The sequence below is a fragment of the Arthrobacter sp. GQ119 genome (assembly GCF_059759125.1).
On sequence record NZ_JCAXEA010000011.1, the window covers coordinates 1 to 115,343 of the forward strand.

The window sequence follows — 115,343 nt, forward strand, 5'->3', positions numbered from 1 at the left end:
CTTCAGTATGATTTCGGCGAAGGACCGGTCATTGACGGGGCCCGAACGGTGCTGTTCGTGGCCTGGCTGGCCTGGTCCAGGTTCCGCATCGTGATCCCGCTGCGTGACCGGACGGCGCCGAGCGTGTTCTCCGCCCTGGACCGGTCATTCCGGCTGCTCGGCGGCGCGCCGACGTATTTGCTGACCGATAACGAGAAGACTGTCACCACCATGCATGTGGCCGGGGTGCCGGTGAGGAACCAGCAGACGCTGGCGTTCGCCAAGCACTACTCCATCGAGGTGCTCACGTGCCAGCCGGCGGATCCGGCGTCCAAGGGCGGGGTCGAATCGTCCGTGAAGATTGCCAAGGCAGACCTCGTGCCCAAGGACATTAACCTGAGAAACGCATACGCCTCGTTCGCCGAGCTTGAGGCGGCCTGCACCGCGTTCATGGACCAAGTCAACATGCGCGAGCACCGGACCACCCGCCGCCGCCCGATCGACATGCTCGCTGAGGAGGTTCCGTCCCTGCACCGCGTCCCGGACACTGCCCATACCCTCGCCTACGGGGTTGGGCGCCGGGTGCCGGAAAACACTCCGATGGTCTCGTTCGAAAACGCCCAATACTCCGTGCCTGCCCACCTGCTCGGGGCTGAGGTGTTCGTCCGCCTCCACGGGACCGGCCCGGACGCGCAGGTCGTAATCGTGCATGTCGGCCGGGGCGGGCCGGTCGAAGTCGCCCGCCACGCACTTGCCCGACCAGGGTCCCCGGCGATCCTGGACGCACATTTCCCGGACCACCAACAGAAGGTCCCTGGCGACTACACGCCCGTGCCTCGGTCCAAGGCGGAAGCCGAATTCCTGGGTATCGGCGCCGGAGCGAAAACCTGGCTGCTTGAGGCCGCCGCGGCCGGCGCGCAACGGATCAACGTGAAGATGGCTGAGGCCGTCGCGCTGGCGAAGATCGCCGGGGCCGACGAGGTCGACAAGGCCCTCGGCGTTGCCGCGATCCATCACCGCTTCGCGCACGGCGACCTCGCGTCGCTGCTGAACGCCGGCGGAAACCGCACCGGGCTGCGCAACGCCGCGGAGGATAAGTCCTTGACCCAGGGCACCGCCGGCTGGGCCGGGCTCGGCATGACCGGCGCTGCGGAGGAAGCACGTTGAGCATCACGACCGCGAACACAACCGCCCCGGCACTGCCCGCGGATCTCGAGGCGCTGATGCGTCAGCTGAAGATGCCCCACGCCCGTGCCATCGCCCCGGACGTCCTGGCCACCGCCCGCGCTCAGCGCTGGGAACCGGCCGAGGTCATCAAGGCCCTGCTCGCGGAGGAAACCAAGGGCCGGGCCCGGTCGATGCTTGCCACCCGCCGCAAAGCCGCAGGGTTTCCCACCGGCAAGACGTTCGCCCTCTGGGACGAAGCCGCGTCCTCGATCCCGGCACCGACCCAGCAGGCCCTGCGCACCCTGGAATGGATCCACCGGAAGGAAAACCTCGTCGTCTGCGGCCCCTCCGGGACCGGGAAGACATTCTTCCTCGAAGCCCTCGGCCAGCAGGCCGTAGAAGAAGGAATGCGGGTCGCGTGGTTCACCCTCGAGGACCTCGGCGCCCTCATCCGCTCGCACCGGGCTGACGATACCGTCACCCGCGCCGTGGCCAGGATCCTGCGCGCAGATCTCGTGGTCGTGGATGACATCGGCCTCCTGGCCGTGGCCACCGATGCCGCCGAAGGCCTCTACCGGGTCGTCGACGCGGCGTATGAAAAACGGGCCGTCGCGGTCTCTTCGAACCTTCACCCCGCCGGCTTCGACGAGCTCATGCCCAAAACCCTGGCCACCGCGACTGTGGACCGGCTCCTGCACCACGCTCACGTCTGCCAAACAACCGGCGATTCCATCCGCCTAACCCAGGCCCTTGCCGGAAAGGGCGTCATGCCACTGAACTAAACCCCGAACCGGTGGCCAGCACAACCCACTCCCAAGCGGGCAAACCAGCTGGCCACCACTGGGCAGTTTTTCTGGCCATCAGCGGGCAGAAATACCGGCCGTATATGGGCAATTCTCAATGGCCGTTGACAGTGAGGCCGTTCCTCGAACCAATCGAGATGGCATACGTCCTCGGACACGACGACCCCACCAGCGATCGGTCGTCGTACATGAGGGCACCCGCCGTTGAATTTGGAGTCGGCCTGCGGCACGCGGCCAGCATTGAATACGGGGAGCGTGATCTCGTCCCCGACTCTGCCAAGCCTCTGGGGAACAGGTCGATGTCGACTCTCATGCGCTGCCCGCCTGGGGACGAGAGCTGACACCTTGTTGCTTGATCGGTCCCGCAGTCGTCGGGAGCACCTCGTGGGTCCATCGCTGGGGGGAGTACAACTACCCGCTGACCTGCTGGCGTCCCGCCGGGCGGAGTATGTAGGGAGAACCGTGAGCGGAGCACGTTGACTGCCTATGCCTCGCAAAGGGGACCTCATGCAATAGCGGTAGACATTCACGACCCTTATGATCACAGCACTCAGGAAACTTGGGCATTGTGTCGTCCTAACGCGAACATCTCTACTCAAATTGCCCATGTTTTTAGAATCCGCCAAAACTACCGCGTAGTGGGGGCATGTCACAGTACGTGCTGCGCCAGATCTCCGCCAACTAGCGGAACCTGCCTTAGGGCAATCAGTCGGGAAGGCCCCGGCCGGTCACTGACCGGCCGGGCCTTTGGCATTCCTCTTCACGAGGCATGCTGCCCCTGCCGGCGCTGGCGCGGAGTCCTGCCGGGCGCCGGCGCCCGTCCGGAGGCGTTAGAGTTAAAAGGCATGTCTACCACCCGAAGGAGGGGCCGTTGGGACTCTTGGAGACCATCCGGAATCCGCAGGACCTGAGCAAGTTGTCTGCGGCGCAGCTGGATCAGCTGGCCGCCGAGGTCAGGGAATTCCTGATCGGCAACGTCTCCCAGACGGGCGGGCACCTTGGCCCCAACCTCGGCGTTGTCGAGCTGACCATGGCGGTGCACCGGATCTTCGACTCGCCCCGCGACAGTATCGTCTTTGACACCGGCCACCAGTCGTACGTGCACAAACTCCTCACCGGACGCCAGGATTTCAGCACCCTTCGCCAGCAGGACGGGCTGTCCGGATATCCTGACCGGGCCGAATCCGAGCACGACATCGTCGAAAGCTCACACGCCTCGTCCTCGCTGTCCTGGGCCGACGGGATTTCCCGTGCCCGGCAGCTGACCGGCGACGGCGACCGGTACGTTATCGCCGTCGTCGGGGACGGTGCCCTCACCGGCGGCATGGCATGGGAAGCCATCAACAACATCGCCGCCGACAAGAAGCGCCGCGTCGTCATCGTCGTCAATGACAACGGCCGGTCCTATGCCCCCACCGTTGGCGGATTTGCCGACTATCTTGCGTCCCTTCGCCCCACCATCGACTCGCTCCGGGCCGCACCGGCCTATGAAGGCGCTCTGGACTGGTGGAAGAAGAAGCTCCAGAGCGGCGGCCCGGTGGGCCAGTTCACCTACAAGAGCCTCCATGCGATGAAAAAGGGCATCAAGGACTGGTGGGCTCCCCAAGGCATGTTCGAAGACCTCGGCATGAAGTACATCGGCCCGGTGGACGGCCACAACCTCCAGGCCTTGGAGCATGCCCTCTCCACCGCCAAGAACTATGCCGGCCCGGTGATTGTGCACGCCATGACGGAGAAGGGCCACGGCTACGCGCCCGCACGCGCGCACGAAGCCGACCAGTTCCACGCAGTCGGGATCATCGACCCCGAGACCGGCGAACCCGCCGATGCCGGGGGTGCGAAGTCCTGGACCTCCGTCTTTGCGGATGAAATCGCCGACATCGCCGACGAGCGCAAGGACATCGTGGGGATCACCGGCGCGATGCTCATCCCCGTGGGCCTGCACAAGTTTGCCGCCCGCCACCCGGAGCGGGTGTTCGACGTCGGCATCGCCGAACAGCACGCCCTCACCTCCGCCGCCGGCATGGCCTTCGGCGGACTGCACCCTGTCGTGGCCGTTTACGCGACCTTCCTCAACCGGGCCTTCGACCAGCTGCTCATGGACGTTGCCTTGCACAAGGCGGGCGTGACCATCGTGCTGGACCGCGCCGGTGTCACGGGTCCCGACGGCGCGAGCCACCACGGCATGTGGGACATGGCGATGGTCCAGATCGTGCCCGGGCTGCACTTGGCGGCTCCGCGCGACGCCACAAGGCTCCGTGAAGAACTGCGCGAGGCCGTGGCCATCAAGGATGCCCCCACAGTGGTCCGCTACTCAAAGGGCACAGTCGGGGCAGAGATCGAAGCCATCGAGCGGCTGCGTGACGGCGTGGACGTCCTTGCCCGGCGTCCCTCCGGTTCCACCGAAAACGACGTCCTCATCGTCAGCGTGGGCGCCATGTCCGAACTCGCCCTCAACGTCTCAAACCGGCTCGGCGCGCAGGGCATCAGCTCCACCGTCGTCGATCCGCGATGGGTGCTTCCGGTCCGGGAATCGATCATCGCCCTGGCCGCCCGGCACCGCCTGGTGATCTGCATCGAGGACGGGGTCCGTGCCGGAGGTGTGGGGTCCAGGATCCGCCAGGAGATGCGTGCGGCCGGCGTGGATACGGCCCTGAATGAAGTGGGCCTGCCGGTGGAGTTCCTGGATCACGGCTCCCGCAGCCAGGTTCTGGAACGGGTCGGCCTCACCGCGCAGCAGATCACCCACGACGTTGTCGCACAGGTCCTGGGCACCAAGGTGCCCTTCGCCCGGCCCCTGCCGGGGCAGGAGCACCCCACCACGGGAAGCCTGCCCAAGCTGTAGGGATGGGTTCAGCGCCGGCTGGCGTCCCATGAGAATTACCAGGCCGTAGAGGCACAACTCCCACCGTTCGGCGGCACAGGCCGCGGGCGATCCAAAGGACGGGCATGAGCGGAATCATCCGGGTTTACAAGCGTGACGAAGAAGGGGTCCTCCAGTTCAGGGAGGCCTGGTTCGACGAGGACTACAGCCAGTTCGTGACGAACCACGGGACTGTAGGGCACCAGAGCAAGACCGACGAAACGGACGTCGCTGACAGCGAGGCGGCCGAGCGGCTGATGGATGCCTTCGCCGCGCAGTGCGCCGAAGACGGCTATGCCGAGATTCCCGAGGAAGAGCAGTACTGGGTGGTGGCGCAGTACGCCCTGAAGACGCGGGAAGGTACCAGCCGGGACCGGTATCTTGAGGAGAAAGCCAAGGATGCCCTGACCAGCCACCTTGCCTGGCGCGGGCTGGGAACGGTTGAGCGCTCGGAGTTCAGCGACTCCAAGCTCAACATTTTCTGCCTGTGTCCGGATGTGAACAAGGCCGTGAACGCCATCAAGGTCTGCATCCGCGGCGAGGACCTGGACTTCACCAAGCTCAGCATCGGTGCCGCCCCGTTCAGTGATCCAACTGCCCTGAAACTCAAGCACTCACCGAAGCAGGCCGTCGGGTTCGCGTTGTAGCGGCCGTTATAGGGTGTTTTCATGACTGAATATCGCCGTCTGGGAAAATCCGGACTGACTGTCTCTGTTGTGGGACTCGGCTGCAACAACCTGGGCCGGGCAAATACGGTGACGGAGTCACAGGAGGGGACTGACGCCGTCGTCCATGCCGCCCTTGACGCGGGGGTGACGTTGTTCGACGTCGCGGATTCCTACGGCCGGGAACCCGGCCTGAGTGAGACCATGCTCGGCAAGGCGCTTGGCAGCAGGCGCGACGAAGCTGTGGTGGCGACGAAATTCGGCCTGGATATGCGCGGGACCAACGGCAAGGATTACGGTGCCCGCGGTTCGCGGAGCTACATCATCCGCGCCGCCGAGGCTTCCCTCCGGCGGCTGGGCACGGACTGGATCGACCTGTACCAGTTTCACACCCCGGATCCGCTGACGCCGATCGAAGAGACGCTGGATGCCCTGAACGAGCTGGTGGCCAGCGGCAAGGTCCGGTACATCGGCCATTCCAACCGGGCAGGCTGGCAGATCGCCGAGGCCGACTTCGTGGCCCGGGCCCGGGGCGGGGCCCGTTTCATTTCGGCGCAGAACCACTACAACCTGCTGGACCGCCGCGCCGAGCTGGAGGTCATCCCGGCCGCTGAAGCCTATGGCATCGGTGTGCTGCCCTACTTCCCGCTGGCGAACGGACTGCTGACAGGAAAATACGCACCGCACCAGGCACCCGAAGGCTCGCGCCTGAGCCACACGCGCACGCACCTGGTGGACGACGCCGACTGGCAGCAGTTGAAACAGTTCAGCGCCTTTGCCGCGGACCGCGGCCTCACCGAAGTGCAGGTGGCGTTCTCCTGGCTGGCGGCGCAACCCGCCGTCAGCAGCGTCATCGCCGGAGCCACACGGCCCGAACAGGTCCGGCAGAACGCGGAAGCAGTGGCCTGGGTCCCGGACAAGGCGGAACTGGAAGAGCTGGACGCCATTTTCCCGCGGACCCCCAAGGTGGCCCTGTTCTGATGGACCGGTTCTGATGGATCCCGTTCACCCGGGCGCTGCCCCGATGGACGCTGCCTTGATGGATCCTGCTCCGGTGCGCTCCCTCCTGATGGACGTGGACACCGGGATCGACGACGCCCTGGCGCTGGTTTACCTGCTGTCCCGCCCGGAGGTCCGGATCGAGGCCATCACCTGCACGGCGGGCAACGTGGGCGCCCGGCAAGTGGCCCTGAACAACCTGGCACTGCTGCAGCTTTGCGGCCAATCCGGTGTGGAAGTGGCCATTGGTGCCGAAGTGCCGCTGGAGATTCCGCTGGTCACCACCGAGGAAACCCACGGCCCGCAGGGCATCGGCTATGCGGAGCTGCCGTTTCCGGCGCAGCAGATTTCCCCGCGCCATGCGGTGGACGTATGGGTGGACACCGTCCGGGCCAACCCGGGGGAGATCACGGGCCTCATCACCGGACCGCTGACCAACTTCGCACTGGCCCTGCGCCGCGAACCTGCTCTGCCTAAGCTGCTGAAGGGCCTCGTGATCATGGGCGGGTGCTTCAACTACCAGGGGAACACCACGCCCACGGCGGAATGGAACGTCTCCGTGGATCCCCACGCCGCGCAGGAGGTCTTTGCCGCCTACAGCGGCCTTCCCGCGGACAGCCTGCCCGTGGTGTGCGCGCTCGAGACCACCGAACGGATCGAGCTGCGGCCCGAGCACCTGCAAAGGCTGGCGGAGGCCTCCGGCGCGCAGGAACCGGAGCTCGTGCTTCCGGAACAGCCGGAAGGCCAGCGCAGCGCCTCGGACAATCCGCTCGTGGCCTGCATCTCTGACGCCGTCCGCTTTTACCTGGAATTCCACCGGCTGTACGGCCAAGGCTATGTCGCCCACATGCACGACGCCTTTGCAGCCGCGGCCGCCATAGGCCGCACGCCCATCCAGACGCGGCCGGCCACCGTGCATGTGGAAACCGAATCGTCCCGGCTTATTGGCACCACGGTGGCTGACTTCCGCGGCATCTGGAACGAACCGCCCAACGCCCGCATCGTGACGACGAACGACCCCCGGCAGTGCTTCGACGAGCTCATTTCCTCGGTGGCGGCACTGGCCCGCACCCTTCGGCCATAAGCCCCTGCGCTTCGGCCATAAGCGCGGAGTGGCGGCAGTGAATCCGTAGCACCGCGCCACCACGGATCGGTAGGATGGTAGCCGCGTCGAGGTGACATAGGCGCCACATTTCGCGTACGCGGAGGATCACGCCACGGGGCGGGGCCTGCCGTCATCAGCCTAAGGATCCACAATGTCACAGCCTTCCCTCACTCTCCCCAGCCCCGGCCAGCAGGCGGGACGAACCCGCCGACTGCTCGAACTGCTCGGCGCTGCCGCGATCGCGGGCACTTTCATCTACCTCGTCCTCACCCAGCCTGCCGACATCGCCAACGGACTTGGAAGCGTCTCCGCGCTGGTTGCCTTGGGCGGGTTCCTGCTCGGTGCGGCTCTGCTGATCGTGGGCGTGCTGCCCACGCTTCCCACCTCGACGGTAGTTCTCATCCCCGTGGCGCTGGTCCTGAACATCGTTCTCGGCCAGCTCATGGGGACCAGCGGACTGCCCTTCTACTTCGACGCCATCGGCACCGTGCTGATCGCCGTCCTGGCAGGCCCCGCCGCCGGTGCTGCGACCGGCGCCCTGAGCAGCATCGTCTGGTCCTTCATCAACCCCACTGTCCTGCCCTTCGCCGCCGGCGCCGCGCTCATCGGATTCCTCGCAGGTACTGCTGCACGCTACGGGCTCTTCCGCCGCTTTTACCTCGCCCCGGTGGCCGGTTTCCTCACCGGAATCCTGGCCGGTGTGGTGTCGGCCCCCGTTGCTGCCTTTGTTTTCGGTGGAACCTCCGGGGCCGGAACCGGCGCGATTGTCAGCGCCTTCCGCGCCATGGGCGACACCCTGCTTGCCGCCATCACCAAGCAGGCGCTGATCTCGGACCCCATGGACAAGGCCATCGTGTTCGCCATTGCGGCCATGCTCGTGTACGCCCTTCCCCGCCGCACCACCTTCCAGTTCCCGTTCGTGCGCCGCTTCAACGTCCTGGCCGGCAAGGAACCGGTCCAGAAGGACGGCTGAACGGTGGCGCCGCGGCTCAACCCCCTGACCCTGCTGGCCGCGGCCGCAGCAGTACTGGTGATGACGACGGCGGCCGCCAACTGGGCCGTGTCCCTCACCGTCGCCGCCGGCGCCGTGGCGCTGGCGGCGGCCTTCGGCCGCGCCCGCCGCGTCCTGCTCGCCGGTGGCGCCATCCTGGCGCCGTTCTGGCTTTCCTTGCTGGTGATGCATGGCCTTTTCTACCCTGAGGGCCGCACAGTGCTGGCGGGATGGGGACCGGCCAGAGTCACAGCCGAGGGCCTCGGCTTTGCCGTTGACATGGGGCTGCGCACATCAGCGTTCGTCTTCGTACTGATGCTGTTCTCCTTCAGTATCAGGGTGCCAGACCTGGTGGCCTCGCTGGTCGCCCTCCGCCTGCCGCCGCAGTTCGGCTACGTCCTGGCCTCGACTCTGATGCTGGCTCCCATCATCTCCGCCCGCCTTCAGAAGGTGCAACAGGCCCAGGAGTCGCGCGGACTGGTAGTGGAGCAGGGGCCCGTGAGCCGCCTGAAGGCAGTGCGGCTGCAGATGGTGCCGCTGGTGCTGGGCCTGGTCCACGACGCCGGAATCCGCGCCCAGGCGCTTGACGCCAGGGGCTTCCGGCGGGCTGGCCCGAGGACCAGTTACCGGGAAGTTCACGATTCAACAGCCCAGCGTGTTTTCCGGCTGGCTGTCCTCCTGCTCGCCGGGGCTGCGGTTGCCCTGCGGATCGTGGCTTCCACCAACGGCGGAGGCCTTGCATGAGCGGGCGGGATGTTGGCGCATGAGCGGGCAGGATGTTGGCGGTCGGGAGGCCGCCGGGTGGCAGAACATCCCCCCGACGACGCTGTGTGCGGCCATCGATGCGTTCACGTTCCATGGCGATACCGGGCCCGCGCTGCAGGCGGTTGAGGTTGAGGCTGCCCCGGGATCGCTGACGGCAGTGCTTGGGGGTTCCGGGAGCGGGAAGTCCACCCTGGGACGGTTGCTCGCCGCCTGGCTGGCAGGAGGACGCGACGGCGTGCTCAGGGGGTCGCTGCAGCTGGTGGCAGGAGAGGGCCAGGAGGGCGGGCGCCGCCTGGTGTTTTCCGGGTCGGATGAAGACCCTCGGATCGACTCTGCGGCCTGGGCTGACCATGTGGGCTACGTGCCGCAGGATGCTGCCGCCATGCTCTCAGGCGTCCGCGGCACTGTGGAGGAGGAGCTGGCCTTCGGGCTGGAGAACCGCGGGACGGCGCGGTCCGAGATGACCGCGACCGTGGCTGAAACGGCCCGGCGCACTGGCCTCACCGCGCTCCTGGAACGTGACCCCGCAACCCTTTCCGGGGGAGAGCTGCGGCGCCTTGCCATAGGCTGCGCCATCATCGGCGATCCGGGCGTCCTGATTCTGGATGAACCACTGTCATCCCTCGATTCCGCCGGAGAGCTGACCGTGATGGCGCTCGTCAAGGACCTGAGGGCCCGCGGAGCGGCCGTGGTGGTCCTCACCCAGCACGCCGGCGCGCTGACGCGGCAGGCCGAGCACTGGCTGGTCCTGGAAGACGGAGCAGCCAAGGCGGCCGGGCCCCCGGACCGGTTGCTGGCCGGCGGCTCGCTGGCCAGTTCAGGTGTTGTTGTCAGCGAGCCGCGGGCGCTGACCGCGGCCGGGGACAGCCCTCGGCCAGTCCCGGCCGCCGCGCCCTCTGCTGCGTACACGCCAGTACCGGCCATGGAGTTGCCGCCTGCCCCGGACGTGGCACCTTCGCTGGAACTGGAAGGCCTGTCCTTCGGGTTCGGTGCCAAGGACTCCAGCTCCCCGCTCCTGCTGGAGAACATCAACCTGGACGTGCGGCCCGGGGAGATAGTGGCGGTGACAGGTCCGAACGGCGCCGGCAAATCGACACTGCTGCGGCTGTTCAACGGGCTGCTGCGGCCGCTGCGTGGCGACATCCGCGTCGCCGGCAAGGCGATCGCGGGTGTTCCCACCGGCATCGTCGCCGACCGGCTCGGCCTGCTGTTTCAGCATCCCCACGACCAGTTGTTCGAACGGACTGCAGAGCGCGAGGTGCTGTTCGGACTGGAGCGGCTCTTCGGGCAGGAGGCACCGGCGAAGGCCGCTGCAGCGCTGGAGGCCGTGGGTCTCGGCGGGTCAGGCGCAGTCCATCCGCACGAACTTTCCGGCTCGGCTCAGCGGCTGCTGGCGCTGGCCACGGTTCTGGCCCGGGAGCCGGCGGTACTTGCGCTGGACGAACCCACGGTCGCCCTTGATGCCCATGGCCTGGATCGGCTGACCGCCGCCATTACAGCGGCGGCCGGCCGTGGCGCCGCCGTCGTGATGGTCACGCATGACCTGCCGTTTGCGCGTGCGCATGCTCACCGGACGCTGGCGCTTCAGGGCGGAGCCCTGGTGGGCCGCTAGGAAATTCTGGGAGGAGCCGTGGTTTTGCGCACCACCAAATGCGGCGTCCTCACCACGTGGGCGGGTTCCTGCGACCGTTCGATCCGGTCCACAGCCTGCTGGACAGCTGTTGCTGCGAGCAGCGGCGCGTCCTGGCTGACCGAGGACAGCTGCATGTAGCTGAGCCGGGCAAACTGGCTGTCGTCGTATCCAAGCACGGAGACATCGTCAGGCACTTTCAGCCCGTCGGCACGCAAGCCTTCGATCAGGCCGAGGGCAGTCCTGTCGTTAAAGGCGACGACGCCTGACGGGAGGTCGGCCCCCAGGGACCGGAAGGCCGTCAGGCCGTCTTCTTCGGTGGGTCCGCCGGGGATTATCCTCGCCTCCAGGCCGTGCCGCTCCATTTCAGTTCGGAAGGCCGCGCGGCGCTGGTCGGCGGAAACGGCTGTGCCGCCGTCGACATGCACGATGTTCCGGTGACCGAGGCCGGCGAGGTGCTCAACGGCCATGCGGATGCCGGCCTGGTCGTCGCTGCTGACCGCGTCCACCAGGCTGCCCACGTCGTCCCGGAGGAGGCTAACGACGGGCACCTGGCCGGCAAACCGCTCAAGCTCCTGGCTGCCCAGTGTCGGAGAAATCATGATGAGTGCCTCGGAACCAACATCGAGCAGGGATTCGATGGCCCGGGTCTCGGGGCGGCCGTGGGCAACCGCGCTCAATGCGATTTCGTAGCCATGCGCCGCCGCCTCTGCATAGGCAGCATCCACTATTTCCGCGTGAAAGGGCTGGGCGCTGAAGAAACTCAGGCCCAGGAGCCTGGTGCGGCTGCTGCGCAGCAGGCGGGCCCGGCTGTCGGGCCGGTAGCCGAGTTCCCGTGCTGCCTCAAGCACCTTTTGCCGGGTGGATTCCGCTGCGCCGGGCGCTCCGCGCATGACGATGGAAACCAGCGCCCGCGAGACGCCGGCCGCTGCGGCCACGTCCATCAGCGTTGGGCGTCGTTGCTGTTCCGTCATGTTCCTCCTCTGTCCGGATCATTCTATAGAACGATCTAGACAGGACGGGCATGGGGTGCAATATTGGTCTACTAGAACGATCTAAATGCCTATCCCACTATCGACTAGAAATCCCGGGAGTATCCATGAGCTATCTACAGCATCCGGTCAACGCCGACCGGCCCGCCCGCATCGCCCTGATCGGTGCCGGCTGGATTGGAAGTTTCCACGCTGAATCTGTTGCCCGCCGCATCTCCGGCGCCCGACTCGAAGCCATCGCGGATCCGTCGCTGCCCGCTGTGGAAGCCCTTGCCGGGAGGCTGGGAGTTGCCAAAATCAGCGCTGATCCTGCCGATGTGTTCAATGATCCGGACGTGGATGCCGTGCTGATTGCGGCTCCGGCCCGGTTCCACTCGGCTCTGATCGCGGCGGCAGCCCGTGCCGGGAAGGACGTGTTCTGCGAAAAGCCCGGCGGGCGCACGGTCGAGGAACTGGACGGTGCGATGGCGGCAGCGGACGCCGCCGGAATCATGGTTCAGTTCGGCTTCAACCGGCGCTACGCAACGGATTTTGCCGCGGCACGGAAGCTCATTGACGACGGCGCAGTGGGAACCCCCCAGCTCCTCCGGTCGCTGACGCGCGATCCGGGTACAGAGGCCGGCATCGCCAACCCGGAGCGCATCCCGCCGGGAACGATCTTCCTGGAGACTCTGATCCATGACTTCGACACGCTGAACTGGCTGAACCCCGGCGCCGTTCCCGTCCAGGTGCACGCTGTGGCGGACGCCCTGGTGGCTCCCGAGGCCAAAGACGGAGGGCTGCTGGATACAGCGGTGGTGACAGTGACCTACAGCAACGGGGCAATAGCGGTGGCGGAAGCGAACTTCAACGCGCTCTACGGCTATGACGTCCGCGGTGAGGTGTTCGGCTCGGCCGGCATGGTGACTGCGGGCGGACCGCAAGCCTCCAGTGCAACAAGCTATACCGCGGCCGGCATCGGCTCTGCGACGGTGCGTCTGAATGTGGACCTCTTTCATGATGCCTACACGTTGGAGGTGGCCGACTTTGCCGAAGCGGTGAAAGCCCGCCGCGACGGCCTCCAGGCCTCAGCGAAACCAGGCCCGGGCTGGGCAGACGCGCGTAACGCCCTCGCGGTGGCACTGGCGGCGTCACGGTCGGCCGACACCGGACTGCCTGTCGAGGTCTCGTCGGTTGCAGAGCTGCGGCCAGCCGGGCAGCAACTGCACACGGTGGTGGATGCCGTATGAGCTTCCGGCTGGCCGTCTGCGCCGAGATGCTCTACGGCGGACTTCCCTTGGCCGAACGGGTTCAGCGGATCCATGGGCAGGGCTTTGAGGTGGAGCTCTGGGATACCCGCGCCAGGGATATCACTGCACTTGCCGCGACTGTGGCCGCTTCTCCTCAATGAGCGGCTACTTCGGAGGCAGCCTCATCGATCCCGACAGCGCCCATGAGGTGCTGGCCTCCGCCGAGAAGCTCATTCCGACTGCTTTGGAACTCGGCGTCGAGCGAATGGTGGTTCACCCGGCTGAGCTCGGCGAGGGTGGCCACGCGGTCAGGCCAGTCCACCGTGCGACGGGCCAGATGTGGCTGACCGGACTGCGCACTCTGGAACGCCTGGGCAGCTTGGGCGAGAAGCACGGCGTGACGTTTGTGCTGGAGAACCTGAACACCATCGTGGACCACCCAGGCATCCCGCTGGCGCGCGCAAAGGACACCCTGGCGCTCGTCACGGCGGCTCACCACCCCAACGTGAAGATGATGCTTGACCTCTACCACGCTCAGATCGGAGAGGGGAACCTCATCGAACTGGTGCGGGAAGCCCTGCCCTGGATCGGAGAGATCCAGGTCGCTGACGTACCCGGCCGCTTCGAACCCGGTACAGGCGAGATCAACTACCGTGCCGTCGCCTCGGCGCTGGCGGATGCCGGGTACTCCGGCGTCGTTGGGCTGGAGGCCGGTGCATCCGGCGGTCAAGGCGTGGAAGCGGGGGACACCGCCCTCGCCGCGTTCAGGGCAGCTTTCGACGTCTGAGCCGTGGCGCCGGCTGCCTCCGGGCTTACGGCCGGGAGGCAACACCCGCGGGAAGGAACCGCCTGCCGTTGACGCGCTCTGATGCGCCCACCCGGTCCAGGTAGGGGGTGATGCCGCCCAGGAACATGGGCCAGCCGGCGCCAAGGATCATGCAGAGGTCGATGTCCTCCGGACCAGCCACGACGCCTTCGTCGAGCATCAGCCCGATTTCCTCTGCCAGGGCATCCTGCGTCCGGCGCAGGACTTCCTCACCGGTCGAGGGGGACGTGCCGAACGACAGCAGTGCCATGGTGCTCTGCGGTATCTCCTGGCCACCGTCGGCCGCCGGTACCCACAGCGACTTGACCCCGTTATCGATCAGCTTCTGGAGGTTCTGGGATACCTTGAAGCGGCCTCCAAATGCGGCGTGGAGTGACTCCTGGACGTGCTGTGCCACGGGAAGCCCCACCATCGCGCCCAGCGTGAACGGCGTCATGGGCAGGCCCATCGGGCGCAGGGCGTTGTCCGCGACCTCCGCCGGGGTGCCTTCATCGAAGGCGGCGGTGACTTCGCCCATAAGCCGCAGCAGGATGCGGTTGACCACGAAGGCCGGGGCGTCCTTGACCAGGACGGCGGTTTTCTTCAGTCCTTTGGCCAGTTCAAAAGCGGTGGCCAGCACGGCGTCGTCGGTCTTGGGGGCGCGGACGACTTCCAGCAGCGGCATGACGGCCACCGGGTTGAAGAAGTGGAATCCCACCAGGCGCTCAGGATTCTTCAGATCCGCAGACATGGCTGTCACGGACAACGACGACGTGTTGGTGGCGAGGATGCAGTCTGGGGAGACCACGGCCTCCAGCTCCGCGAACACCTGCTTCTTGACGTTCAGTTCCTCGAACACGGCCTCGATGACAAAGTCGGCATCCGCAAACAGCTCCTTCGAGACGGACCCCGTGACAAGCGCCTTGATCCGGTTTGCCGCGTCCGGGCTGATCCGCTTCTTGCCGAGCAGCTTGTCGGCCTCGGCGTGGACGTAGCCCACCCCCTTGTCCACGCGGGCCTGGTCGATGTCGGTCATGACGACAGGAACCTTGAGCTGGCGGGCGAACAGGAGGGCCAGCTGGCTGGCCATCAGTCCCGCGCCGACGACGCCGACCTTCGTCACGGGGCGGGCGAGGCTCCGGTCGGGTGCGCCGGCAGGGCGCTTGGAGCGTTTCTGCACGAGGTCCAGGAAAGCATAGACCGTTGAGCGGAACTCGTCGGTCTGCATGAGCCCTGCCAGGGTTTCACACTCCATGGCCGCCGATTCCGCCTGTGAGATGGTCCGGTTGGCTTCCATGATGTCCAGGACCTTGGCCGGCGCGGGCGAGGCGTTCGACGTCTTGCTCTCCACGAAGGCGCGTCCGGCGCCCACGGCACCCGCCCAGCGGGCGGCCACCCCGGGGTCGGAGGGGTCGACGGCGTTCGGCCGTTCCGGGGCAACCTCACCCGAGATGACTTTCGCGGCCCATGCGAGGGACTGTTCCACGAAGTCGGCAGGTTCGAACATGGCATCGGCGATGCCCAGCTTGTAAGCCTCAGGCCCGGACAGCGTGCGGTTGTTGCTGAGCGGGTTCTCGATCATGACCTTGACTGCGTTTTCAGGGCCGATCAGCCTGGGCAGCACGTAGACTCCGCCCCAGCCGGGGACGAGTCCGATGAAAGCCTCAGGAAGGGCCAGGGCGCCGGCGCCGGATGACACCGTGCGGTAGGTGGACTGCAGGGCGATTTCCAGCCCGCCGCCGAGGGCCACACCGTTGATGAAGGCGAAGCTGGGAACGCCGAGGTTTGCGAGGGTGGCGTAGACCTCGTGCCCCAGCTGGGCCATCCACAGGCCGTGCTCGCGGCTGTTGAGTGACTTCACGGCAGAGAGATCAGCGCCGGCCACGAGGAAGTGGGGCTTGCCCGTCACTCCAACGCCTACGATCTCCCCTCTTGCTGCGCGGTCCCGCAGTCCTTCAAGCACCGTACCGAGCTCAACGAGCGTGTTGGGGCCCAGTGTGGTCGGCTTGGTATGGTCCAGGCTGTTGTCCAGGGTGATGAGCGCGAACGTGCCCCCGCCGGATCCGGCAGGCGCGGCAGGCAATTCGATGTCCCGGACGTAGGAGTGCGTAACGGTCTCGTCGGGGAAGAGGTCGGCAAGCTTGCTGAATTCTGCGGCGCTCATGCTGTGGCTCCTGCTGTTTCGATGTCGGTACCGCTGTAATCGGCGTGGTGAGGGTTTTCCCAGATGACGGTCGCCCCCATGCCGAGGCCGACGCACATGGCCGTGACTCCGTAGCGGACGGAGGGATCTTCCTCGAACTGCCGGGCCAGCTGGTTCATGAGCCGGATGCCCGAGGACGCGAGGGGGTGGCCCACCGCAATGGCGCCGCCGTAGCGGTTGACACGGGGGTCGTCGTCGGCGATCCCAAAGTGCTCGAGGAAGCTCAGGACCTGGACAGCAAACGCTTCGTTGATTTCGAACAGGCCAATGTCCCCGATTTCCAGGCCGGCTTTGGCAAGTGCCTTTTCGGTGGAGGGGACAGGTCCGATGCCCATGAATTCCGGCTCAACACCCGCGTAGGCATAACTGACCAGCCGCATCTTGACGCCCAGCCCCAGTTCTGCCGCGGCATCGGAGGATGCCAGCAGCGCCGCCGTGGCGCCGTCGTTCAGTCCGGCGGCGTTGCCTGCCGTGACGCGGCCATGCGGACGGAACGGCGTCCGAAGGGCGGCAAGGTCTTCCAGCGTTGTCCCCGGGCGTGGCGGCTCGTCCACGGTGTTGACGGTCCAGCCCTCTCCGGGCTTCATGGTTGCCACGGGGACAAGGTCCGGCTGGATCAGTCCCGTGCCGTAGGCTGCCTGCAGCTTGTCCTGGGACGAGACTGCGTACGCGTCGGTGCGGTCCTTGGTGATGGCGGGAAAGCGGTCGTGCAGGTTTTCGGCGGTGTTGCCCATGTTGAGGGCGGCCGGGTCCACGAGCCGCTCGGACATGAAGCGCGGATTGGGGTCGGCGCCGTCACCCATCGGGTGGTTGCCCATGTGTTCCACGCCGCCGGCGATCACGACGTCGTAGGCGCCGAAGGCGATGCCGCCGGCGGTTGTGGTGACCGCCGTCATGGCTCCAGCGCACATGCGGTCGACGGCAAAGCCGGGAACCGTTCGGGGGAGTCCTGCCAGGAGGGCGGCAGTCCGCCCGATGGTGAGGCCCTGGTCGCCTGTCTGTGTGGTTGCCGCCACGGCCACCTCGTCGATGCGCTCGGCGGGCAGCCCTGGGTTGCGGCGCATCAGTTCGCGGATGCATTTAACCACCAGGTCGTCTGCCCGCGTGCCGGCGTAAATGCCTTTGTCTCCGGCCCGGCCGAACGGTGTGCGCACGCCGTCCACGAAGACGACGTCGCGGACAGCTCGATGGTTTCCGCTGCTTCGGTGTTGGCTCACGTGCTGCTCCTCATTGAGACGGGGGTGCCGGATCCTGACCGGGTGCCCGAGGGATCCGGGCGTCACCGAGCCCAATGTTACTTGTCAGTAACTTAGCGTGCAAGGAGCGGAATGCTAGGCGCCTTGGTCCCTGGCTTCCTTCGGCGGCAGAGGCTGTGGATTGAGGAACGCCTCCGTGATCAGAGGTGCCACGATCCCGATCTGCCACGGCCTGGCTCCCAGTCCCCGCAGTTCTTCGGCCACGGACGCTTCGCTGATCTCGGCCGGGGGGCGCCAGGCGATCCGACGCAGGTAGTCGGGCGTCAGCAGGTTCTCCAGCGGAAGATGCAGTTCGTCGGCCTTCTTCTGCAGAAGCGGCCGTGCGGTGGAGAGCCGTTCCGCGGCGGCTGGGTCGCGGTCTGCCCAGACCCGCGGCGGCGGCGGGGCGTTGGTGGGAAGGTGCAGGGGCGGAAGGTCTTCGAGGGCCCTGGCCGTGGCGATGCAGCGAAGCCAGCGCGGGGCCTCGCGCTGCGCTGCCCGGCCATGGAAGCCCTTGGTGCCCAGCAGTTGCGGCACAGTTGCCGGCATGGCTTTGGCGGCAGCCACAAGGGACGAATCGGGAATCAGCCGGCCCGGCGCCACATCCCGCTTCTGTGCCAGGGCGTCGCGTTCAAGCCACATCTCGCGGACTGCGGCGAGCTGGCGGCGGTCCCGGACCTGATGCAGACCGGATGTTTTGCGCCAGGGATCGATCCTTGGCGGTGCCAGTCCGGCTGCGAGGATCGCAGCGAATTCCTGCTCGGCGAACTCAAGTTTGCCGTCCGCTTCGAGCAGCTCAATGAGTTCCTCGCGGAGCTCGGTCAGGACTTCGACGTCGAGTGCAGCGTAGCGGAGCCAGGGTTCCGGCAGGGGGCGGGTGGACCAGTCGGCCGCCGAATGTTCCTTGGCCAGGCCGAAGCCCAGCAGCTGTTCGATGACTGCGGCAAGTCCCACGCGCGGCAGCCCGGCGAGCCGGGCGGCGAGCTCGGTGTCGAACAGCTTGTCCGGCCACATGCCGAGCTCGGAAAGGCAGGGGAGGTCCTGGCTGGCCGCGTGCAGGATCCATTCGACGCCATGCAGCGCATCGTTGATGATGCTCAGATTGTCAAAGGGTTCGGGATCGATGAGCCAGGTACCCGACCCCTCGCGGCGGATCTGGACCAGGAATGCCCGCTGGCCGTACCGGAAGCCCGAGGCCCGTTCGGCATCTACGCCGGCGGGTCCGGTTCCGGCGGCTATTGCTGCCGCACAGCGTTCCAGTCCTGACTGCGTCTCAATGACCAGCGGAACGCCGTCGCGGGGTGAATCGAGATCGATGACAACGGGGACGCGGCTGTCAAAGCCCTCGACGGAGATATGGGGGGTGGTTTCAGCAGCCGGAGCGCCAGCTGTGGTGTTTTCCAAATTTTCAGGGGTCATGATGGCCCCTAGTTTACCGGCAGCGCGCTGCCGGGCGGAGTCCCTGCCGCCGGAGGGCACTAGTTCCGGCGCCTGCGGGGGAGCGCAGACACGCCGTCGGGGAGCGGCGGCAGGCCCGCGAAGGTGCACACCATATCGGACCAGGCCTCCAGGTGGGCCTGGACGTCGGCACCCGCCGGGGTCCAGGAGGCGCGGAGTTCGATGTCTATCGATCCCGGCCTGTCGGCCAATGTGCCGAAGCTTTCCGAAAGGACGCGCGTGGCGGTTCCGCCGGCTGCCCTGTACGCCGCCTGGTGTGTCTCGAGGGCTTCCACGAGCCAGGTCCACGCAACGGAACCGAGCATTTCGTCGTTGCCCATCTCCGGCTCAAGCTGGGCCCGGATATAGGTCACGATGCGGAATTCTCCGTCCCAGACCGCGGAGCCGTCAGGGTCGTGCAGCAGGATGAACCGCCCGGTGGCGAGTTCATCGTCGTCGGGGTCGTTGCCGCCGGCCGAGCGGGCAAGAGCGACGGCGGCCGGGCCGTGTTCCGCAGCGGATTGACTGCCGCGGCTGTGGGCGCCGATGACCTCGGCGCCGAGCGCAACGGCGAACGGCGCCAGCCGCGACGGCGCCGGGATCTCGTTCAGATGCAGCTCACTGCGGCATCGTGCTTTCCGGAGGGTCCCCAAGGCGTACAGAAATTCCGCGGGAACCTGGGCAAGTGCGTTCACAATCGCAGGGTATGCAATGGAGCCAGCGAAGGTCGGCAGGCTCGCCGCCGACCAGGGCAATCTGGCCGGTTCAATCCACAGCAGGGCATTCCGGGCCTCCTAATCAGCGGCCTGCGCCGCCCCGCCGGAGCCGGAGTCGGCGGCTTTCCGGTGCTGTGCCAGTTCGATCCGGATGGCCTCGACGAAGGCGTCCACGTCTTCCTCGCTGGTGTCGAAGGAGCACATCCAGCGGACCTCGCCCAGGGCTTCGTTCCAGTCGTAGAAGCGGAAGGATTTCCGCAGCTTGTCCGCCACTCCTTGGGGCAGGATGGCGAAGACGCCGTTCGATTCGGTTTTCTGCGTGGGTTCCACACCGTCAATGGTCTCCACAGCCTTGCGCAGCCGGGCCGCCATGGCGTTCGCGTGGGAGGCCGACCGCAGCCACAGATCACCCTCCAGCAGCGCGATGAACTGGGCGGACATGAAGCGCATCTTGGAGGCCAGTTGCATGTTCATCTTCCGCAGGAAGAGCAGGCCGTGGGCGGCTTCCGGTTTGAGGGCCACCACCAGCTCGCCGAACAGGAGGCCGTTCTTGGTGCCGCCGAACGACAGGATGTCCACTCCTGCATCGCGGGTGAAAGTCCGCAGGGGAACGCCAAGGTGCGCGGCGGCATTGGCCAGCCGGGCCCCGTCCATGTGCAGCTTCATGCCTTTGGCATGGACGTGCCGGGCGATCGCGCGCACCTCGTCCGGGGTGTAGCATGTGCCCAGTTCCGTGGTCTGGGTAATGGAGACGGCAAGCGGCTGGGCGCGGTGCTCGTCACCCCAGCCCCACGCCTCGCGGTCGATGAGCTCAGGGGTCAGTTTGCCGTCCGGCGTATGTACCTGCAGCAGCTTGATGCCGCCGATCCGCTCCGGCGCGCCGTTCTCGTCCATGTTGATGTGGGCTGTTGACGCGCAGATGACGGCGCCCCAGCGGGGAAGCAGGGACTGCAGCGACAGCACGTTGGCGCCGGTGCCGTTGAAGACGGGAAAGCATTCGATGCCTTCTCCGAAGTGCTGCTCCATGAGGTCCTGCAGCCGGGCGGTGTAGTCGTCCTCGCCATAGGACACCTGGTGTCCTTCATTGGCGGCCGCCAGGGCGGCCAGCACCTCGGGGTGGACCCCGGAGTAGTTGTCCGAGGCGAAGCCCCGGATTGACGCGTCGTGCAGCCGGGCCATGGTGCTGTTGTCAGCCGTTTCAACTGTGGTTGTCATCGCTTTGGTCACGCTTTCAGTCTAGGGAGTTGCCGCCGGGCCTGCCCGCGGTCACGGGGTCAGCAGGATCCGCTGCCCGTTCAGTTCGGCGGCCGGCTTTCCGAACAGCCCGACGACGGCCGCAGCCAGGTCTTCGACGTCCGTAAAGCCGGGAAACCTGCGTTCGGGGTGGCGGCTGCGCATGGCGGGGTCCACCAGCGCCTTCAGCACCAGGACGACGGCGGCGCTGTGCAGTTCTGGGCCGTCCTGCAGTTCAGGGGCGCTCGGCAGTCCAGGAGAGCTCTGCGATTCAGGTGAGCTCTGCCCCGCTGTTCCCTTTAGCTGGTCCCGCTGGAACCCGTCCGCCACGGCCATGGTCCAGGCCTCGGCGGCCGCCTTGGCTGCCACGTAGCTGGCGACCGCCGCGGAAGGTGCGGTGACCGCCGTCGACGACACCATGGCGAACCGGCCGGTGTCGGATGCCACGAGGTCGCCGTAGAACACCCTGGTGACATTCCGGAGGGTCGTCAGGGAACTGGTTTCCAGGAAGTCCCAGTCTTCGTCGCTTTGGTCGGCAATGCCCCGGGCGCCCCGCCAGCCGCCCACGAGGTGGATAACGCCGTCGATCCTGCCCGCCCTGCTTGTGAGCTCCTCGTGGAGTTCCCGGACGGAGGGCAGGACCGCGAGATCGCAGGTGAGCGGAGTGACTCCGCTGCCGGCCGCTTCCGCCGCGGCCGCGATCCTTGTGCTGTCAGACCCCACCGTGTAAACGGTGATGCCGGCCTGGGCCAGGGCGCGCGCCACGGCGATGCCCGATGGCCCGCTGCCGCCTGCAACCAGGACTGTGGGGGTACGGTCCGTCATCAGGCCGTCATCGCTTCCGCGGTGGGGCCGGGGTTGGCCGGATCCTGTGCCCCGGTGATGCCTGCCGTCGACTCGATCACAGGACGCATCTTCTTCTCCAATGCTTCGTAGAACATGGACAGCGGGAATTCGTCGTCCAGCACCTGGTCGGTGAGTCCGCGCGGCGGTCCGTCGAGCGGGAGGGCGCCGGGACCCTTGGCCCATACCGAGGCCGGGTTCGGCGTGAGCGTTCCCGCGACGAGCTCGTAGGCGGCCAGCCAGTGCGCCGTCTTCGGCCGGTCGATCGAACGCCAGTACAGCTCTTCGATGCGGGCGCCGAGTTCAATGACCGCTCCGGCAACGTTGTCCCAGTCGAAGCTGAGCCGGCTGTCGGTCCAGTGCAGCACACGGTGCTGGTGCAGCCAGGCGAAGAGCAGCTGGCCGCCCAGGCCGTCGTAGTTGCGGATCCGGCTGCCTGTGATGGCGAACCGGAAGATCCGGTCGAAAATGACGGCGTACTGGACGAGTTTTGCATGCCGGCGGGCCTCCGGATCGGACGCTTCGTCCTTTTCGATCCTCACGGATTCGCGGAAGGCCGTCAGGTCGCAGCGCAGTTCCTCCAGTGAGTACAGGAAGTACGGCATGCGCTGTTTGATCATGAAGGGATCAAAGGGCAGGTCGCCGCGCATGTGGGTCCGGTCGTGGATCAGGTCCCACATCACGAAGGTCTCCTCCGTGAGCTCCTGGTCCTCGAGGAGAGCGGCGGCCCCGGCAGGCAGTTCGAGGGACGTGATCTCAGCCGCAGCCCCGAGGACCCGGCGGAAGCGGGCGGCCTCGCGGTCGGCGAAGATGGCGCCCCAGGTGAACCGGGGTGTCTCACGGACGGCCACGGTCTCCGGAAACAGCACAGCGGAGTTTGTGTCATAGCCGGGTGTGAAATCAATGAAGCGGATGGGGACAAACAGCTTGTTGGAGTAGTCGCCTGCTTCGAGCCCGGCGATGAATTCGGGCCACACCACATCGATCAGTACGGCTTCAACCAGCCGGCTCGTGCTGCCGTTCTGCGTGTACATGGGAAAGACCACGAGGTGCTGGAGTCCGTTTTCGCGGTGCGCCTGGGGCTGGAAAGCCAGCAGCGAGTCCAGGAAATCCGGGACTCCGAACCCCGCCTCCATCCACCGCATGAAGTCGGCGCAAACGAGTTCGAGGTAGCGGGCGTCGTGCGGGAAGGACGGTGCGAGGGCTTCCACGGCCTCGATGATGGCAAAGACATGGCGACCCGCAGCAGCATGATGCGCATTTTCCGGTACGGAACCGTCCTGGGTCTGAAGGCCGCGCAGTGCCGTGGCGGCGGTCTTGAGACGCTGCCATTCGGGGTGGTCCGCGGAGATCCTGGCGGGGGCGGTGGTAACGGTGATGGTCATGTTCGGCGTCGCCTTCCTGGTTGCCTGAGCTTCTATGCCGAGCGTAACAAGCAGCCAGATCTGCTAATCCATTTTAAGCCTTAGCATAAGAAACTGTGGGGCTCGGAGGCCACTTTGGGCAGGCCAGGAGCAGCGGCAAACAGCCTCAGGAACCGCCCGGGCCGCTATCTGCGCTCTCCACCGGGACAAGCCTCAGGGAAACCGAATTGATGCAGTACCGCTGGTCCGTGGGCGTCTCGTAGCCCTCACCCTCAAAGACGTGCCCCAAATGGGAATCGCAGGCCGAGCACCGCACCTCGACGCGGTCCATGCCGAGGGTGCGGTCGTGGATGTAGCGGACTCTGCCTTCGGCCAAGGGAGCCCAGAAGGACGGCCAGCCGCAGTGCGAATCGAACTTCTCCTTGCTCGTGAAAAGCTCGGTACCGCAGGCCCTGCACTGGTAGACGCCTGCGGTATGGGTGTCCCAGTACTCACCGGTGTAAGGCCGTTCGGTGCCCGCCTGGCGGAGCACATGGTATTCCTCAGGCGTCAGTTCCCGGCGCCACTCGTCTTCGCTCCGGACGACCGGGGCGCCCACCGTGTTCTCAGCTTTTTCTGGAGTGCTCATAGCCAAATCAACGCTCAGGAGTCCCCGATAAATCCCGAGCCTGCATACAGGTGCAGCACGGGAAGGCCCAGGCGGTCCTGCGCCTTGTTTGCCCAGTCAGTGTGAAAGGTGTCAGCCACGGCGTGTGGTCGGGTGACGACGACAGCCTGGACGGCGCCGAGCTCCTTCACCTTGGCCACGAGGCCGTTGACGGCCTCGCCGTCCACCACCTCGCCCGACACTCCGCCGCCGATGCCCTCGAGCGCGTCCACCGAGACGGACAGGGTCTCGGCCGCCGCAGCCCGTTGTTTCTCCGGGTCCGGTGCGTGCGAGGTCAGCTCGCGGAAGGCCTTGGCGATGTCCAGCATCGAGAGGTTCTCGAGGAAGTCCACGATCAGATGCCGCTCCGTGTTGGCGGGGACCAGCACGACCAGGGGCATGTCACCTCCGTTCACGAGGCGTTCGATGTTGCGGCGGTCGTCCGCACCCAGCGGCTCTTCTGTGAGAATGACGATTGGATCGCTCATGCCATCAGCCTAGCCCGGCGGCACCGCGCCCGCATGCTTTTGTGGCCGGATGTGCCTTGGACGCCGACTCCGGCAAGAATGGTGCAATGGACTCCTCCTTCCGGCCCGGCACAGAGCTGCTGCGCCACCTGGTTCCCGGTGCCCGTGAGCACCAGGCTCCGCACCTCTTGAAAAGCACACACCTCCTGAACAGCACGGATCGCCTGAGCAGCACTGATCTCTCGAAGGCCACAGGCCAGCAGGACACCCCCATGAGCCTCCGCGCCAAGTGGACCCTCGGCGGAATTATCGCGGGCAGCGCCGCAGCAGCCCTCCTGGGCGCCGGCTCATCGGCTCTCGCCCTGTACTTTGCCCGCCGCGTGCTCACCCCCGCCCGGTCTCGGGTGGCCGACCAGGAAGTGCTGGCAGTGATCAGGGAAGGGAGGGGGCTGCAGGTCATCCTTGCGGCGACGCCCGAGACGATCCAGGACGGCGTTTACAGCCTCTTTTTCGACGGCGGCAACGGCCACGCCCGCATCGGCAGGATCCTGTCCTATTCGCCGTCTGAACGCACTGTCCTGCGCGAGGTGGAGGCCGTGTACCAGGGAAATCTGGAAACCGCCCGCCGGGGCTGGTGGGGAGGCGCCGCTTATCCGAATCCCTTCGCCGTCGGGCTTGCCTCGCAGGAGGTGGCTGTTGAGGTTGAGGGCGGTACGGCCCCTGCCTGGCTGATCCCCGCTGAGCCGGACGCCGAAGTCTGGGCCATCATGGTCCATGGCCGCGGTGCGACCCGCCAGGAAAGCCTGCGGGCGGCCAGGGCTGCTCACGAGCTGGGACTGCCCGGCCTTCTCATTTCCTACCGCAACGACGGGCTCGCGCCCTCTGCGCCCGATGGCAGGTATGGCCTGGGATCCACAGAGTGGCGCGACGTCGACGCCGCGATCGAGTTCGCGCTGGCCCGCGGCGCCAAGGAGGTCGTGCTCTTCGGCTGGTCCATGGGCGGCGCCATCTGCCTGCAGACCGCGGACCTTTCGAAGCACCGGAACGTCATCCGCGCCATGGTTCTGGACGCGCCCGTCATCGACTGGGTCAACGTGCTGGCGCACCATGCTGAACTCAACAGGATTCCGTCCGCCGTCGGCCGTTACGGCCAGCTGATGATGGGCCACCGCCTCGGGCGCCGCCTCACGGGCCTGGCAGCCCCTGTTGACCTGAAATCCATGGACTGGGTGGCCAGGGCCGTGGAACTCCGGACCCCAACGCTTATCGTCCACAGCGTTGACGACGAATACGTCCCCTACGGGCCGTCCGCCCTCCTCGCAGAGAAGAATCCGGAAATGGTCACCTTCGAGGCGTTCGAGAAGGCGCGGCACGCCAAGGAATGGAACGCCGATCCTGCGAGGTGGGAGAGCCTGGTCAAGGCGTGGCTGCAGCAGCAGCTGGCGCCCCGGCTCAATCCCGGACAAACCTCCGGTCCGGGCCCGGACCCGGACCCGGACCAGGAAGCGGAAGCGGAAGCGGAAAATCGCCTGCGCGATTAGCCCGGACTGTCGCCAGTCCTGGGGGAGCCTGTGCCGATGGGAGCCGTGACGGCTTTGGTCAGGCGCACCAGGTCCCGGGGATCGAGCTCGATGTCGAGTCCCCGCCGGCCGCCGGAGACGAGGATAGTGGACAGCGCCAGGGCGCTGTCGTCGAGCACCATGGGGGAGGGCTGCCGCTGGCCCAGCGGAGAGATCCCGCCCAGGACGTACCCCGTCCGCCGTTCGGCGGCCCCCGGATCGGCCATCGCTGCCTTCTTGCTTCCTAAGGCGGCGGCCAGGGCCTTGAGGTCCAGGCTTCCGCTCACGGGTACGACGCCGGCCGCGAGCCTGCCGTCCACCTCCACCATGAGCGTCTTGAAGACCCTTGCCGGATCCATCCCCAGAACTTCGGCGGCTTCCAGCCCGTAGCTGGCAGCTGCTGGGTCGTGGCTGTAGGGATGCAGGGTAAAGGGAACGCCTGCCGCAGCCAGGACGGCTGTGGCAGGCGTTGCCTGTGACGTGTTCTTTCGCGCCATGTGATCCTGGATCCGAATCCGTGGATGTGGAGCGGCTAGCTTTGCAGCCGGGCGGAGGCGGCAACCTTGCGCTTGATACGCCCCAGCATGGCTGTCATTCCGCGCATCCGCAGCGGCGTGATGGCCCGGGTCAGGCCAAGCAGCTCGGGCATGTCGTCGGGCACGGCAAGGATTTCTTCTGCCGTGAGTCCATCCAGGCCCTCATGGAGCACGCCCGCGAACCCACGCGTTGTGGGGGCTTCGGGAGGAGCCTTGAAGAACAGCCGGAAGGCGGAGGGCCCGCCGTCGTTCTTTTCGGTCTCAATGGTGAGGAACAGCGGTGACTGGCACTCGACCACCTGCTCCAGAAGCTCGGGGTGGTCCTGGAGCCGCTCCGGCAGTTCGGGCAGGCCGCGGGAGAACTCCAGCAGCAGCTGGAGCCGCTCCGGCTCGCTCAGTGCCTGGAAGTCATCGACAATTTCCGCCAGTGCGGTGGGCAGTGCATAAGTACTCATCACTTCAAGCTTACGCAGTTTGCCCCCGCACGGCCCGTTTCTTACGCTGTTTGCGTGACGCCGAGGGGAAGGGAGCCGCGCTCGGCACCCTTGACGATCGGCACACGGACGGCGTTGCCCCATTCCGTCCAGGATCCGTCGTAGTTCCGCACGGACTCAAAGCCGAGAAGGTACTTGAGCGCAAACCACGTGTGGCTGGAGCGCTCACCGATGCGGCAGTAGGCCACGACGTCATCGCCCTCGGACAGGCCTGCTTCGCCCAGGTAGAGCGCCTCGAGTTCCGGCCGGCTGCGGTACGTGCCGTCTTCGGCCGCCGCTCGCGCCCACGGAATCGATGCTGCTGTGGGGATGTGTCCGCCGCGGAGTGCGCCTTCCTCCGGGTAGGCGGGCATGTGGGTGCGCTGTCCCGTGTATTCCTCGGGGGAGCGGACGTCGATGAGCGGCTTGCCGAGGTGGGCAAGGACGTCCTCCTTGAAGGCGCGGATCGGCGCGTCGTTGCGTTCGACGACGGGGTAGTCACCGACGGCCGGCGACGGCACGTCCGTGGTGAGCTCGCGGCCTTCCGCGATCCACTTGTCGCGCCCGCCGTCGAGCAGGCGGACGTCCTCGTGGCCGAAGAGGGTGAAGACCCAGAGCGCGTAGGCGGCCCACCAGTTCGACTTGTCGCCGTAAATCACGACGGTGCTGTCGCGTGAGATGCCCTTCGCGGCGGCCAGCGCGGCAAAGGCCTTGCCGTCCACGTAGTCCCGGGCAACTTCATCATTCAGGTCCGTGTGCCAGTCGACCTTGACCGCGCCGGGGATGTGCCCGGTCTCGTACAGCAACACATCTTCGTCGGACTCGACGACTACGAGCTTGCCGTCTCGGAGGGCACCGCCTTCAATGGCTGCGGCGAGCCACTCCGTGGAAACCAGCCGCTCGGGGTGGGCGTAGGCGGCGAACTTGTCATTCTGCTCAACTGGGTAGGACATGCGTATGGCCTTTCACTGAAACGGTCACGTCAGACCGACGGGGAAACCGGCCGGTCACTGCTTTCAACACTAGTCACGGGCCGTGCTGAAAGCTCCCCTGCGTTAACAGGACGAAATGTGCGCTTAGTCACGTGCGGCGGCAGGGGTTGTCCGGGGCTCATGGGGGCGGTACCAATGCCGGTATCCTTTCTGGGGATAAGTCACCAGCAGAACGGACCACCTTGGTACAGATCGAAAAGCTTGCCACCCGGACGCCGGCAGTCTCGGTGGATGAACTCCTCAAGGGTTTCTACCCGTCGCCCAGGTTCGGGCAGGTGTCGTTCTCGAGCTACCGGCCCGATCCTGCCCAGCCCAGCCAGGCGGCGGCAGTACGCGCACTTGAATCGTTCGCGGGCGGCGTGGGGTCCGGCGACGGGGCGGGACTTTTCAAGAGGCTCTTCGCCAAGAAGGATGTATCCAGGGCCGGCATCTACCTCGACGGCGGATTCGGCGTCGGCAAGACCCACCTGCTGGCATCCCTGTGGCACGCTTCCCCCGGGCCGAAGGCGTTCGGCACGTTTGTGGAATACACCAATCTCGTGGGCGCCCTGTCCTTCCGGAAAACGGTTGAGGCGCTGAGCTCCTACAAACTGGTGTGTATCGATGAGTTCGAGCTGGACGATCCGGGAGACACCGTGCTCATGTCACGGCTCATGCGCGAACTCGCGGACGCCGGCGTGAAGCTGGCCGCCACGTCCAATACCCTGCCCGGGTCCTTGGGCGACGGCCGGTTCGCCGCCGTCGACTTCCAGCGGGAGATCCAGGTCCTGGCCGACCAGTTCGACGTGATCAGGATCGACGGAGAGGATTTCCGCCACCGTGGCCTGCCCGCAGCGCCTTCTCCGTTGCGGAACAGCGAGCTCCACGCCCACATGAAGGCCGAGTTCGACGGCCAGACGGTGGCCGAGGACGACTTCAAGTCACTCATCGCGCATTTGGCCGGTGTCCACCCGAGCCGCTACCGGAAGCTCATCGACGGCGTGGACGGCGTTGTCTGGCGGGATGTGGAAACCATCACCGAACAGGCCGTTGCGCTGCGGTTCGTGGTTCTGGCCGACCGGCTGTACGACAAGGATGTTCCGATCCTGGCCAGCGGGGTTCCGTTCGACAAGCTGTTCACCGAGGAAATGATGACCGGCGGCTACATGAAGAAGTACTTCCGGGCGGTCTCCCGACTCACCGCGCTGGCCCGCGAAGGCCAGAACCACGAACCGGCTCTCTAGGCCTTAAACGCAGTAGGGCGCGTTAGACGCAGGGCTTTAAACGCCAAGGGCACCGGTGCCGCCTCTCGGCAGGACCGGTGCCCTGGTTGACGTGTCGGGGCAAATGCCCGGGCAAATCCTTTGTTACGGAGCCTTGTCGACCGGCGGCACGGCGGGGCGTGCCTGGGTCTCATTCGGCTTTCCGTCTGCATTGTCAACGAAGTTGGAAGCGCCATTCTGGACTTTATCTACGTGGCCGGCATACTTGCCGCCCGTCTTCGAGTCGACGAAGTCGCCGCCTTTTTGGATGCCGTCCTTGATGGCCTGCTCGTTGCCGCGGATCAGACCCTGAGCCTTGCCCTTTAGATCGTCAATTAATCCCACGAGCACCTCCCTTCAATCGCGGAGCCAGTTCGCTCCTCCGCAGTCGATCCTAGCCCTCGGGAGGACATATGCCAAGGTCCAGTTGACAACTTCTGTCACACGGTGTGAAGACATGAAAAAAGCAGCTCCTGGGGGAGCTGCTTTGTGGTGGGCGATACTGGGATCGAACCAGTGACCTCTTCCGTGTCAGGGAAGCGCGCTACCGCTGCGCCAATCGCCCGGAACCGGATAACCGGCTAATCCTGGGTTCGAATCCGTAAGGATGTAAGAGAGCGGACGACGAGATTCGAACTCGCGACATCCACCTTGGCAAGGTGGTGCTCTACCAGCTGAGCTACGTCCGCACATGAAGCACGATCCGGAAAGTCCGGACGTTCAACAACAAGCAAGTTTCCTTGCTCTGGTGGGCGATACTGGGATCGAACCAGTGACCTCTTCCGTGTCAGGGAAGCGCGCTACCGCTGCGCCAATCGCCCATTGCATCCGGCAGCACCGGAAACCATGGTTTTCACCGAGGTGGGTACGGGATTCGAACCCGTGTATACGGCTTTGCAGGCCGCTGCCTCGCCTCTCGGCCAACCCACCGTGTAAGCATAGATTCCTGGGAATCCAGCCGTGACAGTGTCCTGCGAGCGGACGACGAGATTCGAACTCGCGACATCCACCTTGGCAAGGTGGTGCTCTACCAGCTGAGCTACGTCCGCATTTTGGAGCGGTGATTCCTTGCCGTGAGCGGCATTTCCTCGCGTTCCAACGAGTAAAAACTCTATAGGAGGTTCAGGGAATCTCCAAATCGTCCTCCACTGCGGCTTCGTCAACCGGTCTACTTCCTTGAATTCTAGGGAAATTTTTGAATTACAGGGGTGTAGTTCACGGTGTTCATGCGCCGGGGCCTGCTGCCGGACTGCCTGCCAGGTCACTGCCTCTTGGCTCCCTCGTCCGTGGGTAATCGCCGGCTCTTCCCGGCGGGTGCCGTCCGATTTCCGTAAACGCCACATCGTCCGCTAGCATTCAAATGCATCGGGGCGATTGGCGCAGTGGTAGCGCGCTTCGTTCACACCGAAGAGGTCACTGGTTCGAACCCAGTATCGCCCACCGATGGAAGGTCCGTTCCGCACAGGGAAACCTGCGTGGGGCGGACTTTTCTGTTTCCGGACCTTACTGTCAGCCCCCTGTGAAAGAGTCTTGCCATGACTGATCCACTCCTCGCCCACGCCACGGAATATGGCCGGATGTACGCGCGCTCCACCACGGAGGCGTTCTCAGTTCCTTCCATCACCACGGTGATCGGTCAGCAGCCGCACGGCCTGGACGGCTGGTTTGGGTACATGGGGGCGAGCAGCCTGGCGAAGGATCCTTCGCTGCCGGAGATCCTTGGAAGTCCGGCCAAGGTCCGGCAGGCCGTGAACCGGGCGGCCAAGGCGGCGGAGGCTTACCGCGACGAGGCTGCCCAGCGCGGCGACCGCGTCCACAACTACTGCGAACAGGTCGCCCTGCGGGCCTTGGGCCGTCCGCATCAGATGCCGGAAGCCCGGGAGGCCCTGGCCTCCAACGGCGAGGAGGCCTTCGCGGCCCGCTTCGACGAGTGGTGGCAGCTGTTCCGCGTGGAGCCCGTGGCTCCGGAGATCACAGTATGGAACAAGACCGTTGGATATGCCGGAACCCTGGACCTCGTGGCCAAAATCAACGGGCGGACCTGCCTCATTGACTACAAGACCAAGGGGACTACCCGGGACGGCCAGGTTAAGCCGCTGGATGACAAGGTGGTCATGCAGCTCGTTGCCGGAATGAAGGCGGAGGAGAGTCTTGTGGACGCCGTGGCGGGGGAGTGGGAACCGTGGCGGCATGGCGACTCTCCGGTGCTGCTGGCGGTCGCCATCGGCGAAACCGAGGTTCGTCCGGTGCGGGCGAACCCCGAGGTGCTGCGGCATCACTGGTGGAAGTTCTGCGCGCTGCGCCGCGTCTGGGAAATGTCCGCGGACACCCTTAGCGCCGGGCCCGCCCTGCTCCCGGTGGCGCCGCCGGTGTTTGTCTGAGCGGAACTTCACCGGCTGCAGGAGGCGGACCAGCGCCGGGGCGGCCCCGGCAGGGCGGCAGCAACTAAACTGGTCTGGATCCGTTACCGTTCACCGTGAGGAAATGACTGCAGATGGCAATACTGAATATCCGTATCATCGGCGATCCCGTGCTGCGCACGGTTGCTGAGCCTGTCACGGAATTCGGGCCGGAGCTGGCCAGGCTCGTTGCCGACATGACCGAAACCATGGAGGACGTGGACGGCGCCGGCCTCGCCGCGCCGCAGATCGGCGTCAGCCTCCGGGTGTTTACCTACCGGATTGGCGGCGTCGAAGGCCACGTCATCAACCCCGTGCTGGAGAACAGTGAGGATGTTCAGCCCGACGAAGTGGAAGGCTGCCTGTCCATTCCAGGCCTCGGCTTCCCCGTCCGGCGCTTTCGGACCACCCGTGTAACCGGCGTCGACATCAACGGAAACCCCGTCTCGCTCGAGGGGGAGGGGATGCTGGCCCGCTGCTTCCAGCACGAGACCGACCACCTTGACGGCATTCTCTTCACCGACAGGCTCGAAGGAGAGGACCGCAAGGCTGCGCTGCGCTCCATTCGCAACGCGAACTATGACGCCATTACTGAGCGGACGACGGCGAAGCGTGCCAAGACTGTCGGCTCCAGTTTCGGGGGCGGCAGTTTCGGGACCGGAACATCCGGTGCAGGCAGCTTCGGCGCCGCCGAATGAGGGTCCTCTTCGCTGGAACACCGGCCGTAGCCGTGCCGTCGCTGGATGCACTGGTCGATGCCGGATTCGACGTCGTCGCAGTGCTGACCCGGCCGGACGCGCCGATCGGCCGGAAACGCGTGCTCACGCCGTCGCCCGTTGCCGCCCGCGCGGCGGAGTTGGGCATCGACGTCATCCACGCTGCCCGCGTGGACGCCGACGTCACAGCCAGAATTGCGGCATTCCGTCCTGACGTCGCGGCCATCGTCGCCTACGGCGGCCTGGTGCCGCGCGCGGCCCTGGATATCCCGCAACACGGCTGGATCAACCTCCATTTCTCGCTTCTGCCAGCCTGGCGCGGCGCTGCACCCGTGCAGCGCTCCGTCATTGCCGGTGACGACATCACCGGCGCCGTGACCTTCCAGCTTGAGGAGGGGCTCGACACTGGTCCCGTCATTGGAACACTCACCGAACCGGTCCGGCCCGATGACACCTCCGGAACGCTGCTGGACCGGCTGTCCCACAGCGGAGCCGTGCTGCTCGCCCAGACCCTGTCCGCCGTCGGCTCCGGCGCTGCGTCACCGCAGCCGCAGCAGGGCGAGGTGTCGCTGGCGCCGAAGCTGACCATCGAGGACGGCCGGATCAACTGGTCGGAACCGGCCCTTGCCATCGGCCGGCGGGCGCGGGGGGTCACTCCGGAACCGGGAGCGTGGACCACCCTCGACGGCCAGCGGCTGAAGCTCGAGCCCGTGGTGCCGCGGCCCGAGGGTCCTGCGCTGGCACCTGGAGCAGTGGCGCTCGACGGCAAAAACGTGCTGGTGGGAACCGGATCGCACCCCGTGCAGCTGACCCGTGTCCAGCCTGCGGGAAAGAAAATGATGTCTGCGGCCGACTGGGCCCGCGGACAGGCCTCCCTTGAAAGCGTGGTGTTCGAATGAGCGAGTCCGGTACAAGCGGCAGCGGCCGTGGGAAAGGCCCTCAAAGCGCCGGACAGGGCGGCCAGCGCGGGATCCAGCGTGGCAGGGACGGCAGCCGCCGGAACGCCCAGGGCAGGGAGCGCAACCGCGGCCCGCAGCGCAATTACACCGAAAACGCACCCTCCCAGCGCACCCGGCGCGCCGACCCCGCCAGGCTTGTCGCATTCGAAGTGCTGCGCGCCGTCGCGTCCGAGGACGCCTACGCCAACCTGGTCCTGCCGGCGCGGATCCGGCACCACGGGCTGGACAAGCGCGACGCCGGGTTCGCCACGGAATTGAGCTACGGCGCACTGCGCGGCCAGGGGACGTACGACGCCGTCCTGGCCCGCTGCGTGGACCGGCCGCTGGACCAGCTCGACCCCGCCGTCCTCGACGCCCTGCGCATTGGTGCGCACCAGCTGCTCGCCATGCGCGTTCCCGCCCATGCGGCGCTGGACCAGACGGTGGGACTGGCACGCGCCGTGATCGGGGCCGGGCCGTCCACGCTCATCAACGCCGTGCTGCGCAAGGTCGCCGCCCACACACTCGAGGATTGGCTGGACCTGCTGGTCATCAACGAGACGGACGCCGTCAAAGTGGCGGCTGTACGTTACGCCCATCCCGAGTGGATTGTGCGTGCGTTCAGGCAGTCGCTGGTGGCGCACGGCAGGCCGGTCACCGAAATCGACGATCTCCTCGAGGCGGACAACGCAGCCCCGGTGGTCAACCTGGTGGCGCTGCCCGGGCTCGGCAGCCTGGACGAGGCCCTCGAGAACGGCGCGGCGGCCGGTGAACTCGTCGAAGGTTCCGCGCTGTCCAGCGGCGGTGATCTCGGACGGCTCTCCTCGGTCCGGGAGGGAACCACGCGCGTCCAGGATGTCGGTTCGCAACTCGTGGCCCGCGCCCTCGCCGCCGTCGACCTTGGGAATACGGGCAGCAAGGATAGCGGCGCCGCCGCGGAGTCAGGTGAATCCTGGCTTGACCTGTGTGCCGGGCCAGGCGGCAAGGCTGCACTCCTCGGCGCACTTGCCCACCAGCGTGGAGCCACGCTTTTAGCCAACGAGCCCGCACCCCACCGCGCCAAACTTGTCCGGCAGGCCCTGGGCGCCGTTCCCAGGGAGGCGTGGCACGTGCGCACGGGGGATGGCAGGGAGGTCGGCGAGGAGCAGGCGGAACGCTTTGACCGCGTGCTTGTTGACGTCCCCTGTACGGGACTCGGCGCCTTGCGCCGCCGGCCCGAGTCCCGCTGGCGCCGCACGCCGAAAGACCTGACCGACCTCGGTCCGCTGCAGCGGGACCTGCTCAAGTCTGCTCTGGACGCGGTGAAGCCCGGCGGCGTCGTCGCGTACGTGACCTGTTCGCCGCACCCCGCGGAGACCACCGCCGTGGTCAGTGACGCGCTGCGCAAGCGTGACGACCTCGAGCTCTTGGATGCGGGCAGCGCCCTGGATGCGGTCAGCCTGACCGGGCAGCTGAACGCCGGCCACGAACAGACGGCCCAGCTGTGGCCACATATCCACCGCACCGACGCCATGTTCCTGGCCCTGATCCGCAAAAAGCGCTGATCTGCAAGAAACCCTGATTCACTCAGAGCGTTAAATCCCTCTCCGCGAAAGGACCCGCATGCCCCAGTGCTGCATCAACCCGAGCATCCTCTCCGCAGATTTCGTGAATCTCGAAGCCGAGCTGCAGCGCATCAGCAACGCCGATTCGGTGCACGTGGACGTGATGGACAACCATTTCGTTCCGAACCTGACCATCGGACTGCCGGTGGTGCAGCGGATCCAGGCCGTGAGCCCGGTTCCGCTGGATGCCCACCTGATGATCTCCGACGCCGACCGGTGGGCTCCGGACTACGCAGACGCCGGCATCGCCTCGGTGACGTTCCACGCGGAGGCGTCCATAGCGCCGGTGAAACTGGCCCGTGAGCTCCGGGCCCGCGGATCGAAGGCCGGCATGGCGCTGCGGCCCGCAACAGCCGTGGAACCGTACCTGGACATGCTTCCTGAGCTGGACATGCTGCTGATCATGACCGTGGAACCCGGATTCGGCGGACAGTCCTTCCTGGACCTTACGCTCCCGAAGATCCGGCGCGCCCGTGCCGCGATCGACGGATCCGGCGTCGGGGTGGCGCTCCAAGTGGATGGCGGCATCACAGAGGAGACGATCCTGCGCGCGGCGGAGGCCGGAGCCAACGTGTTTGTCGCGGGCTCGGCCGTCTATGGCGCTGCCGATCCGGCCGATGCCATCGACCGGCTGCGCAAGGCCGGCTCGCTGTAACCGCAAGCTCCCGCGATGGCGTTCCGTGACGGTCCATGGCAGGGAATACCCGGAGCATGCTCTGGGTTGTGTCAGAATAGCAACACACAATACGTGCTCCGGGGTCGGTGTAAGTCCGAACCGGCGGTGACAGTCCGCGACCCGCGAGCCGGTGTTCTCCCAGGAGGACCCGGCGGACGGTTGAACCGGTGAAATTCCGGTACCGACAGTTAAAGTCTGGATGAGAGAAGCACGTACGGCTGTATCTGTGGCGCCTGCCGGCGTCGCAGCATTGCACTGTCGTATACCCCCGGAGCCTTAGCGGTTCTAGAGGGAAGGAACGACACATACGCATGGACGCCCGTACCGTGTGGCCGGATCCGGCGGTAGCCACGTGACCATCCAGCCGATCCACGCCTTCAGTGCCTCCGAAACCCACGCAATGGACGCTGCCTTGGAAGCCGCCCTGCAGGGACCGCGAGGCGCCAATCCCCTGGTGGGTGCCGTCGTCGTCGGCCCCGACGGCCGTCAGTTGGCGACCGGCCACCACCGCGGCGCCGGAACGGCGCACGCCGAAGCCGATGCCATAGCGGCCGCCGTCGCCGCCGGGGTGGACCTCAATGGCGCCACAATGGTGGTCACGCTGGAACCCTGCAACCACGTGGGACGCACCGGGCCCTGCGCGCAGGCGATCATCGACGCCGGAATAGCGAACGTGGTGTATGCCGTTGACGACCCCCACGATCCCGCGGCCGGCGGGGCAGCAACCCTCCGCGCCGCAGGGGTCAGTGTCCGCAGCGGACTGGCAGCCGAGCGCGCCCTGGAACTCAACCGCCGCTGGTTCGAGGCTGTCGGGGACAAGCGCCCGTTCGTGACGCTGCACATCGCCCAGACGCTGGACAGCCGCATCGCCGCAGAAGACGGCACGAGCCAGTGGATTTCCTGCCCGGAATCGCTGGCGGACAACCACGCCATCCGGCGCCGGATCGACGCCATCCTCGTCGGCACGCAGACAGTTTTGGTGGACAACCCGCGTCTCACAGCAAGGGACGCGCATGGTGAAGCCTTCGGCGAGCAGCCGCTCCGGGCGGTCATGGGTCTTCGTGAAATCCCGGAAGACGCCGCCGTGCGCGGGGACGACGGCAAGGTTCTCCACCTTCCCACCCGTGACCCGCGTGAAGCACTGGACCTGCTGTTCTCGGCAGGGGCACGGCACGTCATGGTGGAGGGCGGCTCCAGGATCCTGAGTGCCTTCCTGTCAGAAGGCCTCGTGGACGAACTCGTCGTCTACCTGGCGCCCACGCTGCTCGGATCCGGAACCCCGGCCCTCAACGGCCTGGGCATCGCCACCCTTGCCGATGCCCAGCGGTGGGAGTGGGATGCGGCCTCCGGCGGTGCCGTCCAGACGCTGGGCAGGGATCTGCGGCTGCACCTCCTGCCGGAACGGCCGTCCGGGCCCCGCGCAAATGAAGACCCCGTGTCCGCAGCGGCACATTCAGCAACGTCAATTGATTCACAACCAGCCCGCACAGCAGCGGGCGCAGCCATGGGAGGCTACTGATGTTCACCGGAATTATCGCCGAGCAAGGGAAGGTCCTCTCCGTGGACCGGAACGGGGACACAAGCGCAACGTTGCGCCTGCACGCCCCCGGCACGGCCGACGGCCTGCCCTTGGGCGGCTCGATCGCCGTCAACGGCGTATGCCTCACGGCGACCGCGATTGACGGGAAGGACTTCAGCGTCGACGTCATGGGCGAAACCCTCATGCGCAGCACCATCGGCGACCTCGCCGCCGGCGACGCCGTCAATCTTGAACGCTGCGTTCCGGCGGGCGGCCGGCTGGACGGCCATGTTGTCCAAGGCCACGTGGACGGCGTCGGCGAGCTGCTGGAACGCGAGGCCCAGGGCAACTGGGAACGGCTCCGTTTCGGAGTGCCGCAGCGGCTGGCACGCTACATCGCCGAAAAGGGATCCATCGCCATCGACGGCGTCTCCCTCACTGTCACGGCCGTCAGCCCCGCGCCGGAAGCGTCGCCCTGGTTTGAAGTGGGGTTGATCCCGACCACCCTGGCTGACACCGGACTTGGTGCTAAGCCGGTCGGCGGAAAAGTGAACCTCGAAGTCGACGTGCTGGCCAAGTACACCGAACGGCTGCTGGCCTTCAGCGGCTCTGCAACCGGAACCGGCACTGCAACCGGAACGGAGGGCCAGGCATGAGCGCGGCAAAGCTGGAGCCGGCCGTAACCGGCACCACCGTCGCGCTCGATCCGATCGAGGACGCTATCCGGGCAATCGCGGCGGGGCGGCCGGTACTGGTTGTTGACAACGAGGATCGCGAAAATGAAGGCGACATCATCTTCGCGGCCCAGCACGCAACGCCTGCCCTGATGGGCTGGACCATCCGCTACAGCTCGGGCGTCATCTGCGTTCCGCTAGACGGCCCCCGCGCGGACGCCCTGGACCTGCCGCCCATGGTGGAGGTCAACCAGGATTCGAAGGGCACCGCCTATACCGTCTCCTGTGACGCCGCCGCCGGCGTCAGCACCGGCATCTCCGCCACGGACCGTGCTTTGACGGCCAGGGTCCTCGCGGACCCCCGCAGCGAACCCGCTGCGCTGACCCGGCCCGGGCATATTTTCCCATTGCGCGCGGTTAATGGGGGAGTGCGTGAGCGCCCCGGCCACACCGAAGCGGCCGTGGACCTGTGCCGGCTCGCCGGTCTGCAGCCGGTGGGCGTGATCGCGGAAGTTGTGTACGACGACGGTGAAATGATGCGGCTGGACGGCCTGCGGGTGTTCGCTGCGGAGCACGGTTGCCCCTTGGTTTCGATCGAGGATCTCGTTGCCTATATGGAAGCGAGCGACAGTGTATCTTCACAGGAGAGCAGGCCGGAGCCCAGTCCGGCTGGAGAAGGGAAATGACAATGAGCGGATCTCAAGCTGCGCAGGCGAGCAGCAACGGCCGGGTACCGCACCCGGTAAGCGGCGGCCCTGTGGTCCAGCTGCCCGGCGCGTTCGGAAACTTCGTGACACAGGCCTGGACCGATCTGATCACGGGCGCCGAGCACCTCGCTGTCAGCTCGCCCAATCCTCCGAAGGACGGCCAGGCGCCGCTCGTCCGGCTGCACTCCGAATGCCTCACCGGCGACGTCTTCGGATCCTACCGCTGCGACTGCGGCGAGCAGCTGGCCTACGCCCTGGAAATGATCGAGGCAAACGGCGGAACGCTCCTGTACCTCCGGGGCCAGGAAGGCCGGGGCATCGGTCTGGCTAACAAGATCAAGGCCTACGCCCTGCAGGAAGCCGGGTTCGACACCGTTGAGGCCAACGAGCAGCTCGGCCTGCCCGTGGACGCCCGGTGCTACAACGCCGCCGCCCAGATCCTTGCCGAAATGGGTCTGCACGAGATCCGGCTGCTGAGCAACAACCCGGACAAGCAGAACCGCCTGGCGAATGCGGGCGTCAAGGTCGTGGAAATGGTTCCCACCGAGGTGCCCTCCCGGGAACAGAACATCCGCTACCTGCAGACCAAGAAAGACCGCATGGACCACATGCTGACCCTGGATGCACAGGGTGCAGGAGTGCCGGGAAGCGGCGCGGACACTTTTGACCACGAACAAGACTGAACGGATCAGGAACTAATTCATGAGCGGACACGGCGCACCCCGGATCGACCTCACCACACTCAATCCCGCGGAGACCTCAAAGCTGCGGCTGGCCATCGTGGCGGCGAGCTGGCATACCCAGATCATGGACGGGCTCCTGGACGGTGCGTTGCGCGCCGCCAAGGATGCCGGCATCAGCGAGCCCACCGTGCTGCGCGTACCCGGCAGCTTTGAGCTCCCGGTCGCAGCGGCGCGGCTGGCGCCGCATTTTGACGCTGTCGCGGCGCTCGGCGTCGTCATCCGCGGCGGCACGCCGCATTTTGACTACGTCTGCCAGGCCGCAACGTCGGGGCTCACGGACGTCAGCGTCAACACCGGCGTGCCGGTCGGCTTTGGTGTGCTGACCTGCGACACCGAAGAGCAGGGCCTGGACCGGGCCGGCCTGCCGGGCTCCTCGGAGGACAAGGGGCACGAGGCTGTTACGGCCGCGCTGGCGACCGCGGTGCTGCTCGCGCAGTACTGATCCCTGCAGGCTATCTGCTGGTGATGGGCGGGGATGTGACCGGCCGCAGACCATGTGTATTCGGTCACACCCCCGCCGTCATGGAAGGGCCCGAAAGGCGAGGTCCGGCCCCGAGCAAGTAGGCTGGAGGGCGTGAAGAATTTCGAGACGCTGTTCGCAGAACTGAGTGAGAAGGCAGCCACCCGTCCGGAGGGCTCCCGCACCGTCGCCGAATTGGAGTCCGGGATCCACGGCATCGGGAAAAAAGTCGTCGAGGAAGCCGCCGAAGTCTGGATGGCTGCAGAGTACGAATCAGACGAGGCGGCTGCCGAAGAAATCTCGCAGCTCCTGTACCACCTGCAGGTCCTGATGCTTGCCAAGGGACTCAGCCTGGAAGACGTTTACAAGCATCTCTAGCCGCGTCCGCGTGGCCCAGCTTGCCTGAACTGAAGACTTCCACACCCAGAAAGACCCACAAATGCTGCGAGTAGCTGTACCCAATAAGGGATCCCTGTCCGAAGCCGCCTCCGCGATGCTCGCCGAGGCTGGCTATCACCAGCGCCGCGACAACCGCGAACTGGTCATGGTGGACCCCGACAACGACATCGAGTTCTTCTTCCTCCGCCCGCGCGACATCGCTGTTTACGTGGGGCAGGGAACGCTCGACGTCGGCATCACCGGCCGGGATCTTCTGCTGGACGCCGAGGTGGAGGCCGAGGAACTGCTGCCGCTCGGCTTCGCCGCCTCCACCTTCCGCTTCGCAGGTCCTGTGGGCGATTTCAGCAAAGTCGAAGAACTTGAGGGCAAGCGCCTCGCCACAAGCTACGACGGCCTGCTCCGCGGCTACCTCGCCGAGCGCGGCATCAAAGCGAAAGTGGTCCGCCTTGACGGCGCCGTCGAATCCTCCGTGCGGCTCGGTGTGGCCGATGCCATCGCCGACGTCGTCGAGACCGGCAGCACCCTCAAAGCCGCCGGCATGGAGATTTTTGGCGAGCCAATCCTCAAGTCAGAAGCAGTCCTGATCCGGCGTACCGGGCAGGGCGGTGCCGCGAACGGGACTGCAAAGGAGATTGAGGTCCTCATCCGTCGGCTGCAGGGCGTCCTCGTGGCGCGCCAGTACGTGCTGATGGACTACGACATCCGCAAGGATCTCGTCGAACAGGCCGCGGCCTTGACCCCCGGGCTCGAGTCGCCCACAGTCTCACCGCTGCGTGACTCCGAATGGGTGGCCGTCCGCTCCATGGTGCCGAAGAAGGAAACCAACCGGATCATGGATGAGCTGTACGACCTCGGCGCCCGTGCCATCCTGGTCAGCAGCATTCACGCCTGCCGCATCTGAGCCGGGTCTTCCAACGCCCGTCCCCACACGCGGGCCCCTTCATAGAGCACCAATTTTGCAGGACAACAGGAGAATCATGGCTGTAGCCGTACGCGTCATTCCGTGCCTGGACGTCGATGCCGGCCGTGTGGTCAAGGGCATCAACTTCGAAGGGCTCCGCGACGCCGGAGATCCGGTGGAGCTGGCGCACCGCTACGACAACGCCGGCGCGGACGAGCTCACCTTTCTGGATGTGACGGCGTCGTCGGGCAACCGGGAAACGACGTTCGACGTCGTCCGCCGCACCGCCGAGGAAGTCTTCATCCCGTTGACCGTGGGCGGCGGTGTGCGCGGCGTCGCCGAAGTGGACAAGCTGCTCCGCTACGGCGCCGACAAGGCGTCCATCAACACGGCCGCGGTGGCCCGGCCCGACGTCATTGACGAAATCACCCGGCACTTCGGCTCGCAGGTGCTCGTGCTGTCAGTGGACGCACGCCGTACCCGCCCCGGATCCGAGCCCACGGCGTCCGGCTTTGAGGTCACCACGCACGGAGGCCGCCAAGGCACCGGAATCGACGCCGTTGCGTGGGCGAAGGAAGCCGCCGATAGGGGAGTGGGGGAAATCCTGCTCAACTCGATCGACGCCGACGGCACGAAGGACGGCTTCGACCTTGAGCTGATTAGGCTCGTCCGTGCGGCCGTCAAGGTTCCCATCATCGCTTCCGGCGGTGCCGGCGACCCCGCCCACTTCCCGCCCGCCGTCGAGGCCGGAGCTGACGCTGTGCTGGCCGCCTCCATCTTCCACTGGGGCCCGGACAACATGATGTCCCAAGTCAAAACCGCCATCCGCGAAGCCGGCTTCGAGGTCCGCTGACCAGACCCGCTGATTGGGCTGGTCGGTCACCGTTTTTTAGAGGCCTACCTCGGCGGACTGCAGAAGCGCGACGGCGTCGGCCTGGCCTTCGAAGGTCACGAGGGCATGGCGCGTGCGGCCGTGGGCGTGCATCAGCAGCTCGCCCGGCTCGCCGACGATGGCCACGGATACGGGTGCGCGCCGTGCGACGTGCCTCGGGCCGGAGGGCCGGACCAGGACAATGCCAAGGTCAACCCCGCGGTACAGGATGGCAGCACGTTTGATCAGCTCGTCCCAGAGCGCTTCGGAGTATTCCTCATCGAGCGCACGGGGTGCCCAGCGGTCGACGGCCCGCCGGATGTCCTCCGTATGGACGAAGTACTCGATCAGGTTGGAGCTTTCGTCCAGCGCCTTGATCTTCATCGGAGACAGCGCCGGGGGACCCGAGCGGAAGGCCTTCACAAGTTCGGTGTAGTCGTCGGAGGTTTTGAGCTTGGATGCGAGCTTGGCCGTTGCATTGTCCGACGCCTTCGACAGGCGCTTAATGATCAGCCCGAGGCCGACAGCGGCCTTCCTTTCGCGCAGGTACAAGTGCGCCGCCAGGTCTCTGGTCTTCCATCCGCGGCAGAGCGTGGGGGAATCAGGACCGGCCGCCAGCAGGGTCTCGGCCAGGACTTCTCGGGACGGTTCGACGAAATGCATCACTTGTGAAAGTAGCACGTTGCCACGGGAGTTGCGCAGTGTATCGCCCCGTGAATTCGTGCCGTTCTTCACACTGATCAGGGGGCTGTGGCGAGGCACTAGACTTGACCTGATGTCTGAGCAGCCCGCCCCCAGCCCCACTCCCGGCCGAACCCCCGGCACCCCCGGCTCCGCCGGTGACAACCCCGCCGTTTCCGAAAGTCCCCTGCCCGCCGAGATTGCCTCCGCGCTGAAGCGGGACGGCGCCGGCCTGGTGGCCGCGATCGTGCAGCAGCACGACACCAACGAGGTGCTCATGCTCGGCTGGATGGACGACGAAGCCCTCAAGCGCACCATGACCACCGGGCGGGTGACGTTCTACTCCCGGTCCCGCCAGGAGTACTGGCGCAAGGGGGACACCTCGGGCCACGTGCAGTGGGTCAAGTCGGTGGCCATGGACTGTGACGGCGATGCCCTGCTGGTGCGCGTCGACCAGGTAGGCGCCGCGTGCCACACCGGAACGCGCACGTGCTTCGACGGCCGCGACCTTGAGGTCGTGACCGGAACCGCCGGATAGCCGCGTTCCGCCGAACAGGTCTATCGATTTAGGCACCACCCCAGAACAGACGGAGAACCAATAGCCATGCAGGACCTCGGAATCATCAGCCCGAGCCTGGAAGAATTCCGGGAACTCGCCGGCCACAGCCGTGTCATCCCCGTCCGGCTCAAGGTCTTGGCCGACGCCGAAACCCCCATCGGCCTCTACCGGAAACTCGCACAGGGCCAGCCCGGCACCTTCCTGATGGAGTCGGCGGCCGTCGGCGGCGCCTGGTCCCGTTATTCGTTCATCGGTGCACGGTCCCGCGCCACGCTGACCACCAAGGACGGCCAGGCTCACTGGCTTGGCCAGCCGCCGGCGGGCGTGCCCGTGGACGGCAACCCCGTGGACGCCATCCGGGACACCGTCGCTGCCCTGCGCACGGAACGTTTCGACGGACTGCCGCCCTTCACGTCGGGACTCGTTGGCTTCCTCGGCTGGGAGACCGTGCGGCACTGGGAACGGCTCACCAGCCCTCCCGAGGACGATCTTCAGCTTCCCGAAATGGCCCTGAACCTCGTCACGGACATGGCAGTCCATGACAACATGGACGGCACCGTTCTGCTGATCGCCAACGCCATCAACTTCGACAACAGCCCCGACCGGGTGGACGAGGCCTGGCAGGACGCCGTGGCCCGTGTGAAGGAACTGCTGGCCCGCATCAGCACCCCGGTGACCCAGCCTGTGTCTGTGCTGGAACCCGCTGCCCTTGATTTTGCGTCCAGTGTCCAGGAACGCTGGGACGAACCCGAGTACCTTGCCGCCCTTGACCGCGGCAAGGAGGCGATCGTGGACGGGGAAGTCTTCCAGGTGGTGATTTCCCGCCGCTTCGAAATGGAGTGCGGGGCGTCCCCTCTGGACGTCTACCGGGTGCTCCGCAACACGAACCCCAGCCCCTACATGTACATCTTCAGCCTCGAGGATGCGGACGGCCGGGAGTATTCGATCGTCGGTTCGTCCCCCGAGGCGCTGGTCACCGTCACCGGAGACGACGTCATCACCCACCCGATCGCGGGTTCCCGCCCGCGCGGCAAGACCGTGGAGGCGGACAAGGCCCTGGCCGAGGAACTCCTCGCGGACCAGAAGGAACGCGCCGAGCACCTGATGCTGGTGGACCTGTCCCGCAACGATCTCTCCAAGGTCTGCGTCGCGGGGTCGGTAGACGTCACACAGTTCATGGAAGTGGAGCGGTTCAGCCACATCATGCACCTGGTCTCCACGGTCGTGGGACAGCTCGCCCCCACGGCCAAGGCATACGACGTCCTGAAGGCCACCTTCCCGGCCGGAACACTCTCGGGCGCCCCGAAACCGCGTGCCCTGCGCCTGCTCGATGAGCTGGAGCCCCACCGCCGCGGAATCTACGGCGGCGTGGTGGGCTACCTGGACTTCGCCGGGGACATGGACATGGCCATCGCCATCCGCTCGGCACTGCTGCGCGAAGGCCGGGCGTATGTGCAGGCCGGCGGCGGCATCGTGGCGGACTCGGTCAACCCGACCGAGGCGTTGGAAACGGTGAACAAAGCGGCTGCTCCGCTGCGCGCCGTGCACACCGCGGGCTCGCTCCACAACATCACGCCCGAATCGGTCGGCACCGCAGAGTCAGCTGCACGCAAGCCGAACGCCGGAGCAGAAACCGGAACAGAATCCTGATGGCGGTTCCGGCAGGTTCGGCCACCCCGGCCAAATCCCGCAGCAGCGCCCCGGCGTGGGCCCGGAAATCCACGGTGGTCCTGCTCATCGCCGTGCTGGCGCTGGCAGTTTTCGGCGCCACCACACAAACCTGGCTCACCGTCCACCTGGACCCGCAGCAGCTGGGACAGACCTCCGCCGTCCAGGACGGACTCGAGGTCCAGGGGAGCAAGGCGGCCACGACTGTGACGGCGCTTGCGCTCGTCGCACTGGCCGGCGGACTGGCCGCTTCCATCGCCGGCAGGATCGCCCGCTGGGTCATCACGGCCATCATCGTGCTGGCAGCTGTGGGCATCGTCGCGGCTGCCGCAACCGTGCTCGCCGACCCGCTTGCGGCCGCCCAGGGATCCATCGCCGCCGCCACGGGTGTTTCGGGGAGCACCGCGGACGTGAGCGTTACGGCGTTCCCCGTCCTCGCCGTCGTCGCCGGTTCCCTCCTGGCACTGGGCGGACTGCTGGTCATCCCCGCGGGAAGGCACTGGAAGATGCGCACTAAGTACGACACCGCGGCAGCCGGAACACCGGCGGCGAAGGCAGGCCCCGTGGACGAGATCGACAGCTGGGACCGGCTCTCCCGCGGTGACGATCCCACCTGAGCGTGAAGGCCTCGAGGCACGCTGCGAAGCTGCCGATGCCTAAGGCCGCGCCAAAAAATGGCAGAATGTAAGCAGTATTGATCCTGAGGAGATTCACATGAGCAAAGCCACAGTTTCCGGCACCCAGCCAGCGGCCGGAAAGACCGGAAAGACCCACCACGGCATCGATCACAGCATCGACCTGGGCCACGGCAACAGCCCGGCCGCATGGACCTGCGTCATCGTCATGCTGATCGGTGCCCTCATCGCCTCCATCGCGTTTGTCATCGCCAGCTCCCCGATCTTCTGGGCGGGCATCGCGGTCATGTTCGTCGGCCTCCTCGCCGGCTACATCATGCGCAAGGCGGGTTACGGCGTGGGCGGCAGCAAGATTAAGAACACCGGCCACTGACCGTGACGGTTCTCGATGACATCAATGCCGGTGTCAGGGAGGACATGGAGGCCCGCAAGCGCCTTGTGTCCCTCGCGGAACTGAAGGACCGCGCCCTGGCGGCCGCTCCGGCGCGTGACGCCTGGGCAGCCCTGGGCGGTCCGTCCGCAACCCGCGACCAGCTCAAGGTCATCGCGGAAATCAAGCGCCGCAGCCCCTCCAAGGGCGACCTCGCGAGCATCGTGGACCCGGCGTCGCTGGCGGAACAGTATGCCGACGGCGGTGCCGCCGTGATCAGCGTGCTCACCGAACAGCGCCGCTTCAACGGCTCCCTCGCGGACCTGGACGCGGTCCGCGCCCGCGTGGACGTCCCGCTGCTCCGCAAGGACTTCACGCTGGACGAGTACCAGATCTGGGAGGCCCGCGCCCACGGTGCGGACCTCATCCTGCTGATCGTGGCGGCCCTGTCCGACCAGCAGCTGCGCGAGTTCAGCGCCCTCAGCAGCGAGCTCGGCATGAACGTCCTGGTGGAAACGCACACGCCGGAGGAAGTTGAACGGGCCGTGGCGGCAGATGCCCGCATCATCGGCGTCAACGTACGCAACCTCAAGACGCTCGACGTCGACCGTTCTGTTTTCGGCAGCCTGGCCGGAAGCATTCCGGCCGGGGCCGTCGTGGTGGCCGAGTCGGGCGTTCGGAATGCCGACGACGTCACACACTTCGCGGCGCACGGCGCCAACGCCATCCTCGTGGGAGAGGCGCTGGTCAGCGACGCCACGCCGCGTGAACGAATTGCGGAGTTCACCGCAGCCGGCGCAGCGGCGATCGCTGCCCGCGTCTGAACCCCGCCTAAAACCACGGCGCCATTCTGTCCGGAACCAGCTGCCACAGGCTGTTGCGGACGGGATGCCGCCTGACATCAATCAGTGAAAAGTGAACAGGATGGTGAGACTGATGGCCGAAGCGCCGACAGCCGGCTCTGATGAAGGCTCGGTGGATGCGTTCCTGCAGGGAGGCACATCGCTGCGTCACGCCCCGGGACCCTACTTCGGCTCGTACGGCGGCCGATGGATGCCCGAGTCTCTGATCGCTGCCCTGGACGAGCTTGAGGACACCTTCGAGAAGGCCAAGGCCGACCCCGAATTCACCGCGCAGATCGCCGAGCTGAACAAGAACTACTCCGGCCGGCCCTCACTCCTGACCGAAGCGAAGCGGTTCGCCGAGCATGCCGGCGGAGTACGGATCTTCCTTAAGCGCGAAGACCTGAACCACACCGGCTCGCACAAGATCAACAACGTGCTGGGCCAGGCGCTCCTCGCCAAGCGCATGGGCAAGACCCGCGTCATTGCCGAGACCGGTGCCGGCCAGCACGGCGTGGCCAGCGCTACCGCCGCCGCACTGCTCGGCCTCGAGTGCGTGGTGTACATGGGCGCCGAGGACTGCCGCCGCCAGGCCCTGAACGTGGCCCGGATGGAGCTCCTCGGGGCCACCGTCGTACCCGTGACCAACGGTTCGCAGACCCTCAAGGACGCCATCAACGAGGCCCTCCGAGACTGGGTGGCGAACGTCGGACACACCCACTACCTGCTGGGCACAGCTGCCGGCGCGCACCCGTTCCCCGCCATGGTCCGCTACTTCCACGAGGTCATCGGCGAAGAGGCCCGCGCGCAGATCCTCGAGCAGGCCGGCCGCCTGCCGGATGCCGTCTGCGCCTGCATCGGCGGCGGCTCCAACGCCATCGGCATCTTCCACGGCTTCCTGGATGACCCCTCCGTCAAGATCTACGGCTTCGAGGCAGGCGGCGACGGCGTGGACACCGGCCGCCACGCAGCCACCATCACGCTCGGCAAGCCCGGCGTACTGCACGGCGCCCGGTCGTACCTCATGCAGGATGACGACGGGCAGACGATCGAGTCCCACTCCATCTCCGCAGGCCTGGACTACCCGGGCGTCGGACCGGAGCACTCCTACCTCGCCGACATCGGACGGGTCAGCTACGAGCCCATCACCGACAGTGAAGCCATGGACGCCTTCCGGCTCCTCTGCCGCACCGAGGGCATCATTCCCGCGATCGAGTCCTCCCACGCGCTGGCAGGTGCCATCAAGGTGGGCCAGCGGCTGGCTGCAGAAAGCGGAACGGGAGAAGCGAGCGACAAGATCGTGATCGTGAACCTGTCCGGCCGGGGCGATAAGGACGTTGCAACAGCAGCCGAATGGTTCGACCTCCTGGACAAGAATTCCGCAGAGGCAACCATCGGCAAGGAAGGGGAACAGCTGTGAGTACCGCGCAGATGACCAGCAAATCGGCAATCGCCATCGACAAGGCCCGCGCAGAAGGACGGGCGGCCCTCATCGGCTACCTGCCCGCCGGCTTTCCCACCGTCGAGGAGACCATCGCGGCAGGCATTGCCCTGGCCCGCAACGGCGCCGACCTCATTGAGATCGGCATTCCCTACTCCGACCCCGTGATGGACGGCCCGGTGATCCAGGCCGCCACCACCGAGGCGCTGGCCAAGGGCTTCGCCGTCCGCCAGGTCTTCGACGTGGTCGCGGGCATTACGGCCGAAACCGACGCCGCCGTCCTGGTGATGACCTACTGGAACCCCGTGGTGCGGATGGGCGTGGATGAATTCTCCCGCCGCCTGGCCGAAGCCGGGGGAGCGGGCCTCATCACGCCGGACCTCATTCCGGACGAGGCCGCCGAGTGGATGGAAGCCTCCGACAAGTACGGGCTGGACCGTGTGTTCCTCGTCGCGCCGTCCTCCTCGACCGAACGCATGCGGCGTACGGTCGAAGCCAGCCGGGGCTTCGTTTACGCAGTCTCCATCATGGGCGTCACCGGGGCCCGGTCTTCGGTCAGCGCCGCAGCCGAGGGAGTCGTGGCTGCGGCCAAGGAAGCCGGCGCAGAGCGCGTGTGCGTGGGCCTCGGGGTGTCGAACGCGGAGCACGTCGCGGAAATCGCCGCCTATGCCGACGGCGTGATCGTGGGAACTGCCCTCGTCGCCGCCATCCGCGACGGCGGCGCGGATGCAGTGGCCAGCCTTACCAGGGACCTCAGCACCGGACTGACCAGGAAGTAGCCCTCCATCATGCAGATGTTCCACACCGCGGCCGCCCTGGTTCCGGCAAACATTGTTCCGGCGAACATGGTCCCGGCAAGCATTCCGAGCCCGGACTGGTCCGGCTTCGACATTCCGCTGCCATGGGGCTCGCTGCGCATCCATGCCTACGCCCTGTGCATCCTCGCGGGCATCATCGTCGGCCTCTGGCTGACGTCGGTGCGGTGGGCGAAGCGCGGCGCCCCCGAGGGCAGCGTGTGGGACATCGTCATTTGGGCCATACCGTTCGGCATCATCGGCGGTCGGCTCTACCACGTGTTCTCGTCCCCGGACGCCTACTTCGGCCCGGGGTTCGACGGCACGGGCGACCTCTCCCTGATCCCGCAGATCCAGCGCGGCGGCCTCGGAATCTGGGGCGCTGTTGTGCTGGGTGCTTTCGGTGCCTGGATTGGCTGCCGCCGGGCCGGCGTGAAGTTGACGGCCTTCCTGGACGCCGCCGCGCCGGGACTGCTTCTCGCGCAGGCCGTGGGCCGGTGGGGCAACTACTTCAACCAAGAGCTTTTCGGCGGCCCCACCACCCTGCCGTGGGGCCTCCAGGTGGATGCGGACAACGCGAACTTCCCATCGGGCTACGCCGCGGACACCCTGTTCCACCCCACGTTCCTCTATGAGTCACTGTGGAACATCGCGGGCGTGCTTATTCTGCTTGCCCTGGACCGGCGCTTCCACTTCCGCCGCGGCCGGCTCTTCTGGCTGTACGCCATGTATTACACGCTGGGCCGCGTATGGATCGAAGCGATGCGGATCGACGACGCCGAACAGATCAGCCTCTTCGGCATCACCACACGGCTCAACGTCTGGACCAGCGTCTTCGTGTTCGTCGCCGCGCTGGCAGTGTTCATCGTGCTGGGGCTGCGCAAGAAGGCGGATGACGGGAACGTCTACCTTCCCGGCCGCGAGCCCGCCGCTGTTCCGGCCGTTGAGGAAGCAGCCGCTGAGGAAGCAGCCGCCGACACGGCCGGTAACAAAACTGCCGTCGACGCTGCCGCGAACGAGGCCGCCGTCGATCCGGCCGGCGACGAAACAGCCGTCGAGACGGCCGCGGGCGAAACAGCCGTCGAGACGGCTGCGGGAGCCGAAAAAACGGACGACGTCGGGAGCTCGCCAGAGCAGGCAGGGAAGCCGGCAAGCGGCCGTCGCTCCGCCGTCGATCCCGTCCGTGATCCGGACCCGGCTGTCTCAGATAGTGAATGGCGTGGTAATCTCCCTGATAACAAAAACGGTCCAGGCCACTCTTCTGCCCCAACGGAAGCAGTGCCGGCGCCAAGTGGTGGCGACACGTCCGCCACGGATTCGCCGGACACCGGAAAATCCGGTGCAACAGCAACCGGAGCCGTGCCGAAAGCTGACGGCACCCGCTAGTTCAGCACAGGCAACCAGGGCAGCCAGAGCTACCGCTTGGAGCGCCCAAGACCACAACGTCGTGGTATCAGGGCCCTACCGGTCAGCACAGAGCTGCCAGCCGGTCAAGCCCGGGCCGGGAGCCTGCGTAACTGTTAGTCCAGCAGTCCTCCCTGCCCTACAATTTCCAGTAACTAACACTTTGTTGTGCCCATCACACCGGCGCTCTGAGTGGGGCCAACGTTGTCCCTTCCATACGCACGATCAGGAGGAAGGACGTCTCCCATGACCCAAACTCTTCACAGCCCCAGCTGGTCTGAACCGAACCAGCCAGACGCCGCCATGTCGCCGTTCAAGCGATTCGCGGCGCTCCCGGAGGCTTCCGGGCTCTACAACCCGGAGCAGGAGAAGGACGCCTGCGGTCTTGCGATCATCGCCACACTGCGCGGGGAACCCGGCTACGACATCGTTGACGCCGCGCTGACCGCCCTGCGCAACCTTGAGCACCGCGGCGCCGTGGGCGCCGATGAGGGAACGGGCGACGGCGCCGGACTGCTGATGCAGGTGCCGGACGAGTTCTTCCGTGCCGTCACCGAATTCGAACTTCCCGCACCCGGGCAGTACGTCGTGGGCACCGCCTTCCTCCCCGCAGAGCAGCGCGAAGCCAGCGCCGCCAAGGCAGGCATCGAAGGCCTCGCGGCCGACGAGGGCCTCACCGTCCTCGGCTGGCGCGAAGTGCCTGTGGTGGCCGACCTCGTCGGCGCCATGGCCCGCGCCTGCATGCCGTACTTCTCCCAGCCGTTCTTCGCCTCCGCCACCGGCGAACAGCTTGACCGCAACGAACTTGACTCCCGGGCCTGGCGCATCCGCAAGCGTGCCCAGAACAAGTTCGGCGTGTACTTCCCGTCGCTGTCCTCCAGGACCATCGTCTACAAGGGCATGCTGACCACGGCCCAGCTGGAGCCGTTCTACCCGGACCTCTCCGACAAGCGGTTCAAGACCAAGCTGGCGATCGTCCACTCGCGCTTCTCCACCAACACCTTCCCGTCCTGGCCGCTGGCCCAGCCGTTCCGCACCATCGCCCACAACGGGGAAATCAACACCGTGAAGGGCAACCGGAACTGGATGCGCGCCCGCCAGTCGCAACTGGCCAACCCGCTGCTGGGAGATTCCCCTGAGGAGCTCTTCCCCATCTGCACCCCCGGTGCATCGGACTCCGCGTCCTTCGACGAAGTGGCCGAGCTGCTCTGGCTGTCCGGCCGCCCCATCACGCATTCGATCATGATGATGATCCCCGAGGCGTGGGAAAACCATGCCTCCATGGATCCGGCACGCCGCGCTTTCTACGAGTACCACTCCCTGCTGATGGAGCCGTGGGACGGGCCCGCCGCTGTTTCGTTCACGGACGGCAACCTGGTCGGCGCCACGCTGGACCGCAACGGCCTCCGCCCCGGCCGGTACTGGATCACGGAGGAGGGCCTTGTTGTCTTCGCCTCCGAGGTCGGCGTCATCGACGTCGAAGCCTCCAAGGTGGTCAAGAAGGGCCGTGTTTCCCCCGGCAAGATGTTCCTGGTGGACACCGAAGCCGGCCGGATCATCGACGATGAAGAGGTCAAGGCCGAAGTCGCCGCGGCCAACCCCTGGGCCGAATGGGTCAAGGACAACCTGATCGACCTCAACGAGCTCCCGGAGCGCGAGCACGTGGTGCACACGGCAGCGTCCGTGAACATCCGCCAGCGGACGTTCGGCTACACCACCGAAGAGCTCAAGATCCTGCTCGGCCCCATGGCCCGCACCGGCGCCGAGCCGCTGGGCGCCATGGGCTCCGATACCCCGGTGGCGGTGCTGTCCAAGCGCCCCCGCCTGCTGTTCGACTACTTCGTGCAGTCCTTCGCGCAGGTCACCAACCCGCCGCTGGACGCGATCCGCGAAGAGCTGGTCACCTCGCTGACGTGCGCCATCGGCCCCAACGGCAACCTGCTCGACACCAAGCAGGTCCGCCAGCCGCAGGTCTCCCTGCCGTTCCCGGTCATCAACAACGACCAGCTGGCCAAGATCGCCAACATCGAGGATGCCGACGGCAACCGCGTGGCCATGAAAGTCCGCGGCCTGTACCGCCCGGAGGGCGGCGAAAACGCCCTGCGTGCCCGCCTCACCGAGATCTGCGAGCAGGTGTCCGGTGCCATCAACCGCGGCGTGCAGTACGTGGTGCTGTCAGACCGTGACTCCAACGCCCAGTGGGCACCGATTCCTTCGCTGCTGCTGGTCAGCGCCGTGCACCACCACCTGCTGCGCAGCGCCAACCGCACCAAGACGGCGCTCGTGGTCGAAGCGGGCGACGTCCGCGAGACGCACCACGTGGCCGTGCTCGTGGGCTACGGCGCCTCGGCCGTCAACCCGTACCTGGCCATGGAATCCGTGGAGCAGCTCATCGCCGCCGGCGACGTCGTCGGGGTGACCCCGCAGGACGGCGTGTACAACCTCATCAAGGGCCTGGGCAAGGGCGTCCTGAAGATCATGTCCAAAATGGGCATCTCCACGGTGGCCTCGTACACCGGCGCCCAAACCTTTGAAGCACTTGGCCTCGGCCAGGAGCTCGTGGACGAATTCTTCGCCGGCACGCACTCCCAGCTGGGCGGCGTTGGCCTGGACGTCATCGCGGCCGAGGTTTCCGCCCGCCACCAGATGGCCTACCCGGAGGGCGGCATCGAGCAGCCCCACCGCCCCCTGCTGGGCGGCGGCGAGTACCAGTGGCGCCGCGACGGCGAGCCCCACCTCTTCAACCCGGAGACCGTCTTCCGGCTGCAGCACGCCACGCGTGAGCGCCGCTATGACATCTTCAAGTCCTACACCAGGGGCGTGGACGACCAGTCCGAGAACCTGATGACCCTGCGCGGGCTCCTCAAGTTCAAGGACGGCCTCCGCCCTGCCGTGCCGCTCGAGGAAGTGGAGCCGGTCTCCAGCATCGTCAAGCGGTTCTCCACGGGCGCCATGAGCTACGGCTCCATCTCCAAAGAGGCCCATGAGACACTAGCCATCGCGATGAACCGGCTGGGCGGCAAGTCCAACACCGGTGAAGGCGGTGAGGACATTGACCGTCTCCTGGATCCCGAGCGCCGCTCTGCCGTCAAGCAGATCGCGTCCGGCCGCTTTGGTGTCACCAGCCTGTACCTGAGCAACGCGGACGACATCCAGATCAAGATGGCCCAGGGCGCCAAGCCCGGCGAAGGCGGCCAGCTGATGGCCCAGAAGGTGTACCCCTGGGTTGCCCGCACGCGCCACTCGACCCCCGGCGTCGCACTCATTTCCCCGCCCCCGCACCACGACATCTACTCGATCGAGGACCTCGCGCAGCTCATCTACGATGCGAAGCGTGCCAATCCCTCGGCCCGGGTACACGTCAAACTCGTTTCCGAGGTGGGCATCGGCACAGTTGCCGCCGGTGTGACAAAGGCGAAGGCCGACGTCGTGCTCGTTTCCGGTCACGACGGCGGAACCGGCGCCTCGCCGCTGAACTCGCTCAAGCACGCCGGTGTCCCGTGGGAGCTGGGTCTCGCAGAGACCCAGCAGACCCTGATGCTCAACGGCCTGCGCGACCGCGTGGTGGTGCAGGTGGACGGCCAGCTCAAGACCGGCCGCGACGTCGTGATCGCCGCGCTGCTCGGCGGCGAGGAATTCGGCTTCGCCACGGCACCGCTGGTGGTAGAAGGCTGCATCATGATGCGGGTCTGCCACCTGGACACCTGCCCTGTCGGTGTGGCCACGCAGAACCCCGAGCTGCGGGCCCGCTTCAGCGGCAAGCCCGAATTCGTGGTCAACTTCTTCGAGTTCCTGGCAGAAGAGGTCCGCGAAATCCTTGCGGAACTCGGCTTCCGGAGCATTGAAGAAGCGATCGGACACGCCGAAATGCTGGACACCCGCGAGGCGATCGATCACTGGAAGGCCGAAGGCCTGGACCTCGACCCCATCCTGCACGGGCTGGAGTTCGACGACGACGCGCCGCTGCGCAACCTGACCGGCCAGAACCACGAGCTGGACAAGCACTTCGACCAGCGGCTGATAACGATGGCCGCCGAGGCGCTGACCGACCGCGCACCGGTGAAGATCGCCGTGGACGTCATCAACACCGACCGTTCCGTAGGCACGATGCTGGGCCACGTGGTCACCAAGACCTTCGGCACAGACTTCCTCGCGACGGACACGATCGACGTCACGCTGACCGGCACCGCCGGCCAGTCCCTGGGCGCCTTCCTGCCTGCCGGCATCACGCTGCGCCTGTACGGCGATTCCAACGACTACGTGGGCAAGGGCCTGTCCGGGGGACGGATCATCGTCCGCCCGGACCGCACCAACGTGTTCCAAGCCGAGAGCAACGTGATCGCCGGAAACGTCATCGGCTACGGCGCCACGAGCGGCGAGCTGTTCCTGCGCGGCCAGGTGGGCGAACGCTTCCTGGTCCGCAACTCGGGCGCCACGGCGGTTGTCGAAGGCATCGGCGACCACGGCTGCGAATACATGACAGGCGGGCAGACGCTGATCATCGGGCGGACCGGACGCAACTTCGGCGCCGGCATGTCCGGTGGTACGGCCTACGTCCTGGACCTCGACAGCACCCGGGTCAACAAGCAGGCACTGGAATCCGGTGAGCTCCAGCTCCGCGATTTGGACGCCGAGGACCGCGACATCGTGCACGGCCTCCTCGTCAAGCACGTCGAAGAAACTGACTCCCAGCTGGCCATGCGACTGCTCGAGAACTTCGATGACACCGCTGCCCGCATTACCAAGGTGCTGCCGCGCGACTACGCGGCCGTGCTGCAAACCCGTCTTGACGCCATCGAAGAGGGCCTGGACCCCGACGGCGAAGAAGTTTGGTCTCGAATCCTGGAGGTGACCGGTGGCTGACCCACGCGGATTTCTGAAAGTACGCCAGCGTGAAACCCAGCCACGCCGCCCCGTTCCCGTCCGCATCATGGACTGGAAGGAAGTCTATGAGGCCCAGGAAAAGGGTGTCCTCAAGAGCCAGGCCGGCCGCTGCATGGACTGCGGTGTGCCGTTCTGCCACCAGGGCTGCCCGCTCGGGAACCTGATTCCCGAGTGGAACGACCTCATGTGGCGCGACAAGGGGCAGGAAGCGATTGAGCGGCTGCACGCCACCAACAACTTCCCCGAGTGGACCGGCCGTCTGTGCCCGGCCCCCTGCGAGGCGTCCTGCGTGCTGGGCATCAACCAGCCTGCCGTGACCATCAAGCAGGTCGAGGTCTCCATCATCGACGAGGCCTTCGACAACGGCTGGGTCAACCCGCTGCCGCCCCACCGCCTGACCGGCAAAACGGTGGCCGTCGTGGGATCCGGCCCGGCAGGCCTTGCCGTCGCCCAGCAGCTGACCCGCGTGGGCCACACGGTCGCCGTGTATGAACGCGACGACAAGATCGGCGGCCTGCTGCGGTACGGCATCCCCGACTTCAAGATGGAGAAAGAGCAGGTGGACCGCCGGCTCGAGCAGATGAAGGCCGAGGGCACCCGCTTCCGCACCGGCGTCGCCGTCGGTACTGACGTGACGTGGGAGCAGCTGCGCCGCCGGTACGACGCGGTGGTCATCGCCACCGGCGCCACCGTTCCGCGCGACCTGAAGATCCCGGGACGCGAGCTCGACGGCGTGCACTTCGCAATGGACTACCTCGTTCCGGCCAACCGTGTGGTGGCGGGGGAGCAGATCGAAAACCAGATCCACGCCAAGGGCAAGCACGTGGTGATCCTCGGCGGCGGCGACACCGGTGCGGACTGCCTCGGCACGGCGCACCGCCACGGTGCCGCCTCGGTGACCACCCTGGCCATCGGCAAGCAGCCTCCGGCGGAGCGCGCCGGGCACCAGCCGTGGCCGACCTTCCCGACGCTCTTCGAAATGGCCAGCGCCCACGAGGAAGGCGGTGAGCGCACCTACCTCGCCTCCACGGTGGAGTTCGTCGGCGAAAACGGCAAGCTGACCGGCGTCAAGGTTGCCGAAACCGAGTTCGTTGACGGCAAGCGGCTCCCCAAGGCCGGCACGGAGCGGATCATCCCCGCCGACCTGGTGTTCCTGTCCCTGGGCTTCACCGGCGCGGAACCCGCCGGCATCACCGAACAGGTCCACGCCGAGTTCGACGGACGCGGCAACGTGTCCCGCGACGGCTACTACATGACCAACACCGAGGGCGTGTTCGTGGCCGGCGACGCCGGACGCGGCCAGTCCCTGATCGTGTGGGCCATTGCCGAAGGACGCGCCGCAGCCGCGGCGGTGGACAAGTACCTCATGGGGAGCACGATTCTGCCCGCTCCCGTTGCACCGACGGACCGCGCCATCGCCGTCCTCTAGTTATGCCTCGGAGGGGAACGTTCACCTCCACGACAACTTAACCAATGCAAGAGACCAATAGGGTAGGTATATGAGACGCGCAAAAATTGTGGCCACCTTCGGACCGGCCATTGCCAGCTATGAAAACACCCTCGCAGTGCTCGAAGCCGGCGTTGACGTAGCCCGAATGAACATGAGCCACGGCGATTACTCCGTGCACGACAACACCTATGAGAACGTCCGTAAGGCAGCTTCGGACCTGGGCAAGGCCGTGGCCATCATGGCTGACCTCCAGGGCCCGAAGATCCGCCTCGGCCGTTTTGTGGACGGCCCGCACGAGCTCGCCGTCGGTGACATCTTCACGATCACCACCGAAGACGTGCCCGGCACCAAGGAGATCTGCTCCACCACGCTGAAGAGCCTCACCGAGGACGTCAACGTGGGCGACGCGCTCCTGATCGACGACGGCAAGGTTGCACTGCGCGCCATCGAGGTGGACGACGTCAAGGTTGTCGCCGAAGTGACTGTTGGCGGCATGGTGTCCAACAACAAGGGCATCAACCTGCCCGGCGTCGCCGTGAACGTCCCTGCCCTGAGCGAGAAGGATGAGGACGACCTTCGCTGGGCCATCCGCCGCGGCGTGGACCTCGTTGCGCTCTCCTTTGTCCGTGACGCTACCGACATCAAGCGCGTCCACGAGATCATGGACGAAGAAGGCCGCCGCGTTCCGGTGATCGCCAAGATCGAGAAGCCGCAGGCCGTGGACCAGCTTCACGAAATCATCGACGCGTTCGACGCGATCATGGTAGCCCGTGGCGACTTGGGTGTGGAGCTTCCGCTGGAGGAAGTGCCGATCGTGCAGAAGCGTGCCATTGAGCTGGCGCGCCGCTGGGCCAAGCCTGTTATCGTGGCCACCCAGGTTCTTGAGTCGATGATCGACAACCCGCGGCCTACCCGCGCGGAGGCTTCCGACTGCGCCAACGCCGTGCTCGACGGCGCCGATGCAGTGATGCTGTCCGGCGAGACGAGCGTCGGCAAGTACCCGATTGAGACGGTCAAGGTCATGGCCCGGATCATCGAGTCCACCGAAGAGCACGGCCTGGAGCGCGTCCCGCCGCTGGGAACCAAGCCCAAGACCCGCGGTGGCGCCATCACCCGTGCCGCCGTCGAAATTGCCGACCAGCTGGACGCCAAGTACATCTGTACGTTCACGCAGTCCGGCGACTCCGCGCGCCGTCTGTCCCGCCTCCGCCCGATCAAGCCGGTCTTCGCGTTCACTCCGGTGGAGCAGGTGTGGAACCAGCTGGCGCTGACCTGGGGCATCCAGCCCCAGCTCGTTGCCATGGTGGGCCACACGGATGAAATGACGGCCCAGGTGGACCGCAGCCTGCTGGATATGGGGCTCGTGGAAGACGGCGACCTGGTGGTCATCGCAGCCGGTTCCCCTCCCGGAAAGGCCGGTTCGACCAACTCGCTGAAGGTCCACAAGGTGGGCGACCTCGCCGACACCGCGCGCATTGGCGAAGGTACCCGCGAAAAGCTCGGCCCGTGGCCGGAAAAGAAGAAGAAGAGCTAGGCTGCAGCAGCTGCTGAGCAGCTGCAGCGACAAGGGGAGGGTCCCCGCCGCGTGTGAACGCGGTGGGGGCCCTCCCTTACTTGTTTGCTGTATTGCTGAAAAAAGAGGAGGATCCCCGCCGTCTGAACTGGCGGGGATCCTCCTCTGTTTTGCTTCTTGGTGTTTAGTTGACCTGGTTGATGATGGTCTCGGCGACTTCGCGCATGCTCAGGCGGCGGTCCATGGAGGTCTTCTGGATCCAGCGGAAGGCTTCCGGTTCCGTCAGGCCCATCTTGGTGGTCAGCAGGCTCTTGGCGCGCTCCACGAGCTTGCGGGTGGCGAACTGCTCCTGCAGGTCGGTGACCTCGCTTTCGAGGGCCTTGATTTCCTCGTGGCGGGAGAGGGCGATCTCCAGGGCGGGGATGAGGTCTGCCGGGGTGAAGGGTTTGACGACGTAGGCCATGGCGCCGGCGTCGCGGGCGCGCTCCACGAGTTCCTTCTGGCTGAAGGCGGTCAGCAGCACCACGGGGGCAATGCGTGCCTTGACGATCTTCTCCGCAGCGGAGATGCCGTCCATGACGGGCATCTTGACGTCCATGAGGACCAGGTCCGGCTTGAGCTCCTCGGCCAGCTGCACGGCCTTCTCGCCGTTGTCTGCTTCGCCGATAACGTCGTAGCCTTCGCCGCGCAGGATTTCGATGATGTCCAGGCGGATGAGGGTTTCGTCTTCAGCAACAATGACGCGGCGCGCCGGCTGGGACGTGGTGTTTGACTCCGTCGGTTCTGACACGGGATCTCCTTGAAAAGGTACGGCGGGACTATGACTATCTTAGTTGGGACCCGCGGCTGTACTTGGATCTACATGGCTTGTTGCGGCGGCGCTGGCGCGATTCTGGACTTTAGCCTATCTGCATGTAGAGTAATTCCGCGCACTGGAAGTGGCTGCGTTGCTCACAATCATGCTGTGGGCCTACGATTGTTACTCCGTGTACTCCGCGCCCGAGTGGCGGAATTGGCAGACGCGCCGCACTCAAAATGCGGTATCGAAAGGTGTGTGGGTTCGAGTCCCACCTCGGGCACAGCATATTCCCTCGTCAGAGGGTTTTTTGCTTTAACGTCTTGACATGGCTTGCGGTGGCGTCCCTCTGACGCTAGGTTTGCGGGCTGTGGCCTGGCTGCCGCTGAGCCTATTCAGGTGTGTGGTGGCGGGGTCAGGTCCCTGGCTGGTGGGCCCTCCGCCTGCTGTGGGCTGGGATTACGTGCTTCCTCGTCCGGTTCTGTCTGGTTGGTCGTGGGTGGCCAACAACTACTCATGGTCGGGGCTTGCGGGCACAACATGACGTTGCCGACTTTGGTGCCAAGTTCTTCTTAGTTGGCGTCTCTTAGGCGTGACGGGAGCCGTGTGTGCTCGGTTTGTCCGGCCAAAGGGGGTGTTGACACTGTCAACGCGCTGGCGAAGCGGCTGTTCGGCTCGCATCTTGCCACCTTTCCCAGACCTTGTGGCTGATAGCAGTTCCTGCGTCCGTCAATCCCGGGTACATGACCTGCGGGGAACCTGGGCGAAGGAGAGTGCTGTGGGCGTGACAAACGTTCCGTCGATGGCCGTATCTCCGGTTGAAGAGGCCTGAGTGCCAATGGCTGGACGTTCGTGCATGCCGCGCACCTTCGGGTTGTGTTTGCTCTGATACCTCTTCATAGGAGCCGCACCCGGTGCCGACATGACCGACCGTTGAGATGTTTGCGAAGCAATGCACTGAGCAACGGATGAGGCGATCGGATGGTCACTTCGATAGATGCCAGCGGGTCGGTGGTTTCTGGCGCGAAGGGCTTGAGGACGCACGCCCGTTGGGTCGCAACCGGCATAATCCCGGAACCCCAATGGATGCTGGTGTGTGGGACTGGAGCCCACCTAAGGAGCAAGTGTTGTCGCAGGTCAGAGACGTTTGTGTTCAGATTTGTGCACAAATTTCGGGAAAGTGTGGACACGCGAAGAGCAGTCACCGTGGTCTCATCAGACCGTTCGGCAGGCCGCCACCAGGACAACCCTTACTAAGGCCTCCACTATTTAGATTTTGACCGTAAAATCTAAATAAGAGAATCGTCGTTGTAGTTTCGGAGGAACATGACTGAGCCTTGGCCTGCTCACGGAAGCAGGAGCGTTCCGTGGAAGTCGTCGGGACGGCCGCCCCGCGAGGACCGGGAATTCAGGGAGGTTACCGTCTCGCTGCCGCCGATGATTGCGCAATGTTGGTATGACCCGGGCCGGGAGACCATCGTGGCGCTTGAGGAGGCGGCCGTGGCGGTTGCATCCCTTGACGTCACAGCCGGAACGCGCATGGCGGCCATCAGCGGGTTCCTGCTGCGCAGCGAGGCGGTGTCCTCGTCCAAGATCGAACACGTCAACGCCAACCGTGACGATTACGCACGGGCCATGATCGGTCTTAAGGCCAGTGACAACGCCCGTTCCATGGTGGCCGCGGCCGACGCGGTCCAGGGCATGATCGATGCCGCCGGGCATACCGGAGAGATCCGGATGGCGGACCTGCTCGCGGCCCACCACACGCTCATGAAAGATGATCCGGTAGACGGTCCGCACGCCGGAAAGCCCAGGGGCGTGCAGAACTGGATCGGCGGCAGCGACTACTCGCCCCGCGGGGCAATTCATGTCCCGCCGCCGCCGGAACTGGTCCCGGACCTTATGGACGATCTGATGGTGTTCTGCAACCGCAGAGACGTTCCCATCATGGCCCAGGCTGCGATCGCCCACGCTCAGTTCGAGTCCATCCACCCTTTCACCGACGGCAACGGCCGCATCGGCCGTGCCCTGATCGGGGCCATCTCCCGCCGCCGCGGACTCACCCGGAACACGGTCACGCCCATCGCTTCGGCCATGGTGGCCGACGTGGAGACATACTTCAGGCTCGTCAATAACTACCGCGCCGGTGAGGCTGATGCATTCGTGCTGTATCTGGCGCGGTCTGCCCTTCACGCCGCCAATGCCGCGCGGGAAAGTGTCGCCGCCCTTGATGCCCTGCCAGCCCTGTGGTTTGAGCTGGCCAGGCCGAGGAAGGGCTCGGCGGACGAAAAGATCATTCCCTGGCTGCTGGAACGACCGGTGTTCGAGGCAAACAGCGCCGCGCACATCGCCGGCGTTGCAGAAAGCTCCGTCTACGCAGCCCTGGACAGGCTCACTACCGCCGGGGTCATCTCGAAAGTCGGCCAGTCCAAACGTCATCAGGCCTGGGCCGCCACGGAAGTGCTGGATGAAGTGGACCGGCTCAACCAGCGCCTCGCGGAATCGCGAAAGCGGCATAGTCCTGCCGTCGTCCACCCGAACAGGTGATGGGCGCCCGGCGGTTATTTGAAGCGCACGCTCACCGGCGCTGCCATTCTTACAAGTCGTCGGAGATCCATGCCGTCCTGGACCCCGCAGCAGGATCAGTCGGTGAAGTCGATCCTGTCCAGGGGCCAGTTTCCTCGCTTTGAGTAGCTGGGTTTGCCAACGACATCCGCAGAGGCGGGGGCCAGATTCTCCTGGGACATGAAGTGACCGCGATTGAGCAGGTCAGTGGCAAAGTTCGCGTGTTAACCAGCGCAGCCGAACTGGTTTTCGACCGCCTCATTGTCTGCGCCGGACTTCAGTCGGACGTGGTTGCCCAGTTTGTAGGGGCTTCGCCCTCACCCAAGATCCTGCCCTTCCGTGGTGAATACTGGGCGCTCTCAGCTGCCAAACAGCACCTTGTCCGGGGCATGATCTATCCCTTTCCGGATCCAAGTCTCCCATTCCTCGGCGTCCACTTCACCCGCGGCGTCTATGACGATATCCATGTCGGCCCCAACGCCGTTCCAGCCCTCGCTCGCGAAGGCTACGGTTGGGGAACTATTTCATTGAAGGACACTCTGGCGTCCCTCACCTGGCCGGGAGCAACCACGCTTGCAAAGCAGCACTGGCGCATGGGCGCACAGGAAATTGCTGCTTCACTAATCAAGCCCCTGTACTACAGGGAAGCAAGCCGATTCATTCCCGAACTGGAGATGGGGGACCTCACGGCCAAGACTGCCGCTGGCGTCCGCGCTCAGGCCTGGGCCAGTGATGGCTCACTTCTGGATGACTTCAACTGGTCGTCGCCGGGCACCGGCTACCGGAGACCGCGAATGATTCGAGCGGTATCGACTACACCCGCAAATACCTGCAGGAGTTCGAAGTCATTCTCGAGCGCTCGGCCGATGTGAGGATGTCGTGGTCCTCGCCCGATTCACCGCAACGCACCGTACAACACAACGGAAGCTCAATGTCCGGGTTGCCCACCACTTCGTCGTTCGCGGCGGTCTCATCGTCCGCTTCGAACAGTTCGTCGACACCGCGAAAGTCGCTGAAGCGGCGGGCAGTGATGGTGGCGAACCTCCTCTACGGTAGTGCTGCCGTCGGAATTTCCCCAACCACGGAATAGGAGTGCACGGCGGCCTGGGTGCTTGGCGTGTTAGGCCGCGGACCTGACCCGCCGGACGGGGAGTCCATGGATAAGTGTGCCTGTCCCGCGCTGAAACTGGTCCGTGACGTCTGGCAGGAGATACTCGTGGGCCTCGTTGAACACAAACTCGCCCTCCAGGCCGAGCGCCACGCTGGCCCATTCCACCACCAGTGTGCCGTTGAACCTCCGGGCGTCACGGTTCTGTTGATCACGCAGGTCCGGTAGGGCCAGTTGCCGTCGATCACCTGCACGGTCTGCAGGGAGGTTGAAACGGCCGCGCTGTAGCGGCTGGCGGTTTCTCCAGCGTAGAACTCCCGTTCAGTCCGCCGCAAAGTCGCAGGCGCCCTTCTGTTCCCCGGCGCCCTGATGTGTTGATTTCATTTGGCTTCATTCTCGGTCCGGATGATGAAAGCGGCAGCCTTCTCGCCGATCAGGACTGACGCGGCATTGGTGTTGCCGGTGGGTACGAGGGGCATGACCGAGGCATCCGCGACGCGCACACCCGCCAGGCCGTGGACCTTCAGGCTGCGCGGATCCACCACTGCAAGCTCGTCGATGCCCATCTTGCAGGTGCCAACCTGGTGGTGGTACGTGACCGCGGTGGCTCGGATATAGGCCTCGAGGCCGTCGTCGGAAACCTCCGGGCCGGGGTACAGCTCCTGCGGACCCCACGCTGCCAGCGCATGGGCGCGGCCAAGTTCGCGGCACTGGCGCACCGAGGCGGCGAGGGAGTCGACGTCGGCCTGTTCCTTCAGTGCCCCCAGATCGATCTGCAGCGGGTCCTCCAGGGCGGGGCCAGAGAGCTTGAGCTCGCCTCGGCTCACCGGCCGGACAATTCCGGCCATGAGGGTGAAGCCGTTGGCAGGGCCGTACATGCCCTCTCCATACATCGGCAGCGAGAAGTGGATGGGCTGGGTGTCCGGCACGGCCAGGTCCGGGGAGCTCTTCCAGAACAGATGAGTCTCCGCCGCGGCTACCTGCGGGGCGGGGATTTCCTGCTTTGTGGTGGTGTAGATGACGGGTGCCAGTAGGTGGTCGTGGAGGTTTTTGCCCACTCCGGGAAGGTCGTGGACGGGCCGCACGCCTGCTTGGCGCAGCTCGTCCGCAGGGCCGACTCCGGAGCGCAGCAGCACGGCAGGAGTTCCGATTGCGCCGCCGGCCAGGATGGTTTCCCCGGCGGAGATCATGTGCCGTGTTCCGTGCTTTTCATATTCGACGCCGGTGACGGTGCCGTCCTTGATCACCAGCCTGTCCACGTGTGCCCCGGTGATCAGGGTCAGGTCAGGGTGGCTGGCCACCGGGCGCAGGTAGGCGTGCCACGTGTTGAACCGCTTGCCGTCCCGCACGTTCAGCTGCATCTTGGACACGCCCTCGACGTCGCCGCTGTTGTAGTCCTCGTTAAGCTTGATCCCGATTTCCTGGGCTGCTTCGATGATGTCCTCCTGCACCGGATTGGTGGGGAAGTCCTTGACGACGTCCAGCGAGCCTGAACCGCCGCGCGTCCCTGAAGCGCCGCCGTCGTAATTTTCTATTGCCTTGAACACCGGCAGGACCTCGTCCCAGCTCCAGCCCGGGCAGCCCAGATAGGCCCACGCGTCGAAGTCCTGGCGGGCGCCGCGGACCCAGATGGTTGCGTTAAGCGCGTGCGATCCGCCCAGGACCTTGCCGCGGGGTAGATGCAACCGGCGCCCGACGCACCCCTCCTGCTGCGTCGTGTAGTAGTCCCAGTCCTCTGGCCCGTGCCACAGGGCACCCGCCGCGGACACGTCCCCAATCAGTGGATTGGTGTCTTCGCCGCCCGCCTCAAGCACGGCCACCTTCTTGCCGGCGTCGAGCAGCCGGCGGGCGACAACGGCACCGGCAGACCCGGCGCCAACCACGATGTATTCGAATCTTGCTGTCATCTTTGACGTATCTCCTCGGTATGCAGGTCACGGATTCTTCTGCCGTTTCAGTCTGGCGCCGTCAGTGCCGGCCCGGCTTGTATTACCGTGCAGGCCTGCATGGACGGCGACGCATGATCGCCGGTCACATAGACCGGCTGCGGCCTGTACCCTAACCTTGTGTAATGGGGACGACGAACTGCTTTGTCATGCGCAAGGAGGCACATGGTGAAAAACGGCAGCGGCCCGCTGAACGCTGTGGATTTAGAAATGAACGGCGTGGAATCGGTGGCGACCCGGCACATTGACGAGTACGCGCGGCTGGTCTCCGAACGGTTCGCCCCGCTGAGCATCGATTGCCAACGCGCTGCGGACTTCCGTGGCGCCATCCGGGGTGGAGGCCTTGGCGGAATCGAAGTGTTCGATGTCCGCGCAACCGAGCACCACGTGGAACGCAGTGCATCGGTTGCCGCGCAGACCCCGATGGGCAACTACATGCTCCACCTGCAGCTTTCGGGCGTCGGCCTCATGGTCCAGGACGGGCGGGAAGCCGTGCTGAAGCCAGGCGACATGGCCTTTTACGACAGCGACCGGCCCTACTCGCTGGGCCTGGATGACATGTTCCGCAACGCCATACTGGTCTTCCCGCGGAGCATGCTGGCGCTGCCCGAGGAAATGACAGGGCAGCTCACGGCCACCCGGATTTCCGGCGGGCAAGGAATTGCCCGGATAGTGGTTCCGTTCCTGACCCAATTGGCCGGGAACCTTGGCCAGGTGCCATCACACAGCAGCATGAGGCTTGCGCACAATACGGTGGACCTGCTGGCCACCCTCCTGCACGGCGACCTCGGCTTGGCCGGCCAATACCGGCCCGAATCGGTCCGCCGTGAACACCTGCTGGAGCAGCTGCGTATCTATATCGAGGACAACCTGTCCGATCCCATGCTCAACCCGCAGCAGATCGCCGCGGCGAATTTCATATCGGTGCGCACCCTACACGGGATATTCGGCCAGGAAGGCACCAGCGTTTCTGCCTGGATCAGGGCACGTCGTCTGGAACTATGCCGGACGGATCTTGCCGGCCGACTGCAGGACTTCCGCCCGGTCAGCGCCCTGGCTGCCCGGCACGGCCTGGTGGACGCGGCCCACTTCTCCCGGCTGTTCAAAGCCGCCTACGGTGAGTCGCCGCATGAATACCGGCAACGGCTGCAGAATGCAGGCGCATCTGCCTGATTTGGCCGTGAGGTTCTGACCTGGCGGTTCTGACTGTGGGGCAGTGGCGGTTGTGACCAGGCCGTGGCAGGGGAGCGTCTGGGCTGCCGTGGGGCTAGCGTTCGCGGTAGTCGCTGGGCGTCGAGCCGTAAGAGGCCCGGAACACGCGGCTGAAATGCGCCGCGTCCGGAAACCCCCAGCGGGCGGCGATGGCGCTGATCGAACGGTGGGAGTGAAGGGGATCGCGCAGATCGCGGCGTATCCGTTCCATTCTCCTGGTCCGGATCCAGTTGGCGGCCGTCTCGTTTTCCTCGCGGAACAGGATGTTGAGGTAGCGGGTGGAGATGAAATGCGCCGCTGCCACCGCTACGGGGCTGAGCTCTGGATCGCCGAGGTTTTCCTCGATGAAGGCGCGGATTCCCGTCATGAGCCGGGCCCGCGGGCTTCGGTCCGTGCTGCCGGAAAGCTGCAGTTCGGCAGCGAACATCGTCGCGACGAGATCCACGGCATTGAAGGCCAGCCGGAGCCCGCTGGTACCCGAGAGCTGGTCCAGATTTCCGGCCAGCTGGGTCAGGAACGGAGTGACAACTCTGCCAAGGCCCGCGTCCCCGGGCATCCTGACGGCGGTGAGCTGGCCGACGGCGGAGACCGGAAGGTCCAGCAGCTGATGGGGGAACATCAAGACGAGCGTCCGGAAGCTGCTCTCAAACGTGAGTGTGTACGGGCGGTTGGTGTCGTAGACTGCGATGTCACCCGGCAGCAGCAGGGCTTCGCGGTTGTCTTGAATGAGCAAGCCCGTGCCTGAGAGCATGATGCTCAGTTTGTAGTAACGGCGGTCGGCGTCGCTGATCAGCGCCGGAGTGCGCAGCACGTTGTGGCTGTCTGCGGTGATTTCCACGATGGAGATGTCCTCGGTGGAACGGGACCGCATTCGGCCACGGAAGAACTGCTTACTCTCGCTGGTGACTTCCAAAGGGACGAAGGACTGGGAGACCAGGCGGCGCCAGGTCCAGAAATCCGGGGTCTCGGCCGTGACGATTTCCTGCCGGGGTAATTCCTTGAGCAGCTCCATTGCCACTTTCCTCCTTCTTAGCGTCCTTGGTGTTGGTTCCACCTTCGGACCAGGCCTTTCTGTGACCTGGACTACATCGTAGGCGTGGCCTGGCACTTTGGATCCGGGGGACTTCCATCCTTGCGCGGGCGTGCAAGCCGCTGCCCGGATTTACAAGGTTTGTGCCGGATTTTCCTACCGCTGCGGCGTCCGGCCGGTGCCTCGAACCGCCGGTCGGCCGGGCTGGCCGGCAAGTTACTACGCATTTGGACAAGCGTTCTTCCCAGGGGAACAAGGCGCCGCTGCGGTGCTGTCCGTAAGTTTGCTCACAGATCTTCCGGGACCCGACAAAGGTGTAATGCACCCGGCAACTTCTTCAACTCCCATCGTGTCGCGAGAGGCATGTACCACCATGAAATTTGAAAATAAGCCCTTGGCGGTGGCCGCGATCGTGGCCTCCAGCCTGCTGGGCCTCACCGCCTGCGGTGCCCAGGCGCCGAGTTCGACGGCGACCGGCGACCCGATCGTCGTCGCCTCCATCAACGCACTCAGTGGAGCGGCATCGTTCCCAGAGGCGTCGCAGGCCGCCAAAGCGGTTTTTGATGAGTTCAACGCCCAGGGCGGCCTTGATGGCCGGCCCATCCAGTACGAGATCCTCGACGACAAGGGCGACCCGGCCGCAGCCAGTGCCTCTGCCCGCGACGCTGTGGGAAAGAACGCCGTGGCACTTGTGGGCTCTGCCAGCCTTCTGGACTGCGAGGTCAACTCCAGCTACTACCAGCAGGAGGGAATCGTGTCGGTCCAGGGTACCGGCGTGGACCCATTGTGCTTCAGCACACCGAACATTTCCGCCGTCAACGCGGGGCCGTTCCTGGATACGCAACTGACCCTCACCTACGGCTCTGAACGGCTGGGGCTGAAGAAGATCTGCGGCCTGCTGCAGATCGCTGGATCCACCAGACCGGCATACCAGCAGGCGTTCGACGCCTGGACCGCTGCGACGGGCGAAACCTTTGCCATGCTCGACGACACCGTCCCGTACGGCGGATCGGACTACACTCCATACGTCGTCAAGGCCAAGGAAGCCGGCTGCGACGCCATCTACTCCAACGGTGTGGAACCGGACGCGCTGGGCGTGCTCAAGGCGGCGGAAGCCCAGGGCATGAACGACATGACCTTTCTGTTCCTGACGTCGGCGTACTCCCAGCAGTTCGCGGAGGCCGCCAGCTTCGTAGGCAAGGGTGTGTACGTGCCGGCGGAGTTCGCGCCCTACACCGTGGACTCCATCGTCGCCAATGACGACTGGAAAGCACTGATGGACAAGCACAAGGTTCCGCTGACCTCCTTCGGGCAGGGCGGCTACCTGGCAGCCACCCACTTCCTGGAAGTGCTCAAGGCGATCGAGGGCGACATCACCCGCGAATCCGTGACGGCCGCCTTCAAGGCACAAACAACGCCGCTCGAAAATCCCATGACCGGCACACCGTACCTCTTCGGCGGGGACGCACGCCACCGCTCGAACACAGCGGGCTGGCCAATCACCATCAAGCCCGGCACCAACGCCTGGACCAGCGCGGACGATGGCTGGATGAACGTCAGCTAGGCCTTCCGGGCCTGCCGGTGCTGCTTTCGATCGCTGATCCGGGGCAGTGCCGGCAGGCGTTCAAGTTTCCTCCACCTTCCCCTGTTTCCCTAAGGAGGCACCGTGCTCCAAGGTGCATTAGCAGGCCTGGCCGCGGGCGGCGTCTATGCCGTCATCGCGGTCTGCCTCACCCTCATGGCCCAGTTGGTCAGGGTCATTAACTTCTCCCAAGCTGCGATCGGCATGTTCGGCGCATTCGTCGCAGTGTCGTTCGTCGGCATGGGGCTGCCGCAATGGGCAGCCATCATCGTCGGCATTGGCTCCGGAGCGCTCATCTCAGCGCTGATTGGCTTGATTATTGCCACCTGGCTGCCAGAGGCGTCCATCAATGCCCGCTCAGCGGTCACCGTGGCCGCCCTCCTGTTCCTCATTTCTATTTCCTTCATTCTGTTCGGAACCAAGCCCAAGACGTTCCGGGCAATATTCCCAGGGCCCGCCGTCACTTTCGAAGGCGTCGTGGTCAGCAAAGTCACCGTCGTCATGGTCATCCTGGCCGCAGTAGTGGCACTTGCCGCCAAACTCGTGCTCGGGAAGACCTCGATCGGTGTCCGGCTGCGTGCCATCGCAGACCGCCCGGTGGCGGCCGAACTGCTGGGAGTGCCCGTCAAGCCCATGGCTGTCGGAGTCTGGGCGGTTACGGGGATTATTGTCGGCATTGCCATCGCCGTCGTTGCCCCGAGCCAGACCAGTGACGCGTCCTCATTGTCGATGCTGGTTATCCCCGGGTCCGCCGCAGCGCTGCTCGGAGCCTTCAAACGCCTGGACCTGGCCTTCTTTGGGGGGCTTCTGTTGGGTGTCATCCAAGGGGCGGCCGCACAGTTCAACCAGTTGGTCCTACTGCGGGAGTGGATCCCGCTGGTCCTTATCGTCGTGTTCCTGCTATGGAACCAGCGCCGGGAGGTGTGGGATGCAGCCCGTTAACGAAATCTTTGCCCGCCGCGGGCGGATGCTGACGGCAGCCGCGCTGGCCGCCGTCCTCGCCGGATGGGCGCTCAGCGCCGTGCTGCCCACGTACCTGGTCTATTTGGCGACGACGGCGATCATCTCCTCCATCGCGCTTCTGGGCCTTGGTGTGGTCACTGGAACGGCAGGCATGATCGTGCTGTGCCAGCTGACCTTGGCGGCCGTGGGCGCCTGGGTGGTGTCCTGGCTCAACGTATTGGGCGTACCGGGAGGCCTGTTCGTGTGGCTGCCGGCCGCGGGTCTGGTGGCCGGAATTGCCGGCGTCATCATCGGCCTGCCGGCCTTGCGTCTGCGTGGCGTGAACCTCGCCGTCGTCACGTTGGGCTTTGCTGCCGCTGCAGACCTGACGCTCGTGAAGACGCAATTTCCAGGCGCGGTCAACGGTACCAAGGTTCCGCGCCCCGAACTGTTCAGCACGGACCGCGGCTATTTCTTCCTGGCCGTGATCGTGCTCGTGCTCGTCGCCGTCACCGTTCACCTTCTGCAGCACAGCCGCTGGGGCAGCGGATGGCGGTCGGTCGCCTTCTCCGAGCGCGGCACAGCCTCTGCCGGCAGCAGCGTGCGCACCGCGAAGCTGTCTGCGTTCGCGGTGAGTTCGGCGATCGCCGGAGTTGCCGGCGGACTCATTGCCGGCCAGGTGGGCACAGCTTTCCCTTCCGGCTTCAATACCCTGCAATCCATGGCGCTCTACGTGCTGTCCATCGTCGCAGGGGCGCATCTGTTGGAAATGGCCGTCTTCGGCGGCGTCCTGTGGGTCCTCATTCCGGAGCTGCTCAAGCGCTGGGGGATCCCGCAGGACTGGGGATTCGTTGTCTTCGGCGCCATGGGGATCCAGGCCCTGACGTCCAATTCAAACCTGGGCCAGGACATCCGCAATGCGCTGCGGCGCCGCAGGCGCCGCCAGTCCGGGCCGCCAGCTGCTGTGCCCGTGCCGTTGCCCGCTTCGGTTGCGGCGGACGCAGGGCCTGCCACCGAGGGCAAGGCCCTGCTGAAAGTCAAGGACCTGACGGTCGAATTTGGCCAGATCAAGGCGCTGGCCAACGTGGACATCACGGTCGCCGAGGGCACCATTGTGGGCCTCATCGGCCCCAACGGCGCAGGCAAGTCCACCTTCGTCGATGCCATCTCAGGCTTCCTGCCGCAGCACAGCGGGGAAGTCTGGCTGGACGCGGACCGGCTTGACGGCCTGGCGCCGCACCAGCGGGCACGGATCGGCCTGCGGCGGACCTTCCAGCAGGACAGGGTCCCGCCCAGCCTGACAGTTTATGACTACATGAACTTCATTGCCCGCCGGTCCGCCAGCGGCGAGGAAATTGCCGGGATCCTGGAGTTCTTCGGCTGCCCGGGGCCGGGCGTGCAGATCTCCACGGTGGACGTCGGAACCCGACGGATTCTCGAGGTGGCCGCTAATATTGCGGCCAAGCCGCGGTTGCTGGTGCTGGATGAACCCGCGGCAGGCTTGTCACATGACGAGCACATCGCGTTCGGGCAGCGGCTGCGCCTGGTTCCGCAGCGCTACCGGACGGCGATCCTGATCATCGAGCACGACCTGGATTTGGTGCGCAGCGTCTGTGATTACGTCACGGTGCTGGATTTCGGCGAAGTGCTGGCCACCGGCCGGCAGGACGAAGTGCTGGCGGACCCGAGGGTCCTCAAAGCCTACATGGGTGAAACGGAGCTAATATGACAACGCTGACTCTCGACGGCATCGCCGTCAGCCGCGGCGTCGGGCCGGTCATCTCCGACGTTTCGCTGCACATCGAACCAGGCACCGTGACCGCCCTGGTCGGTCCGAACGGTGCGGGCAAGACAAGTCTCCTCGAAGCGGTATCCGGCGTCGTCCAGGCAAGTGCGGGACGGATCCGCCTGGACGGCACGGAAATCACCAAAGCAAGCCGCCGGAAGCGGGCAAAGCTGGGCATCGTCCATGTGGAACAGGGCAGGGCCATCTTCCCCTCCCTGACAGTGCGGGAAAACCTGGAAATCACAGCCCGCACCAGGGCAGAGTTCGAGGCCGCACTGGTCCTGTTTCCCGAGCTGGAGAAGCGCCTCGGCGCGCCAACAGGGCTGCTCTCGGGCGGCGAACAACAGATGGTGGTGCTGGCCCGGGCCTTCGCCGCAAAACCGAAGGTCCTGCTCATCGACGAGATGTCGCTGGGGCTGGCCCCGGTAGTCTTCCTGAGGCTCATGCCGGTGGTCAGGCAGATCGCCGATACTGGGGTCGGCGTCCTCCTGGTCGAACAGTTCGCGAACCTGGCTCTACGGATTTCCGATAGCGCTTTGGTGGTCACTAGTGGCCGGGTGACCTACTCGGGCAGTGCATGTGGTCTGCTCGAAAGCCCTGCGACCCTTCAAACGGCTTATCTGGGGTGAAGGTGGAGCCAAAACCACGTAACACTTGTTGGCGGCGGCGTTTCCCAACACCAAGATAATGCTAGTTCGAAACACTCGGAGCGATAGTGGCCCGACGCGCGCATCGTCCCCATGGGTGATCGTAGTCGGATCCTAGTACCCCAAAAATCTGTTGAGTCGCGAGCCAAATCTGTCAGGACAAAGAAGCACCGCACCCCTCGTTGCGGGGTGCGGTCTTCGGTTGAACGCTTCGGCGGGAGCGAAATCAGGGTGTGGACAATGTCCACACTTTGGCTCCCGGACTGGGGCGTACATTGTCCGGATCGGGCCGGATTCCGCATGTTTCCGCGGGAGCCTAGTGTTTGCAAGGGCTGGAATGCAGTTCGAGTCCCACCTCGGGCACAGCATATCCCCTCGTCAGAGGGGTTTTTGCTTTAACGTGTCGACATAGCTTGTGGTGGCGTCCCTCTGACGCTAGGTTCGCGGGCTGTTGCCCGGCCGCCGCGGGGCCTATTCAGGTGTGTGAGGTGGCGGGGTTCAAGTTCGGCTGATGGGCCTCCGCTTGCTGGAGTGTGAGGCTATGCGCTTCCTTTCTGTTTGGTCTTCGCGGCCGGTTTTGTCCGTCACCTGTTCATGGGGCGGCTCGGCGCCGGCGACATGATTTTGATGACTTTTCAAGTCTTTCTTGACTTCTTTGCCGCGGTGGCGGGGCTGATCGGACCGCTTTTGATGCTTTTGGGTGTTGGCAGTGTCAACACCCCGTGATGGCGCTCTAGGTTGATGCTCGGGCTCCTTCGACGCGGGGGGATTGCGGTTTGCCTTGTGTTTGGGCACAGAGGACTTGGTCCGCTGGTTCCTTGATGGCCGGGATGTCTGCGATGAACTGGTCGCGGATGCCCGCGAATTGGAAGCTTGCGATGAGAGAGTGATGAGCGGTCCCGGGGGATTGCCGCGCTGGTCTCTGGGTCGCCGTCGTCGTGGGTGAAGGTTTTCTCCCCGACGAGCAGCCCGTCGCTGATGGTGATGCCGCGTTCGGCCAGCACGCCGGTGAGTGCAGCGATGATCGCCGCGCGGGGTTTGGGCTGGCTGGCGTCCCAGGGTGTTGAGGTGTAGACGGCGAAGAGGACACTTGTGGCGTTCGGGTCCTGGGTGAGGTAGCCGGCGACGGTCCGGGCGTAGCCGAGCTCGCCGCCGTCGTGCCGTGGGAGGTCCATCCGCAAGGTGGCGCCGAGGCGGTCGGTGTCCACGGTGATGCAGACGAGGCTCTCCTGTGGCCAGAAGCCCAGGGTGTGTCCGATGAAGCTGAGTAGGTCTGCGGGGGATTTGATTGTCAGCGTTTCCATGGTCTTGGCTTCCTTGACCTTCTTGGCCTGGCGGTGGTCGTTGGGGTGTGGGTGCCGTTCTGATAGAGGCGATCACCGCTGGGTAGGAGGGTCCGGAGTGCAACTTGGGGAACCGGACGCAAGCAAAAGTTTTGTGTGGAGATAGGCGACGGAGGAGCGCCGAACGAAAACTTTTGATGGCAGTCACTCAAATAGTGCCTAGCACCGTCTCAAAAGCTGAGGGTTGAAAGAGATTGACCCGAGACAAGGCGCTCGATTTCCTGTCATCGCAGAGTCTTACAAGACAACCTCGGAGGATGAAAAGGGATGAGACCGATCCGGCTGACAAGACCATATGTTCGACGGTGTTGCGGGGGACGTGTCGGAAGTGTCAGGTTGGGACCTGAGACGTTCTAAAGCCGGTGCCAGAAAAGCAGAAAGGCCCTATTCTGACAGCGCTTCTGCTACCTGTCTGACGTCAGCTTGGGGTGTGCTGCAGATTGAAAGTATGTGGTTGGTTGACATCAGCGTTTGCCGGATTCGCCAGCCGCGTTCCTGAATTTGCCATTAGGGAACGTCCTTGCTGGTCGTGACGGTATAGAAGATGTAGCTGTGCTGGGTGATTAGCACACCGTGCCGGCCAACCTTTCTGCCGTGGTTATTGCGCGGTCCCAAGGCAACGTTCAGGTCTTCACGGATCTGTTGTGCCTTGTCGCCCCTGACTTCCAGGAGGTAGGGGGCATCCGTTTCTCAGTCATGGCTTCCTCAGCGGATCCCGTTGCGCCTCGCCAAATGGGCGTACGCGCTGATTGCTGTGTGTGGCGGAACTTAGAGGGTGGTGGCGTTGAGGGAGAGCGCTGCCCGGGCGGATACGTGCCAGTTGATGGCTTGGGCAGCCAGCAGTGCTGCGCCGACGGCGGTGACCTCCGGCTCGGGGATGACGTGTACGTCGGTTTCGATGAAGGTCCGTTTGATGTCGATCCAGCCCTGGGATCTGGCCCAGCCGCCGGCCATATAAACCGGAGAACCTGGGGGCATCCGTGAAGCCACTGCTTCAATGGCGGCGTCGCCGGCCCGTGCCAGGGCGCCGGCTACTGCTGATGCGCGAGACAGGGGTGCAGCTGGGGCGTCGGGGGAGTACTTGGGCCGCACGCCTCCTTGGCCTCCGGGGATGAAGCTTTCTGAGTGGAGGTATTCGTCGGGTTTTTCATGGCCGTCGATGATGGCTCGGAGGGCGGCGGCGACGGCAGGGTCCTGTGAGGTCCAGTCCACGTTGCGGGCGAGCTCAGTGACTGTCAGTAGGGTGCTGCCCTCGCTGAGGATGCCGGGCCCGACATCGCAGTTTCCAAACCGGGGTACGTTCGGGGTAGGGGACTGGGCAACTACTACTTCCGCGGTACCCATGGAATCGAGAATCGCACCAGGGTGCAACTGGTCCACCCCCCACCCGCCGATGGGGTGATCGTGGCCGCCGGCAACGACGGTGGCGTGAGGTGCGAGGACTCCGGCGCCATTCAGACGGGAGGACTGCAGGGGTCCGACCGGTTCTCCGGTTCGAGTTACTTCCGGCAGCAGGTCGGTGGATCCGAGTGTCATCTCGACTCGGTTGGCCAGCCAGGTCCGGGTCCGCCTGTCCCACGCCGCTGTCCGTGATGCGAGGGTGTCGCTGATGAAGGACCTTCCGGACCAGCGGTTTGCGGCGTAGTCGGTGATGGCGGCCCATGAAGCGGGCTGGGTGCTCGTGTCCTGTTGGCGGGACCAGAGCCAGCCAGTGAGGGTGTGGGAGGGATTGGCGTGGACGCCGATCCAGTCCGAGGAAGAAAGATGCGGTTCCAGGCTTTCGAAAAGGCGGGTCCGGCGCGGGTCGAACCATGCCAGGGCCCGGCCGAGTGGCCGCAGGTCCTTATCAAGGAGAACGCCGTCTTCTCCCACGCCGGCGCAGGCCACCGCGGCAACCATGTAATCGGTGCCGCAAACTTCCAGGATCATATCCTCAATCGCGTCCAGGATCCCTTGGGCATCAATCGATAGGTCAGAGCGATTGCGGGGGGTTGCCTGCCGTGCACGTGCGACGACGCTGCCGCTGGGGTCGATCGCGACGACTTTGCAGTTCGTGCTGCCGATATCGATGCCGCAGACGACCTCTGTACGCTCGCTCGATCCGCCCATGTTTTGCATCCTTTGATTGACGCCCATATATGAAGTTCAGGTCCTAGTCGCTGAAAGAGACGCTCTTGGTCAGGGAAGCAATCTCGGCCAAAGTCTTCTCTGCAACGACGCGTTCACGCTGCCAGATGTTTCGGCCGACGATAACACCCCGCGCCCCGGCGCGGATGGTTCCTGCAACTGCTTCGATGGTATCGGCAGGCTCGCCCGCTAGGGGCCCACCGGCAATAACTAGGGGCACCCCGAGTTCATCGGCGAGGCGCTTAGTGCGCTCTTCACCGGGGAAAGCGATCTTGATGATGTGGGCGCCGAGGTCATAAGCGATTCGGGCTACCTTTTCTTCTTCGATAATGACTTCTTCGGTCCTTGGTGCACCGATGAGTACAGGCTCCAGGACAAGCGGGATGTCCCACTGGTCGCATGCGGAGATGACCTGTCCGACGCGCGTGCACATGGCCACCTTTTCAGCATTGGACATGTTCCAGGGGAACAGCATCTTCACGGCATCAACGCCCATTCGGACGGCTTCTTCCACCGTCGTGATGAGGCCGTGGGAACCCTTGCCGTCCATTTCGCGGTAGTCATAGTAGGTATCGATGGCGAGAACTCGACTCAGCTGCGGATTCTGGGCAAAGAAACCCTCCGTCTGTTTCACCTGGCCAAGGGTCATCATGAAGCCGGTAACGCCGTGGTCAGCCCAGGCGGCGAAGGGAGCCGAGGGGGTCTCAAGACCCTCGATGCGGTCAAAGATCAGGCCGTGGTCAACGGGCATAATGATCGCAGCGCGGTGGCTGGGCAGCGTGCGGCGCATACGGTATTCCATGGACATTGAAGCCTGCTTTCTATAGACGAGCCACGTTGCTGTCGACAGCGGTTTTGTAAATGGTTGGGTCCGGCACGCCGCAAGAGGCAACAGTGCATCTTGTACGTACAGTATGGACTGACCTACCTTATTCTCCGGACTTCTTCGCCGTCAAGGGCATGCCACCTCTTAGCAGTTCCTCGGGGATTTGACCTGACCGTACTGTACGGTCGGTCTACAATGAGATGGACAATGTTCCCGTGCGCAGACCTCACCCTAAGGAGGGCCTCGTGTCAGTAGCAGTTGCCGACTCGATCGACCGCCAGTCCCCAACGCCTTACTACCAGCAGCTGTTTGATGTCCTCCAGCGGAGGATCGCTGCCAAGGACATCGCGGCAGGGGAGCGGCTGCCCAGCGAGAATGAACTGTGCACCGAGTTTGGCTTGTCACGGGCGACGGTGCGCCAGGCACTGAAGCTGCTTGAATCCCGGGGGCTGGCCCACCGCATCCCGGGCCGCGGCGTGTTCGCCAGCGAACCGACGGCCGACAAGGGCTGGGTCATCCAGGGCCAGCAGGGGTTCCTGGAAAACGCCATCAGTCACCAGAACAGGCATGTGACCACTCAGGTGCTGCGTTCCGGTCCGGTCATCCTGCCTGACAGCGCGTGCCGTTCCTTGGAGCTTCCCGAGGGGACCAGGGGCTTCGAGCTGGTCCGCCTGCGCTCTTTGGACGGCACGCCTGCGGTCTACAGCATCAACTACAGCCCGCCGGCTGTCGCCCCTGTCATAGCCGGGGCGGCGGACGTTCTGTCCGGGCTGGCTTCGCTGTCGGAGCTTCTCGCGGGCGCCGGTTACGGCCTGGGCGGCGCCAACCGCACCATCCGCGCGGTGAACCCGGCCCCGGAAATTGCCAAGGCTTTGAACGTCACGGATTCCTCCCCGCTGCTGCGGATTCAGTCCACCTCCTGGACGGCCCGCGGTGAACGGTTTGACGTATATGAGACGTGGGTGCGCAGCGAGATCGTTCCCCTCGAGGTCAATGTCAGCACTGTTGACCTGACTGCCGGTCGCTAGGGGCCCTGGCGCCAAAGAGCCTCCGTTTCATTCCTGAAGCGGAGGCTCTTTGTGCTCAAGTGCCCTGCAGGACGCTTGATGTTGCTAGGCCGTGATTAGCTCTGAGGCAGGGGTTGGACTTTTGTCGGGCTCGGCTTCAGGAACTCGGAGCCAGCGGACTGCCACGCCGGCGGCGACGTACAGTGCGGCGAAGATGATCGTGACTCCGCCCGGGCCGATGAGTCCGAGGAAGACGGCCACGATCAGGGGGCCGACGAAGGTGGCGGCGCCGGCCCCGAGGTTCAGCAGCGCGACTGCGTTGCCTTTCTGGCCTGGCGCCATCAGGGACATCAGGACCGAGATGGGGGTGAATCCGGCCAGGGTCACGCCGTAGAAGGCAGCGCAGGCAACGGCGACCCAGTACTGCGATCCGGCCATCTGCGGTACGAAGTAGAAGCACAGGGAGCCGACGGCGGAACCGATGCAGCCGAACCAGCGCAGCGTGCGGTGCCAGCCCAGCCTGTCGCTGAGAACGCCGAAGAACAGGTTCGCGAAGATATTGGCAAATCCCATGGTGAAGATCAGTTGCAGCCACCCGGCCGTGCCGAACCCGAGGTCCGTGGCAAAGACTGTCGGGAGAAAGACCAGGAATCCAAACTGCGGGGCCGTGTTTACTACCCGGATGAGGGCGCCAAGCCCGACACGTGGGACCTTTACGGCGATAGAGACGCTGCTGATGATGCTCTGGCGCGCCGTTATGCCCGGGGCAGCGAGGCGGTCGCCTCCCCTTGCCTTCCGGATGCCCACAAGGCAGACTACGCCTCCGGCGATGACCATGAGCAGCGAAACCCACAGGGTCATATACTCGCCGATGATCGGTTCGGTGCCGCTGGCCATCAGGGAACCGAGCGTCGGCAGACCGCCGGTGAAGGCGAAGTAGAACCAGCCAACAGCGGATCCGAGCCGGTTCGCGGGGCTTCCTGCCAGGATCCAGACCAGGAACCCGTAGGCGAACAGCGGGTAGCCGAAGCCGCGGATCGCGTAGGTGAGCAGGATCAGGGTGTAGTTCTGGGACGGAACGGCGATGGCCAGGAACAGCACTTCAAAGACGGCCCAGATGGCCAGGCCGAGCAGCATGACACGCCGGGGGCCCCAGATGTCGGAGAGAGCTCCTGCGAGCCAGGATCCAAGGGTGACGATGAGGCCGTAGGCAGTGATGATGACCGCGGCTTGGGTTTCGTTGCCGGCGCCGTTGGAGGCCAGGAAGGGGGCGATGTAGCCGGATTCGACTCCGTCGCCGACCATGAAGAGCAAAAGCCCAACGAATCCCCAGACCAGAGGCTTGGGCAATCCGAGCCTGTCCAGGAGGCCAAGGCGGGCGGAACTGTTTGCAGCGAGCTGCGCAGACATAAATGAGTACTTTCTGGAACGGACGGTCCGCGGCGTTTAGCGCTGCGGCAGGATGTGGACTTTGCGGGCGGATTCGGAGTGTGCGGCCTCAAGCGCTGCTGCATAGTCGGCGAGCCCGAAGGTGTGGGTCACCATGCGGGAGGCGAGGTCGGGGAGTTCCGTGATGGCTTCCACGGCCGCCGGGTAGGACGTGGCCAGTGATTGGGAGCCGACGAAGGACAGTTCGCGGTCGAAGAGGTCGTAGGGGAAAAGGTCGATGCTGGCGGTGGGGCTGACGACGCCCATCTGCAGCAGCGTTCCACGTTCGGCGAGTTTGGCGATGGCGTCTTTGACGGCGGAGGGGTGGCCGCTGGCTTCGATGACCAGGTCGACGTCGCGTTCGGTGGCTCGTTCGCCGGGCGTGTAGGCGTTGTTGGCACCGAATTCGAGGGCCGCTTCCCGGCGCACGGGGCTAGGTTCGACGACGTCGATGGAAGCGGCGCCCCGCGCCTTGACGAGGGCGGCTGCCAGCAGGCCGATGGATCCTGCGCCGTAGATCAGGACGCGCTTGCCGGTGACAGGAGCGACCCGGCCCAGGGCGTGCAGGACGCATGCCAGGGGCTCAATGAGGGCTGCGGTGGTCCAGTCGATGCCGTCAGGCAGGGCGAAAACGACGGAGGTGGGAACCTTGACCAGTTCGGCGACGGCACCGTTGCTGGTGACTCCGATGGGTACGAGGTTGCGGCACAGGTTGGTCGCCCCTGCCTGGCACTGGTCGCAGTGGCCGCAGGCCACATTCGGGTCAACGCACACGCGGTCGCCGACTTTGAAGCCATTAACGTCTGATCCGACCTGGACGATGGTTCCGGCAAATTCATGTCCGGGGACCACAGGGAAGGTGCCGGTGGGGTAGTCTCCTGAAGCCAGGTGGATGTCGGTGCCGCAGATGCCTACCGCTTCAGGGGCGATCACAACTTCACCGGCGCCGGCGACAGGGTCGTCAATTTCCGCGACCTCAATCGAGCCTTTTCCATCCAGGATTACTGCGCGCATCTATGCGCTCCTCTCCGCGTCGTTACGGCAGAGGGCGATCCTCGACCGTGAGAGTTGATCCGGCTCCATCGAACGTGGGGCGGGATGTCTACTGGGTCACAAGAATACGACAGTAATGGCAGGAATGTCTAGACGAGACATACTGTACGTACAGCGGCATTGGCCGAATGCTTGTACCCGCCCAGGAGGATGGCCGTTCGGGCTGCCGGAGATCTCATCGACCGCTTCAGGAGGGAAGTGCGGACCCTTTAAACGGCAAAGATCCCCGGCATGCGGGGATCTTTGCCGTTTGCGGCAATTGGGGCCACCTCATCCCGGCCGGGACGTGCGCGGCTGTCCTATTTCACTGCGCCGAAGAGGAGCCCGCGGACCAGGGACTTCTGCGCCATCCATCCGGCGATGATGACGGGGATGCTCAGCAGGGTCGCGGCGGCCGCGACGTGGGCCGTGTACAGCTCGCCGAAGCTGAGGAATTTCTGCAGGAACAGCGGAAGGGTCGAGGTCGAGTTGGTCAGGTTCACGGCGAAGAAGTATTCGTTCCACGAGAAAACGGCGCACAGCAGCGCAGTCGATGCCAAGCCCGGGCGGACCAGCGGAAGAATGATGGACCGTGCCGCGCGCCATCGGGACGCACCGTCAACTGCGGAGGCTTCCAGGATTTCTTCCGGGATTTCCTGCATGAAGGACCTGATCATCCAGATCGCCAGTGGCAGGTTCATGCCGATGTGCATCACGATGAGGATCCCGAGCGTGTTCAGCACTCCGAGGGCCGTTGCGATGACGTAGACGGGAATGATGGCCGCCGCCATGGGCATCATTTTGGTGGAAATGAAGAAGAACAGCCCGTCCTGCGCCTTCTCCACCGGTCGTATGGACAGGGCATAAGCTGCAGGCAAAGCCAGGACCAGCACCACGAGCGTGGAAGCCACCACAACGATCAGGGAGTTTATGGCGTAGGGCCAGAACCCGGCCGAGAACACATCCTGGTAGTTCTCCAGCGTTGGCGTGAAGACGAGCTTCGGGGCGGCGGCTGCGGCATCGGGTTCGGTCTGGAAGCTTTTCAGGAGCATGTAGGCGATCGGCAGGAAGAGAATGAGGCTTCCCAGCCATCCGCCCAGGCCCATCAGGACATTCTTGAGCTGCTTGGTGGGGCGGGAGCGGCGGATCACGGGTTGGCTGCGGGCGGCGCGGACGTCCGTGGCCGTCCGGCTGGTGGTGGCGGTCATCGACGTCCTTCTTTCTGGAAGATGCCCGAGAGCAGGCGCAGTGCCGGCAGTACGAGCGCAATGGTGATCAGCAGCGCCGCGATGCCAAGGGCCGAGGCGGTGCCGAAGTCGAAACCGTTGAAGCCCTTCAGGTAGATGTAGTAGGTGATGTTTGTGGTCTGGAATGCGGGGCCACCGGCGGTCAGCAGTGCGATTTCACCGAATGTCTGGATGAGGTTCATCGCCAGGAGCAACGCCGCCAGTTCGATGTAGGGGCGCAGGTGAGGGATGAGAATGAAGCGGAACTGCCGCAAGGGTCCGGCGCCGTCGACCCTGGCCGCTTCGAGCTGTTCCTGCGGCGCGGACTGCAGCCCGGCGATCAGAATCAGCATGGCAAACGGGGTGAAGCGCCACGTGAGCAGAATGATCAGTGCCGCCATGGGGTACTCGCTAAGCCATGAAACTGCGGGCAAACCCACCAGGCGGGCGAACCAGCCAAGGAGCCCGAAACCCGGATCGAACATCGCCGAGCGCCAGAACAGCGTGACCGCCACCGGCATGACGAAGAAGGGTGTGATCGCCAGCGTCCGCGCGATACCCCGCCCCGGGAAGGAGTGGTTGAGCAGCAGAGCCAGGAGCAGGCCGACCACGATGCACGCCACCGTGGAGACACCGGTCATGATTCCTGTGTTCCCGATGGAACGCCAGAAGATTTCGTCCTGGACGGTGGCGAGGTAGTTCGCGCCTCCATTGAACTTTGCCGGCTGGTTGCTCAGCAGGCTCCAGCTCTGGAAGCTGTAGATCAGGGTCAGCAGGAAGGGAAGCTGCGTGAGGAGGATGGTGAAGACGAGGGCCGGCAGGAGCGGACCGCGGATCTTCCAACGTTCCGCCCGGGTGAGTTCGCGGACCAATGCCGGGGGGCGGGGTGCGGTGGTGGTGTTAGCCAATGGAGTGTCCGATCGGAGCTAAAGCGCCGTCCGCGGGAGTTCCGGGAGGAAGCTCCCGCGGACGATGCGATGGGTCTACTTGAGGTAGCCCGCGGTCTTGACCGCGTTGGTGGCGTAGTCCTGGCTCTTCTTCAGGGCATCCTCGACGGACTGGGTGCCGCTGATGGCCCCGGCCACCTGCTGAGAGACGAAGTCGCCGATTCCGACGAATTCGGGGATCTGTACGTACTGAACTCCGGTGTAGGGGACCTTGTCCCTGGTCGGCTGGAGCGGGTTCGCTGCCTGGATCGACTTCTGGGTCAGGTCTGCATACTGTGCTGCAGCCTTCTTGTACTCCGGAATTTCGTAGGTGGACTTGCGGGAGCCCGGCGGGATAGCGTCCCATCCGGCTTTTTCACCGGCGAGCTTGATGTATTCAGGGCTTGTGACCCAGGAGATGAACTTCCAGGCAGCCTCCGGGTTTTTGCTGCTGGAGGTGATGCCCAGGCCCCAGGACCAGAGCCAGCCGGAGGGGATGCTCGCCGGGCCGGTCGGTGCCATGGCGAAGCCGATGTTCTCCTTGACCGCCGGCGTTGCCTGGTCCAGGACTGATCCGGCAAAGACGGTGTCGTCGTACCACATAGCGGTTGAGCCCTGGCTCATCTTCTGCAGGCAGCCTTCCCAGCCATCCTTAGCCGCGTCCGCCTGGCCATTGGCCCGCAGGAGATCCACATAGAACTTGACCGCTTTCGTGGTCTCGGGCGAGGTCAGCTGCGGTTCCCAGTTCTCATTGAACCAGCGGCCGCCGAACGTGTTGATCACGGTCGTCAGCGACGCAAGGTTCTGGCCCCAGCCGGGCAGGCCGCGCAGGCAGATACCGGAGACACCCTTGGCCTTGTCGTCCATCTTGGCGGCTGCGGCAGCAATCTCTTCCCAGGTGGGGGTCTGGGAGATCGTCACGCCGGCCTTCTGAGCCAGGTCCTTGCGGTAGAACAGGAACGAGGAGGATCCGTAGAACGGGGCCGCGTAGAGCTTGTTGTCGGCCGAGACGATGTCCGCGATCGGCTTCAGCAGGTCATCCTTTTTCCACGCCGTGTCCCTGTTGGCGTAATCCTCCAAGGGAAGGATCCAGTTGTTCTTGGCCCAAATCGGCACTTCATAGCTGCCCATCATGGCCACGTCGAACTGCCCGGCCTTGGTCGCGACGTCCTTGGTCACCGCAGGGCGCAGATCATTCTCGGGCAGGGTCGTGAACTTGACCTTGATGCCCGGGTTCTTCTGCTCAAAATCGCTGATGAGCGACTCGGCCGTCTTCATCTGCGGATTCGCGGCGAGGGCCACGTTGATCGTGACCTCTCCGCCAGGTGTTGTACCTCCGCCGTTTGTGGAGCAGGCGGTGAAGGAGCCCGCGAGGAGCGCTCCGGCCGTGGTCACGGCCAGCATCCGCGCTGCCGCCTTCCGGCGCTGTGGTCCGATGTGCATCTTAAACCTTCCTAGATAAACAACTCTGGTTATCAAGCTGTACGTACAAGACGTATCGGCTGGACTGACTACAGCATAAGCGTGACCTGAAACACGGTCAATAGCCTGAGATGGACTGTACGTACAGGATCGACAATACGGACATTACGGTTTATCGTGGTTTCCGGGACAGCTTGGTGCAAGCGAAGCGGTCACCCCTCCGACTCATATCCCGACACGAACGCAAGCATCATCCGCTCGTGTCCCCGCCGTCGCTGATTCCCGGCGACGACCCCCGAAAGGACTCTCAATGGCTTTGGTCAGTGGCATGGACATAATCAAGGAATGCACCTCCCGCGGACTCGTGGCAGGCTCGTTCAACACCACCAACATCGAGACCACGATGGGAATCATTGCCGCGATCGAGCGGGTCGGAGTGCCGACCTTCATCCAGGTGGCGCCTACCAACGTGGCCCTCTCCGGCTACGAATACATCTACGACATGGTGAGCCGCCGGCTGGCGACTTGCGACGTGCCCGTCGCGCTGCACCTGGACCACGGAAAGTCGCTGGAATCCGTCGAGGGTGCACTGGCTGCCAAATTCACCTCGATCATGATCGACTACTCGGAGTACCCCTACGAGGAGAACATCAAGGTCTCCGCCCGGGCCCGCGAAATGTGCCCTCCAGATGTGGCGCTCGAGGCGGAGCTGGGCAGCATTGGCGGCAAGGAGGATGACGTCGCCCCTGAGCACGCCAGCTACACCGACCCTGACCAGGTGAAGCACTTCGTCGACGCTGTCGGATGTGACATGCTCGCTGTGTCGGTGGGCAACCAGCACGGGTACGCGCCCAACGCCCGGATCAACTTCGACCTGCTTGCCAAGATCCAAGCGGAAAGCCCCGTCCCCCTGGTCATTCACGGTGCTTCCGGCCTGCCATCCGAGCAGCTCGGCCGACTGCACGAATTCGGCGTGGTCAAGGTCAACGTCGCCGCCGACCTGCGCAATGCCATGATCCGCACCTTCGGCGAAGCCTACGCCGCCAACCCCCACGAGAACTCACTCATCCGCGTCTCAAAGAACGCCGTCACGGCGATCACCGACGTTGTCGAGGCCCGGATCCGCACCCTGAACCCGTCAGTGGCATAGCGAGGAAACCCGGTGCTACCCACAATCACGGTCGACGTTGGAACGACCAGCATCAAACTGTGCATGTTCGGCACAAGTGGAAAGGTGGTTGCATCAGCGCGCCGCGCCACGCCCACGGTGGAGGACGCCTGGGGCGAAATCTATGACTTGGGCTCCCTGACGGGTGCCGTCTTCGATTTCATCCGGCATCTTGACCCAACGACGCGGGCGAGCGTGAAAAGGGTAGCAATTACCGGCGTTGGAGAGTCCGGCGGCCTGGTCCGCCCGGACCTCTCGCTGGCGTCGCCAATGATTCTCTGGCACGACCACCGGGGAGCGGACTACCTAGCGCGGCTAACCCCTGCAGACCGCGCACAGATGTACCGGATCACCGGCCTTCCGGTCAACGCCAACTACGGGTTGTCGAAGGTGGCCTGGGCTGCCGCGCACGCCCGGGATGCCGCTGATGATGCGCAGTGGTTGAACATCGCCGAGTATCTGGCTGCCCTGATGACAGGCCGTCGCTGGTCCGAGTACTCCCTGGCGAGCCGAACCATGGCACTGGATTTGAACCTCCGTAAATGGTCGCCTGAGGCCTGCGCACTCGTCGGGCTCGACGTCGGGATCTTTCCGGAGCTGCGCAGCGCCGCGGACGGCGCCACCATCGCACGGGACTTCGCGATTGAAATTGGCCTGCTCGAAGACGTGAGCGTCCACGTAGCCGGCCATGACCATATGGTTGGCGCGGTCGGTGCCGGCCTCAGCCGCGGAGAGCTGCTGAACTCCACCGGCACCACCGAAGGACTGCTGTTCCTCAGGGATGCACCCAGCCTTGATGAGCGCTCGGAGCGGTCGAAACTGGCCAACGGCTTCGCGTGCACCGGCGCGGACTACACCCTGTTCGCTTCGATACCGACCGGTGGCTCCGCGTTCGCGACGCTGCAGAGCATGCTCGGCCTTGACGCTGCGCAATTGTCAGCCTGCATCGAGGACCTGCACGGACGGTACATCGCAGGGAAGATCGACCTGGGCAGCGTCCCGCTGATCCTGCCGCAGTTCCGGGGAAGCCCGCCCCCAACCAAACGTGCCACGGCCCGGGGAGTGATTGCCGGGCTTCGAACCGATACCAGCAGCGCGGATCTGGTCCTTGGATGCTTCATGGGCATGGCCCTGCAGTTCCAGGACGTTCTGAACCTCTTCCCCGACTCTCCGGAGCGGATAAAGGTCATCGGCCCGGCCAGTGCAAACCCCCTGTGGCTGCAGCTCAAAGCCGACCTGCTCGGAACACCGCTGAGCGTGTCACAGCTCAGCGAAGTTGTCTCCAGGGGGGCCCAGGCCCTGGCCTCGGACGTGTCGTGCGATTGGGATGCCTGCCAACCCGAAGACGTGCTTGTCGACGACCGCCGACAGGCGCGCCTGGGCGAGTGGCACGCCGAGATCCAACCCCAGTGGGAGTACCTGAAAGGAGTCCCGGCGTGAAAACCCGGAACGGGCACGAACAGGGACGAGCCCAGCTCGACATACGTTCAGGAGCGAAGCGATGACGCTTGTTGCGGGCATTGATTCATCCACTCAGACCTGCAAGGTCACCGTGCGGGACCTCGCCACGGGCATGCGGGTACGGGAGGGAAAGGCCTCCCATCCGCCCCAGACCATCGTGCATCCGGATGCCTGGTGGGATGCGCTGCTCACCGCGGTACGCCGGGCCGGCGGCCTGGACGATGTTGTGGCCATCTCTGTCAGCGGGCAGCAGCATACACCCGTGTTCCTCGACGCGGCCGGCAACATCGTCTGCGAATCACCCCTGTGGAACGACACCGGATCCCACTCACAGATGGTCGACCTCAACAACGAGCTCGGCAGAGGTGAGTGGATCCGCCGCACCGGCCTGCCCCTGACACTTTCCGACACCGTCACGAAGCTTCGGTGGCTACGGGACGTGAATCCGGAAGCAACCCGGCAGACAGCGGCCGTCGCTGTTGTCCACGACTGGCTGACCTGGCGCCTGATGGGATTCGGCCCCGGCACGGGAGGCGTTGACCAGCTGATCACGGACCGGTCCGAGGCCAGCGGCACAGCGTACTGGTCCGGTGAAACAGGCGAGTACTGCATGGATCTTTTCGAGCACGCCTTCGGCAAGAAGGCCCTGCTGCCGCGTGTACTCCACCCGCTCGATAAAGCAGGAGTGACCGGCGCCGGCATCCCCGGCATCCCCGCCGGGATCGCCGTTGGAATCGGCAGCGGCGACAACGCAGCCGCAGCACTGGCGCTCGGACTGGCCGAAGGAGACGCCGTTCTCTCGCTGGGAACCTCAGGCGTGGTATATGCCCGCTCGGCAACGCCGGTCCACGACTACGCCGGATACGTCTGCAGCTACGCCGACGCCACCGGCGACCACCTTCCCATTGTCGCCACACTGAACGCAGCACGGAACTTCGACCTCGGCGCCGCCCTGCTGGGCTGCAGCTACACAGAACTCTCCGACTTGGCGCTCCAGGCCCCTCCCGGAGCTGAGGGCCTGACACTGCTGCCGTACTTTGAGGGTGAACGGACACCCGATTTGCCGAACGCCCGCGGCTCATTGCAAGGTGCGTCATTGACCAACTTCAACCGGCCCAACTTCGCCCGCGCCATCATCGAAGGAACCCTCGCCAGCCAGGTTGCGATGCTCGACATCCTTCGAAACTGCAAGGTCAATCCAAACAGGCTGATGCTCATCGGCGGGGCCGCCGAGAGTCCCGCCGTGCAGCAAATCCTCAGCCAGATGGTGGACATACCCGTGGTCGTGCCCGAATTCGACGAATACGTGACCAAGGGCGCGGCGATGCAAGCAGCCGCGGCTCTGGCCGGTTCGTTCCCCTCCTGGCACGCGGTGATGGTTGAACTGCCTACGGCACCGCTACAGGCACAAATCATCGAGCAGCACACCGCGGCAAAAGCCCTTCTGGGCTACGAAGAGGCAAAGTCGAACCAACTGACGCGGTGAAGGCGGAGTAGGTAACACCGCCACCCACGCAACCCTGTTGGGCTGCATCTCAGCGTCTCATCACACAGCACAGCACAGCGCAGCACAGGGGAAGCATGACCATCGCATCAACGGAGTCCAGGTCTGAAATCGTGACCGCAACCTCGGTCTTGAGTTGGTCCGTGTTACCGAAGCGGCGGTCATCGCCGCAGGGCAATGGGTCGGCATGGGCGACAAGAATGCCGCTGACGGCGCAGCCGTCGACGCCATGCGCTCCTTCCTTTTCACCGTCAGTTTCAACGGCACCCGCCTGGCCGCATTGGGAATGAACAACGCCCTGGCCGTCCTGGCCGTCCTGGCCCTCACGGAACGAGGGGCAATGTTCGACCCCATCCGCAGGCGTCACCGACAGCTGCCACAGCACGAGTTGTAGTAGGGAACAGCTGTTTGCGGCTCTCGGGATGCCTTGGACCAGCGAACCACAATCGCCTTCGGCAGCATGGCCCTCGTCCTGGCCTTTCGATCCGAGACATCACCAGCCGCTGACGGGAACGGCCTGTCAACGGCTGGTGACGGTGTACGTTGCTCTGGTGAACAGGTGGCTGCTGACCTCAGTTACCGGCCATGTCAGGAGTGCGGGCTCCGCCCTCACGAACGGCGGCAGCTTCAACGTTGACTGTGTGCGCGAATGTGCTGGGGCGCTGGCGTTAGGCGCTTCCCAGCGGCTCGGTTCAGTCGATATGGGCGGGGATGGTGCCGGCTTCAATGGCGGCCAGTTGCAGTGCCAGTAGCTTCGAGAAGAACCTTCCATCGCCGATGCCGAGCGAGATCATGAACCACAACTGATCGACGTCGGTGCGCCGCCAGAGCCGCCCGTATTCGCGGTCGTCACTGACTTTCGCGAAGTCACCTACTTGCTGGGCGACGTCGTCACCGAGTACGTCGCGCACCACAGTCGAGGCGCCGCGGTAGCCAGTGGCAAAGACCACCAGCTCGGCATCGATTGTTTTGCCCCCTTCGAGCATCACACCATGAGAAGTGAGGCTTTCGACGCTCCCGTTGCGAAGCTTGATCGTGCCGTCGATGATTAGCTCGGATGCGCCAGCGTTGTAGTAATAGCCGGTCGCGTTCTGACCGAAAATCAACCCGAGTACGCCCTGCCCGTCAGGGCCATCGCTGAGTTCGAAACCGGCTGCTGTAAGGCCCTCGAGGAGTTCGTGATCCATTGCTTTTACAAGCTCGACGTGCTTCGGGCCATGTGCTGGGAGTGCTCCGAAGGGTGTGGCGGCATTGACCAAATCCGCTTCTTCGGTGGTGTAAAGGCCGTTGGTATGGTTTGAGTGCATAACCGCGTGGAACGTCGAGGTGTTCATGACGAATGTTCCGGAGCGCTGAATCAAGGTGACATCAACGCCATGCTCTGCCAAGTCCTGGGCAATATCATGCCCGCTGACGCCCGACCCAACGACCACGGCGCGCTTTCCTTGCCATTCGGCGTGGCCCTGATAATCCACTGCATGAATCACCTTTCCCTCGAACGCATCCTGCCCGGGCATGCTGGGGAGGTAAGGTGCGGCATTCATCCCAGTCGCGAACACGAGATGCCTTGGACGAAGTTTCCGGCGAGTGCCATCCGAGCGCTCAATATCGACGGTCCAACGCCCTGCAAGATCGTCGAACTCAGCGCACGCCACATTGGTGCCGGTCCAGACGGGCAGATCCAGCAGGGTCGCATAGCTCTCCAGAAAATCGCCAAGCTTGTCCTTCGGCGTGAAGCGCGGCCAAGTGGATGGGAACGGGAGGTAGGGCAGATGATCGGAAGCGAGCGGGGTGTGCAGCGCGAGAGAGCTGTAGCGCTTGCGCCAATTATCGCCTACCCGGTCGTTCTGCTCCACGATCAGGGCGGGGACACCAAGCGCCCTGAGGCGCGCCGCCAGCATGAGGCCGTTGTGACCAGCTCCCAGAATGAGAACTGCTGGCTCCTGCGTCACGAAGTCCGGGTCGAGCCCCTCACTCCAGCTCAAGCGGTCTTGAACCGGACCATGGTTCTTGCCGCTCGGACGGTCATCATGGACCCGTTCCGGATGGCTGTCGATCGAGTCGAGGGCGAGAACGAAACTCGATGCACGCCATGCACCGTCTTCATTCTGAAGGAGCCTCACATGGCCGAAACCTGCGCCTGTACTCGTCCGAAACTGGAGGAATGACGAGAGCGAGGCCTGGCCGTCTTCCTCCGCAAAAACGGGTGACGTGCCGGCTCGCAGCTTGAGCGCAGCAGGTGTCGCAGCCTCAGATCCGGTGAGGAGCGCCGCTACCTCCGCGCGGCCGACCGCGTTGCGGAAGTCCCATGTCAAAGCCAACAGGTCCCGAGCGACCCCGTCTGGCTGAAACAGTTCTGCCACCGCGAGCGAGTTTCGCGATGACATTGCCGTGTCGAGCGCGCGGACCCATTCGGACACGATCTCCTCGTGGGCGTTGATTCCACCGAGCGCGTTGGCTGCGGTTGGTACGGCTACATCAGTCATTTGAAGTGGTTCCTTTGTGAGTCATTTGAACGGTTCCTTCGAAGTAGATCGGTCGTTGATTTGCATCTAGGGAGGGCCTGGAACCGGATCTGTAGGTGCGTCCTCCACGCCATTACTGGACCAGAATCGCGCGTTTTGATGCTGCGCACCGTCTCACTTTGGGACACGCCGCTGCTCTACTGAGCGGTGTAGCCGCCGTCGATAAGGAGGTCCGTGCCGGTGACGTAGCTGGCCTCGTCACTGGCGAGGTAGAGGACGCCGTAGCTCACTTCGACGGGTTGGGCGGCACGCTTCATGGGCGTTGCCTCGCTGAACTCGCGATTTGAATCCTCGCCTTCCTCCACTGCCATCGGGGTCATCACAAGCCCAGGGGAAACCGAGTTGACCCGGACGCCTCGATTTGCATACTCCATGGCGGCAGCACGCGTCATCATCTTTACGGCGCCCTTGGACGCCTGGTACGAGAACCCGCCAGGATTGCCGACGGTTCCGTTGATGGAGCATGTATTGACGATGGCTCCGCCCCCGCTCCGCTCTATCGCTGGAGCTCCGTGCTTAATGCCCAGGAAGACGCCCTGCTGGTTGATTGCGGTAGTTTTTGACCACCCGTCCAGTCCCTCATCCGCGACCGACTTCATCGTCCCGACGATCCCTGCGTTGTTGATCAGGATGTCGACGCGACCCCAGCGTTGTTCGGCGGTCGTGATCACGGACTTCCATTCATCCTCCGATGCGACATTCAAGTGCATGTACTGCGCGTCGTACCCGGAGTCCCGCAGCTCCTTTGCCACGGCCTCGCCGCTCTCATCGAGCATGTCGGTGATTAGCACTGATGCGCCCTCTTGAGCGAATAGTCGGGCGTGCGACTCGCCTTGCCCCCTGGCGGCGCCGGTGATGATCGTTACCTTGCCCTGTACACGGCCCATGATTCTGTCCTTTTTCTCGGGGATGAGTTGATGCTGCGCATAACGCTTTGGAAGACGCTACTGGGCCCACCCGCCCGGCTTTGTGTCAGAAAGATACATTTTTTGCCTCCGGTCCACGCCAGTATGGGCGGAAGCGCAGCGTTGGGCTGCGCGTGATCGAAGGGGACCAAGTGAGTAGAAGGCTTGAAGACAAAACTGCAATCGTCACTGGCGCGGCCTCCGGCCAGGGGCTGGCGACAGTACGAGCGCTCGTGAGGCACGGGGCCAACGTCATGGCGGCGGACGTCGATCAAGCTGGTCTAGAAGTGCTGGCCAAAGAGGATGATCGTATTGCCACCCAACGGTGCGACGTCAGTAAGGCTGGCGACGTCGAGCGGCTAGTAGGAGCAGCTGAGGAGAGGTTCGGGGCGGTTCACGCAATGCTCAATTGCGCCGGTTTCCTTCGTACCGCCTCGGTACTGGAGACGACAGACGACATGCTCGACCGCATTGTTGACGTCAATTTGAAGGGTGTGTTTTACGGTTGCAAGTTCGTTATCCCTGCTTTGCAACGGGCCGGAGGCGGATCGATCGTCAACTGGGGGTCTGTGAACTCCACGGTGGCTGAGCCAGACATCGCGGCGTACTCGGCTTCGAAGGGTGCGGTTCTGATGATCACGAAGTCTGTCGCCGTGGAATATGCCAAAGACAACATCAGGGCGAATTGCCTCTGCCCGGGCGGGGTTCGCACTCCAATGGTTGCAGGCTTCTTCGACGATGAGTTCCTCAAGGACGAGCAGGCACAGCGCGCGTACCAGCCCTTAGGGCTGATCAGCCCCGAGGAGGTAGCAGATGTAGCGGTTTTCCTTGTCTCGGATGAGTCGCGCAAGATGACGGGGTCTGCTGTTGTGGTGGACGCCGGGTACACGGCCCTCTAGGCCGGTCGAGTTCTGGGACGACTCGCACGAGGGAGGCCCTGACCTGGCGCGCGCGCATTGGCCGGGTAGGGCCTTTCTTGTTTCGTGAACGGTGGGTAAATGTCTCACCTTGGGACAGTCGCCGCCAAGGGCGGTGCGTAGTCTCTACAAGACCTACCGCCGCATTCGGCGGAGCGATCTACAAAGGAGATTCTTGGCGATGGCCACTGACGCGCAGCAAGCTTTTGCAGCCCAGGTGACGGAGCAACGACGCACGCCCCACACGACTGTCCCTCACGTCATTGCGGGCAATGCCATTTTCGAAGGGGCGCTCTTGCAGCGCGAGGACCCCAGTCATCCAAACCTGATCATCAGCGCGTGTCACGATGCGCCGGCGGCTTTGGTCGATCGGGCCGTCGAAGCGAGCCGCAGGGCCCAGCGTGAATGGGCACGCGTTCCTCTCAAAGAGCGCATCGAACGGATTCGCCGCGCCATTCCATTCATCGAGGCCAACCTCGATGAATGGGCCGTGCGCGTTGCCCTGGAGATCGGCAAGCCGTACGGAGGGGCCTATTCTGAGGGCGTCGAGGTGCTGGAAATCGTTCGACAATACACCGAGTACGCGTCGGCTCCGGGGGCGTTCGAGGATGAGCGAACGGAGGACCCGGCAGGGCTGGCCAACGACTCTGTCCTGCGGCCCTATGGCGTATTCGGCGTTATCACCCCGTTCAACTATCCGATTGTTCAGGCAGCTGGCCCAACGATCGGTGCCTTGCTCGCTGGCAATGGGGTCGTTGTGAAGACATCCCATGACGGACCGTGGTCCGGCCATGCGGTTTACGAACTTTGCGAGGCCATGGGCCTCCCGGTTGGACTGGTAAATGTGGTCCACGGCGGCGACGAACCTGGCCGTGCCCTTGTCGCGTCCGGGATCGACGGTGTGTGTTTCACTGGGTCCGTCGCGGTCGGCAAGTCAATCGTCCGCGACTTCGCCGAGGGACCGTACCCGCGACCCGTGATCGCTGAGATGGGCGGCAAGAACCCGGTCATCGTGACCGACACTGCTGACCTGGAGCAGGCCGCCGACGGAATTGTGTTCTCTGCGTTCGACCTGGGTGGCCAGAAATGCAGCGCGCTCTCTCGTGTACTGGTCACGCCCGGCGCCCACGGCCGCCTGGTTGAACTTGTCGAGGAGCGAGTGAAGGCTTTGAAGTCGGGTGACCCGATCGACGCCGACGTCTTTGCTGGTCCTGTTGTTTCCGCCGATGCGGTGGAGCGTTATGCGTCGCTTGTATCGGCGGCAAGGACTGCAGGCTTTCAGATTGAAGCCGGCACGACGCAAGGGGACGGCTACTTTGTTCCGGCGGCGGTCGTTTCCGGCGTGCCTGCCACACATGAGCTCGCAACAGTGGAGCACTTCCTGCCGTTCCTGACGATCAGCGAGGTGCCCTCATTTGAGGCAGCTCTTTACGCCGCGAATGACACAGACATGGGCTTGACCGCAGGGATCTACACCGGGGAGCCCGAAGAAGCAGAGGAATTCCTCGATCGAGTCGAGGCCGGCTGCGTGGATGTAAACGTTCCTGGCCACGCGACCACGGGCTGGTGGCCTGGACCCCAGACCTTTGGTGGATGGAAAGCCAGTGGCACAACGGGCAAGCAAACGCTAGGGAAGTGGTATTTCCAGCTGTTCGGCCGGCAGCAGGCCCGCAAGCTGCCGAGCGAGTTGGAACATCTGCTGACGTACTAGCTTGCGCTCGGCGTAAAGAAAGGCGGTTGCGACATGTCTTCGTCAGATGCGATGAGATTCGTCCATGCTCAAGTGCACCGCGTGGGTGCGCTGCCGAATTCGGAGCTCCAGTCTCTCAGGGAACGCTTCCTCGCGGAACCGGAGCTGACAGATCTAAGCAGCGTGCGTCCTGTAATCGCACGGTCATGGCAGCGGAGCCTGGCCTGCAATGTCACCTCTGTCGCCCCCTTCCTGCAGTCAACTGATGCTCGAGCCGACGAGCAGCTCCTCATGGCCGCAGAGCCGGTCCTCACCGAGCTTGAGCGCCTCTGCATTGATGCCGGCGGATCCGTCGTCCTCACTGATGCGGAAGGTACGCTCGCCGTGTTCCGGGGTAATGCGGTGGAGCGGCGCACTGCGGAGCGCGCCTTTCCTACTTTCGGCGCGCGCATGGGAGAGGACCTCATCGGTACGAACTCCGACGGCACTGTGCTGGAAGAAGGTGAAGCTGTACAAGTCTGGGGAGCCGAGCACTTCAACGAGGCGCTCCAGAACAGCTACTGCACGTCCGTCCCGATCCGTGACCCGATCCGCAGGTCGGTTCGTGGTGTCCTGGGGTTGATGCTACCGGAGCGCCTTGCGCGCGACACGGATCCCCGTTCCGTTCTGTTGACCGTCCACGGAGCGGCTGCTGATATCACCCGGAGGTTGGCGGAACGGCTGGCCGCTCGGGAGCAGGCACTCATGTCGGAGTACCTGAGGGAAGTCCGCAAACGAGGTGCCGATGCGGTGATTGCGATGGATGATCGCACCACAATTGCAAGCCGAAGCGCATTGAGCATGCTCGATCAGACTGACTTCGCTGTGCTCGCCGCCTTGGCCCGCGAGGTCGAGCAGGGCGAGGGGTCAATTCAGCATCGCCTCAACGTCAGTGCCGGCCGCGAAGTGCAGCTCCATATTCGGCCCATGGATCTCCGTGACCTCGGCACCGGTGGCGCAGCTGTAATGCGCGTTCAGGTGCCATCGGAATTGTCGGGATCGCGACCGGTCACCAGAAGGCGCGAAGCCCCGGCACGCTTCGAATGCATTGTCGGATCGAGCCGGGCGCTAAGACGTGCGATCGACGCGGCAAGTGCAGCGATAAGTCGTCGGATGCCCGCATACATTGTCGGCGAGCAGGGCAGCGGAAAACGAACTCTGGCGGAAGCCGTCGCCGAGCAGCTTTCTGATCAGACGCGACTGTTCGACTTCTCTCACCGGTCTACCGCCGAGGGTACCGTGGAGGAGATTGACTCAGCGCTGGAACAGGGGGCAGCGGTTGTCTTGCACCGTATCGATCGATGCGGGCCGGAACTGAAGGATGACCTCGCAGCACTGTTGCATGTCCTGGAGCAGCCTCAGCTCGTTTTGACCGCCGGCGTGATCAGTGACGACCTTCTGCCGATTCTTTCCGCGCTCCGCGGGATCGAGGTGGTCATGCCGCCGCTCCGCGACCGACGCGAGGATATTGCGGCGCTGGCTTCGCATGTTCTCCTGAACGCGTTGGGTCGGGAAGTCCGACTGTCGCCGAAGTTGCGCGATGCTCTCGTCGCTGCTGATTGGCCCGGTAACGTTCGACAGCTCCGTGAACTCGTTGCATCTGCTGCTTCTCAGTGCCTCGGCGGGGAATTGCGTCCTGCCGACCTCACGGCGGTGCAGCTCCGAGGGCTCAACACCGCCCGCCTCACGCGTCTTGAAGAGGCAGAGCTGCAGCAGATTCGCGCGGCGCTCGCCGAGGCAGCTGGGAATCGAGTACGAGCTGCGACGCTGCTCGGAATCGGACGGTCCACGTTGTACCGCAAGATCGAAGCCTACGAGGGAAGGGGCTTCGACCTCGAGCTCGGGTGATTCCCTGGTCGCGGGGATGCCCGGCGAGGACTGCATCAAGGTGACACAGTTCCAGTGTGCCGCCGATATAACAATCAAGATTGACGGTGAAGTCGGGTCGGGGCAACCCATTCCGTCTCCCGCGCGGTGCGGCCGGCCCGGCTCGCATCCATCCGACACAGTGACAGTCAACGAAGACTTCACTTTCCGAAAAGAGCAACATTGAATCAAGACCTCCACGTCCAGCGACCTGTCGCGGACGACTTTCAAGATGACGAATTCCGAACGTCCACATACCAACTCAGAGGCCGGATGGGGACGGTTGGACTCCTCTTCACGGTCCTGGCATTCACCGCCCCGCTGGGCGTGGTGTTTGGGTTCGTCTCGGTGAACATTTCATTCGGAATCGGTGTGCCCATCGCCTTCATCGCTGTCGCCATTCTCATGGCGCTTTTCGCGATGGGGTTCACCGGGATGACGAAAGCGGTCCCACGGCCCGGTGCCTTCTACACCTACATCCGGGAGGGACTTGGCCGTCCGCTGGGGCTCGGTGGATCATTCCTCGCTCTCGTCACCTACGGGTTCAACGTCACCTCCTGCATCGTTGTCTCCGGTATCGCCGTGAACAACCTGCTGGGAGCATTCCTGCCAGGCGTGACCACCCCTTGGTGGCTTTGGAGCCTAGTAATGTTCTCCGTCGCCTGGGTGCTCAGTTACTTCAACGTCGAGTTGTCCGCCAAGGTCCTCTCGGTCATCCTGGCCGTAGAAGTGATCTCTGTGGCAATCTTTGACGCTGTGATTATCGCGAATGGTGGCCCTGAGGGACCGTCGTTCGAACCGTGGAACCCGACCAACCTCTTCACTCCTACCATCGGTGTCCTCTTGCTCTTCAGCATCGGTGTCTTCAATGGATTCGAGGCGACAGCCATCTATCGAGACGAAGTAAAGAAGCCGAACGTCACTATTCCCCGGGCGACCTTCCTTGCGGTTGTGTTCCTAGGCGTCTTTTACGCGATCTCCGCCTTTGCCCTGATCCTTTCGGCAGGCACGTCGAACGCTGTGGCTGTCGCTCAAGCAGATCCGACGGCCATGATGCCGGACGCGCTCCTGCGATACTTCGGAGCCTTCGCGAATCAGGTGATTGCAATTTTGCTGGTTACCAGCTTCTTCGCCTCCGGACTCTCGCTCCAGAACATTCTGTCTCGCTACACCCACTCACTGGCAGTCGACGGGATCTTCCCCCGCACGATCGCGAAGGTCCACTCGAAGCACGGGTCGCCACACCGGGCTGCCGTGACAGTCGGAGCGGTCCTTCTCCTGGTTCTTCTTGTCCTGATTTTTTCTGGCGGCGAGGAAAACGCACTTTACGCCGCAGCTGCAGGGGTTGCCTTCTATGGCATGCTGCTTCTGCTCTGTCTGACGGCAGTGGCCGTGATTGTTTATTTCCGCCGAAACAAGACTGGAATGTCGTTCTGGCGAACGCTGATTGCACCAAGCATCGCTCTCATCGGAATCGGATTTGCGTTGCTCACGGCTTCATTCAATATGGGGCTGCTGGTGGTCGGTGACCAGTTCTTGCTTACAGTTCTGCTCCTGATTCCCTATGCGTCGATCATCGTAGGGATTGTGACGGCGCTGGTGCTTCGGCGGCGAAATGCCGACACCTATAAGCGCATAGGTCGAGCAGTTGACTGAGTTCCGGATCTGTCCTGGGGCTACACGATTGGGCCTCTCGGACACTCCATCATAGATAAGAATGCAAATGCGGCACCCCTCTTCTGGTGGTCCCCGGCAGTCTCGGCCGCCGGGGACCAACCGCAGTAACTCTTCGGCGGCTGCTGATCCTCAAGGGCGGCTGCGCCGGCTACTTCATTTTTCTCCGAGATCCCGTGGGTTCAATGGCATCAACGCTGAGTGCGGTCACCCGTGATGGGCTAAACCGCCCCTGTTGCCCGTCATTTTCTAGGCGAAATCGGCGCTGTTTCAAACTGGCACGCTTTCCCTGTTGATCCTGGTTTCATGCTGGAAGAGGCCATTTGACCTCTTAGTTTTAGTGAGTTGATCTCGATGATGAACCGGACGCTCGCCCAAAGGCCGTCCGCGTTGCGGTGCTCCGGTGCACCCTCAGGCTTTATGAAAGCGGGAAACAATGTCGCCGTCCGGGAGAAATTCAACTTCGTTTTCGTGCCCAAGTCGTCGATCGGAAGCCCAGGAAGGCTGCCGGTCCGATTCAGGATCGGTTGGCTGCCAGGATTTGTCAGCTATATCCGACTGGCTCCTACACACAAGATCAAGGTGAAAGTAATGAAGACCCGAACAACTTCCCAAGGCAGCAAGCAGTCCGCGCTGAACGACTGGTGCGAACTGAGTGACGGCGACGTAGTGAATATTTTGAAGAATGCACAGATCGTTGCTCAAGGACGAGTGGACGAAGTGTCAGGGAGCGGGGGAGTGCTGTGGATCGTGGATGAGAAAGCTCAGACCCAGGCTTTTTTCAAGTCGGACGGGGTTTTTGTTATGAGACGCTAATTTTCCTTTCAGGAAAACGTCGCCCCGAACTTAGAAGTCAACTTCGAGCACGGCGCGGGAAAGCAGGACTGCCCGGTTTGTTAGGTCCTTGAGCTCTTCGTCGTCGGATTTGGGTGAGGCCCATCGGGTGGCGCCTTCAAGAATGGTCATGACGACCTTGACTCGTTCCTCGGCCTGCGGAAAACCCATGTCAACGGCGGCGGCCACATACATCTCCTGGTGGAGGGTCACCCAGTCGTCAACCTGTGCGCGCAGGGCGGCCGGAAGGATGCCGGCCATTCTGTCCGTGGCAACCAGTAGATCCCACAAATTGCTTTCAGGGAGACGTACCTGGCGGGTGAAATGGAGCCTGACCATGGCGTCCCAGAAGTCCTCCGCGGAGGTCGCCTGGCTAACAGCGTCGAGTAGGGCGATGCCAAACCGGTGGAAATGCCAGCGAAGTGACTCAGCCACAATCTCGTCCCGACCATCCGGGAAATGAGAGTAAAGGCTCGGAGGCTTGATGTTCACGGCATTCGCGATGGTTCTCATCGAGACTGAGCTGAAGCCGTTCGCTATGGCTAGCTCAAGGAAAGCCTCAAGGATGTGCCGGCGTGAGGCCCCCTGTCCGGCCCAGTCCCACTCCTCGAGACGGTGTGCGAAAGCGTCGCGTGCAGTCTCATAGGACGTACCACTCATACCTCGACCCTACAGCAAATGGAGTAGCCAAAACCCTTGCTAACGATCATTAGTTAGGTAGACTTGGAGTGGCGCGAAGAGGCACCGGCTTTGAGCGCTCTATAGCCAATGTGACATGAGCAGGAAGTGCGGAAAATGGTCACCGAAAATTCGAGCCTGGGGGCCAGTCGGAGCGACATCATCCTTGGAAGCGGCCTTTCGGGCATGGTCGCCGCCTATATCAGCGCCAGAGCCTTGGAGGACAACGCGGCGCACGACGATGCCTGGCAGGCAAAGCAGGCTTTCCGGCCGCGGATCCGAGCCTGGCGGGTACGGCGGCGTGCCTCCCATGGCGGCACCACCACCGTCGTCTCTTAGACCTTCATAGTTTCTCCAGAAAGATCATGTCCATGGCCTCCGCTGAAGTGCTTTCACCTTTGCCCCATGAGTCGTTGCGCCAGACAGACCGCCTTCGTGAGCTGTTCCTGATGCAACCCCACGCTGATCTCACAGGAATCCGGCCGATGGTGGCGCGCTCCTGGTACCGTAGCCGGGCTGCCGGCGTAGATGCCGTGGCAGATCGCGGCTTTTTCGACGAAGGCAGGGTAGATGAATACACGATCCATGCGGCGGGTCCGCATCTGCAAAAGCTGGATGAGGTTGCAGCGGACCTGGGTGGATATGTCAACCTGACGGCGCCGAATGGGGTGCTCGTCAAAGCGGACTTCCTTCGCGACGACGGATTTCCTGCCGGATATTCGCTGCTGGAGGAGAGCTGCGGGAGCAACGGTGAAGGGTTGGCGCTCGAAGAAGGGCGCGGCGTCTGGTTGGCACCAGAGGAACACTTCCGCGAGGATATGCGGGGGAATTGGTGTTTTGCTTCGCTCGTTCGGGACCCGTTCCACAACCGAATCCGTGCCGTCATTGGGCTGACACTTCCCGCAAACCGGGTATCGACTCTTGAACCGTCCTCAACGCTGCTGATGCTTGAGGGTGTCGCCTCCCGAATCGAACGCGACATCGAGGTGCGGACTTCCTCCAGGGAGCGTGCCCTTCTGAATGAGTACCTGAGAATCTCCCGTCGGAGGGGCAACCGCGCCGTCCTTGCCTTGGACGGCAAGAACTCACTCCTTAACGCCTCGGCGACCGCCTCACTGGAGGACAGCGACTTCTCGGTTATCTCCGGCTATGCCAAGGCCGTTATGGCGTCTGGGCGTGACCTGAACTGTGAGGTGATGCTTCAGGGGCCGGGGTTGTCCACACTGGAGATCTCCCCAGTGACCCTCTCATCTGCGAATGTGGGGGCAATCGTTGTGGTCCGGCCCCACTCGCCGGCCAAGGAGCGGGTCGTCACCGCGGCAAGTGCGCCTCTGACTTTGGAATCTTCCCCGCAGGGAACTGCTGAGCGCCTAATGAAGCACGTGGACGGGACGAGCACGGAATTCAAGCGCACCCTAAACATGGCCCGCAAGGCTGTTGACCAGGACAGGTCCGTTGTTTTGATCGGTGAACTGGGCAGCGGAAAACTCCGCCTGGCCAGTGCCATCGCATCACTGCGGGGTGGCCACATGGCGGTTGACGCCCGTAGCGGAGCACTCAGGAACCCCAACTTCAGGGATGTGCTGCACCGGGTGGCTACTGAACTCCCGGCCACGCTGATCGTCGAGCACGCCGATGAACTTTCGCAGAACGAAGCCGGTGAGATCGCACGTAATTTGCGTGGCAATCCCACCACCAAGCTGATCCTCACCATTGCGCGACCCACGGACGCCACCTTGCTGCTCTCTGAAGCGTTCGATGTCCTGGAAATCTCAGTGGCGCCCCTCCGCAACAGGCGTGAAGACATCCCCCAGCTGGCCAACGCAATCGCGGAGGAACTCGGGCAGCGGAGGCTTTCCCGCAGGCTCATCACCACACTCACACATGCTGACTGGCCACGGAACATCGACCAGCTCCGGGCTGTAGTCTCCAACGCCGTGGAACGGGCCCAAGGCGCAGAAGTCACTGTGGACGACCTGCCACAGGGTTTCCACCGTGTTCTGACAAAGGGCCGGCTTTCACGGCTGGAAGATGCAGAACTGAGCGAGCTGCGCACTGCCCTCCAGGAGGCCAAAGGCAACCGAAGCCTCGCAGCGGAAACACTGCAAATCGGCCGTTCTACCCTGTACCGGCGCATGGACTACTTCCGCAGCCGCGGCTTCGACCTCTGATCCCCGCACGATAATACCCGCCCATTTGCAGCAGCCGGCCATCCAAATGATGGTCGGCTCCTGCCTGCTGTCGCGCAGGTCTGCCGAGTGGGACGTGTCCCACCACGGTGTCTCGATCTGGCACGGATGGACGCTCCCATATCGCGTTGTACTTGAAATTACCCAAACACCGGCACCCGTCCCATGGAGTGTCCGGCAGCGAACGAGGGTACGACACGAACAGGACGACAGACTATGACCCGCGATGCCCAGGGAACCATTCTTGTGGCCCCTCACCATTTTCCGAACCTGGACCGCGAGCACGCGCTCGCGGAGGAGTTCGGTTACACACTCAACCCCGCGGCAAACACCGACGCCTTCCGTGAAGGGCTTCCCGAAGCCGACATTGTGATGATTACCCCCTATGCAAAGCTCACCGCAGCTGATTTCCCCGTGATGTCGAAGTGCAGGGCAGTTATCCGTTACGGAATCGGCTACGACAACATCGATGTTGCCGCCGCCACGGAGGCTGGTATCCCAGTCTCGATCGTTCCGGGAACCGCGTCAGAGGAAGTGGCCTCCCACGCTTTCGCCATGGGCCTGGCGCTGGCCCGCCGCCTGCCTGCCGGTGATGCCTCCATCCGGAACCTGGGCTGGGCCGGGACCATCGGCTACGACACGCCGGTGCTCTCCGAGCTTGAGGTCGGGGTGCTTGGAATGGGACGCATCGGTCAGCACGTTGCCCGGATGTATTCGGCCGTGGGAGCCCGTGTCCGGGCCTACGATCCCTTCGTCACGGACAGCTTCGTGGAGATGACCGGGCTCGACGACATCCTGGAGAACTCCGACGTCGTCTCGCTGCACCTGCCGCTTAACCAGGACACGGCGGACCTCCTCTCCGGAGATGTCCTGGCCCGTATGCGGAAGGGTGCAGTGGTGGTCAATGTGTCGCGCGGCGGCCTTATCGATGAAGCTGCGCTCGCTGCAGCACTGACCTTCGGACACATCGCCGGCGCAGGCATCGACACTTTCGCTGAAGAGCCGTTGCGGGAGGGACATCCGCTGCGTTCGGCGCCCAACACCATCCTCACTCCGCACATCGCCTGGCGTTCCAACCGGTCAACGGGGGCCCTGCAGGACGGCGCTGTGGAGCGGGTCCGCCTTGCGCTGACCGGGCAGCCGCTCATCGACCTCGTGAACTGAAAAGACTGGAGAAACCCCAATTGGCAACATCCAACCATCTGGAAAATATTGCGGATCTGCAGCATCCCGCGGAGGATCCCCATCTGCGCCGCGGGCCACGCGGTTTCCCGCTGCTGCCCGGCGGCTATGGGCGCTCAACGTACTACACGGGAGCTCCCAGCCCATATGCGATCCGCGGCGAGGGCTACCGCGTGTGGGACGACCGCGGCCGTGAACTGATCGACGCGAACAACAACTTCACGTCCCTGATTCACGGCAATGCGCACCCGGAGATCACGGAAGCCGCCACCAAGGCCCTCACCACCGGAGCCAGCTGGGGCATCCCGAACCTCTACGAATGGGAACTTGCTGAACTCCTGCTGCACCGCCTCCCTGATCTGGACCAGGTCCGCTTTGCGAACTCCGGCACCGAAGCGGTCATGTCCGCGATCCGCATCGCACGGGCCAGCACCGGCCGTGAACGAGTCATCGTCACCAAGGGTGGCTACCACGGGACATCCGAGGTCGCCCTGGTACCAGGTGGACCGGCCTACCAGCGCGGCCTGACACGCGGCGTGATCGACGACGTCACTGCGGTGCCGCTGAACGACGTCGAGTTCCTGCGCCAGGCGGTAGAGGCCGCCCCCGACGCCTACGCCGCCATCATCCTCGACCTGCTGCCCAACCGTGCAGGGCTCCTGCACATTTCGGAGGACTTCGTCCGCAGCGCACGCGAACTTGCAACGCGCCACGGCATCGTCCTGATTATCGACGAGGTCATTAGCCTCCGCCTCGGGTACAACGGCTTCAGCGGTCAATACGGGGTTTCCCCCGACCTGCTGACCACCGGCAAGCTTATCGGAGGCGGCTTCCCCGTTGGCGCAGTCTGCGGCAAGGCCGAGCTCATGGCCGAGGTGGATCCGACCCGTCAGGGCAGCCTCCCGCACGGCGGCACCTTCTCCGGCAACCCGGTCAGCATGGCTGCCGGTGCTGTCGCCCTGCGCCTCTATAACGAAGAGGAAGTAAAGCGGCTGAATCACTTGGGCGATACCGCCCGCGACATGGTCAACGCCAGGATCGCTGAGGCGGGCTGGGAGGTTCGCGGACGTGGCTCTTTGCTCCGCGCGGTTCCTGCCGGTGCTGAGAAAGTTGACGAGCAGACGCAGCACAAGCTGTGGTGGGCGTCCTACGAGCGGGGGCTGCTCGGATCTCCCGCAAACCTGTTGTCCCTTTCCACGCCCATGGACGTAAAAGTGACCGAAGACATCGCTGACCGGCTGGCGGACGCCGTGCTGGCAGTCGCGGCACAGTCCCCAGCAACAGAAGGCGGCAAGTAACCATGAAGCTCGTTTCCTATGACCACGAATCCGGCGTCCGCGGAGGTGTCCTCATCGAAGACTCGGTCTACGATCTGGAACTGCTCCTGCAAGGCTCAAGCGGGGCAGTCAACGGGGCAACATCCTCCGTCCGGGAGTTCCTGAAGCTCTACGGCGACCGTCTCGATGCCATCTCAGACGAAGCCGCCGAGGCCGCGGCCCAGGACCCGGAAGCCCGCGTGGGTGCTCGCTCCGAGATCCGCCTGACAATGCCCGTGCCTAACCCATCCAAGGTGCTTTGCATCGGGCTGAACTATAAGGACCACGTTGCCGAAACGGGCCGTGCGTTCCCCGAGTACCCGGACGTTTTCGCCAAATTCGACTCCACCATGGTTGGTCCCGAGGAGGAGATCGGCGGCGCCAGGGTCAGCGAAAACCTCGACTTCGAAGGTGAGGTGGCCGTAGTGATGGGGCGCCGTGCCAGCGAAGTAACGGAAGATGAAGCCCTCGAATACGTCGCAGGCCTGGCCCCGCTGAACGATGTTACGGCACGTGATCTCCAATATCGCGGGACCCAGTGGCTTGCGGGTAAGGCTGTTGACGGTTCAACTCCTTGGGGTCCGGCATTGGTGACGCTGGATGAGGTGGGAGACCCGCAGACACTGGACCTGGTGACGCGGGTGAACGGCATTGAAGTGCAGCGCTCCAACACCCGTTACCAGATCTTCTCCATCGCCCGCATCGTCTCCTACCTGTCGGGCTTCCTCACTCTGGAGCCCGGAGACGTCATTGCCACAGGTACCCCGCAAGGCATCGGCGCCAAGCGGAACCCTCCCGTCTGGCTTGAGCCGGGCGACACGGTGGAAATCGAGATCGACAAAGTAGGGCTGCTCCGCAACCGCGTCGGCAAGCCCCAGCTCTAACCCCTGCAAGCTCTACGAAAGTAAGAAGACCCATGAGTGAAGTACAGACACACCCACGTGAAGCGAGGTACCGCATCGCCGTGGACACCGGTGGCACGTTCACCGATGTCGTCGTCGATTCCAACAACGGTGACATGGCCGTCGGCAAGGCCCTGACCACCTATGACCGCGTCTTCACCGGCTTTGAAGCCTCCGTACGCCGGGCCGCCGAATCGGTTGGCTGGAGCGGGGATGACGTCCTGCGCAACGCGGACGTCATCGTCTACGGCACTACGCACGCCACCAACGCAGTACTGACCGGCAAGGTGGCCAAGACCGCCCTGCTGACCTCCGACGGCTTCGCCGACACACTGCTGCTCCGCGAGGGAGGCCGCCGGGACGCCTTCGACTCCAAAGCTGCCTACCCGCCGCCCTACATTCCCCGCCACCTGACCTTTGAGATCACCGAACGCATTTCCGCTGAAGGCGATGTCCTGGTGCCGTTGGATGAAGAGCAAGTGCGTGAGGTTCTGGGTTCCTTCAAGGAACAGGGAATCGAAGCGGTGGCCGTTTCCTTTCTCTGGTCGATCATCAACGACGCCCACGAGAAGCGCGTCGCGGAACTCATCCACGAGATCCTGCCGGGTGTTCCGTACACGCTGTCCAACGAGGCCAACCCTACTATCCGCGAATACCGCCGCTCCTCGGCAGCCTCGATCGACGCCTCCCTCAAGCCGTTGATGGCTGACCATCTGGGTAAGCTGCGCGCTGACCTCCAGAAGTACGGTTTCGCCGGTGACCTGCTGGTGGTCACCTCCGAAGGTGCCGTCCTCGACGTCGTCGATGTCCTGGACCGACCGGTACTGCTGCTGAACTCGGGTCCGTCGATGGCACCGCTGGTTGGAGCGGCAGCCGCGCCGGACAGGGACACCGTCGTGGTCTGCGATATGGGCGGCACCACTTTTGACGTGTCCCTCGTCGAAGAGGGCGTTGTCCGCCACACCCGGGAAGCCTGGCTGGGTGAGCCCTTCGTAGGACACCTCACCGGTCTTTCCTCCGTGGCTGTCTCCAGCATCGGCGCCGGTGGCGGCAGCATCGCATGGATCGACGGCGGTGGCCTGCTCCGCGTGGGTCCGCAAAGTGCCCGCAGCACCCCCGGTCCCGCTGCCTACGGACGCGGTGGCGAAGAACCCACCGTCACGGACGCCTGTGTGGCGCTCGGCTACCTTGACGCCGATGGCTTCGAAGGCGGATTTACGCTGGATCGCGAGGCCGCTGTCCGAGCCATCGATACTCGCATCGCCGGTCCTCTGAACATGGATACCTTGCAGGCCGCACAGGCCATTTTGGACGTTTCTGCCAACCACATGGCCACGGCCATCCGTCAGGCTTCACTGGAACAGGGCGTTGATCCCCGAGGCGCGCTGATTGTTGCCGGCGGTGGCGCAGGTGCCATGGTCGCAGCCGCAATCGGTGTCCTGCTGGAGACCGACACCGTCCTGATCCCCGCGACGGCTGGCGTGCTGGCCGCTTACGGCGCCCATCGCGCTCCGATCGCTACCGAATTCCTCTCGCCGCTGCACAACGACACCCGCAGCTTCAACTCCGGTTCCGCCACCCGTGCGGTGGAGGATTTGACGGCCAAAGCAGAGCTCTTTGGGAAGCGGTTCGATGGTGTAGGCGATGCCCCGAACGTCACCTACTTTGTCGACGCCCGGTACCCGGGCCAGGCGTGGGACCTGCGAGTCTACCTGGATGCCGCCCCCGATACCGCCGGCGACGCCGCAGGAATCATTGAGCGGGCCTTCCACGAGGAGCACGACCGCCGCAACGGCACCCACGATCCGGACAGCCGGGTCGAAATCATCACCTGGGGCGTCCGCGTGGAAATCCCGCGGCCCGAGCACACTAAGGATGAGATCGGGGCGGCCCGCACCAGCGAGATCCACCGCACCGATGACATCGTTTTCAGCGGCGAGAGGTTCAGCACCCAGCGCTACCGCGGTGTCACCCTGGCCCCGCGGGACAAGATCCTGGGGCCCGCCGTCATCGACCAGCCCACCACCACCATCGTCGTTCCACCGGAATGGAATGCCACGCTCGACGAACGATCCAACATCTACCTCACCCGTAAGGAGGCGTAACCGTGACGCGCGAATTCGATCCAGTAAAGCTCTCGGTGCTTGCCAATGCATTCGACGGCATCGTCCGCGAGATGACCAGCGGCCTGCTGCGCTCGGCACGTTCCTCCGTCATCAACACGGCCCGCGATTTCTCCTGCGCCGTGCTGACGGCGGACAACCAGCTGCTCGCAGCAGCGGAAGGTGTCCCGGTTCACGTCTTCGGCGCCGGCCCGCTGGGCGAGGACATGGTCGAGCTGCATAATGACATCCGTGAAGGCGATGCGTTCCTGCACAACGACCCCTACATGGGCAACTCCCACGCCGCCGACCATGTCATCCTGGTGCCCATCTTCATCCAAGGACGCCACCTCTTCACCGCCGTGACCAAGGCTCACCAAGCCGACTGCGGCAACTCGCTGCCCACTACGTTCTTCGCGACCGCCCGGGACGTCTATGAGGAAGGCGCCCTGATCTTCCCCTGCGTGAGGATCCAGCGCGATTACACGGACATCGACGACATCATCCGCATGTGCCGCTCCCGCATCCGCGTTCCTGACCAGTGGTACGGCGACTACCTCGCATCGGTGGGCGCATCGCGCATCGCCGAGCGCCGCATCCATGAACTCGCCGAGAAGTTCGGCGTCGACGACCTGGTGGACTTCGTGGATGCCTGGTTCGACTACTCCGAGCGCCTCACCGCCAGCGCCATCGAAACGCTGCCCGAATATGTCCTGCACGGCGCCTCGGCCCACGATCCCTTCCCCGGCACCGGCCCAGACGGTGTGCGCCTGCAGGCCACCATCGAGGTCAAGCCCAAGCAGGGAAAGATCACCATCGACCTACGGGACAACCCGGATAACCTGCCCAACGGCCTGAACCTCACGAGGGCAACGGCCACCGGTGCTGCACTGGCAGGCATCCTCTCCGGTATCCCGGAAAACCTGCCGAGCAACGCCGGAACCTTCCGGCGGGTGGAGGTGCTGCTGCGTGACGGCTGCGCCGTCGGCGTCCCGAAGCACCCCCACTCCTGCTCGTCCGGAACCACCAACCTCGCCGACCGGGTGGTCAACATCGTCCAGGCCGCCTTCTCCCAAATCGACGATGGATACGGCACCGCTGAAGGAGCAGCCGGGCAAGCGCCCGCCAAGTCCGTCATTTCCGGCATCGACGAACGCAACGGCAACGCCTACGTCAACCAGATCCTGGTGGGCGGCGTCGGTGGCCCTGCCACCCCCTACGTTGACGGCTGGCCGACGTATCAGCGTCCCGTCTGCGGCGCCCTTCTCTACCACGACAGCGTGGAGGTGGATGAGCAGCGTTATCCGATCCTGATCCACGAACGCACTTTGGTAGCCGACTCCGGCGGTGCCGGCCGGCAGCGCGGCGGACTCGCAACCCGCGTCACCATGGAACCCCGGGGGGAAAGCGTCACCCTCACATACGGCATCGAGGGTAAGCTCAACCCGCCCAAGGGCGTCCGCGGCGGACACGATGGCGCTGTGCCATCGGCCTGGGTGGAAGACGTCAAGACTGGCGAACGACGCGAAATCCCGGTGGTGGGCCGCTACGACCTGCAGTCCGGCGAAAAGGTGGTTTCGATCACCCCCGGCGGTGGCGGATATGGCGACCCGCTAGAACGCGACGTGCTGGCCGTGCTCGATGATTACCGCGAGTCCAGGGTGACCCTCGAAGCAGCGGCGACCGATTATGGCGTCGTCATCACTGATGGCGCCATCGACGAAGAAGCCACGGCCAAGACCCGCGAAGAGCGCCGGGCCGGCTAGAGGCACCAGCCATAGCAACTGTTTCCGGGGCGGGGTATATTTCCTCGCCCCGGGATCTTTCACCAACTAATAACGGAGATTCACATGGAACCCATTCGAGTCGGCATCATCGGCGTCGGAAACGTTCTCAACCAGTATTTGGACAAAATCGGCGTCCACCCGGATGTCGATGTCGTAGCGCTCGCCGACGTGAACGCGGAGGCCGTGAAAGCACGGGCAGCAGAATATTCGGTTCCCAAGGCCCTCTCGCCGGAGGAGCTGCTTGCCGACGACGAGGTGGAGCTGGTCCTCAACCTCACCCCGCCCAAGCTCCACGCCCCGGTGACTCTCCAGGCCATCGCAGCCGGGAAGCATGTCCTCTCTGAAAAGCCGTTTGCCACTTCCCTTGAGGAAGCCCAGAAAATCCTGGATGCCGCCCGTGATGCAGGGGTCAAGGTGGGCTCGGCTCCCACCACCTTCCTCGGTTCGGGCATGCAGACCAGCCGGAAGCTCATTGACGACGGGTGGATCGGCGAACCGGTGGCGGCTTTCGCGTCCTTCGCATGCCGCGGCTACGAGCACTGGCACCCGAACGTTGACCCCTTCTACAGCCCCGGTGCCGGGCCGATGCTCGACATCGGGCCTTACCTCATCACCAACCTCGTGAACTTCTTCGGCCCGGTCAAGCGCGTTTCCGCAACGGCGCCGCGTTCATCGGAGACCCGTCCCCGTCCTGGCAAAGAGGGCGACGTCATTCAGATCCAGACGCCAACGCATGTCACCGGCATCCTGGACTTCGAGTCCGGCGCTGCCGCCACCGTGATCGTCAGCTGGGACGTCTGGAACCACAACCTGCCGCATCTTGAGATCTACGGCACGGGAGGTTCCCTGTCAGCGCCAAACCCGGACCACTTCTCCGGGGCGCCGGTGCTGCGACGCGGTGAGCCGGGCGACCTCGCGCTGGACATGACCCCTCCCGGTGGCGGTGATTGGCGGGAGACACCCATTACCCACCGCGACGACGCCTACCGGGGCATCGGCCTGGCCGAGTTCGGCTACGCCATCCGCAACGGGGTGGAGCCGCGCACCGGCGGTGACTTCGCCTACCACGTGCTGGAAGTCCTCCTGGCTTTCGAAGCATCCTCGGAGCAAGGCCGTCACGTCCGGATCGAAAGCACCTGCGAGCGGCCCCGGCCGCTTCCCTCGGTCGGCCCGCAGGAGCCTTACCGGTTCGACTAGGGGCAAGACCAAACAGCAAAACAGCAGTCGACGGCGGTACTTACGTGCCGCCGTCGACTGCTGTTTTTGTTGTCCCCGGGCGGGTGTGGGTGCGTATCAAACTGGGACACAACTTTCCTTCCCCACGGTGACAACCTGATGTTCGGGCGAATCGGTTTGCAAATGCCGACGCACCTACGAATTTAGGAGAACGCATGACTAGCACAGCCGCTGCTGATATCGGCACCGACGTCGACATCAAGTCCGTCCGCCGCCGCACTGTGGCACAGGCAATCGTTGAATACCTTCAGGTCCAGTACAGCGAACTGGACGGCGAGAGGAGGCGCCTGGTTGCCGGCATGTACGGCATTTTCGGGCATGGCAACTCCGTCGGCCTGGCGCAGGGCATCGACGAGTATGGTGTGGACTTCCCGCACTACCAGGGCAAGAACGAACAGTCGATGGTCCACGCGGCCATCGGCTTCGCGAAGGCTTCAAACCGTGCTGCCACCCTGGCCTGCACGGCCTCCGCCGGTCCCGGATCCACCAACATGGTCTCCGGTGCCGCGACGGCCACCACGAACCGTCTTCCGGTGCTGCTGTTCCCCGCGGACATCATCAACAACCGTTTCGGTGACCCCGTGCTGCAGCAGATCGAACATCCGGTTGAGCGCGATGTGTCCGCCAACGACTGCTTCCGTCCGGTCAGCCGCTATTTCGACAGGATCACCCACCCTGCACAGCTGCTGTCCACCCTTCCGGAGGCCATGCGCGTCCTCACGGATCCAGTGGAAACCGGTGCCGTGGTGGTCTGCCTGCCGCAGGATATCCAAGGCGCAGAGTTCGATTTCCCGGAGTCCTTCTTCACCCCGCGCGTCTGGCATATCCGCCGTCGTCCGGCCGTGGTGGACGAGATCAGCGATGCAGCCGAGATCATCCGTCATGCCAAACGTCCCGTGTTGATCGCAGGTGGCGGCGTCCGCTATTCCAAGGCTCAGGAAGAGCTGGCACGCTTCAGCGCCGAGTTCGGCATCCCGGTGTCCGAGACCTACGCGGGCAAGGGAAGCGGCCCCATCAGCGAACTCAACTTGGGTGCCTTGGGTGTGACCGGCACCGTGGGCGCCAACGAGATCGCCGATGGTGCGGATGTTGTGATTACCGTAGGTTCCCGCCTCCAGGACTTCATCACCGCCTCACACTCGCTGTTCCAGAACCCGAACGTGAAGTTCGTGAACCTCAACGTCGGTTCGTTCGATGCGCACAAGATGGGTTCGTTCCCCGTGATCGGTGATGCCAAGCTGAACCTGGCCGCCGTGCGGGAACGCCTCGCGGAAGTTGGATACTCGACGTCCGAGGACTTCCGCAGCGACATCGCGGACGCGCGGAAAGCCACACTCGAGGTGCGCAAACACGACCTCCAGGCGTTCCCCGGCGAGAACATGAGCCAGGCGCAGGTCATCGACGTACTGAACCGGACCACCACCAGCGAGGACGCACTGATCCTGGGCTCCGGCGGCGTGGTTGAAGGCATCCACAAGGCCTGGGACGCGTCCAACGGCACCGAAATCCACTTCGAGTACGCCAACTCCTGCATGGGCCACGAAATCCCGGCCGGCCTGGGTTACCGCCTGGCACGCGCGGAGGCCCCGGGCGAGGTGTACGTCCTGATCGGTGACGGCACATACTTCATGCAGCCCACCGAGCTGGTCACCGCGGTCCAGGAACGCAAGAAGATCATCACCATCGTGATCGACAACCGCGGGCACCAGTGCATCTGGCCGCTTCAGGTGGCAAAGGGCGGACCGGGGAGCGAATTCGGTACGCAGTACCGGGCACGCAGCAAGGAGTCCGGCCGCCTTGACGGACCGATCCTCGACATCGACATCGCCGCCAACGCTGCCAGCATGGGTTGCGCCGCCTGGTCCACCACCACCATTGAGGAATTTGAGGCAGCGCTCACCGAGGCCAGGGAAGCGGACGGGCCCGCTGTGATCGTCGCCCGCGTGGAACCGTGGCGCTACCTGAGCGGCAACGGCGCGTTCTGGGATGTTGGAGTCCCCATGACCTCCCAGCGGCCCGGCAACCAGGAAGGTACTGCCAAGCACCTGCAGGGCCGCGCCCGCCAGCGCTTCTATGCAGCCACCACCGCACCTGAAACGCGCTGACGCGCACCGGGCGGGACCGCGGCGCCCTGCAGCGGTCCCGCCCGGCTTTTTACGGGTAAACCCCGTCCTTTCGAATTAACCGACAAAGGAGCATTCTCATGAGCGCATTTGCCGTTATTGACCCGGCCACGGGAACCACGCACGCGGAATACCCCGCTGCCACCGACACAGACGTGGAAGCAGGACTCAGCGCAGCCCAGAAGACCTATCAGGAATGGTCACGCACCACCACCGTGGCCGAACGTGCAGCACTGGCCCAGCGCCTGGCTGACTTGTTTGTTGAACGCAAGGACAAGCTCGCCGCCATCATCAACCGGGAGATGGGCAAACCGCTTCAGCAGGCAGCAGGCGAAGCAGAGTTTTCCGGTTCCATTGCAGCTGCTTTCGCAGAGCACGCAGAGGAATGGCTCGCGGACGAGGAGCTGGAGGTTGCTGATGGCCTGAGGAGCTTCTTCCGGTACCAGGGCCTTGGCGTAATCCTGGGCATCATGCCGTGGAACTACCCGTACTACCAGGTGGCCCGTTTCGCGATCCCCAATATCATCCTGGGCAACACCGTCATTGTCCGCCATGCCAGCCAGTGCCCTGAATCGGCGCTCGCTCTGGAGGAGCTTTTCCGCGATGCAGGCTTCCCCGAGGGGGCCTACGTCAACCTGTTCGCCACCCACCAGCAGATCTCGGACATCATTGCCGATGACCGCGTCCAAGGCATCTCGCTCACGGGCTCGGAGCAGGTAGGCGCCATTGTGGGTGAGCAGGCCGGACGGGCATTGAAGAAGTGCGTCCTTGAGCTTGGCGGGGCTGACGTGTTCCTGGTGCTCGACACGGACGATGTTGACCTCGCGGTTAGGAAGGCCGTCATGGGCCGTATGGGAAACACCGGCCAGTCCTGCAACGGTTCCAAGAGGATCGTGGTGATGGACAAGTACTTCGACGAATTCTCGGAGAAGTTCAAGACTGCGATTGCCGGCCAGTCCTACGAGAACGGTGATTTCGGCCCGCTCTCGTCGGATTCGGCCACCAGGTTCCTGACCGCACAAGTGCAGGGTGCCCTGGAGCAGGGCGCCGAAATCCTGGTGGGCAACAACCAGCCCGAGGGAAATGTCTACACCCCGACGGTGATCACCAACATCACCCCGTCCATGGACGTCTACAGCGAGGAACTCTTCGGACCTGTCGCACAGTTGTACAAGGTCAGCAGTGACGAGGAAGCGATCAAGCTTGCCAACTCCTCGCCCTACGGCCTGGGATCGGTGGTGATCTGCGACGACCTGGACCGTGCCGAGCGAGTCGGCAACCAGCTCGACGTCGGGATGGTGTTCGTCGGTGCCTACGACCTCAGCGGTGCGGACGTTCCGTTCGGTGGCGTCAAGAAATCGGGTTACGGACGGGAGCTTGGCAAGGTCGGCATGCTGGAGTTCGCCAACAAGAAGCTGTTCCGCTTCGCGAGGTAGCGCAAACCCGCGCTGCGGGCCGAGGGCGGGGATGGGCCTGCGGCACCATGCATCCGCATGCCGTGCGGGTGACTGGTGCCGGGCATCATCCACGAGAATGAACGAAGGATGGTAAGACTAGTGGCGCATGTTCCAGCAGCCGGCTCTGGCGATGACCAGGCCAATGATTGCGTAGAGGATGGCGCCTCGCTGCGTCACGCCCCCGGACCCTACTTCGGAGCATACGGCGGACGCTGGATGCCCGAGTCACTGATCGCCGCCCTCGACGAGCTTGACGACACGTTCCAAAAGGCGAAAGCCGAACGGCTGGCGGCTGAGAGCGGCGCCGCCGTCGAAGCGGGCGACAAAGTTGTGATCGTGAACTTGTCCGGCAGGGGAGACAAGGATGTGGCCACCGCCGCGGAGTGGTTCAACCTTCTGAACAAGGGCTTCGTTGAGGCAGCCACAACATAGAAAATGGGAGGCCGGATCGTCACGATCCGGCCTCCCTTTCCTTGTCCAGGAGAGCTCAGCAGCCTGGGAACCCAGGTGTTCAGGCCTGGTAGGTCGTGTGGCCCGTAACTTCCGGAATCTCAATCCAGCCGCCGGAGCCAGCGCTGCGCAGCGATGCATCCACCAGTTCGGATGCGGACCAGCCGTCGGCCGCGGACGGTCCGAGCTGTCTGCCTTCGGCCACCGACCGCAGGAACAGTGCAGCCTCGATGGTCTTGAGGTCGTTGAAGCCGATACCAGGGCCCGGACCAGGCTGGAAGCGTCCAAACTCCCCGAATGTGGGGGGAGTCATGATGGTGCGGTAGCCGCTGCGGTCCGTGGCGAGCTCCAGCTGGTTCATCCGTTCGAAGTTCCAGCGCAGGGACCCTTCCGTCCCGTACACCTCGATGATGTATTCGGCGTGTGGGCCGATCGCGACGCGCGTGGATTCGAACATGCCGATCGCGCCGCCCTCGAAGCGGGCGAGCATGGCGGTGTAGTCCTCGTTCTCCACCCTGCGGGTGACGTCGGAGGCCTGGCCCATGTCGAAGGAATTGGAGGAGTTGCCTGCGGGCAGCGGGCGGTCCGTGATGAAGGTTTCGGTGACGGCATTCAGTGACGTGATGCGGCCAACCAGGAATTGGGCAAGGTCGAACCCATGGCTGAGGACGTCGCCCAGCACGCCGGATCCTGCGCGGGCCTGCTCGTAGCGCCAGGTGAAAACCTGGGTGGGATCCGAGGCGTATCCGGTGAGGAGGCGGATCTGTACGTTTGTGATGCGGCCCAGCGAGCCTGATCGGATGAGACGCCGGGCTTCAGCCACAGCGGGAGCATGCCGATAGTTGAACCCCACGGACGTGATGAGTCCGGCGGTCTCGGCTCCCTGGGCTATCTCGCGGGACTCCTGCGCGCTGCGGCCCATCGGCTTCTCGATCCAGAAATGCTTGCCGGCTTCGATGGTTGCCAAGGCTATCTCATGGTGCAGGAAGTTGGGGGAGCAGATGGATACAACATCCACGTCCGGGTTTTCGAGGACCTTGCGGTAGTCCGTGGCCGTCTCCTTATAACCGAGCGCGTCCTCGGCGTGCTGACGGCCGGCGTCGTCTGGATCTGCGGCGATCACCAGCTCGGGGTGGCGCGGCAGTTCCGGAAAGAACTGCCTGGTGGCGAGGTAGGCGCGGGAATGCAGGCGGCCCATCCACCCCACCGATACAAGGCCAACCCCAATGCGGTTTTTCTGTTCCAAGAGGACTCCTTAGTCTTGCCGCCCTCAGGCGGTAGCGTGCCGACAGTGGCGGCACCTGCGATCAGCCTAAGAACGCGGAGGGTGCGCACTGTGTCTCAATGTGAGACATCCGGCGGCAGCCTTGCGCTGATGGAGTGGTACGTAACATCAGCCCACGCCAGCAAAGGAGCCCGTCGACAATGATGGACCACCGCAACCGTAAGACCCGAACGGAACCCCTCCGGGTACTCATCACGGGCGCCACGTCCGGCGTCGGGGAAGCGACGGCCAAGCTATTCGCCCAGCGTGGTGCCCGGGTGGCGCTGCTGGGCCGACGGCCGGCGGAACTCCGGCGCGTTGCGGAAGAGATCGACGGCGGTGCGCACGCGGTAGTAACCGACGTCGCCGACGCCGAATCAGTCAGGAACGGGGTCCGCGGGGCGATCCATTCCCTCGGTGGCCTCGACGTGGCCGTGAACGCTGCCGGGGTTGCCAGCTACGTTCCGCTCCAGGACTTGGATGAGCACCGCTGGCATGAGGTGCTGGACACCAACCTCTCCGGCACGTTCTACGTCGCGCGGGAAGCCGGCCTCCACATGCGGAAGTCCGGGGGAGGGGCCATCGTTAATGTCGCTTCGGACCTCGCTGGCATGGGGGTTCCCGGATTGGCCCACTATTGCGCGGCCAAGGCGGGCGTGGTGGGACTCACCAGGGCGCTGGCTCTGGAACTGGCGCCCGATGTCCGCGTCAACGCCGTCTGCCCAGGCCCAATTGACACGCCCATGCTGCGGGCTGGGTTGGATGCGGAACCGGACCCGATCCTGGCTCTGCAGCAGAAAGAAAGCACTGTGCCGCTGAGCCGCCTCGCGGACCCGGAAGAAGTTGCCGCTGCCATCTACTTCCTTGCGGTCGAGGGCACCTTCGCGACCGGAACAAGCATGGCGTTCGACGGCGGCACTTCCGCCGCGTAGCTGCCTCGCCAACACCTCACAAAACTCAGACAAGCCAAGGAGCTTTGAAAGATATGCCAGAGTCGAAGTACAACGACCTTCGCAGCGCGCGCTGGTTCGCGCCGCACGACCTCACAGGGTTCGTGCACCGCACGGCCATTCAGGCCGAAGGCTTCTCACGGTTTGCCATTAAGGACAGGCCCGTTGTCGGGATTGCGAATTCATGGTCCGAGTTGGTCAACTGCAATATCCACTTCAAGCTGCTTGCTGAGGCGGTGAAGCGTGGTGTCCTTATGGCCGGCGGCCTGCCGCTTGAGTTCCCTACCATCTCTTTGGGCGAGAGCCTCATGAAGCCCTCCGCAATGCAGTTCCGCAACCTGATGGCCATGGACGTAGAGGAATCCATTCGCGCCTACCCGCTGGACG

96 protein-coding genes, 7 tRNA genes, 4 pseudogenes and 1 riboswitch (1 of these 108 running past the window's edge) are annotated in these 115,343 nt (G+C 64.5%); of the genes and pseudogenes, 70 read left to right on the forward strand and 37 right to left on the reverse strand.

The genetic code is table 11. The annotated features are described in order from the left end of the window. The 9 genes from AC6CH3_RS11475 to AC6CH3_RS11515 all read left to right on the forward strand — a co-directional run. A partial coding sequence (locus tag AC6CH3_RS11475) for a DDE-type integrase/transposase/recombinase (RefSeq protein ID WP_498132562.1) occupies positions 1–1,146 on the forward strand: 1,146 nt, incomplete at its 5' end. Further along, complete coding sequence (istB, locus tag AC6CH3_RS11480) at positions 1,143–1,928, forward strand: IS21-like element helper ATPase IstB (RefSeq protein WP_354255748.1); 786 nt, start codon at positions 1,143–1,145, stop codon at positions 1,926–1,928. The genes AC6CH3_RS11475 and istB, both read left to right, overlap by 4 nt. Before the next feature lie 892 nt (positions 1,929–2,820). Continuing rightward, positions 2,821–4,794 carry a 1-deoxy-D-xylulose-5-phosphate synthase gene (gene dxs, locus AC6CH3_RS11485; RefSeq protein ID WP_498132563.1) on the forward strand — a complete coding sequence of 658 codons (1,974 nt, stop codon included), beginning with the start codon at positions 2,821–2,823 and terminating at the stop codon, positions 4,792–4,794. A gap of 104 nt (positions 4,795–4,898) precedes the next feature. Further along, positions 4,899–5,459 (forward strand): hypothetical protein, encoded by a 561-nt coding sequence (locus AC6CH3_RS11490; RefSeq protein WP_498132564.1) that lies wholly within the window; start codon positions 4,899–4,901, stop codon positions 5,457–5,459. A gap of 21 nt (positions 5,460–5,480) precedes the next feature. Continuing rightward, positions 5,481–6,458, forward strand: coding sequence for an aldo/keto reductase (locus AC6CH3_RS11495; protein WP_498132565.1), 978 nt, complete (start codon positions 5,481–5,483; stop codon positions 6,456–6,458). A 73-nt stretch (positions 6,459–6,531) separates the two neighbouring features. Continuing rightward, positions 6,532–7,560 (forward strand): nucleoside hydrolase, encoded by a 1,029-nt coding sequence (locus AC6CH3_RS11500; RefSeq protein ID WP_498132680.1) that lies wholly within the window; start codon positions 6,532–6,534, stop codon positions 7,558–7,560. Positions 7,561–7,732: 172 nt separating this feature from the next. After that, on the forward strand, positions 7,733–8,554 hold the full coding sequence (locus tag AC6CH3_RS11505; protein WP_498132566.1) for an ECF transporter S component: 822 nt from the start codon (positions 7,733–7,735) through the stop codon (positions 8,552–8,554). Positions 8,555–8,557: 3 nt separating this feature from the next. Then, the gene (locus tag AC6CH3_RS11510; RefSeq protein WP_498132567.1) at positions 8,558–9,316 is read left to right on the forward strand and encodes an energy-coupling factor transporter transmembrane component T; all 759 of its coding nucleotides are present in this window, start codon (positions 8,558–8,560) and stop codon (positions 9,314–9,316) included. 19 nt (positions 9,317–9,335) lie between these two features. Beyond that, positions 9,336–10,949 (forward strand): ABC transporter ATP-binding protein, encoded by a 1,614-nt coding sequence (locus tag AC6CH3_RS11515; protein ID WP_498132568.1) that lies wholly within the window; start codon positions 9,336–9,338, stop codon positions 10,947–10,949. Here AC6CH3_RS11515 and AC6CH3_RS11520 read toward each other — a convergent pair. Further along, positions 10,946–11,941 carry a LacI family DNA-binding transcriptional regulator gene (locus AC6CH3_RS11520; RefSeq protein ID WP_498132569.1) on the reverse strand — a complete coding sequence of 332 codons (996 nt, stop codon included), beginning with the start codon at positions 11,939–11,941 and terminating at the stop codon, positions 10,946–10,948. The two genes, AC6CH3_RS11515 and AC6CH3_RS11520, sit on opposite strands and share 4 nt — an antisense overlap. A gap of 125 nt (positions 11,942–12,066) precedes the next feature. Here AC6CH3_RS11520 and AC6CH3_RS11525 point away from each other — a divergent pair, with 125 nt between their 5' ends. Together AC6CH3_RS11525 and AC6CH3_RS11530 are read left to right on the forward strand one after the other, a co-directional pair. Then, the gene (locus AC6CH3_RS11525) at positions 12,067–13,188 is read left to right on the forward strand and encodes a Gfo/Idh/MocA family oxidoreductase (RefSeq protein ID WP_498132570.1); all 1,122 of its coding nucleotides are present in this window, start codon (positions 12,067–12,069) and stop codon (positions 13,186–13,188) included. After that, positions 13,185–13,975 (forward strand): annotated as a pseudogene (locus AC6CH3_RS11530) (TIM barrel protein). Before AC6CH3_RS11525 ends, AC6CH3_RS11530 begins: the two are co-directional and overlap by 4 nt. Positions 13,976–14,000: 25 nt before the next feature. Here the strand turns inward: AC6CH3_RS11530 and AC6CH3_RS11535 are convergent. The 9 genes from AC6CH3_RS11535 to AC6CH3_RS11575 form a co-directional block, all read right to left on the reverse strand. Then, positions 14,001–16,157 carry a 3-hydroxyacyl-CoA dehydrogenase NAD-binding domain-containing protein gene (locus tag AC6CH3_RS11535; protein WP_498132571.1) on the reverse strand — a complete coding sequence of 719 codons (2,157 nt, stop codon included), beginning with the start codon at positions 16,155–16,157 and terminating at the stop codon, positions 14,001–14,003. Then, positions 16,154–17,413, reverse strand: coding sequence for a thiolase family protein (locus tag AC6CH3_RS11540; RefSeq protein ID WP_498132572.1), 1,260 nt, complete (start codon positions 17,411–17,413; stop codon positions 16,154–16,156). Before AC6CH3_RS11540 ends, AC6CH3_RS11535 begins: the two co-directional genes overlap by 4 nt. A 114-nt stretch (positions 17,414–17,527) precedes the next feature. Then, on the reverse strand, positions 17,528–18,850 hold the full coding sequence (locus AC6CH3_RS11545; protein ID WP_498132573.1) for an HRDC domain-containing protein: 1,323 nt from the start codon (positions 18,848–18,850) through the stop codon (positions 17,528–17,530). 59 nt (positions 18,851–18,909) lie between these two features. Further along, entirely contained in the window at positions 18,910–19,566 is a 657-nt protein-coding gene (locus tag AC6CH3_RS11550) for a DUF3000 domain-containing protein (RefSeq protein WP_498132681.1), read from the reverse strand. A 96-nt stretch (positions 19,567–19,662) separates the two neighbouring features. Next, the gene (locus tag AC6CH3_RS11555; RefSeq protein ID WP_498132682.1) at positions 19,663–20,799 is read right to left on the reverse strand and encodes a threonine aldolase family protein; all 1,137 of its coding nucleotides are present in this window, start codon (positions 20,797–20,799) and stop codon (positions 19,663–19,665) included. A gap of 51 nt (positions 20,800–20,850) precedes the next feature. Continuing rightward, positions 20,851–21,642, reverse strand: coding sequence for an SDR family oxidoreductase (locus AC6CH3_RS11560; protein WP_498132574.1), 792 nt, complete (start codon positions 21,640–21,642; stop codon positions 20,851–20,853). Beyond that, the gene (locus AC6CH3_RS11565) at positions 21,642–23,045 is read right to left on the reverse strand and encodes a DUF6421 family protein (protein WP_498132575.1); all 1,404 of its coding nucleotides are present in this window, start codon (positions 23,043–23,045) and stop codon (positions 21,642–21,644) included. The genes AC6CH3_RS11560 and AC6CH3_RS11565 overlap by 1 nt, the downstream gene beginning before the upstream one ends. 145 nt (positions 23,046–23,190) lie before the next feature. Beyond that, complete coding sequence (gene msrB, locus AC6CH3_RS11570) at positions 23,191–23,652, reverse strand: peptide-methionine (R)-S-oxide reductase MsrB (protein WP_498132576.1); 462 nt, start codon at positions 23,650–23,652, stop codon at positions 23,191–23,193. 14 nt (positions 23,653–23,666) lie between these two features. Then, entirely contained in the window at positions 23,667–24,158 is a 492-nt protein-coding gene (locus AC6CH3_RS11575) for a hypothetical protein (RefSeq protein WP_494035216.1), read from the reverse strand. Positions 24,159–24,409: 251 nt separating this feature from the next. Here AC6CH3_RS11575 and AC6CH3_RS11580 point away from each other — a divergent pair, with 251 nt between their 5' ends. After that, on the forward strand, positions 24,410–25,678 hold the full coding sequence (locus AC6CH3_RS11580; RefSeq protein ID WP_498132683.1) for an alpha/beta hydrolase family protein: 1,269 nt from the start codon (positions 24,410–24,412) through the stop codon (positions 25,676–25,678). On the opposite strand, the gene ybaK is transcribed toward AC6CH3_RS11580, so the two are convergent. Genes ybaK through AC6CH3_RS11595 form a run of 3 tightly spaced genes read right to left on the reverse strand, consistent with a single transcriptional unit; the run spans position 25,675 to position 27,658 of the window. Continuing rightward, the gene (ybaK, locus tag AC6CH3_RS11585) at positions 25,675–26,193 is read right to left on the reverse strand and encodes a Cys-tRNA(Pro) deacylase (RefSeq protein WP_498132577.1); all 519 of its coding nucleotides are present in this window, start codon (positions 26,191–26,193) and stop codon (positions 25,675–25,677) included. The two genes, AC6CH3_RS11580 and ybaK, sit on opposite strands and share 4 nt — an antisense overlap. 35 nt (positions 26,194–26,228) lie before the next feature. Further along, on the reverse strand, positions 26,229–26,687 hold the full coding sequence (locus AC6CH3_RS11590; RefSeq protein ID WP_400579535.1) for a SufE family protein: 459 nt from the start codon (positions 26,685–26,687) through the stop codon (positions 26,229–26,231). 41 nt (positions 26,688–26,728) lie between these two features. Further along, positions 26,729–27,658 carry a sulfurtransferase gene (locus tag AC6CH3_RS11595; protein ID WP_498132578.1) on the reverse strand — a complete coding sequence of 310 codons (930 nt, stop codon included), beginning with the start codon at positions 27,656–27,658 and terminating at the stop codon, positions 26,729–26,731. A 221-nt stretch (positions 27,659–27,879) separates the two neighbouring features. On the opposite strand from AC6CH3_RS11595, the gene zapE reads away from it, so the two are divergent. Continuing rightward, positions 27,880–28,920, forward strand: coding sequence for a cell division protein ZapE (zapE, locus tag AC6CH3_RS11600; protein ID WP_400579533.1), 1,041 nt, complete (start codon positions 27,880–27,882; stop codon positions 28,918–28,920). Between the two features lie 123 nt (positions 28,921–29,043). On the opposite strand, the gene AC6CH3_RS11605 is transcribed toward zapE, so the two are convergent. The 6 genes from AC6CH3_RS11605 to AC6CH3_RS11630 form a co-directional block, all read right to left on the reverse strand. Beyond that, positions 29,044–29,283: an antitoxin gene (locus tag AC6CH3_RS11605; protein WP_498132579.1), complete on the reverse strand. Its 240-nt coding sequence runs from the start codon at positions 29,281–29,283 to the stop codon at positions 29,044–29,046. A 145-nt stretch (positions 29,284–29,428) separates the two neighbouring features. Continuing rightward, positions 29,429–29,503, reverse strand: a tRNA-Val gene (locus AC6CH3_RS11610). Positions 29,504–29,554: 51 nt separating this feature from the next. After that, positions 29,555–29,627 (reverse strand) — tRNA-Gly (locus tag AC6CH3_RS11615). Positions 29,628–29,684: 57 nt separating this feature from the next. Next, positions 29,685–29,759, reverse strand: a tRNA-Val gene (locus AC6CH3_RS11620). 38 nt (positions 29,760–29,797) lie between these two features. Then, positions 29,798–29,868 (reverse strand) — tRNA-Cys (locus AC6CH3_RS11625). A 46-nt stretch (positions 29,869–29,914) separates the two neighbouring features. Continuing rightward, positions 29,915–29,987 (reverse strand) — tRNA-Gly (locus tag AC6CH3_RS11630). A gap of 319 nt (positions 29,988–30,306) precedes the next feature. Between AC6CH3_RS11630 and AC6CH3_RS11635 the strand changes: the two genes are divergently transcribed. From AC6CH3_RS11635 to hisF, 14 genes are all read left to right on the forward strand, one after another. Then, positions 30,307–30,378 (forward strand) — tRNA-Val (locus tag AC6CH3_RS11635). 95 nt (positions 30,379–30,473) lie between these two features. Next, entirely contained in the window at positions 30,474–31,319 is an 846-nt protein-coding gene (locus AC6CH3_RS11640; RefSeq protein WP_498132580.1) for a cytochrome, read from the forward strand. 113 nt (positions 31,320–31,432) lie between these two features. Next, on the forward strand, positions 31,433–32,035 hold the full coding sequence (def, locus tag AC6CH3_RS11645; protein WP_498132581.1) for a peptide deformylase: 603 nt from the start codon (positions 31,433–31,435) through the stop codon (positions 32,033–32,035). Then, positions 32,032–32,952, forward strand: a complete 921-nt coding sequence (gene fmt / locus AC6CH3_RS11650) for a methionyl-tRNA formyltransferase (protein ID WP_498132582.1) — start codon at positions 32,032–32,034, stop codon at positions 32,950–32,952. Before def ends, fmt begins: the two co-directional genes overlap by 4 nt. After that, entirely contained in the window at positions 32,949–34,535 is a 1,587-nt protein-coding gene (locus AC6CH3_RS11655; protein ID WP_498132583.1) for an RsmB/NOP family class I SAM-dependent RNA methyltransferase, read from the forward strand. The genes fmt and AC6CH3_RS11655 overlap by 4 nt, the downstream gene beginning before the upstream one ends. A 58-nt stretch (positions 34,536–34,593) precedes the next feature. Next, entirely contained in the window at positions 34,594–35,250 is a 657-nt protein-coding gene (gene rpe / locus AC6CH3_RS11660) for a ribulose-phosphate 3-epimerase (protein ID WP_498132584.1), read from the forward strand. Positions 35,251–35,339: 89 nt separating this feature from the next. After that, a riboswitch (FMN riboswitch) is annotated at positions 35,340–35,487 on the forward strand. Between the two features lie 184 nt (positions 35,488–35,671). Next, positions 35,672–36,790 carry a bifunctional diaminohydroxyphosphoribosylaminopyrimidine deaminase/5-amino-6-(5-phosphoribosylamino)uracil reductase RibD gene (gene ribD, locus AC6CH3_RS11665; protein ID WP_498132684.1) on the forward strand — a complete coding sequence of 373 codons (1,119 nt, stop codon included), beginning with the start codon at positions 35,672–35,674 and terminating at the stop codon, positions 36,788–36,790. Then, on the forward strand, positions 36,790–37,446 hold the full coding sequence (locus AC6CH3_RS11670) for a riboflavin synthase (protein WP_498132585.1): 657 nt from the start codon (positions 36,790–36,792) through the stop codon (positions 37,444–37,446). Before ribD ends, AC6CH3_RS11670 begins: the two co-directional genes overlap by 1 nt. After that, positions 37,443–38,150, forward strand: coding sequence for a 3,4-dihydroxy-2-butanone-4-phosphate synthase (gene ribB / locus AC6CH3_RS11675; RefSeq protein WP_498132586.1), 708 nt, complete (start codon positions 37,443–37,445; stop codon positions 38,148–38,150). The genes AC6CH3_RS11670 and ribB overlap by 4 nt, the downstream gene beginning before the upstream one ends. A gap of 2 nt (positions 38,151–38,152) precedes the next feature. Beyond that, positions 38,153–38,854 (forward strand): GTP cyclohydrolase II, encoded by a 702-nt coding sequence (ribA, locus tag AC6CH3_RS11680; protein ID WP_498132587.1) that lies wholly within the window; start codon positions 38,153–38,155, stop codon positions 38,852–38,854. A gap of 19 nt (positions 38,855–38,873) precedes the next feature. After that, complete coding sequence (gene ribH / locus AC6CH3_RS11685) at positions 38,874–39,356, forward strand: 6,7-dimethyl-8-ribityllumazine synthase (RefSeq protein WP_498132588.1); 483 nt, start codon at positions 38,874–38,876, stop codon at positions 39,354–39,356. 132 nt (positions 39,357–39,488) lie between these two features. Beyond that, a complete protein-coding gene (locus AC6CH3_RS11690) occupies positions 39,489–39,752 on the forward strand; it encodes a phosphoribosyl-ATP diphosphatase (protein WP_003801526.1) in 264 nt (87 codons plus the stop codon). 61 nt (positions 39,753–39,813) lie between these two features. Beyond that, complete coding sequence (gene hisG, locus AC6CH3_RS11695; protein WP_498132589.1) at positions 39,814–40,674, forward strand: ATP phosphoribosyltransferase; 861 nt, start codon at positions 39,814–39,816, stop codon at positions 40,672–40,674. 76 nt (positions 40,675–40,750) lie between these two features. Beyond that, on the forward strand, positions 40,751–41,527 hold the full coding sequence (hisF, locus tag AC6CH3_RS11700) for an imidazole glycerol phosphate synthase subunit HisF (protein WP_498132590.1): 777 nt from the start codon (positions 40,751–40,753) through the stop codon (positions 41,525–41,527). 36 nt (positions 41,528–41,563) lie between these two features. Here the strand turns inward: hisF and AC6CH3_RS11705 are convergent, their stop codons facing one another. Then, positions 41,564–42,208, reverse strand: a complete 645-nt coding sequence (locus AC6CH3_RS11705; protein ID WP_498132685.1) for a TIGR03085 family metal-binding protein — start codon at positions 42,206–42,208, stop codon at positions 41,564–41,566. A gap of 112 nt (positions 42,209–42,320) precedes the next feature. Here AC6CH3_RS11705 and hisI point away from each other — a divergent pair, with 112 nt between their 5' ends. The 11 genes from hisI to pyk all read left to right on the forward strand — a co-directional run bounded on the left by hisI (position 42,321) and on the right by pyk (position 57,807). Beyond that, a complete protein-coding gene (gene hisI / locus AC6CH3_RS11710) occupies positions 42,321–42,764 on the forward strand; it encodes a phosphoribosyl-AMP cyclohydrolase (RefSeq protein ID WP_498132591.1) in 444 nt (147 codons plus the stop codon). Between the two features lie 66 nt (positions 42,765–42,830). Beyond that, the gene (locus AC6CH3_RS11715) at positions 42,831–44,435 is read left to right on the forward strand and encodes an anthranilate synthase component I (protein WP_498132592.1); all 1,605 of its coding nucleotides are present in this window, start codon (positions 42,831–42,833) and stop codon (positions 44,433–44,435) included. After that, on the forward strand, positions 44,435–45,070 hold the full coding sequence (locus tag AC6CH3_RS11720) for a Trp biosynthesis-associated membrane protein (protein ID WP_498132593.1): 636 nt from the start codon (positions 44,435–44,437) through the stop codon (positions 45,068–45,070). Before AC6CH3_RS11715 ends, AC6CH3_RS11720 begins: the two co-directional genes overlap by 1 nt. Before the next feature lie 97 nt (positions 45,071–45,167). Then, positions 45,168–45,461 (forward strand): HGxxPAAW family protein, encoded by a 294-nt coding sequence (locus AC6CH3_RS11725; protein WP_400579517.1) that lies wholly within the window; start codon positions 45,168–45,170, stop codon positions 45,459–45,461. A 2-nt stretch (positions 45,462–45,463) separates the two neighbouring features. Then, entirely contained in the window at positions 45,464–46,282 is an 819-nt protein-coding gene (gene trpC, locus AC6CH3_RS11730) for an indole-3-glycerol phosphate synthase TrpC (protein ID WP_400579516.1), read from the forward strand. 112 nt (positions 46,283–46,394) lie between these two features. Next, the gene (trpB, locus tag AC6CH3_RS11735; RefSeq protein ID WP_400579608.1) at positions 46,395–47,720 is read left to right on the forward strand and encodes a tryptophan synthase subunit beta; all 1,326 of its coding nucleotides are present in this window, start codon (positions 46,395–46,397) and stop codon (positions 47,718–47,720) included. Positions 47,721–47,731: 11 nt separating this feature from the next. Next, positions 47,732–48,520, forward strand: a complete 789-nt coding sequence (gene trpA, locus AC6CH3_RS11740; protein WP_498132686.1) for a tryptophan synthase subunit alpha — start codon at positions 47,732–47,734, stop codon at positions 48,518–48,520. Between the two features lie 9 nt (positions 48,521–48,529). Further along, positions 48,530–49,921: a prolipoprotein diacylglyceryl transferase gene (lgt, locus tag AC6CH3_RS11745; RefSeq protein WP_498132594.1), complete on the forward strand. Its 1,392-nt coding sequence runs from the start codon at positions 48,530–48,532 to the stop codon at positions 49,919–49,921. A 264-nt stretch (positions 49,922–50,185) separates the two neighbouring features. Further along, positions 50,186–54,802 (forward strand): glutamate synthase large subunit, encoded by a 4,617-nt coding sequence (gene gltB, locus AC6CH3_RS11750; RefSeq protein ID WP_498132595.1) that lies wholly within the window; start codon positions 50,186–50,188, stop codon positions 54,800–54,802. Further along, positions 54,795–56,252 carry a glutamate synthase subunit beta gene (locus tag AC6CH3_RS11755; RefSeq protein ID WP_498132596.1) on the forward strand — a complete coding sequence of 486 codons (1,458 nt, stop codon included), beginning with the start codon at positions 54,795–54,797 and terminating at the stop codon, positions 56,250–56,252. Before gltB ends, AC6CH3_RS11755 begins: the two co-directional genes overlap by 8 nt. Positions 56,253–56,322: 70 nt before the next feature. Then, entirely contained in the window at positions 56,323–57,807 is a 1,485-nt protein-coding gene (pyk, locus tag AC6CH3_RS11760) for a pyruvate kinase (protein ID WP_494035193.1), read from the forward strand. A gap of 163 nt (positions 57,808–57,970) precedes the next feature. Here pyk and AC6CH3_RS11765 read toward each other — a convergent pair whose 3' ends face one another. Next, a complete protein-coding gene (locus tag AC6CH3_RS11765; protein ID WP_400579511.1) occupies positions 57,971–58,576 on the reverse strand; it encodes an ANTAR domain-containing response regulator in 606 nt (201 codons plus the stop codon). Between the two features lie 207 nt (positions 58,577–58,783). On the opposite strand from AC6CH3_RS11765, the gene AC6CH3_RS11770 reads away from it, so the two are divergent. After that, a tRNA-Leu gene (locus AC6CH3_RS11770) sits at positions 58,784–58,865 on the forward strand. A 446-nt stretch (positions 58,866–59,311) separates the two neighbouring features. On the opposite strand, the gene AC6CH3_RS11775 is transcribed toward AC6CH3_RS11770, so the two are convergent. Continuing rightward, on the reverse strand, positions 59,312–59,440 hold the full coding sequence (locus AC6CH3_RS11775; protein WP_498132597.1) for a hypothetical protein: 129 nt from the start codon (positions 59,438–59,440) through the stop codon (positions 59,312–59,314). 468 nt (positions 59,441–59,908) lie between these two features. On the opposite strand from AC6CH3_RS11775, the gene AC6CH3_RS11780 reads away from it, so the two are divergent. The 3 genes and pseudogenes from AC6CH3_RS11780 to AC6CH3_RS11790 all read left to right on the forward strand — a co-directional run bounded on the left by AC6CH3_RS11780 (position 59,909) and on the right by AC6CH3_RS11790 (position 62,203). Beyond that, entirely contained in the window at positions 59,909–61,129 is a 1,221-nt protein-coding gene (locus AC6CH3_RS11780; RefSeq protein ID WP_498132598.1) for a Fic family protein, read from the forward strand. A gap of 158 nt (positions 61,130–61,287) precedes the next feature. Next, positions 61,288–62,019 (forward strand): annotated as a pseudogene (locus AC6CH3_RS11785) (FAD-dependent oxidoreductase); the annotation flags it as partial. 7 nt (positions 62,020–62,026) lie between these two features. After that, positions 62,027–62,203, forward strand: a complete 177-nt coding sequence (locus AC6CH3_RS11790) for a nuclear transport factor 2 family protein (RefSeq protein ID WP_498132599.1) — start codon at positions 62,027–62,029, stop codon at positions 62,201–62,203. A 64-nt stretch (positions 62,204–62,267) separates the two neighbouring features. On the opposite strand, the gene AC6CH3_RS11795 is transcribed toward AC6CH3_RS11790, so the two are convergent. Both AC6CH3_RS11795 and AC6CH3_RS11800 read right to left on the reverse strand, forming a co-directional pair. After that, the gene (locus tag AC6CH3_RS11795; RefSeq protein ID WP_498132600.1) at positions 62,268–62,426 is read right to left on the reverse strand and encodes a hypothetical protein; all 159 of its coding nucleotides are present in this window, start codon (positions 62,424–62,426) and stop codon (positions 62,268–62,270) included. 209 nt (positions 62,427–62,635) lie between these two features. After that, entirely contained in the window at positions 62,636–64,162 is a 1,527-nt protein-coding gene (locus tag AC6CH3_RS11800; RefSeq protein ID WP_498132601.1) for a GMC family oxidoreductase, read from the reverse strand. A gap of 204 nt (positions 64,163–64,366) precedes the next feature. Here AC6CH3_RS11800 and AC6CH3_RS11805 point away from each other — a divergent pair, with 204 nt between their 5' ends. After that, entirely contained in the window at positions 64,367–65,374 is a 1,008-nt protein-coding gene (locus AC6CH3_RS11805; protein ID WP_498132602.1) for an AraC-like ligand-binding domain-containing protein, read from the forward strand. Positions 65,375–65,468: 94 nt separating this feature from the next. On the opposite strand, the gene AC6CH3_RS11810 is transcribed toward AC6CH3_RS11805, so the two are convergent. Beyond that, positions 65,469–66,425, reverse strand: a complete 957-nt coding sequence (locus AC6CH3_RS11810) for an AraC-like ligand-binding domain-containing protein (protein WP_498132687.1) — start codon at positions 66,423–66,425, stop codon at positions 65,469–65,471. 391 nt (positions 66,426–66,816) lie between these two features. Here AC6CH3_RS11810 and AC6CH3_RS11815 point away from each other — a divergent pair, with 391 nt between their 5' ends. The 4 genes from AC6CH3_RS11815 (at position 66,817) to AC6CH3_RS11830 (ending at position 71,382) form a co-directional block, all read left to right on the forward strand. Then, positions 66,817–68,007 (forward strand): ABC transporter substrate-binding protein, encoded by a 1,191-nt coding sequence (locus tag AC6CH3_RS11815; RefSeq protein ID WP_498132603.1) that lies wholly within the window; start codon positions 66,817–66,819, stop codon positions 68,005–68,007. A gap of 102 nt (positions 68,008–68,109) precedes the next feature. Further along, the gene (locus AC6CH3_RS11820; RefSeq protein WP_498132604.1) at positions 68,110–68,967 is read left to right on the forward strand and encodes a branched-chain amino acid ABC transporter permease; all 858 of its coding nucleotides are present in this window, start codon (positions 68,110–68,112) and stop codon (positions 68,965–68,967) included. Then, positions 68,954–70,696 (forward strand): branched-chain amino acid ABC transporter ATP-binding protein/permease, encoded by a 1,743-nt coding sequence (locus AC6CH3_RS11825; protein WP_498132605.1) that lies wholly within the window; start codon positions 68,954–68,956, stop codon positions 70,694–70,696. Before AC6CH3_RS11820 ends, AC6CH3_RS11825 begins: the two co-directional genes overlap by 14 nt. After that, positions 70,693–71,382, forward strand: a complete 690-nt coding sequence (locus AC6CH3_RS11830) for an ABC transporter ATP-binding protein (protein WP_498132606.1) — start codon at positions 70,693–70,695, stop codon at positions 71,380–71,382. The genes AC6CH3_RS11825 and AC6CH3_RS11830 overlap by 4 nt, the downstream gene beginning before the upstream one ends. 653 nt (positions 71,383–72,035) lie before the next feature. Here the strand turns inward: AC6CH3_RS11830 and AC6CH3_RS11835 are convergent. The 3 genes from AC6CH3_RS11835 to AC6CH3_RS11845 form a co-directional block, all read right to left on the reverse strand. Continuing rightward, the gene (locus tag AC6CH3_RS11835) at positions 72,036–72,704 is read right to left on the reverse strand and encodes a DUF4192 family protein (RefSeq protein WP_498132607.1); all 669 of its coding nucleotides are present in this window, start codon (positions 72,702–72,704) and stop codon (positions 72,036–72,038) included. 807 nt (positions 72,705–73,511) lie between these two features. Next, the gene (locus AC6CH3_RS11840; protein WP_498132608.1) at positions 73,512–74,852 is read right to left on the reverse strand and encodes an FGGY-family carbohydrate kinase; all 1,341 of its coding nucleotides are present in this window, start codon (positions 74,850–74,852) and stop codon (positions 73,512–73,514) included. 43 nt (positions 74,853–74,895) lie between these two features. Continuing rightward, positions 74,896–75,678: a class I fructose-bisphosphate aldolase gene (locus AC6CH3_RS11845; RefSeq protein ID WP_498132609.1), complete on the reverse strand. Its 783-nt coding sequence runs from the start codon at positions 75,676–75,678 to the stop codon at positions 74,896–74,898. Between the two features lie 263 nt (positions 75,679–75,941). On the opposite strand from AC6CH3_RS11845, the gene AC6CH3_RS11850 reads away from it, so the two are divergent. Beyond that, the gene (locus AC6CH3_RS11850; RefSeq protein WP_498132610.1) at positions 75,942–76,724 is read left to right on the forward strand and encodes a GntR family transcriptional regulator; all 783 of its coding nucleotides are present in this window, start codon (positions 75,942–75,944) and stop codon (positions 76,722–76,724) included. 84 nt (positions 76,725–76,808) lie between these two features. On the opposite strand, the gene AC6CH3_RS11855 is transcribed toward AC6CH3_RS11850, so the two are convergent. The 5 genes from AC6CH3_RS11855 to AC6CH3_RS11875 form a co-directional block, all read right to left on the reverse strand. Then, on the reverse strand, positions 76,809–78,113 hold the full coding sequence (locus AC6CH3_RS11855) for an MFS transporter (protein WP_498132611.1): 1,305 nt from the start codon (positions 78,111–78,113) through the stop codon (positions 76,809–76,811). Between the two features lie 36 nt (positions 78,114–78,149). Beyond that, positions 78,150–79,145, reverse strand: a complete 996-nt coding sequence (locus tag AC6CH3_RS11860; protein WP_498132612.1) for an alcohol dehydrogenase catalytic domain-containing protein — start codon at positions 79,143–79,145, stop codon at positions 78,150–78,152. 338 nt (positions 79,146–79,483) lie between these two features. Then, the gene (locus AC6CH3_RS11865) at positions 79,484–80,371 is read right to left on the reverse strand and encodes a carbohydrate ABC transporter permease (protein ID WP_498132613.1); all 888 of its coding nucleotides are present in this window, start codon (positions 80,369–80,371) and stop codon (positions 79,484–79,486) included. After that, positions 80,368–81,297: a carbohydrate ABC transporter permease gene (locus AC6CH3_RS11870; protein ID WP_498132614.1), complete on the reverse strand. Its 930-nt coding sequence runs from the start codon at positions 81,295–81,297 to the stop codon at positions 80,368–80,370. The genes AC6CH3_RS11865 and AC6CH3_RS11870 overlap by 4 nt, the downstream gene beginning before the upstream one ends. Positions 81,298–81,372: 75 nt before the next feature. Further along, positions 81,373–82,758 (reverse strand): ABC transporter substrate-binding protein, encoded by a 1,386-nt coding sequence (locus AC6CH3_RS11875; RefSeq protein ID WP_498132615.1) that lies wholly within the window; start codon positions 82,756–82,758, stop codon positions 81,373–81,375. Between the two features lie 289 nt (positions 82,759–83,047). Here AC6CH3_RS11875 and AC6CH3_RS11880 point away from each other — a divergent pair, with 289 nt between their 5' ends. The 4 genes and pseudogenes from AC6CH3_RS11880 to AC6CH3_RS11895 all read left to right on the forward strand — a co-directional run. Beyond that, entirely contained in the window at positions 83,048–83,887 is an 840-nt protein-coding gene (locus AC6CH3_RS11880; RefSeq protein ID WP_498132616.1) for a class II fructose-bisphosphate aldolase, read from the forward strand. 12 nt (positions 83,888–83,899) lie between these two features. Next, a complete protein-coding gene (locus AC6CH3_RS11885; RefSeq protein WP_498132617.1) occupies positions 83,900–85,345 on the forward strand; it encodes an FGGY-family carbohydrate kinase in 1,446 nt (481 codons plus the stop codon). A 61-nt stretch (positions 85,346–85,406) separates the two neighbouring features. Next, positions 85,407–86,852: an FGGY family carbohydrate kinase gene (locus AC6CH3_RS11890; RefSeq protein ID WP_498132618.1), complete on the forward strand. Its 1,446-nt coding sequence runs from the start codon at positions 85,407–85,409 to the stop codon at positions 86,850–86,852. 133 nt (positions 86,853–86,985) lie between these two features. After that, positions 86,986–87,222: pseudogene (locus tag AC6CH3_RS11895) on the forward strand (fructose-bisphosphatase class II); the annotation flags it as partial. Positions 87,223–87,562: 340 nt separating this feature from the next. Here the strand turns inward: AC6CH3_RS11895 and AC6CH3_RS11900 are convergent. Next, the gene (locus AC6CH3_RS11900; RefSeq protein ID WP_498132619.1) at positions 87,563–89,356 is read right to left on the reverse strand and encodes a flavin-containing monooxygenase; all 1,794 of its coding nucleotides are present in this window, start codon (positions 89,354–89,356) and stop codon (positions 87,563–87,565) included. A 176-nt stretch (positions 89,357–89,532) separates the two neighbouring features. Then, the gene (locus AC6CH3_RS11905) at positions 89,533–90,282 is read right to left on the reverse strand and encodes an SDR family NAD(P)-dependent oxidoreductase (RefSeq protein ID WP_498132620.1); all 750 of its coding nucleotides are present in this window, start codon (positions 90,280–90,282) and stop codon (positions 89,533–89,535) included. A gap of 170 nt (positions 90,283–90,452) precedes the next feature. On the opposite strand from AC6CH3_RS11905, the gene AC6CH3_RS11910 reads away from it, so the two are divergent. The 5 genes from AC6CH3_RS11910 (at position 90,453) to AC6CH3_RS11930 (ending at position 97,302) form a co-directional block, all read left to right on the forward strand. Continuing rightward, positions 90,453–91,199, forward strand: a complete 747-nt coding sequence (locus AC6CH3_RS11910) for an SDR family NAD(P)-dependent oxidoreductase (RefSeq protein ID WP_498132621.1) — start codon at positions 90,453–90,455, stop codon at positions 91,197–91,199. 199 nt (positions 91,200–91,398) lie between these two features. Continuing rightward, entirely contained in the window at positions 91,399–92,928 is a 1,530-nt protein-coding gene (locus AC6CH3_RS11915) for an aldehyde dehydrogenase family protein (protein WP_498132622.1), read from the forward strand. A gap of 33 nt (positions 92,929–92,961) precedes the next feature. After that, entirely contained in the window at positions 92,962–94,794 is a 1,833-nt protein-coding gene (locus tag AC6CH3_RS11920) for a sigma-54-dependent Fis family transcriptional regulator (RefSeq protein ID WP_498132623.1), read from the forward strand. A 291-nt stretch (positions 94,795–95,085) separates the two neighbouring features. After that, positions 95,086–96,468, forward strand: a complete 1,383-nt coding sequence (locus tag AC6CH3_RS11925; RefSeq protein ID WP_498132624.1) for an APC family permease — start codon at positions 95,086–95,088, stop codon at positions 96,466–96,468. A gap of 609 nt (positions 96,469–97,077) precedes the next feature. After that, the gene (locus AC6CH3_RS11930) at positions 97,078–97,302 is read left to right on the forward strand and encodes a hypothetical protein (RefSeq protein ID WP_498132625.1); all 225 of its coding nucleotides are present in this window, start codon (positions 97,078–97,080) and stop codon (positions 97,300–97,302) included. 30 nt (positions 97,303–97,332) lie between these two features. Here the strand turns inward: AC6CH3_RS11930 and AC6CH3_RS11935 are convergent, their stop codons facing one another. Next, entirely contained in the window at positions 97,333–97,980 is a 648-nt protein-coding gene (locus AC6CH3_RS11935; protein WP_498132626.1) for a TetR/AcrR family transcriptional regulator, read from the reverse strand. A 135-nt stretch (positions 97,981–98,115) separates the two neighbouring features. Between AC6CH3_RS11935 and AC6CH3_RS11940 the strand changes: the two genes are divergently transcribed. The 11 genes and pseudogenes from AC6CH3_RS11940 to AC6CH3_RS11990 all read left to right on the forward strand — a co-directional run. Continuing rightward, a complete protein-coding gene (locus AC6CH3_RS11940) occupies positions 98,116–98,337 on the forward strand; it encodes a hypothetical protein (RefSeq protein WP_498132627.1) in 222 nt (73 codons plus the stop codon). Between the two features lie 32 nt (positions 98,338–98,369). Then, positions 98,370–100,169 (forward strand): sigma-54-dependent Fis family transcriptional regulator, encoded by a 1,800-nt coding sequence (locus AC6CH3_RS11945; RefSeq protein ID WP_498132628.1) that lies wholly within the window; start codon positions 98,370–98,372, stop codon positions 100,167–100,169. Positions 100,170–100,403: 234 nt separating this feature from the next. Next, the gene (locus AC6CH3_RS11950; protein WP_498132629.1) at positions 100,404–101,351 is read left to right on the forward strand and encodes a C-terminal binding protein; all 948 of its coding nucleotides are present in this window, start codon (positions 100,404–100,406) and stop codon (positions 101,349–101,351) included. Between the two features lie 20 nt (positions 101,352–101,371). After that, positions 101,372–102,667 (forward strand): aspartate aminotransferase family protein, encoded by a 1,296-nt coding sequence (locus AC6CH3_RS11955; protein WP_498132630.1) that lies wholly within the window; start codon positions 101,372–101,374, stop codon positions 102,665–102,667. Positions 102,668–102,669: 2 nt separating this feature from the next. Further along, the gene (locus AC6CH3_RS11960) at positions 102,670–103,569 is read left to right on the forward strand and encodes a fumarylacetoacetate hydrolase family protein (protein ID WP_498132631.1); all 900 of its coding nucleotides are present in this window, start codon (positions 102,670–102,672) and stop codon (positions 103,567–103,569) included. 32 nt (positions 103,570–103,601) lie between these two features. Then, entirely contained in the window at positions 103,602–105,692 is a 2,091-nt protein-coding gene (locus AC6CH3_RS11965; RefSeq protein ID WP_498132632.1) for a hydantoinase/oxoprolinase family protein, read from the forward strand. 2 nt (positions 105,693–105,694) lie between these two features. Beyond that, on the forward strand, positions 105,695–107,455 hold the full coding sequence (locus AC6CH3_RS11970) for a hydantoinase B/oxoprolinase family protein (RefSeq protein WP_498132633.1): 1,761 nt from the start codon (positions 105,695–105,697) through the stop codon (positions 107,453–107,455). An 84-nt stretch (positions 107,456–107,539) separates the two neighbouring features. Continuing rightward, a complete protein-coding gene (locus tag AC6CH3_RS11975) occupies positions 107,540–108,673 on the forward strand; it encodes a Gfo/Idh/MocA family protein (RefSeq protein ID WP_498132634.1) in 1,134 nt (377 codons plus the stop codon). 194 nt (positions 108,674–108,867) lie between these two features. Next, positions 108,868–110,817 (forward strand): 3D-(3,5/4)-trihydroxycyclohexane-1,2-dione acylhydrolase (decyclizing), encoded by a 1,950-nt coding sequence (gene iolD / locus AC6CH3_RS11980; protein ID WP_498132635.1) that lies wholly within the window; start codon positions 108,868–108,870, stop codon positions 110,815–110,817. Positions 110,818–110,915: 98 nt separating this feature from the next. After that, on the forward strand, positions 110,916–112,271 hold the full coding sequence (locus AC6CH3_RS11985; protein ID WP_498132636.1) for an aldehyde dehydrogenase family protein: 1,356 nt from the start codon (positions 110,916–110,918) through the stop codon (positions 112,269–112,271). Between the two features lie 120 nt (positions 112,272–112,391). Beyond that, positions 112,392–112,574, forward strand: a pseudogene (locus AC6CH3_RS11990) (tryptophan synthase subunit beta); the annotation flags it as partial. Between the two features lie 229 nt (positions 112,575–112,803). Here the strand turns inward: AC6CH3_RS11990 and AC6CH3_RS11995 are convergent. Next, positions 112,804–113,988: a Gfo/Idh/MocA family protein gene (locus tag AC6CH3_RS11995; protein WP_498132637.1), complete on the reverse strand. Its 1,185-nt coding sequence runs from the start codon at positions 113,986–113,988 to the stop codon at positions 112,804–112,806. Positions 113,989–114,167: 179 nt separating this feature from the next. Here AC6CH3_RS11995 and AC6CH3_RS12000 point away from each other — a divergent pair, with 179 nt between their 5' ends. Beyond that, on the forward strand, positions 114,168–114,938 hold the full coding sequence (locus AC6CH3_RS12000) for an SDR family NAD(P)-dependent oxidoreductase (protein ID WP_498132638.1): 771 nt from the start codon (positions 114,168–114,170) through the stop codon (positions 114,936–114,938). Positions 114,939–114,991: 53 nt separating this feature from the next. Continuing rightward, positions 114,992–115,343: the 5' portion of an IlvD/Edd family dehydratase gene (locus AC6CH3_RS12005; RefSeq protein WP_498132639.1), read on the forward strand. It continues 1,409 nt past the right edge of the window; only the first 352 of its 1,761 coding nucleotides appear in the window; it begins with the start codon at positions 114,992–114,994; the stop codon falls past the right edge of the window.

What these genes read in the sequence shown, in the direction of transcription:
- AC6CH3_RS11490 (WP_498132564.1), top strand. Translation starts at nt 4,899, where the DNA reads ATGAGCGGAATCATCCGGGTTTACAAGCGTGACGAAGAAGGGGTCCTC.
- AC6CH3_RS11495 (WP_498132565.1), top strand. Translation starts at nt 5,481, where the DNA reads ATGACTGAATATCGCCGTCTGGGAAAATCCGGACTGACTGTCTCTGTT.
- AC6CH3_RS11505 (WP_498132566.1), top strand. Translation starts at nt 7,733, where the DNA reads ATGTCACAGCCTTCCCTCACTCTCCCCAGCCCCGGCCAGCAGGCGGGA.
- AC6CH3_RS11515 (WP_498132568.1), top strand. Translation starts at nt 9,336, where the DNA reads ATGAGCGGGCAGGATGTTGGCGGTCGGGAGGCCGCCGGGTGGCAGAAC.
- AC6CH3_RS11520 (WP_498132569.1), bottom strand. Translation starts at nt 11,941, where the DNA reads ATGACGGAACAGCAACGACGCCCAACGCTGATGGACGTGGCCGCAGCG.
- AC6CH3_RS11525 (WP_498132570.1), top strand. Translation starts at nt 12,067, where the DNA reads ATGAGCTATCTACAGCATCCGGTCAACGCCGACCGGCCCGCCCGCATC.
- AC6CH3_RS11535 (WP_498132571.1), bottom strand. Translation starts at nt 16,157, where the DNA reads ATGAGCGCCGCAGAATTCAGCAAGCTTGCCGACCTCTTCCCCGACGAG.
- AC6CH3_RS11545 (WP_498132573.1), bottom strand. Translation starts at nt 18,850, where the DNA reads ATGACCCCTGAAAATTTGGAAAACACCACAGCTGGCGCTCCGGCTGCT.
- AC6CH3_RS11555 (WP_498132682.1), bottom strand. Translation starts at nt 20,799, where the DNA reads ATGACAACCACAGTTGAAACGGCTGACAACAGCACCATGGCCCGGCTG.
- AC6CH3_RS11560 (WP_498132574.1), bottom strand. Translation starts at nt 21,642, where the DNA reads ATGACGGACCGTACCCCCACAGTCCTGGTTGCAGGCGGCAGCGGGCCA.
- AC6CH3_RS11565 (WP_498132575.1), bottom strand. Translation starts at nt 23,045, where the DNA reads ATGACCATCACCGTTACCACCGCCCCCGCCAGGATCTCCGCGGACCAC.
- msrB (WP_498132576.1), bottom strand. Translation starts at nt 23,652, where the DNA reads ATGAGCACTCCAGAAAAAGCTGAGAACACGGTGGGCGCCCCGGTCGTC.
- AC6CH3_RS11575 (WP_494035216.1), bottom strand. Translation starts at nt 24,158, where the DNA reads ATGAGCGATCCAATCGTCATTCTCACAGAAGAGCCGCTGGGTGCGGAC.
- AC6CH3_RS11580 (WP_498132683.1), top strand. Translation starts at nt 24,410, where the DNA reads ATGAGCCTCCGCGCCAAGTGGACCCTCGGCGGAATTATCGCGGGCAGC.
- ybaK (WP_498132577.1), bottom strand. Translation starts at nt 26,193, where the DNA reads ATGGCGCGAAAGAACACGTCACAGGCAACGCCTGCCACAGCCGTCCTG.
- AC6CH3_RS11590 (WP_400579535.1), bottom strand. Translation starts at nt 26,687, where the DNA reads ATGAGTACTTATGCACTGCCCACCGCACTGGCGGAAATTGTCGATGAC.
- AC6CH3_RS11595 (WP_498132578.1), bottom strand. Translation starts at nt 27,658, where the DNA reads ATGTCCTACCCAGTTGAGCAGAATGACAAGTTCGCCGCCTACGCCCAC.
- AC6CH3_RS11640 (WP_498132580.1), top strand. Translation starts at nt 30,474, where the DNA reads ATGACTGATCCACTCCTCGCCCACGCCACGGAATATGGCCGGATGTAC.
- def (WP_498132581.1), top strand. Translation starts at nt 31,433, where the DNA reads ATGGCAATACTGAATATCCGTATCATCGGCGATCCCGTGCTGCGCACG.
- fmt (WP_498132582.1), top strand. Translation starts at nt 32,032, where the DNA reads ATGAGGGTCCTCTTCGCTGGAACACCGGCCGTAGCCGTGCCGTCGCTG.
- AC6CH3_RS11655 (WP_498132583.1), top strand. Translation starts at nt 32,949, where the DNA reads ATGAGCGAGTCCGGTACAAGCGGCAGCGGCCGTGGGAAAGGCCCTCAA.
- rpe (WP_498132584.1), top strand. Translation starts at nt 34,594, where the DNA reads ATGCCCCAGTGCTGCATCAACCCGAGCATCCTCTCCGCAGATTTCGTG.
- ribD (WP_498132684.1), top strand. Translation starts at nt 35,672, where the DNA reads ATGGACGCTGCCTTGGAAGCCGCCCTGCAGGGACCGCGAGGCGCCAAT.
- AC6CH3_RS11670 (WP_498132585.1), top strand. Translation starts at nt 36,790, where the DNA reads ATGTTCACCGGAATTATCGCCGAGCAAGGGAAGGTCCTCTCCGTGGAC.
- ribB (WP_498132586.1), top strand. Translation starts at nt 37,443, where the DNA reads ATGAGCGCGGCAAAGCTGGAGCCGGCCGTAACCGGCACCACCGTCGCG.
- ribA (WP_498132587.1), top strand. Translation starts at nt 38,153, where the DNA reads ATGAGCGGATCTCAAGCTGCGCAGGCGAGCAGCAACGGCCGGGTACCG.
- ribH (WP_498132588.1), top strand. Translation starts at nt 38,874, where the DNA reads ATGAGCGGACACGGCGCACCCCGGATCGACCTCACCACACTCAATCCC.
- hisG (WP_498132589.1), top strand. Translation starts at nt 39,814, where the DNA reads ATGCTGCGAGTAGCTGTACCCAATAAGGGATCCCTGTCCGAAGCCGCC.
- hisF (WP_498132590.1), top strand. Translation starts at nt 40,751, where the DNA reads ATGGCTGTAGCCGTACGCGTCATTCCGTGCCTGGACGTCGATGCCGGC.
- AC6CH3_RS11705 (WP_498132685.1), bottom strand. Translation starts at nt 42,208, where the DNA reads ATGCATTTCGTCGAACCGTCCCGAGAAGTCCTGGCCGAGACCCTGCTG.
- hisI (WP_498132591.1), top strand. Translation starts at nt 42,321, where the DNA reads ATGTCTGAGCAGCCCGCCCCCAGCCCCACTCCCGGCCGAACCCCCGGC.
- AC6CH3_RS11715 (WP_498132592.1), top strand. Translation starts at nt 42,831, where the DNA reads ATGCAGGACCTCGGAATCATCAGCCCGAGCCTGGAAGAATTCCGGGAA.
- AC6CH3_RS11720 (WP_498132593.1), top strand. Translation starts at nt 44,435, where the DNA reads ATGGCGGTTCCGGCAGGTTCGGCCACCCCGGCCAAATCCCGCAGCAGC.
- AC6CH3_RS11725 (WP_400579517.1), top strand. Translation starts at nt 45,168, where the DNA reads ATGAGCAAAGCCACAGTTTCCGGCACCCAGCCAGCGGCCGGAAAGACC.
- trpB (WP_400579608.1), top strand. Translation starts at nt 46,395, where the DNA reads ATGGCCGAAGCGCCGACAGCCGGCTCTGATGAAGGCTCGGTGGATGCG.
- trpA (WP_498132686.1), top strand. Translation starts at nt 47,732, where the DNA reads ATGACCAGCAAATCGGCAATCGCCATCGACAAGGCCCGCGCAGAAGGA.
- lgt (WP_498132594.1), top strand. Translation starts at nt 48,530, where the DNA reads ATGCAGATGTTCCACACCGCGGCCGCCCTGGTTCCGGCAAACATTGTT.
- gltB (WP_498132595.1), top strand. Translation starts at nt 50,186, where the DNA reads ATGACCCAAACTCTTCACAGCCCCAGCTGGTCTGAACCGAACCAGCCA.
- pyk (WP_494035193.1), top strand. Translation starts at nt 56,323, where the DNA reads ATGAGACGCGCAAAAATTGTGGCCACCTTCGGACCGGCCATTGCCAGC.
- AC6CH3_RS11775 (WP_498132597.1), bottom strand. Translation starts at nt 59,440, where the DNA reads ATGCACGAACGTCCAGCCATTGGCACTCAGGCCTCTTCAACCGGAGAT.
- AC6CH3_RS11780 (WP_498132598.1), top strand. Translation starts at nt 59,909, where the DNA reads ATGACTGAGCCTTGGCCTGCTCACGGAAGCAGGAGCGTTCCGTGGAAG.
- AC6CH3_RS11800 (WP_498132601.1), bottom strand. Translation starts at nt 64,162, where the DNA reads ATGACAGCAAGATTCGAATACATCGTGGTTGGCGCCGGGTCTGCCGGT.
- AC6CH3_RS11805 (WP_498132602.1), top strand. Translation starts at nt 64,367, where the DNA reads ATGGTGAAAAACGGCAGCGGCCCGCTGAACGCTGTGGATTTAGAAATG.
- AC6CH3_RS11810 (WP_498132687.1), bottom strand. Translation starts at nt 66,425, where the DNA reads ATGGAGCTGCTCAAGGAATTACCCCGGCAGGAAATCGTCACGGCCGAG.
- AC6CH3_RS11815 (WP_498132603.1), top strand. Translation starts at nt 66,817, where the DNA reads ATGAAATTTGAAAATAAGCCCTTGGCGGTGGCCGCGATCGTGGCCTCC.
- AC6CH3_RS11825 (WP_498132605.1), top strand. Translation starts at nt 68,954, where the DNA reads ATGCAGCCCGTTAACGAAATCTTTGCCCGCCGCGGGCGGATGCTGACG.
- AC6CH3_RS11830 (WP_498132606.1), top strand. Translation starts at nt 70,693, where the DNA reads ATGACAACGCTGACTCTCGACGGCATCGCCGTCAGCCGCGGCGTCGGG.
- AC6CH3_RS11835 (WP_498132607.1), bottom strand. Translation starts at nt 72,704, where the DNA reads ATGGAAACGCTGACAATCAAATCCCCCGCAGACCTACTCAGCTTCATC.
- AC6CH3_RS11840 (WP_498132608.1), bottom strand. Translation starts at nt 74,852, where the DNA reads ATGGGCGGATCGAGCGAGCGTACAGAGGTCGTCTGCGGCATCGATATC.
- AC6CH3_RS11845 (WP_498132609.1), bottom strand. Translation starts at nt 75,678, where the DNA reads ATGTCCATGGAATACCGTATGCGCCGCACGCTGCCCAGCCACCGCGCT.
- AC6CH3_RS11855 (WP_498132611.1), bottom strand. Translation starts at nt 78,113, where the DNA reads ATGTCTGCGCAGCTCGCTGCAAACAGTTCCGCCCGCCTTGGCCTCCTG.
- AC6CH3_RS11860 (WP_498132612.1), bottom strand. Translation starts at nt 79,145, where the DNA reads ATGCGCGCAGTAATCCTGGATGGAAAAGGCTCGATTGAGGTCGCGGAA.
- AC6CH3_RS11865 (WP_498132613.1), bottom strand. Translation starts at nt 80,371, where the DNA reads ATGACCGCCACCACCAGCCGGACGGCCACGGACGTCCGCGCCGCCCGC.
- AC6CH3_RS11875 (WP_498132615.1), bottom strand. Translation starts at nt 82,758, where the DNA reads ATGCACATCGGACCACAGCGCCGGAAGGCGGCAGCGCGGATGCTGGCC.
- AC6CH3_RS11880 (WP_498132616.1), top strand. Translation starts at nt 83,048, where the DNA reads ATGGCTTTGGTCAGTGGCATGGACATAATCAAGGAATGCACCTCCCGC.
- AC6CH3_RS11890 (WP_498132618.1), top strand. Translation starts at nt 85,407, where the DNA reads ATGACGCTTGTTGCGGGCATTGATTCATCCACTCAGACCTGCAAGGTC.
- AC6CH3_RS11900 (WP_498132619.1), bottom strand. Translation starts at nt 89,356, where the DNA reads ATGACTGATGTAGCCGTACCAACCGCAGCCAACGCGCTCGGTGGAATC.
- AC6CH3_RS11905 (WP_498132620.1), bottom strand. Translation starts at nt 90,282, where the DNA reads ATGGGCCGTGTACAGGGCAAGGTAACGATCATCACCGGCGCCGCCAGG.
- AC6CH3_RS11915 (WP_498132622.1), top strand. Translation starts at nt 91,399, where the DNA reads ATGGCCACTGACGCGCAGCAAGCTTTTGCAGCCCAGGTGACGGAGCAA.
- AC6CH3_RS11920 (WP_498132623.1), top strand. Translation starts at nt 92,962, where the DNA reads ATGTCTTCGTCAGATGCGATGAGATTCGTCCATGCTCAAGTGCACCGC.
- AC6CH3_RS11925 (WP_498132624.1), top strand. Translation starts at nt 95,086, where the DNA reads ATGGGGACGGTTGGACTCCTCTTCACGGTCCTGGCATTCACCGCCCCG.
- AC6CH3_RS11930 (WP_498132625.1), top strand. Translation starts at nt 97,078, where the DNA reads ATGAAGACCCGAACAACTTCCCAAGGCAGCAAGCAGTCCGCGCTGAAC.
- AC6CH3_RS11935 (WP_498132626.1), bottom strand. Translation starts at nt 97,980, where the DNA reads ATGAGTGGTACGTCCTATGAGACTGCACGCGACGCTTTCGCACACCGT.
- AC6CH3_RS11940 (WP_498132627.1), top strand. Translation starts at nt 98,116, where the DNA reads ATGGTCACCGAAAATTCGAGCCTGGGGGCCAGTCGGAGCGACATCATC.
- AC6CH3_RS11945 (WP_498132628.1), top strand. Translation starts at nt 98,370, where the DNA reads ATGGCCTCCGCTGAAGTGCTTTCACCTTTGCCCCATGAGTCGTTGCGC.
- AC6CH3_RS11950 (WP_498132629.1), top strand. Translation starts at nt 100,404, where the DNA reads ATGACCCGCGATGCCCAGGGAACCATTCTTGTGGCCCCTCACCATTTT.
- AC6CH3_RS11960 (WP_498132631.1), top strand. Translation starts at nt 102,670, where the DNA reads ATGAAGCTCGTTTCCTATGACCACGAATCCGGCGTCCGCGGAGGTGTC.
- AC6CH3_RS11965 (WP_498132632.1), top strand. Translation starts at nt 103,602, where the DNA reads ATGAGTGAAGTACAGACACACCCACGTGAAGCGAGGTACCGCATCGCC.
- AC6CH3_RS11975 (WP_498132634.1), top strand. Translation starts at nt 107,540, where the DNA reads ATGGAACCCATTCGAGTCGGCATCATCGGCGTCGGAAACGTTCTCAAC.
- iolD (WP_498132635.1), top strand. Translation starts at nt 108,868, where the DNA reads ATGACTAGCACAGCCGCTGCTGATATCGGCACCGACGTCGACATCAAG.
- AC6CH3_RS11985 (WP_498132636.1), top strand. Translation starts at nt 110,916, where the DNA reads ATGAGCGCATTTGCCGTTATTGACCCGGCCACGGGAACCACGCACGCG.
- AC6CH3_RS12000 (WP_498132638.1), top strand. Translation starts at nt 114,168, where the DNA reads ATGATGGACCACCGCAACCGTAAGACCCGAACGGAACCCCTCCGGGTA.